Annotated in this window: 106 protein-coding genes and 1 tRNA gene (1 of these 107 running past the window's edge); 23 read left to right on the plus strand and 84 right to left on the minus strand. The window is 33.0% G+C overall.

Annotated elements, in window-relative coordinates; genetic code table 11:
• Positions 1 to 275, plus strand: a 275-nt coding sequence (locus EAH81_RS08145; protein ID WP_241676537.1) for a transposase, incomplete at its 5' end; no start/stop codon positions are given.
• Between the two features lie 166 nt (positions 276 to 441).
• On the opposite strand, the gene EAH81_RS08150 is transcribed toward EAH81_RS08145, so the two are convergent.
• The 22 genes from EAH81_RS08150 to EAH81_RS08255 all read right to left on the minus strand — a co-directional run bounded on the left by EAH81_RS08150 (position 442) and on the right by EAH81_RS08255 (position 26,300).
• Positions 442 to 526, minus strand: a tRNA-Ser gene (locus tag EAH81_RS08150).
• Between the two features lie 139 nt (positions 527 to 665).
• Positions 666 to 1,064 carry an acyl-CoA thioesterase gene (locus EAH81_RS08155; RefSeq protein WP_140505755.1) on the minus strand — a complete coding sequence of 133 codons (399 nt, stop codon included), beginning with the start codon at positions 1,062 to 1,064 and terminating at the stop codon, positions 666 to 668.
• A gap of 1 nt (position 1,065) precedes the next feature.
• Positions 1,066 to 2,199: a 3,4-dihydroxy-2-butanone-4-phosphate synthase gene (ribB, locus tag EAH81_RS08160; RefSeq protein WP_170214127.1), complete on the minus strand. Its 1,134-nt coding sequence runs from the start codon at positions 2,197 to 2,199 to the stop codon at positions 1,066 to 1,068.
• 2 nt (positions 2,200 to 2,201) lie between these two features.
• Entirely contained in the window at positions 2,202 to 3,662 is a 1,461-nt protein-coding gene (locus EAH81_RS08165; RefSeq protein WP_140505759.1) for an LptF/LptG family permease, read from the minus strand.
• A 7-nt stretch (positions 3,663 to 3,669) separates the two neighbouring features.
• Positions 3,670 to 4,362, minus strand: coding sequence for a LolA family protein (locus EAH81_RS08170; protein ID WP_140505761.1), 693 nt, complete (start codon positions 4,360 to 4,362; stop codon positions 3,670 to 3,672).
• A 7-nt stretch (positions 4,363 to 4,369) separates the two neighbouring features.
• Positions 4,370 to 6,817: an FtsK/SpoIIIE family DNA translocase gene (locus tag EAH81_RS08175; protein ID WP_140505763.1), complete on the minus strand. Its 2,448-nt coding sequence runs from the start codon at positions 6,815 to 6,817 to the stop codon at positions 4,370 to 4,372.
• A gap of 18 nt (positions 6,818 to 6,835) precedes the next feature.
• Positions 6,836 to 7,210 carry a diacylglycerol kinase gene (locus EAH81_RS08180; protein WP_140505766.1) on the minus strand — a complete coding sequence of 125 codons (375 nt, stop codon included), beginning with the start codon at positions 7,208 to 7,210 and terminating at the stop codon, positions 6,836 to 6,838.
• A gap of 9 nt (positions 7,211 to 7,219) precedes the next feature.
• Positions 7,220 to 7,717, minus strand: a complete 498-nt coding sequence (tpx, locus tag EAH81_RS08185; RefSeq protein WP_140505769.1) for a thiol peroxidase — start codon at positions 7,715 to 7,717, stop codon at positions 7,220 to 7,222.
• A gap of 742 nt (positions 7,718 to 8,459) precedes the next feature.
• Positions 8,460 to 8,717, minus strand: a complete 258-nt coding sequence (locus EAH81_RS08190) for a DUF6952 family protein (protein WP_017495510.1) — start codon at positions 8,715 to 8,717, stop codon at positions 8,460 to 8,462.
• 108 nt (positions 8,718 to 8,825) lie between these two features.
• Positions 8,826 to 9,134, minus strand: a complete 309-nt coding sequence (locus tag EAH81_RS08195) for a thioredoxin family protein (RefSeq protein ID WP_041519142.1) — start codon at positions 9,132 to 9,134, stop codon at positions 8,826 to 8,828.
• Positions 9,135 to 9,341: 207 nt separating this feature from the next.
• Positions 9,342 to 9,980, minus strand: coding sequence for a peroxiredoxin (locus tag EAH81_RS08200; RefSeq protein WP_140505771.1), 639 nt, complete (start codon positions 9,978 to 9,980; stop codon positions 9,342 to 9,344).
• A gap of 125 nt (positions 9,981 to 10,105) precedes the next feature.
• Positions 10,106 to 11,713 (minus strand): glycoside hydrolase family 3 protein, encoded by a 1,608-nt coding sequence (locus EAH81_RS08205; protein WP_410501101.1) that lies wholly within the window; start codon positions 11,711 to 11,713, stop codon positions 10,106 to 10,108.
• Between the two features lie 189 nt (positions 11,714 to 11,902).
• Positions 11,903 to 12,361 (minus strand): GNAT family N-acetyltransferase, encoded by a 459-nt coding sequence (locus EAH81_RS08210; RefSeq protein ID WP_140505774.1) that lies wholly within the window; start codon positions 12,359 to 12,361, stop codon positions 11,903 to 11,905.
• A 192-nt stretch (positions 12,362 to 12,553) separates the two neighbouring features.
• A complete protein-coding gene (locus EAH81_RS08215) occupies positions 12,554 to 12,895 on the minus strand; it encodes a hypothetical protein (RefSeq protein WP_140505776.1) in 342 nt (113 codons plus the stop codon).
• A 21-nt stretch (positions 12,896 to 12,916) separates the two neighbouring features.
• Entirely contained in the window at positions 12,917 to 14,458 is a 1,542-nt protein-coding gene (locus EAH81_RS08220) for an MFS transporter (RefSeq protein WP_140505777.1), read from the minus strand.
• On the minus strand, positions 14,445 to 16,016 hold the full coding sequence (locus EAH81_RS08225) for a glycoside hydrolase family 10 protein (RefSeq protein ID WP_140505779.1): 1,572 nt from the start codon (positions 16,014 to 16,016) through the stop codon (positions 14,445 to 14,447). The genes EAH81_RS08220 and EAH81_RS08225 overlap by 14 nt, the downstream gene beginning before the upstream one ends.
• A gap of 94 nt (positions 16,017 to 16,110) precedes the next feature.
• Positions 16,111 to 17,379, minus strand: coding sequence for an acyltransferase family protein (locus tag EAH81_RS08230; protein WP_140505781.1), 1,269 nt, complete (start codon positions 17,377 to 17,379; stop codon positions 16,111 to 16,113).
• Between the two features lie 260 nt (positions 17,380 to 17,639).
• Complete coding sequence (locus EAH81_RS08235; RefSeq protein WP_140505783.1) at positions 17,640 to 18,848, minus strand: anhydro-N-acetylmuramic acid kinase; 1,209 nt, start codon at positions 18,846 to 18,848, stop codon at positions 17,640 to 17,642.
• Positions 18,849 to 19,023: 175 nt separating this feature from the next.
• Positions 19,024 to 20,529 (minus strand): sodium:solute symporter, encoded by a 1,506-nt coding sequence (locus tag EAH81_RS08240; protein WP_140505785.1) that lies wholly within the window; start codon positions 20,527 to 20,529, stop codon positions 19,024 to 19,026.
• A 296-nt stretch (positions 20,530 to 20,825) separates the two neighbouring features.
• Entirely contained in the window at positions 20,826 to 21,647 is an 822-nt protein-coding gene (gene murQ / locus EAH81_RS08245) for an N-acetylmuramic acid 6-phosphate etherase (protein WP_140505787.1), read from the minus strand.
• A 296-nt stretch (positions 21,648 to 21,943) separates the two neighbouring features.
• Positions 21,944 to 23,221, minus strand: coding sequence for a RagB/SusD family nutrient uptake outer membrane protein (locus tag EAH81_RS08250; protein WP_140505790.1), 1,278 nt, complete (start codon positions 23,219 to 23,221; stop codon positions 21,944 to 21,946).
• A 16-nt stretch (positions 23,222 to 23,237) separates the two neighbouring features.
• Positions 23,238 to 26,300, minus strand: coding sequence for a SusC/RagA family TonB-linked outer membrane protein (locus EAH81_RS08255; protein ID WP_140505792.1), 3,063 nt, complete (start codon positions 26,298 to 26,300; stop codon positions 23,238 to 23,240).
• 220 nt (positions 26,301 to 26,520) lie between these two features.
• Here EAH81_RS08255 and EAH81_RS08260 point away from each other — a divergent pair, with 220 nt between their 5' ends.
• From EAH81_RS08260 to EAH81_RS08275, 4 genes are all read left to right on the plus strand, one after another.
• Positions 26,521 to 27,270, plus strand: a complete 750-nt coding sequence (locus EAH81_RS08260; RefSeq protein ID WP_140505795.1) for a DeoR/GlpR family DNA-binding transcription regulator — start codon at positions 26,521 to 26,523, stop codon at positions 27,268 to 27,270.
• 82 nt (positions 27,271 to 27,352) lie between these two features.
• A complete protein-coding gene (locus EAH81_RS08265; protein WP_140505797.1) occupies positions 27,353 to 27,616 on the plus strand; it encodes a hypothetical protein in 264 nt (87 codons plus the stop codon).
• 323 nt (positions 27,617 to 27,939) lie between these two features.
• The gene (locus EAH81_RS08270) at positions 27,940 to 28,629 is read left to right on the plus strand and encodes a hypothetical protein (RefSeq protein WP_140505799.1); all 690 of its coding nucleotides are present in this window, start codon (positions 27,940 to 27,942) and stop codon (positions 28,627 to 28,629) included.
• Between the two features lie 168 nt (positions 28,630 to 28,797).
• Positions 28,798 to 29,076, plus strand: a complete 279-nt coding sequence (locus tag EAH81_RS08275; protein WP_140505801.1) for a hypothetical protein — start codon at positions 28,798 to 28,800, stop codon at positions 29,074 to 29,076.
• Positions 29,077 to 29,161: 85 nt separating this feature from the next.
• On the opposite strand, the gene EAH81_RS08280 is transcribed toward EAH81_RS08275, so the two are convergent.
• Positions 29,162 to 29,395, minus strand: coding sequence for a hypothetical protein (locus tag EAH81_RS08280; RefSeq protein WP_140505804.1), 234 nt, complete (start codon positions 29,393 to 29,395; stop codon positions 29,162 to 29,164).
• 930 nt (positions 29,396 to 30,325) lie between these two features.
• On the minus strand, positions 30,326 to 30,892 hold the full coding sequence (locus EAH81_RS08285) for a hypothetical protein (RefSeq protein WP_140505806.1): 567 nt from the start codon (positions 30,890 to 30,892) through the stop codon (positions 30,326 to 30,328).
• 148 nt (positions 30,893 to 31,040) lie between these two features.
• On the opposite strand from EAH81_RS08285, the gene EAH81_RS08290 reads away from it, so the two are divergent.
• A complete protein-coding gene (locus EAH81_RS08290) occupies positions 31,041 to 31,403 on the plus strand; it encodes a helix-turn-helix domain-containing protein (protein ID WP_140505809.1) in 363 nt (120 codons plus the stop codon).
• Here EAH81_RS08290 and EAH81_RS08295 read toward each other — a convergent pair.
• Both EAH81_RS08295 and EAH81_RS08300 read right to left on the minus strand, forming a co-directional pair.
• Complete coding sequence (locus EAH81_RS08295; protein WP_206669078.1) at positions 31,351 to 31,665, minus strand: hypothetical protein; 315 nt, start codon at positions 31,663 to 31,665, stop codon at positions 31,351 to 31,353. The two genes, EAH81_RS08290 and EAH81_RS08295, sit on opposite strands and share 53 nt — an antisense overlap.
• Positions 31,666 to 31,719: 54 nt before the next feature.
• Complete coding sequence (locus EAH81_RS08300) at positions 31,720 to 32,868, minus strand: hypothetical protein (RefSeq protein WP_140505811.1); 1,149 nt, start codon at positions 32,866 to 32,868, stop codon at positions 31,720 to 31,722.
• A gap of 999 nt (positions 32,869 to 33,867) precedes the next feature.
• Here EAH81_RS08300 and EAH81_RS08305 point away from each other — a divergent pair.
• The 3 genes from EAH81_RS08305 to EAH81_RS08315 all read left to right on the plus strand — a co-directional run bounded on the left by EAH81_RS08305 (position 33,868) and on the right by EAH81_RS08315 (position 40,623).
• Positions 33,868 to 36,774, plus strand: a complete 2,907-nt coding sequence (locus EAH81_RS08305) for an FAD-binding and (Fe-S)-binding domain-containing protein (protein WP_140505814.1) — start codon at positions 33,868 to 33,870, stop codon at positions 36,772 to 36,774.
• A gap of 476 nt (positions 36,775 to 37,250) precedes the next feature.
• Positions 37,251 to 39,185 carry an amino acid permease gene (locus tag EAH81_RS08310; RefSeq protein ID WP_140505817.1) on the plus strand — a complete coding sequence of 645 codons (1,935 nt, stop codon included), beginning with the start codon at positions 37,251 to 37,253 and terminating at the stop codon, positions 39,183 to 39,185.
• A gap of 343 nt (positions 39,186 to 39,528) precedes the next feature.
• Complete coding sequence (locus tag EAH81_RS08315; protein ID WP_140505819.1) at positions 39,529 to 40,623, plus strand: DUF695 domain-containing protein; 1,095 nt, start codon at positions 39,529 to 39,531, stop codon at positions 40,621 to 40,623.
• Positions 40,624 to 40,855: 232 nt separating this feature from the next.
• Here EAH81_RS08315 and EAH81_RS28120 read toward each other — a convergent pair whose 3' ends face one another.
• From EAH81_RS28120 to EAH81_RS08330, 3 genes are all read right to left on the minus strand, one after another.
• Positions 40,856 to 40,948, minus strand: a complete 93-nt coding sequence (locus EAH81_RS28120; RefSeq protein ID WP_140506468.1) for a T9SS type A sorting domain-containing protein — start codon at positions 40,946 to 40,948, stop codon at positions 40,856 to 40,858.
• Positions 40,949 to 41,142: 194 nt separating this feature from the next.
• The gene (locus tag EAH81_RS08325) at positions 41,143 to 45,069 is read right to left on the minus strand and encodes a starch-binding protein (protein ID WP_140505821.1); all 3,927 of its coding nucleotides are present in this window, start codon (positions 45,067 to 45,069) and stop codon (positions 41,143 to 41,145) included.
• A 575-nt stretch (positions 45,070 to 45,644) separates the two neighbouring features.
• Positions 45,645 to 46,847 (minus strand): aminotransferase class I/II-fold pyridoxal phosphate-dependent enzyme, encoded by a 1,203-nt coding sequence (locus EAH81_RS08330; RefSeq protein WP_140505824.1) that lies wholly within the window; start codon positions 46,845 to 46,847, stop codon positions 45,645 to 45,647.
• A gap of 412 nt (positions 46,848 to 47,259) precedes the next feature.
• Between EAH81_RS08330 and EAH81_RS08335 the strand changes: the two genes are divergently transcribed.
• The 3 genes from EAH81_RS08335 to EAH81_RS08345 all read left to right on the plus strand — a co-directional run bounded on the left by EAH81_RS08335 (position 47,260) and on the right by EAH81_RS08345 (position 50,835).
• On the plus strand, positions 47,260 to 47,715 hold the full coding sequence (locus EAH81_RS08335) for an Lrp/AsnC family transcriptional regulator (protein ID WP_099711220.1): 456 nt from the start codon (positions 47,260 to 47,262) through the stop codon (positions 47,713 to 47,715).
• A gap of 622 nt (positions 47,716 to 48,337) precedes the next feature.
• Positions 48,338 to 49,741 carry a dihydrolipoyl dehydrogenase gene (lpdA, locus tag EAH81_RS08340; RefSeq protein WP_140505827.1) on the plus strand — a complete coding sequence of 468 codons (1,404 nt, stop codon included), beginning with the start codon at positions 48,338 to 48,340 and terminating at the stop codon, positions 49,739 to 49,741.
• A 551-nt stretch (positions 49,742 to 50,292) separates the two neighbouring features.
• Positions 50,293 to 50,835, plus strand: coding sequence for a lipocalin family protein (locus EAH81_RS08345; protein WP_140505829.1), 543 nt, complete (start codon positions 50,293 to 50,295; stop codon positions 50,833 to 50,835).
• Between the two features lie 56 nt (positions 50,836 to 50,891).
• Here the strand turns inward: EAH81_RS08345 and EAH81_RS08350 are convergent, their stop codons facing one another.
• Both EAH81_RS08350 and EAH81_RS08355 read right to left on the minus strand, forming a co-directional pair.
• Positions 50,892 to 51,269 (minus strand): DoxX family membrane protein, encoded by a 378-nt coding sequence (locus EAH81_RS08350; RefSeq protein WP_140505831.1) that lies wholly within the window; start codon positions 51,267 to 51,269, stop codon positions 50,892 to 50,894.
• Positions 51,270 to 51,475: 206 nt separating this feature from the next.
• Entirely contained in the window at positions 51,476 to 52,372 is an 897-nt protein-coding gene (locus EAH81_RS08355) for a DUF4349 domain-containing protein (protein ID WP_140505833.1), read from the minus strand.
• A 362-nt stretch (positions 52,373 to 52,734) separates the two neighbouring features.
• On the opposite strand from EAH81_RS08355, the gene EAH81_RS08360 reads away from it, so the two are divergent.
• The 3 genes from EAH81_RS08360 to EAH81_RS08370 all read left to right on the plus strand — a co-directional run bounded on the left by EAH81_RS08360 (position 52,735) and on the right by EAH81_RS08370 (position 57,723).
• On the plus strand, positions 52,735 to 54,021 hold the full coding sequence (locus EAH81_RS08360) for an anthranilate synthase component I family protein (protein ID WP_140505836.1): 1,287 nt from the start codon (positions 52,735 to 52,737) through the stop codon (positions 54,019 to 54,021).
• A gap of 298 nt (positions 54,022 to 54,319) precedes the next feature.
• Positions 54,320 to 55,630, plus strand: a complete 1,311-nt coding sequence (gene tilS, locus EAH81_RS08365) for a tRNA lysidine(34) synthetase TilS (RefSeq protein ID WP_140505838.1) — start codon at positions 54,320 to 54,322, stop codon at positions 55,628 to 55,630.
• Positions 55,630 to 57,723 (plus strand): protein-disulfide reductase DsbD family protein, encoded by a 2,094-nt coding sequence (locus tag EAH81_RS08370; RefSeq protein WP_140505841.1) that lies wholly within the window; start codon positions 55,630 to 55,632, stop codon positions 57,721 to 57,723. Before tilS ends, EAH81_RS08370 begins: the two co-directional genes overlap by 1 nt.
• A gap of 344 nt (positions 57,724 to 58,067) precedes the next feature.
• Here EAH81_RS08370 and EAH81_RS08375 read toward each other — a convergent pair whose 3' ends face one another.
• From EAH81_RS08375 to EAH81_RS08385, 3 genes are all read right to left on the minus strand, one after another.
• Entirely contained in the window at positions 58,068 to 59,384 is a 1,317-nt protein-coding gene (locus EAH81_RS08375) for an ammonium transporter (RefSeq protein ID WP_140505843.1), read from the minus strand.
• Between the two features lie 339 nt (positions 59,385 to 59,723).
• On the minus strand, positions 59,724 to 61,031 hold the full coding sequence (locus tag EAH81_RS08380) for an amidohydrolase family protein (protein ID WP_140505845.1): 1,308 nt from the start codon (positions 61,029 to 61,031) through the stop codon (positions 59,724 to 59,726).
• 41 nt (positions 61,032 to 61,072) lie between these two features.
• Positions 61,073 to 64,063 carry an amidohydrolase family protein gene (locus EAH81_RS08385; protein WP_140505847.1) on the minus strand — a complete coding sequence of 997 codons (2,991 nt, stop codon included), beginning with the start codon at positions 64,061 to 64,063 and terminating at the stop codon, positions 61,073 to 61,075.
• A gap of 129 nt (positions 64,064 to 64,192) precedes the next feature.
• Between EAH81_RS08385 and EAH81_RS08390 the strand changes: the two genes are divergently transcribed.
• From EAH81_RS08390 to EAH81_RS08400, 3 genes are read left to right on the plus strand one after another with little or no spacing between them, the layout of a single operon-like run.
• Positions 64,193 to 65,167 (plus strand): Gfo/Idh/MocA family protein, encoded by a 975-nt coding sequence (locus EAH81_RS08390; RefSeq protein ID WP_140505850.1) that lies wholly within the window; start codon positions 64,193 to 64,195, stop codon positions 65,165 to 65,167.
• Between the two features lie 52 nt (positions 65,168 to 65,219).
• Complete coding sequence (locus EAH81_RS08395; protein WP_140505852.1) at positions 65,220 to 65,612, plus strand: hypothetical protein; 393 nt, start codon at positions 65,220 to 65,222, stop codon at positions 65,610 to 65,612.
• A gap of 21 nt (positions 65,613 to 65,633) precedes the next feature.
• A complete protein-coding gene (locus EAH81_RS08400; protein WP_140505854.1) occupies positions 65,634 to 66,035 on the plus strand; it encodes a hypothetical protein in 402 nt (133 codons plus the stop codon).
• Positions 66,036 to 66,133: 98 nt separating this feature from the next.
• Here EAH81_RS08400 and EAH81_RS08405 read toward each other — a convergent pair whose 3' ends face one another.
• Positions 66,134 to 66,943 (minus strand): ankyrin repeat domain-containing protein, encoded by an 810-nt coding sequence (locus EAH81_RS08405; RefSeq protein ID WP_140505856.1) that lies wholly within the window; start codon positions 66,941 to 66,943, stop codon positions 66,134 to 66,136.
• Between the two features lie 89 nt (positions 66,944 to 67,032).
• A complete protein-coding gene (locus EAH81_RS27395) occupies positions 67,033 to 67,380 on the minus strand; it encodes a hypothetical protein (RefSeq protein ID WP_161595796.1) in 348 nt (115 codons plus the stop codon).
• A 205-nt stretch (positions 67,381 to 67,585) separates the two neighbouring features.
• Here EAH81_RS27395 and EAH81_RS08410 point away from each other — a divergent pair, with 205 nt between their 5' ends.
• Complete coding sequence (locus EAH81_RS08410; protein ID WP_140505859.1) at positions 67,586 to 69,121, plus strand: YifB family Mg chelatase-like AAA ATPase; 1,536 nt, start codon at positions 67,586 to 67,588, stop codon at positions 69,119 to 69,121.
• A 180-nt stretch (positions 69,122 to 69,301) separates the two neighbouring features.
• Here EAH81_RS08410 and EAH81_RS08415 read toward each other — a convergent pair whose 3' ends face one another.
• The 29 genes from EAH81_RS08415 to EAH81_RS08560 form a co-directional block, all read right to left on the minus strand.
• Complete coding sequence (locus tag EAH81_RS08415) at positions 69,302 to 69,670, minus strand: nuclear transport factor 2 family protein (RefSeq protein ID WP_140505862.1); 369 nt, start codon at positions 69,668 to 69,670, stop codon at positions 69,302 to 69,304.
• Between the two features lie 57 nt (positions 69,671 to 69,727).
• Entirely contained in the window at positions 69,728 to 70,096 is a 369-nt protein-coding gene (locus EAH81_RS08420) for a hypothetical protein (RefSeq protein WP_140505865.1), read from the minus strand.
• Positions 70,097 to 70,145: 49 nt separating this feature from the next.
• The gene (locus EAH81_RS08425; protein WP_140505868.1) at positions 70,146 to 70,832 is read right to left on the minus strand and encodes a GNAT family N-acetyltransferase; all 687 of its coding nucleotides are present in this window, start codon (positions 70,830 to 70,832) and stop codon (positions 70,146 to 70,148) included.
• 47 nt (positions 70,833 to 70,879) lie between these two features.
• The gene (locus tag EAH81_RS08430; protein ID WP_140505870.1) at positions 70,880 to 71,749 is read right to left on the minus strand and encodes an alpha/beta hydrolase; all 870 of its coding nucleotides are present in this window, start codon (positions 71,747 to 71,749) and stop codon (positions 70,880 to 70,882) included.
• A gap of 142 nt (positions 71,750 to 71,891) precedes the next feature.
• Positions 71,892 to 72,395 carry an SRPBCC domain-containing protein gene (locus EAH81_RS08435; RefSeq protein WP_140505873.1) on the minus strand — a complete coding sequence of 168 codons (504 nt, stop codon included), beginning with the start codon at positions 72,393 to 72,395 and terminating at the stop codon, positions 71,892 to 71,894.
• Positions 72,385 to 72,711 (minus strand): ArsR/SmtB family transcription factor, encoded by a 327-nt coding sequence (locus EAH81_RS08440; protein WP_140505875.1) that lies wholly within the window; start codon positions 72,709 to 72,711, stop codon positions 72,385 to 72,387. Before EAH81_RS08440 ends, EAH81_RS08435 begins: the two co-directional genes overlap by 11 nt.
• 186 nt (positions 72,712 to 72,897) lie before the next feature.
• Positions 72,898 to 73,494, minus strand: coding sequence for a rhodanese-like domain-containing protein (locus tag EAH81_RS08445; protein WP_140505876.1), 597 nt, complete (start codon positions 73,492 to 73,494; stop codon positions 72,898 to 72,900).
• 34 nt (positions 73,495 to 73,528) lie between these two features.
• A complete protein-coding gene (locus EAH81_RS08450; RefSeq protein ID WP_140505878.1) occupies positions 73,529 to 74,716 on the minus strand; it encodes a hypothetical protein in 1,188 nt (395 codons plus the stop codon).
• A gap of 339 nt (positions 74,717 to 75,055) precedes the next feature.
• Positions 75,056 to 75,376: a GIY-YIG nuclease family protein gene (locus EAH81_RS08455; RefSeq protein WP_140505880.1), complete on the minus strand. Its 321-nt coding sequence runs from the start codon at positions 75,374 to 75,376 to the stop codon at positions 75,056 to 75,058.
• Positions 75,377 to 75,583: 207 nt separating this feature from the next.
• Positions 75,584 to 75,742: a hypothetical protein gene (locus EAH81_RS08460; RefSeq protein WP_410501102.1), complete on the minus strand. Its 159-nt coding sequence runs from the start codon at positions 75,740 to 75,742 to the stop codon at positions 75,584 to 75,586.
• A gap of 463 nt (positions 75,743 to 76,205) precedes the next feature.
• Positions 76,206 to 76,601, minus strand: coding sequence for a VOC family protein (locus EAH81_RS08470; protein WP_140505883.1), 396 nt, complete (start codon positions 76,599 to 76,601; stop codon positions 76,206 to 76,208).
• 139 nt (positions 76,602 to 76,740) lie between these two features.
• Positions 76,741 to 77,643 carry a PhzF family isomerase gene (locus tag EAH81_RS08475; RefSeq protein ID WP_140505885.1) on the minus strand — a complete coding sequence of 301 codons (903 nt, stop codon included), beginning with the start codon at positions 77,641 to 77,643 and terminating at the stop codon, positions 76,741 to 76,743.
• 126 nt (positions 77,644 to 77,769) lie between these two features.
• On the minus strand, positions 77,770 to 78,258 hold the full coding sequence (locus EAH81_RS08480; RefSeq protein WP_140505887.1) for a YegJ family protein: 489 nt from the start codon (positions 78,256 to 78,258) through the stop codon (positions 77,770 to 77,772).
• A gap of 21 nt (positions 78,259 to 78,279) precedes the next feature.
• A complete protein-coding gene (locus EAH81_RS08485) occupies positions 78,280 to 78,639 on the minus strand; it encodes a hypothetical protein (RefSeq protein WP_140505889.1) in 360 nt (119 codons plus the stop codon).
• Positions 78,640 to 78,729: 90 nt separating this feature from the next.
• Positions 78,730 to 79,347: a hypothetical protein gene (locus EAH81_RS08490; RefSeq protein ID WP_140505891.1), complete on the minus strand. Its 618-nt coding sequence runs from the start codon at positions 79,345 to 79,347 to the stop codon at positions 78,730 to 78,732.
• Positions 79,344 to 79,706 carry a hypothetical protein gene (locus EAH81_RS08495; protein ID WP_140505893.1) on the minus strand — a complete coding sequence of 121 codons (363 nt, stop codon included), beginning with the start codon at positions 79,704 to 79,706 and terminating at the stop codon, positions 79,344 to 79,346. Before EAH81_RS08495 ends, EAH81_RS08490 begins: the two co-directional genes overlap by 4 nt.
• 84 nt (positions 79,707 to 79,790) lie before the next feature.
• On the minus strand, positions 79,791 to 80,891 hold the full coding sequence (locus EAH81_RS08500; RefSeq protein ID WP_140505895.1) for a hypothetical protein: 1,101 nt from the start codon (positions 80,889 to 80,891) through the stop codon (positions 79,791 to 79,793).
• A gap of 81 nt (positions 80,892 to 80,972) precedes the next feature.
• Positions 80,973 to 81,905 (minus strand): hypothetical protein, encoded by a 933-nt coding sequence (locus EAH81_RS08505; RefSeq protein WP_140505897.1) that lies wholly within the window; start codon positions 81,903 to 81,905, stop codon positions 80,973 to 80,975.
• Between the two features lie 47 nt (positions 81,906 to 81,952).
• Positions 81,953 to 82,423, minus strand: a complete 471-nt coding sequence (locus EAH81_RS08510; protein ID WP_140505899.1) for a DinB family protein — start codon at positions 82,421 to 82,423, stop codon at positions 81,953 to 81,955.
• 39 nt (positions 82,424 to 82,462) lie between these two features.
• Positions 82,463 to 82,870, minus strand: a complete 408-nt coding sequence (locus EAH81_RS08515) for a hypothetical protein (protein WP_140505901.1) — start codon at positions 82,868 to 82,870, stop codon at positions 82,463 to 82,465.
• 98 nt (positions 82,871 to 82,968) lie between these two features.
• Positions 82,969 to 83,385: a hypothetical protein gene (locus EAH81_RS08520; protein WP_140505903.1), complete on the minus strand. Its 417-nt coding sequence runs from the start codon at positions 83,383 to 83,385 to the stop codon at positions 82,969 to 82,971.
• A 68-nt stretch (positions 83,386 to 83,453) separates the two neighbouring features.
• The gene (locus tag EAH81_RS08525; RefSeq protein WP_140505905.1) at positions 83,454 to 84,404 is read right to left on the minus strand and encodes a tetratricopeptide repeat protein; all 951 of its coding nucleotides are present in this window, start codon (positions 84,402 to 84,404) and stop codon (positions 83,454 to 83,456) included.
• 54 nt (positions 84,405 to 84,458) lie between these two features.
• Positions 84,459 to 84,920, minus strand: coding sequence for a hypothetical protein (locus tag EAH81_RS08530; protein ID WP_140505907.1), 462 nt, complete (start codon positions 84,918 to 84,920; stop codon positions 84,459 to 84,461).
• A 376-nt stretch (positions 84,921 to 85,296) separates the two neighbouring features.
• On the minus strand, positions 85,297 to 86,199 hold the full coding sequence (locus tag EAH81_RS08535) for a pentapeptide repeat-containing protein (RefSeq protein WP_241676538.1): 903 nt from the start codon (positions 86,197 to 86,199) through the stop codon (positions 85,297 to 85,299).
• 199 nt (positions 86,200 to 86,398) lie between these two features.
• Complete coding sequence (locus tag EAH81_RS08540; RefSeq protein ID WP_140505909.1) at positions 86,399 to 87,085, minus strand: hypothetical protein; 687 nt, start codon at positions 87,083 to 87,085, stop codon at positions 86,399 to 86,401.
• 89 nt (positions 87,086 to 87,174) lie between these two features.
• Positions 87,175 to 87,597: a c-type cytochrome gene (locus tag EAH81_RS08545; protein WP_140505911.1), complete on the minus strand. Its 423-nt coding sequence runs from the start codon at positions 87,595 to 87,597 to the stop codon at positions 87,175 to 87,177.
• A gap of 169 nt (positions 87,598 to 87,766) precedes the next feature.
• Positions 87,767 to 88,489: a hypothetical protein gene (locus EAH81_RS08550; RefSeq protein ID WP_140505913.1), complete on the minus strand. Its 723-nt coding sequence runs from the start codon at positions 88,487 to 88,489 to the stop codon at positions 87,767 to 87,769.
• A 111-nt stretch (positions 88,490 to 88,600) separates the two neighbouring features.
• A complete protein-coding gene (locus EAH81_RS08555) occupies positions 88,601 to 88,981 on the minus strand; it encodes a DUF5071 domain-containing protein (protein WP_140505915.1) in 381 nt (126 codons plus the stop codon).
• Positions 88,982 to 89,379: 398 nt separating this feature from the next.
• Positions 89,380 to 89,772 (minus strand): helix-turn-helix domain-containing protein, encoded by a 393-nt coding sequence (locus tag EAH81_RS08560; RefSeq protein ID WP_140505917.1) that lies wholly within the window; start codon positions 89,770 to 89,772, stop codon positions 89,380 to 89,382.
• A 585-nt stretch (positions 89,773 to 90,357) separates the two neighbouring features.
• Here EAH81_RS08560 and EAH81_RS08565 point away from each other — a divergent pair.
• Positions 90,358 to 90,663, plus strand: a complete 306-nt coding sequence (locus EAH81_RS08565; protein ID WP_206669079.1) for a hypothetical protein — start codon at positions 90,358 to 90,360, stop codon at positions 90,661 to 90,663.
• A 197-nt stretch (positions 90,664 to 90,860) separates the two neighbouring features.
• On the opposite strand, the gene EAH81_RS08570 is transcribed toward EAH81_RS08565, so the two are convergent.
• The 13 genes from EAH81_RS08570 to gltB all read right to left on the minus strand — a co-directional run bounded on the left by EAH81_RS08570 (position 90,861) and on the right by gltB (position 106,840).
• The gene (locus EAH81_RS08570; protein WP_140505919.1) at positions 90,861 to 91,253 is read right to left on the minus strand and encodes a helix-turn-helix domain-containing protein; all 393 of its coding nucleotides are present in this window, start codon (positions 91,251 to 91,253) and stop codon (positions 90,861 to 90,863) included.
• A gap of 189 nt (positions 91,254 to 91,442) precedes the next feature.
• Positions 91,443 to 92,315, minus strand: coding sequence for a class I SAM-dependent methyltransferase (locus tag EAH81_RS08575; RefSeq protein ID WP_140505920.1), 873 nt, complete (start codon positions 92,313 to 92,315; stop codon positions 91,443 to 91,445).
• 246 nt (positions 92,316 to 92,561) lie between these two features.
• Complete coding sequence (locus tag EAH81_RS08580) at positions 92,562 to 93,005, minus strand: hypothetical protein (RefSeq protein WP_140505922.1); 444 nt, start codon at positions 93,003 to 93,005, stop codon at positions 92,562 to 92,564.
• Between the two features lie 220 nt (positions 93,006 to 93,225).
• Positions 93,226 to 93,660, minus strand: coding sequence for a hypothetical protein (locus EAH81_RS08585; RefSeq protein ID WP_140505924.1), 435 nt, complete (start codon positions 93,658 to 93,660; stop codon positions 93,226 to 93,228).
• A gap of 44 nt (positions 93,661 to 93,704) precedes the next feature.
• Positions 93,705 to 94,220, minus strand: a complete 516-nt coding sequence (locus tag EAH81_RS08590; protein WP_140505926.1) for a hypothetical protein — start codon at positions 94,218 to 94,220, stop codon at positions 93,705 to 93,707.
• 209 nt (positions 94,221 to 94,429) lie between these two features.
• Positions 94,430 to 95,500, minus strand: a complete 1,071-nt coding sequence (locus tag EAH81_RS08595) for a PQQ-binding-like beta-propeller repeat protein (protein WP_140505928.1) — start codon at positions 95,498 to 95,500, stop codon at positions 94,430 to 94,432.
• Between the two features lie 56 nt (positions 95,501 to 95,556).
• Positions 95,557 to 96,480, minus strand: coding sequence for an alpha/beta hydrolase family protein (locus tag EAH81_RS08600; RefSeq protein WP_140505930.1), 924 nt, complete (start codon positions 96,478 to 96,480; stop codon positions 95,557 to 95,559).
• A 471-nt stretch (positions 96,481 to 96,951) separates the two neighbouring features.
• Entirely contained in the window at positions 96,952 to 98,073 is a 1,122-nt protein-coding gene (locus tag EAH81_RS08605; protein ID WP_140505932.1) for a T9SS type A sorting domain-containing protein, read from the minus strand.
• 320 nt (positions 98,074 to 98,393) lie between these two features.
• The gene (locus EAH81_RS27400) at positions 98,394 to 98,549 is read right to left on the minus strand and encodes a hypothetical protein (protein ID WP_161595797.1); all 156 of its coding nucleotides are present in this window, start codon (positions 98,547 to 98,549) and stop codon (positions 98,394 to 98,396) included.
• Positions 98,550 to 98,620: 71 nt separating this feature from the next.
• Positions 98,621 to 98,950 carry a DUF6934 family protein gene (locus EAH81_RS08610; protein ID WP_140505934.1) on the minus strand — a complete coding sequence of 110 codons (330 nt, stop codon included), beginning with the start codon at positions 98,948 to 98,950 and terminating at the stop codon, positions 98,621 to 98,623.
• A gap of 251 nt (positions 98,951 to 99,201) precedes the next feature.
• Positions 99,202 to 100,425, minus strand: coding sequence for a diaminopimelate decarboxylase (lysA, locus tag EAH81_RS08615; RefSeq protein WP_140505936.1), 1,224 nt, complete (start codon positions 100,423 to 100,425; stop codon positions 99,202 to 99,204).
• 320 nt (positions 100,426 to 100,745) lie between these two features.
• On the minus strand, positions 100,746 to 102,200 hold the full coding sequence (locus EAH81_RS08620; protein ID WP_140506474.1) for a glutamate synthase subunit beta: 1,455 nt from the start codon (positions 102,198 to 102,200) through the stop codon (positions 100,746 to 100,748).
• A 122-nt stretch (positions 102,201 to 102,322) separates the two neighbouring features.
• Positions 102,323 to 106,840: a glutamate synthase large subunit gene (gltB, locus tag EAH81_RS08625; protein ID WP_140505938.1), complete on the minus strand. Its 4,518-nt coding sequence runs from the start codon at positions 106,838 to 106,840 to the stop codon at positions 102,323 to 102,325.
• Positions 106,841 to 107,255: 415 nt separating this feature from the next.
• On the opposite strand from gltB, the gene sucC reads away from it, so the two are divergent.
• Positions 107,256 to 108,449 carry an ADP-forming succinate--CoA ligase subunit beta gene (gene sucC / locus EAH81_RS08630; protein ID WP_140505940.1) on the plus strand — a complete coding sequence of 398 codons (1,194 nt, stop codon included), beginning with the start codon at positions 107,256 to 107,258 and terminating at the stop codon, positions 108,447 to 108,449.
• Positions 108,450 to 108,747: 298 nt separating this feature from the next.
• On the opposite strand, the gene EAH81_RS08635 is transcribed toward sucC, so the two are convergent.
• Positions 108,748 to 109,548: a DUF5694 domain-containing protein gene (locus EAH81_RS08635; RefSeq protein WP_140505942.1), complete on the minus strand. Its 801-nt coding sequence runs from the start codon at positions 109,546 to 109,548 to the stop codon at positions 108,748 to 108,750.
• A gap of 316 nt (positions 109,549 to 109,864) precedes the next feature.
• On the opposite strand from EAH81_RS08635, the gene EAH81_RS08640 reads away from it, so the two are divergent.
• Together EAH81_RS08640 and EAH81_RS08645 are read left to right on the plus strand one after the other, a co-directional pair.
• Positions 109,865 to 110,809, plus strand: a complete 945-nt coding sequence (locus tag EAH81_RS08640; protein WP_241676539.1) for a sensor histidine kinase — start codon at positions 109,865 to 109,867, stop codon at positions 110,807 to 110,809.
• A gap of 2 nt (positions 110,810 to 110,811) precedes the next feature.
• Positions 110,812 to 111,519, plus strand: coding sequence for a LytR/AlgR family response regulator transcription factor (locus EAH81_RS08645; protein WP_140505946.1), 708 nt, complete (start codon positions 110,812 to 110,814; stop codon positions 111,517 to 111,519).
• A gap of 8 nt (positions 111,520 to 111,527) precedes the next feature.
• Here the strand turns inward: EAH81_RS08645 and EAH81_RS08650 are convergent, their stop codons facing one another.
• The 5 genes from EAH81_RS08650 to EAH81_RS08670 all read right to left on the minus strand — a co-directional run.
• Positions 111,528 to 111,935, minus strand: coding sequence for a hypothetical protein (locus EAH81_RS08650; protein WP_140505948.1), 408 nt, complete (start codon positions 111,933 to 111,935; stop codon positions 111,528 to 111,530).
• A 131-nt stretch (positions 111,936 to 112,066) separates the two neighbouring features.
• The gene (locus tag EAH81_RS08655) at positions 112,067 to 112,531 is read right to left on the minus strand and encodes a DUF1456 family protein (protein WP_140505950.1); all 465 of its coding nucleotides are present in this window, start codon (positions 112,529 to 112,531) and stop codon (positions 112,067 to 112,069) included.
• Positions 112,532 to 112,751: 220 nt separating this feature from the next.
• Positions 112,752 to 113,783 (minus strand): aminotransferase class I/II-fold pyridoxal phosphate-dependent enzyme, encoded by a 1,032-nt coding sequence (locus EAH81_RS08660; RefSeq protein WP_140505952.1) that lies wholly within the window; start codon positions 113,781 to 113,783, stop codon positions 112,752 to 112,754.
• 5 nt (positions 113,784 to 113,788) lie between these two features.
• Positions 113,789 to 114,799 carry a dipeptide epimerase gene (locus EAH81_RS08665; RefSeq protein ID WP_140505954.1) on the minus strand — a complete coding sequence of 337 codons (1,011 nt, stop codon included), beginning with the start codon at positions 114,797 to 114,799 and terminating at the stop codon, positions 113,789 to 113,791.
• Positions 114,800 to 114,820: 21 nt separating this feature from the next.
• On the minus strand, positions 114,821 to 115,343 hold the 3' portion of the coding sequence (locus tag EAH81_RS08670; protein ID WP_140505956.1) for an alpha/beta hydrolase. Its footprint extends 281 nt past the window's final position; the window shows 523 of its 804 coding nt (coding positions 282–804); its start codon lies beyond the right edge, outside the window — the gene reads right to left on this strand; its stop codon occupies positions 114,821 to 114,823.

Below are 115,343 nucleotides of genomic sequence, written 5' to 3' on the forward strand. Positions count from 1 at the left end.
GAGGTATTTACAACAATCATAACAATAAACACATTGCGATGACCAAACTGGCACATTGGTACAAGAATGTAGAAGATTCAGGGTTTAAAAATTTTAATATCCTTTTAAATACTATAACGGTTAATTACCAATCAATCTTAAACTATTTTGGCAATAGAAGTACTAATGCTTCTGCAGAATCATTCAATGCTAAAGTAAAAGCGTTTAGAAGTCAATTTAGAGGAGTGCGTAAAGTAGATTTCTTCTTGTTCAGATTATCTAATCTTTTTGCCTAATCCCCAACTTTTGCACCTGATCCGTTTTTGTTCGATTTTATAAATATTGAAAAGTGGTATAAAAGAAAAAACCCTGCAAATCGTTGGATTTGCAGGGTTTACCGCTCTTTTTGGCCTTTTTTGAAAACTTTGAAAATCTTATTTTTCCTTTGTTTTCGGGCCTTCGCGGAGAAAGAGGGATTCGAACCCCCGGACCTGTTACAGTCAACAGTTTTCAAGACTGCCGCATTCGACCGCTCTGCCATTTCTCCAGTATGTCGCGATCATTTGCTGATTGCGAGTGCAAATATAGTGCGCTTTTCCGATTATAAAAACTTTTTTAGCGTTTTTTTTAAGTTAATTTCCAAGTGTCTAATTATCAGTATTTCCGAAAAATAGATTTTTGAAAAATCAGACTAAATCATCTAAAATTGGCACTGGTTTTTTATTTTCGTCAACTGCAACAAACGAAAAAGTTCCTGAAACTACAGTTTCGCGAAGCTCAGAATACATTTGTTCCATGAAAATATCAACATGAATTTTGCAACTTGTTCTTCCCACACTAAGAACTTTAGCCACTAATTCGATTAAAGTTCCGGCTGGAATTGCTTTTTTGAAATCAATTTGGCCAGTTGAAATCGTAACTACTTTTTTTCTGCTGAATCTTGTAGCGCAAATAAAAGCAACTTCATCCATAAGATGAAGCGCAGTTCCGCCAAATAAAGTATCGTAGTGATTCGTAGTGCTTGGAAAAACAGCTTTAAAGATATGTGTCTCGGATTTTACAATTCTCTCTTCTAATGTCCCCATATTAATAGCTTACGTATTCAGTGATTTCAAGTCCGTATCCTATCATTCCGACACGTTTTGTTTGTTCTGTATTTGACACTAATCTAATTTTAGAAATGTCGATATCATGCAAAATTTGAGCTCCAATTCCGTAGTCTTTGCTGTCAATAATCACTTTTGGTGCTTTCATTGTACCTTCTGCTTGTAAAGTTTTAAGTTCGGAGATACGGCTCAATAAGTTTACTGCCTGCATATCCTGATTAATAAAAACTACAGCACCTTTTCCGTTTTCATTAATAACTTTAAACATACCGTCTAATTGCTGTTCGGCATTGTTTGTTAAAGTTCCTAATAGATCATTATTTACCTGAGAAGAGTGGATTCTCGTTAAGATTGGCTCTCCAAGATTCCATGTTCCTTTCGTTAAAGCAATATGAATTTGTTTATTGGTAGTTTGCTCGTAAGCTCTTAATCTAAAAGTTCCAAAACGAGTCTCAATATCAAAATCTTCTTTTTTCACAATCAGACTGTCGTGTTGCATTCTGTACGCAACCAAATCTTCAATAGAAACCAATTTCAAATTGAATTTCTTAGCTACTTTTATTAATTCAGGCAAACGAGACATTGTTCCGTCTTCATTTAGAATTTCGCAGATTACACCGGCAGATTTAAATCCAGCTAATCTCGCAAAATCAATTGCAGCTTCTGTGTGACCGGTTCTTCTTAAAACTCCGCCTTGTTTGGCTACCAAAGGAAAAATATGCCCGGGTCTTGCCAATTCGTGTGGTTTAACATTGGAGTCTGTCAATGCCAAGACCGTTTTAGACCTGTCTGCCGCTGATATTCCCGTAGTTACTCCGTGTCCTTTTAAATCTACAGAAACAGTAAAAGCAGTTTCCATATGATCGGTATTATTTGAGACCATCGGTCTTAGATCTAACTCCTTGCAACGACTTTCTGTTAATGGAGCGCAGATTAAACCGCGTCCGTGAGTCGCCATGAAGTTGATCATTTCCGGTGTTACTTTTTCGGCTGCAGCCAAAAAATCACCTTCATTTTCACGATCTTCATCATCGACTACAATGATTACTTTACCTTGACGAATATCTTCTATAGCTTCTTCAATGGTATTCAATTGTATTTTTGTTGTTGACATAATTATTGTTGGTTTTGAGCGGGAAAAAAGCGCTCGGAAATTTTCTGAATTAGTTGCGATATTGGGGTAATAATTGCATCAAAGTTGATTAATCCGTTATCGTTTGTTGCGCGATAAGTTAATAATACTGCCAATGGTAATAGAACAAAAGATGACATCCATGAGCCTACAAAGGGAGTCATACCGCCTTCTTGTGAAAGTCTTTTTCCAAAAGTATTGATAAAATGGAAAGTAATAAAGATTAAAACGGCAAAGACAATTGGTAATCCAAGTCCTCCTTTGCGGATAATAGCACCTAGTGGAGCACCTATGAAAAACATTAAAAAGCAAGCAAAAGCAATAACGAACTTTTCGTATAGAGCTGTTAAATGTTTGTTGATTTCTCTTTGTTTGTCTTTTAAATCTTTTTGAGTTGATTCAATTGAATAAATATTGCTGGTGACATTACTGCTCGCCATTCTCAAGATTTCTGCCTTTTGTTTGTTTTTGAATAAAGATAAAAGATCGTTTGGTAATGGTTTCTTTATTTTAGCTTTATCAATTTTTACAGGTATAGCAGATTTTCTAATTCCAACACGTTGATTGATATTTTCTGAAAAAGACAAAATTTCGTTATTCAGATTTTTATTTAAGGAGTCTAAAGTATAGCGCAATTCGTTAACATTCAACATTGCATTTGTACCGCTTATACTTTCTTTGTCGTCGTCGACTTTGTTCAATTCGGATAAATCAATATTGATGATCTGCTTTTTAAATTTCCCTTTTATAAAAGGAAGTTTAGCGCGATCTTCATATTTTTTGGGAGTAACATCCTGGTAGTAATAACCATCATTTAAGACTAGTTTTAAGATGCTGGATTTTTCGTTACTGATTAACTTTCCGTCTTTTGCTTTAATAACGGTTTTGTTTTCGCCCATATTATTGGGTTTCTCATGGATTGTAACACCAGTCAAAATATTTCCATTTTCACCTGATTTTTTATTGACCTTAATATTGTAAAAGCCAACATCATTAAACTGACCTTCGGCAATGGCCATAGCTGGTTTTGCCTGAGCAATGTTTTTTCGGAAATTTGTAAATTTATATTCGGCGTAAGGAATCACATTATTAGCAAACCAAAATGCTACAATGCTTAAAAAGAAGATGAAAATTATTAAGACTCTCATCGCTCTTTGCAATGAAATTCCGGAAGATTTCATTGCTGCGAATTCGTAATTTTCGGCTAAATTTCCAAAAGTCATAATCGAGGCCAATAAAACCGATAGTGGTAAAACCAACGGAATAATTCTAGGCATTGAAAACAGCAGGAATTTTAAAACCAACAGCAAATCGAGGTCTTTACCCGCAAGTTCTGCGATAAAAAGCCATACGGTTTGAAGTATGAATATAAAAAAAAGGATTACAAATACAGTAGTAAATGTAAGTAAGAATGTTTTTAGTAAGTATTTGTCTAAAATTTTCAACCTTGAATTAATCTAATTTATTGATGTAGTACTTTGGATATTTGCTCGCTACAAAGGTAAATTGATTTTTTGATAAAGGCTGATTGGTTTTAAAAGAATTAACGGTTAAAGTTGTTTTTGTTCCGTTTTTTCCAGTTTCAATCAAATTATAGATGTGTTTTGTTTGTACATCAATACCTAAAAGAATCTCTTTTCTTTGGTCTTTAGTATTTGTAGGGGCTAGTTTTATATATTGAATTTTTCTTCCTTTAACATTTTGTACAATATCCATATTGTATTTGTATCCGGAATTAAAGAAAGTAAGCATTTTTGATGGCGTAATAGCGGTATCATCTTTTTCGTTTACTTTAGACACAGTAACTTCTTCGTCTTCAGGGTTTATTGTGTATGTTTTTTGCCCGTCAAATATCTTAGTAACACCCATGAAATTCAATACATATTGATTGCCTTTCATAGTTACATTTCCTTTGCTGTCTTGATTGATATTTTCTTTAGCATTATTCAGAGAATATTTAAAATCAATAACAATGTTGTCGTAGCTCTTTATTTTAGAAGTTACTTCGTTCAATAAATCTTTCGCTTTTTTATCCTGAGCTTGAATAGAAGTGAAGCTCAAAAGCAAAATAATTGCCATTTGAAGACACTTTTTAGTCATGTTTGCGATAGAATTGTGGTTGATTTCTTGAATTTTTGTTTTCATGATTGGATTAATTTTGTTCATTATTAAAAAATTGATCAAGAGAACTTAAATCAGATATGTTCACACTTCGTGCCTTACTGCCTTCAAAAGGACCAACAATTCCAGCTGATTCCAGCTGATCGATCAAACGACCGGCTCTGTTGTATCCTAATTTTAATTTTCTTTGCAATAACGAAGCTGAACCTTGCTGTGCATTAACAATAATCTCGGCAGCTTCTCTAAATAAGGTGTCTCTTTCGGAGATATCCATATCAAGATTAATGCCAGTTTCTTCTCCAACAAACTCAGGAAGCAAATAAGCTGTGGCATAAGCTTTTTGCGAACCAATAAAATCCGTAATTTTTTCGACCTCAGGAGTGTCAATAAATGCACATTGTACACGAACAACATCATTTCCGTTGGTATATAATAAATCTCCACGACCAATTAACTGATCAGCCCCTTGTGTGTCAAGAATGGTTCTCGAGTCAATTTTTGAAGTTACCCTAAAAGCAATTCTCGCAGGGAAATTCGCTTTAATCAAACCTGTAATAACGTTTACAGAAGGTCTTTGTGTGGCAATAATCAAGTGAATACCAATAGCACGCGCCAACTGAGCCAAACGCGCAATCGGAATTTCGACTTCCTTGCCGGCAGTCATAATCAAATCGGCAAACTCATCGACCACTAATATAATGTAAGGTAGAAAACGGTGTCCGGCTTCTGGATTTAATTTTCTGGCTTTAAATTTATCGTTGTATTCCTTGATATTACGAACCATCGCATCTTTCAATAAAGAATAACGATTATCCATTTCAACACAAAGTGAGTTTAAAGTGTTAACCACTTTTGCATTGTCCGTAATAATAGCATCTCCTGCATCAGGTAGTTTGGCTAAATAATGTCTTTCTATTTTATTGAAAAGGGTAAGCTCTACTTTTTTCGGATCGACCAAAACGAATTTTACTTCGGCAGGGTGTTTTTTGTATAAAAGGGAAGTTAAAACAGCATTCAAACCAACAGATTTTCCTTGTCCTGTAGCTCCCGCCATCAATAAGTGTGGCATTTTGGCTAAATCGACAACAAAAGTTTCGTTTGAAATTGTTTTCCCCAAAGCAATTGGCAACTCCATTTCGGCTTCCTGAAATTTCGCTGATCCAATAACACTTTTCATAGAAACCATAGTTGGATTCTTATTCGGAACCTCGATACCAATAGTTCCTTTTCCTGGAATTGGAGCAATAATACGAATTCCTAATGCCGAAAGTGATAAAGCAATATCGTCTTCTAAACTTTTAATTTTAGAAATTCTGATTCCCGCTTCCGGTACAATTTCGTATAAAGTTACAGATGGACCAACAGTTGCTTTAATCTGTGCAATTTCAATTTTGTAATTACGAAGTGTATCTACAATTTTGTTTTTATTTTCTTCTAATTCTTCTTGATTAATTGTGATTCCTCCAGTCGAATATTCTTTTAATAAATCGATGGTTGGGAATTTATAATTTGATAAGTCTAAAGTTGGATCAAATAAACCAAAATCCGCAACCAGGCGAGAAGCAAGGTTTTCTTCGATAATATCTTCTTCTTCAGCTTTTTCAATCACAAACTCTTCAACGTGTACCGGAGTTGTTGTTACCGGATTTATATCCATTTGAAGTGGTTTTATAACCGGATTCAAATCGATTTCGGAGGAATTCGAAATTGTTGGTTTTAAAGCTTCTTTGTTGATTTCGAATTGGCTAACATCTGATTTTAAATGAATATTGTCTAATTCTGGATCTTCCTCAATAGCAAATTCCTCCAGATTGTAAGCACTTTCCGGTTGTTGAGGCGTTTTTATAGAATTTAATTCAGAGTTGAATTCTTTTTTGGTAGAATCAAAATAAGACTGGATTTTTTCCGGCGATAATTTGATTTTAAAAATAAGATAAACAATTAAACCAAAAAGTAGAGTTAATAGAGTTCCTGTTTTTCCGATGTAATCTTGCAGAAATAAGTTTAATTCATAACCAATTGTTCCGCCTAATTCAGGTGCTGAAGTGGCGAAAAATCCAAATAGGACAGAAACAATAATAATAGCAAATAAATCCCAAAACCATATGTTCTTTAGCTTTTTTAGAGATAATTCTAATGCTAAAAACATTCCGGTAAGGAAAAATAAACGCACAAGTACAAAAGAAGCAATTCCAAATCCTTTGTACACAATCAAGTCAGCAAGATAAGCCCCGAATTTTCCGAGCCAGTTTTCTACGACTTCAGTACGATCACCAAGCTGGCTAACCGCACTTTGGTCAGATTGCCATTGTCCGTTGACGTAAAAGGAAATAAATGCTACTAATAATGCAACTGAAAAGAGTATCAAAAGGCATCCCAAAACAAATTTTTGTTGTTTGGTTAGTTTCCACGACTTTATCGTCTCCGTTTTTGATTCGTTTTTTTTGTCTAAAGTTTCTTTTTTGGTTGTTTTTGCCATTCTTGCGTTTCCTGTTGCCTATATAAATTTTGGTAAATAAATAATCAAGCCTATTGCTATTGCTGTCATTGCGGCAAAAAATACCGCTCCAGCTGCAATATCTTTAATAAATCCGATTCGTTTGCTGTAATTAGGATGAATAAAATCGGCTATTTTTTCAACAGCTGTATTCAATCCTTCAACGCTTAAAACCAAACCAATTGCCAATGTTTGACAAAGCCATTCGGTTTGAGTAATATGAAAATAAAAACCAGCAATAGTCATGGCAATTCCCAGTGAAAATTGAACCATGATACTGTGTTCTGTTTTAATAAGTTTCACAGCGCCGTTAAAAGCATAAGTCATGCTTTTTAATCGGCCTGTAACAAAGGTATTATCTTTTTGAAATTCCATTTATAGGTATTATAGTGCTGCTAGAGCTGCTTCGTAATTTGGTTCGTTTGCAATTTCAGCAACTTGTTCTGTATGTGTGATTTTTCCATTAGCATCAACAACAATTATTGCTCTTGAATGTAAACCTGCTAAAGGTCCGTCAGTGATTTCTAAACCGTTTGTTTTACCAAAAGTTCCTGCTTGAAAATCAGATAAGTTTACCACATTTTCTAATCCTTCAGCTCCACAAAAACGCTTTTGAGCAAAAGGTAAATCTCTTGAGATACATAAAACTGTAGTGTTCTCTAAGTTACTTGCACTTTCGTTGAATTTTCTAACAGAAGTTGCACAAGTTCCTGTATCGATACTTGGGAAAATATTTAAAACTAATTTTTTTCCTGCGAAATTACTTAATGAAGCAACTGATAAATCGTTTTGTACTAATTTGAAATCAGCAAGTTGTGATCCAACTGTTGGTAATTCGCCTGAAGTATGAATAGGATTCCCTCCTAATGTTATTGAAGCCATGATTTTTGTTTAAATTAATGAGGTTCAAAAGTAAGGATTAATATTTGAATCTAAAAGTATTTGTTGTGGGTTTAAGTATAGATTAAGATGTGAATTTGTCTTTGCGAGGAACGGAGCAATCTCATGTGGGATTGCGCATATTTTGCCCGCGGATGACGCAGATTAAACGAATTATTACGGATTTTATTGTTGTTTTATGTTATCGCGAGACAAGAGGAATCTCCAGAAGGAGTTTGCAAAAATTGATTTTTTATATGTTTTTAAAAATTTACTGATGTTAGTGTGGTTGCTTCGTTCCTCAATGACTTTGCTTGTGGTTATGATTGCGAAGAATGGATTAAAATCCATTCCTACAATATGATTTGTTCCTCTGGAACTCCTTGAAGAAAAATTCCAAAGGAATGATTTATTTTGTAGCAACAGATTTTAATCCGTTGAAAAGAACAAAAAGATTTGATGTTGTCATAGAAATCGCAATGACAAGATTGCGCTGAAAACTGAGACTGAAAAACTGAGACTGAAAACTGTTTTCCTCGCGAGAGGGATGGAAGCTGGCTACCGAAGTAGCGCGTACAGCCCGACAGCATTAGTAAAAGGGGCGAATAAGCGCAAAGCAGATTAGCCCCTTTTTCTAATGGTGGCTCGCCCAAAGTATAGTTGAAAACAAAAAAAAACGCTCTCTTGGAAGGAAAGCGTTTTTTAAGTCATGTTTTTTTTATTTCTTCTTAAGAAAAAGGTCGATTTATTTATCGATAGAACCTAAAACACGTTTCATGAACGCATTTAAAGCTTCTTTTTTATCTGTGCCCTGAACCACCATTTTGTGTACTTCAAGCGCACCGTACATATTTGAAATTAATTCACCAATTACATCTAATTCTTCATCTTTTAGAGAAGGAATTTCAGTCATTGCTTCCAGAACTTCGATCGTTTCTATGATATAATCCTGATCGTTTTCTTCGATAAATTGGGTCAATTGCTTTATTACGGGTAATTTCATAATTAGATTTCTTAGATTTTTAGACATTCTTAGATTTCTTAGACTTTTTTTTGAAATCTAGACAACATCTAAGAAGTCTAAAAATCTAAGCAAGTCTAACCAATCTCATTAAGCAATAGCGTTTACCAAGTCGATTAAAACTTCTTGTTTGTTGGTTTGAGTTTCTCCAACTAATTTTCCGTTTACGAAAGTTGCGAATGTTGGCAAGTTGCTTACATTGGCTAATTTTCTTGATTCCGGAGAATTTTCTGCATCAACCAAAACAAAAGTGATAGCTTCGTTTTCTGTTGCTAATTTTTTGAATTTTGGTTTCATAATACGGCAATTTCCACACCATGAAGCTGAATATTGTACTACTACTTTTTCGTTTTTAGCAACTAAATCTGCTAACGTATCTTCGTTTAAGTCGATTAACATAGTTTTGTTTTTTAAGGTTCAAAGTGGCAAAGGTTCAAAGGGACAAAGTTTTTGAAACTTCGTTTATCTTTGTTGCTCTGTAGCTTTGTATGTTTTAAAAATTTTAAAGTAGCAAAGGTTCAAAGAACAAAGTTTGTAAACTTTGTAATAGAGCAGCAAAAGCTTTGCAACTCTATACCTCTGAACCTTTGTACCTTTATAAAAAAATTAGTTTGCGCTCAAGTATTCAGCAGTACTGATTCTGTCAGCAGACATTGCTTCTTTACCAGCTTCCCAGTTTGCAGGACAAACTTCTCCTTTTTCCTGAATGTGAGTATAAGCATCAACCATACGTAAGTATTCGTTTACGTTACGACCTAATGGCATATCGTTTACACTTTCGTGGAAGATTTTTCCAGTTTCGTCAATAAGGTAAGTAGCTCTGTAAGTTACGTTTGAACCTTCGATAATAACTGAATCAGTTTCTTCGCTGTATTCTGTAGATTCGATATCTAAAATTCCTAAAATGTTAGCTAGGTTACGGTTCGTATCTGCTAAAATTGGGTAAGTTATACCTTCGATTCCACCATTGTTTTTTGGAGTGTTTAACCAGGCAAAGTGTACTTCGTTTGTATCACATGAAGCTCCGATTACGATAGTATTTCTTTTTTCAAATTCTGGTAATGCAGCTTGAAAGGCGTGTAGTTCAGTTGGACATACAAAAGTGAAATCTTTTGGATACCAAAACAATACTACTTTTTTGTTGTTGTTTACTGCTTCCTCAAGGATGTTGATTTTTAAATTATCACCCATTTCTGAGATAGCATCTACTGCAATACTTGGGAATTTTTTTCCTACTAAAGACATATTTTTCGTTTTACGTTAAAAATTTATTTCTGGTGCAAAAGTAGGGTATAAGTAAGGGTACTTACAATAAGATGTGATTATTAATATTTATAAGTTGATAAGTTTTAGTTATGTTTAATTGTAAGTTATTGGATATCAATATTTACGGGTAAGCTTCCGCTACAAGTTAAATTTTCTAAAAATTGAATTCCTGCAACTTTTTGAAATTCTTCAAAATCCTGATAGACCTGAATTAGTCCGGAAGCCTCCAAAAGATTCGGAATAATTGGTAAAACATAGGGATTCCCGAAAACATAAACGATACATTTTTTGGTTTGAAGCAATCCGGAAAGTAAATCTAAAACTTCATTATTAATTTCGAAATTGTTCATTGGTTTTGCTTTTGGAACAAATAATGAAATGATTACAGTTTCGAAATTTTGTAGTTCTTTTTCTATGGAAGAAATATCGGAAACCTCTAAATTTTCAAAAGCAAATTCAGGAGATTTTAATTTTGAGTTTAGGGTTTTGAAAAAAGTATTTTCGACATTTTTGTACAAACTCAATTTTACTAGTTGATTGCTTTTTTGAGATTCGAAAGCTAATGTAGTATTTGAATGATCAATTATCTTTGTAATTGAATTTTGAGCAATTTCAAGATTCAATGCAGATGCTTTTTCGAAGTTTAATTCTCCTGAAGTAAAATTAGGATTAGAAAGAATTCCAACTTTTTCTTTGGCTTTCAGGATTCTGTTGAAACTTTCTTCAATACGTTCCGGTGAAGCGTTTTTAAGAATCGCTTCAATTCCTTCCGGAACATTTTCGGCGAAGCACAAAATATCGTTTCCGGCGTTGAAGGCTTCCCATTCTAATTCTCCTTTAGTCTCGTATAATTTAGAAACGCTGTGCATGTTTAGTGCATCAGAAATTACCAAGCCATCATAACCTAATTTCCCGCGTAAAAGCGTTTCGATAATTGGTTTTGATAATGTTGCCGATGTATCTTTTCCGTCATTTAAACTTGGAACGGCCAAATGTCCAATCATAATAGAGTCGACATTATTTTCGATTCCTTTGATGAAAGGATATAATTCGTTTTCTAATAATTCTTCCAGAGTTTCGTTTAAAACCGGTAATCCTAAATGCGAATCGACATTGGTGTTTCCGTGTCCGGGAAAGTGTTTCAGGCAGCCTAAAATTCCAACGTCAGACATTCCTTTTAAATATTCCACAGCAAAATTGGCGACTTTTTCTTTGTTTTCACCAAAAGAACGATAGCCAATAACGGGATTATTAGGGTTGTTATTAATGTCTGCCAAAGGCGATAAATTATAATGAATTCCGGCAGCTTTTAGATCTAATCCAATTTGTTTCCCAACTTCATAAACCAAATTTGATTTACTTTCCGGCAAAGCACCAAGCGTGATTGCATACGGATATTGTGGTGTTTTTTCGATACGCATCGCCAAACCCCATTCGGCATCAATGCTTATTAAAAGTGGAGTAGAAGCGGCTTTTTGATACCGAACAATTAAGTCTTTTATTTTTTGGTAACTATCGTCGTTAAAGACGACTTTTTTCTTGCTTTCGTAATTCGTTGCAGCACTGGCTCGACTATGAAAAAAAGTTAATCCGCCAATATTGTGTTCTTTTATCAAACGTTCTGTTTCCTGAATGTTTTCTTCGGTATCGTTGATAAAAACTGCGGGGAAAAAAAATTGTCCCACTTTTTGTCTTAATGCTTCGGCTGTCATTTTCATTATTGTAAAACCCGTAGGTGTAATTATTTTTAACACATAGAGACATAGCCTTTTTTGATATTAAATTAGGCGTTTCAATTATTCAAATGCATCCCGTCCCGACGTTTCGGGATCGGGACTAACTATGTGTGAAGAAATTTATTTCTTTTTTTATTCTTTGATTTATGCAGAAAACCTATGTTTCTATGTGTTTAACAAGGTCTTTTTCATGCAAACGCTATTATCCATTTTCTCGTAAGGCGGATAATTTGGAATTATAGTATAACCCAATTTTTGATATAGATTAATCGCTTCCGGCTGATTTTTGCCAGTTTCAAGAATAGTATACGTATAACCTACTTCTTTTGACCAAATTTCTAATTCAGCTAAAACCTGCGATGCAATTCCTTTTTTTCGAAAATCAGGATGTACAAACATTCTTTTGATTTCGACTTTGTCGTTTTCTTTTTCTCGAAAAGCGCCACAACCTACGGCAATATCATTCTCGTAAAAAACGACAACGTGTTTTATCTTATCGGTTTTATTAAACTGATTGTAAAAGGCGTGATCTTCTCCGTCTCTAATAGCTAAATCCTGATCTAGTAAAACCACCAGTTTTATAAAATCAGTATCGTCAGAGTTTGTTCTTTTTAAGGTATTCATGATTAGGTAAAAAAAGTTTAGTAATTATGTCAAAATAAATTCCATTATTTTTCACCATTAAGGTATTAAGTTCATAAAGCTTGGCTTAAATTACTTAATTTCTTAATGGTAAAAAGAAAATTAAGTTTAATTTAAAAAAAAATCAGTTATGCTTTCACTAAATAATAAAGGATACTATTTTGATAAATTTACTTATTTCAATTTGCTTTTCTTTTGTTTGGCAAGCTGAGTTTTGGTATGTAAGGCTTTTTCGAGTCGGTTTTTAAAACGGAAAAGTTTTGGTAAACCTTCCAATCGGTCTTCGAGAGTGATTTCTTCGTAAACAATAATGGCTTTTTCTAAAACCCGAATCTCGTTGTCAAGATCAATTAGGTTTTTGTAGATTGTCGCCAATCGATCATAAGGATGATTTCCTTTAAAACCTTCGCTAATATTTTCTTCATATAACGCAATTGCTTTCTCAATCTCTCCTGCTTTTTCAAATTCAATTGCTTTCAGGTTTCGTTCAGCCTGCAAATTTTCATTGATTTCCATATTAAGATGTTTGATTTGGGGTTAAACTTCTTCAGATTTTTTCCCAAAATCTTTCGGGAAAATTAAAAAACGTGATAAAATAATACCAGGAATTGTAGCTAGAAATACCCAAATAAAGAAATTTCCGTAGCCTAAATATTCCTGAATGTAACCGCTAACCATTCCAGGCAACATCATTCCCATAGCCATAAATCCGGTTGCAAGAGCGTAATGCGCAGTTTTAGATTCTCCTTCAGCGACATAAATCAAATACATCATGAAAGCAGCAAAACCAAAGCCGTAACCAAACTGTTCGATGATTACAACAGCATAAATATAATAAATAGAAGCCGGATGAAAATGCGCTAACAAAATAAAACCAATTATAGGTAAATGCATGGTCAAAATCATTGGAAGCATCCATTTTGTAAGCCCTTGTTTTGAGATTGCAATTCCGCCCAGAATTCCACCTAATGTCAAAGCGATTAATCCAAAAGTTCCATAAATCAAACCAATATCTTCGGTCTCAAGTCCCATACCACCTTTTTTGATTGTTTTTTGATTTCCTTTATTAACAATCAATAGATCTACAAAGTCAATTCTGGCCTTGTTTGCATTTTTATATTCTTCTTTATCTTTATTTTCTACTTCTGCCAGTGGTTTCTTTTGATCTCTCATTTCCACTAAAACAGGCAGTTTAGAATAAAGTAATTGTAATTCTGAATCGGATAATTTTTCTCCGTTTTTGACCTTTGAATTGTATAATTCTAATGCCTTTGTCTGATCTGCGTCTGATCCTGTTTCAACCAATTCATATTTAATTGGATCTACTAAGAAAGGTGTCAGCATTTTAATTAATTGCGATTCTCCTAATCTGAATAATAATATAAAAGCCAGAACTATAATGATTTGTTTTTTCCTGAAGAAACTTGCAAAAATACTTGCAAAACTTTGTTTATTATGATCAACAGGTTTTTCGCCTGCATTTATTTCGGTTTTTGGTGTGGAGAAAAAATTGTAAACCGTTATAAAAGTCATTAATAAACCAACAGCAATCATCGTATACGACCAAGCTTTGGTATTATCACTGTATTTATGTTCGAAATAACCCGCCAATAAAACAATTAATCCATTTCCGGCCAACATTGCAAGTCTATAAAAGGTGCTTCTGATTCCGATAAAAAAAGATTGTTTATCTTCGGGTAAAACCAATAAATAAAAGCCATCGCTTGCAATATCATTTGAAGCCGAAGCAAAAGCGGCAACCCAAAAGATAGCCAAAGTCATCATGAAAAAACCGGTTGTAGGAATGGTAAAACCGACTAATAAAAAGGCAATCGAAATAAGTAATTGCATGGATAAAAACCATTTTCTTTTAGTTCCGATTAACTCAATAAACGGACTCCATAACGGTTTAATTACCCAAGGCAGATATAATAAGCTGGTATAAAGACCAATGTCTTTATTAGAGATTCCGAGTTTTTTGTACATAATTACCGAAACTGAGATAATTACGGCATAAGGCAAACCAGATGCAAAATTAAGAAGCGGAATCCAAAACCAGGGTTTATTATCTGTTTTCATCAGGTTGTGCAGGGGAATAAATTTTATAATTCTTTTTTAAGTCGATAGCAGTTGGGGTACTTTCGTTCGCAAAATAATCAATAAATGTCACAGCACAAGCTTTATACTGCTTCAATTTTTCGGTTGGGATAGAAAATAAAATTGTTCCGTCGTATTGATTAACCGCTATTTTGTCAACTATTTTTGAAGGATCATTAATATCTACTTTTGAGATATTTTCCCCTCCATAAATCACAACATAACGAACTTGAGTGCTTAATGGAGATTTAATATTGAAGGTATATTTAGTGCTGTCTTTCTGAAATTCATTAACAATCGGAATGTCAATTATAATGTGTTTCAAATTAGGAACCGGAGCCGGAAGTGCCGGATATTTATATTGGTTTTCGGCTAATAAACGTACAACATCAAAGTTTTTATCCATGAACCATTTGGAACTGAAATAAGCGCTTCCACCAACGTTTTTAAAACTTCTGGCATAATCAACCTGATTTGGAATTTCAGTGGCAAAATTCCAGCTTTTGTCACCATCACCTCTGATTTTATAAGAAGCGTGTCCAATATAAAGTGCTGTATTATTGGAGTTTTCTGACCACCATTTTACTAATTTCGAATAAGAAGCTCTCGGATTATTCATGCTCCAATACAATTGAGGCAGAATGTAATCGATCCATTTTTGGTCCATCCATAAAATAGGATCAGCATACAAATCGTCGTAATTTGCGGTTGATTGGGTTTCAGAACCTTTAGGATCTACTGATTTATTACGCCAAACTCCAAACGGGCTAATCCCGAATTGTACCCAAGGTTTGCTGGCTTTTATAGTGGTTGAAATCGTGTGTACAAAGTTGCTCACATTGGCACGACGCCAATCGCCAAGACTCAAACCTGCACCATATTTTTTGTACGATGTGGTATCATTAAATGTTTTTCCCGGAACAGTATAAGGATAAAAATAATCATCAAAATGAATCGCATCGATATCGTATTTATCTACAACTTCTTTTACAACTTTCGTCAAATGTTCCTGAACTTCAGGCAAAGCAGGATCATAATATATTTTTCCACCATATTCAATCATCCATTCCGGATGTTTAAAAATGTCGTGATTTGGACTTAGTTGTTGTTTGTTTAAGTCAAAAGTAGCACGATAAGGGTTTAGCCAGGCGTGAAATTCGAAACCTCTTTTGTGTGCTTCTTCGATCATCCACGCTAATACATCATAATACGGATTTGGTGCCTGACCTTCTTTGCCGGTCAGGAATCGTGACCAAGGTGCCAATTCAGATTGATAAAGCGCATCACCAACACTTCTAACCTGAACAATTACTGCGTTATAATTTAGTTTTTTATAAGCTTCTAAAATTTCAAGATAATCTGCTTTTTCTTTCTCAACACCATCAATAGCGGTTTTGGGCCAGTCGATGTTTACAACGGTGGCAATCCAGACACCTCTAAATTCGTTTTTAGGGTGTAATATTTTTTCCTGCGCATTGGATTTCCATCCAAAGAAAAATAAAAATAGGATAGAGAATAATAGTTGCTGATTTTTATGCATTTCAATCTTTTTTAACAGAAACCAAAAATAGTTTTTTTAGATGAGTATAAGAAATTATAATTTTAGAATAGTTCCCTTTGTTTTGTCGTCAATATTATACCTTAAAAATCATGCCTTTTTTATAAAAGTACCATAATACACAACTCCATAAAAGTATATATAATATTGAATAAGTAAGGGACGATATCATTTGATTTTCAAAAAGCGGGCTAATCCAATATTGGTAGGCATAATCTCTAACGTTTATTTGAGCTGAAATATTTTCCGGGTTCTGAACTTTAATTAATGAGAGTGCACGAGGCAATATTCCAGAAACGAAGAATACGATCATTGGGTTTACGCCCCAACTCAATAAGAACTTTGTCCATTTTTTGTGTTGCAATACATCTACAACATAATAAATCAGCGTTAGCAGGAAAAGCGCAATTCCGGCAGTAAATAAAACGTAAGAACTCGTCCAAAGTGCTTTGTTTATTGGAAAAAATACTGACCACAACAATCCTGAAATAATCAATAGTATACTTATGATTCCCATTTTTTTGGCGATTTCTATTTTTGGTAAAGGTTTGATGAGCAATTGTCCAATTAATAAACCAATTAATCCGTTTGCTATAGTTGGAATAGTGCTTAAAATACCTTCCGGATCCCATGTTTTGGTGGCAATATACATATGATCTTTTAATAAAATACTGTCTAACCATGAAGCTAAATTGGTAATTGGTTCAAGGTTTGAAGAACCAATTCCAGGAACGGGAATCAATGTCATTATAGCCCAATATCCAACCAAAATCGTAGAACTCAGTATGATTTGAGTTTTTATAGTTGTTTTTAAATAAATAATTGAAACAAAGAAATAAACAATCCCAATACGCTGTAGAACGCCTGGAAGTCTGACATCTTTAAAGTTCTCATGTCCTCCGTAAGCCAGCGCCAGAAAAATTATAAAAAGACTAATGGCTAAAATGGTTTTGGTTTTAAGATTGAAATCTCCAATCAAAGCATATCCAACAACGGCTGTAATGCCTAAACGAACAAGCAGAAGGGGAAATCCGTCCAGTCCTAAAAAATAAATGCTGTTAAAAAAGTATAAAAAGAATCCAAGGCAAATAATGCGCAGAGAACGCGTTATTATTTTGAGAATAATTTCAGGTGTATCTTGTTTAATGGGCATTGCCAAAGGAATTGCAATTCCTACAACGAGAATAAAAAAAGGAAATACGAGATCAGCCAGCGTGCAGCCATTCCATTTTGCGTGATCGAGAATTGGGTAAACATAATCCCAGCTTCCCGGATTATTTACAACCGTCATTAATAAAACGGTAAGTCCTCTTAAAACATCAACTGAAATAATGCGATCTTTCATTTTTCTATTTTATTTAATTCATTAGCACAATATTGTCATTTCGACGCAAGGAGAAATCACACAAGAAACTCCGTAAAGTAATGACGCCAATCTTTGTCGAGCTACTAGTGTGATTTCTCTCTTCGGTCGAAATGACAAAACTTTGCGACTTCGCGGCTTTGCGAGAGATTTACTCGCCATATTATTATAGATTTTCTCTTAACTTAAAGATATTTAGCTTCGTAACTATGTGTTTAATTATTAGTCACAATAATTTTTATTTAATTGGGGAATGAAATTTTTCCCATAGTCACAGATGGAATTCCTTTATGAGAACCAAAATTAAAATCTTCTCCCGCGACAGTTTCATTAGCTAAAATTGCAAATAAAACGGCTTCTTTGGCATCGCCGGAAATTCCCAGTTCATCAGTTTTGCGAAAAGTACAAGGCAATAATTCTTTTAGCCATTTTACCAATAATGGATTATGTGTTCCTCCGCCGGACATGTAAATTTTGAAATTTTCGAGTTTAAAAGCACTATCTTTTACAGAATAATAAATGGCCTCGGCAATTGTTTCGGCACTAAAACGAGTTAAAGTTGCCAATAAATTCGGAGCTGAAATAGTTTCAATAGCACTTTTTGCTAAAGCTGCTTTTACATATGCTTCGCTGAAAAGTTCCGGACCAATGGTTTTTGGAAATTCCTGACTGAAAAATGCATTATCTTTCAGATTATCCAGTAACAATTGATTTACGGTTCCTTGTTGGGCTATTTCAGCGTCTTTATCGTAACTTTTTTCAGGATAATATTGTTTGGTAAAAAAGTCAATTAATGTATTTCCGGTTCCGGTATCCGTTACAAAAGTTTCTTCGGCATTTGAGGAAGCGGGCAAAAAAGTAAAATTGGCAATTCCGCCCATGTTAAGCATAATGCGGTTTTCTCCCTTTTTTCCAAACAAAAAATAATCACCATAAACTGCCAATGGAGCACCTTCACCACCTGCGGCAATATGTTTTTGCCTAAAATCAGACAAAGTAATAATGCCTGTTTTTACTGCAATATGATCGCCATCGCCAATTTGTAAAGTAGCATTTGGAAATTTTTCCTGTTGATGTAAAAATTTTGGAGCATGCAAAACCGTCTGACCGTGTGAAGCAATTAAATCGACTTCATCAGAAAGAATATTGCGTTTTTTAAGAAAACTGTTTATCATTTCGGCATGCAAAATTCCAATCCATTCGTTGAGCAAAACTAAATGCTGAAAATCAATTTCTTTCTTTGCAAAAACTTTACGGATTTCGATTTTAATTTCTTCCGAATAATCGATGGTTTCAAAATGGGCTACTTTGACAGCGGTATTTTGACCCGAACCTGAAATTTCGCATAACGCAATATCGAGTCCGTCAAGTGAAGTTCCCGACATTAATCCGATAATTTTTCGGGTTTCTTTTTGTGCGATTTGGTAAAGTGCGCTTATATTTTTGTTCATGAAAATTAAATTTTATGAAATCTGTTGAATTGAAATGCTAAAATCAGATTATTTTATACCGATTGTATATTCAATATAATCCAATTGCATTGTACTATTTTCATATTACATCGGCATTATTCCGGACAACAATGGACTAAAATATAAATAAAACTAGTATAACAAACAAATAGACTTAAAAAGATATTTTTTCTTCAGAAGTTTTACTGGTAAAATAAAGTCCGATGTAGGTGAATAATCCATTTATGATTATAAGTTCATTATCAAAGGTATATCCTATCACTGAAGTGGAATGCTCACTCACAAAATAAGTCAAAATAGGTGCGATAATACAAATTACAGGAACTATTCTGTCGTTTACCCTTCTTGATTTTTGTAATAATCCAAAGGCATATAATCCTAATAATGGGCCATAAGTATAAGATGCTGCTTTGAAAATCAGGGCAACGACTGAACTGTCATTAAAAGAATTTAAGACAATAATCACGAGAAATAGTAATATCGAAAACCCAAAATGAACTAAATGTCTTCTCTTGATATTGTTGGTATTAGAAAGATTCTCCGTTTTGTCCATTCCCATAAAGTCCACACAAAAAGAAGTAGTTAAAGCCGTCAATGCCGAATCTGTGGTTGCAAAAGTGGCGGCAATAATTCCTAAAAGAAAAATAAAAGCAGGAACAATTGATAAATGATTCAGTGCAATTTCTGGGAAGAGTAAATCGGTTCTGGGTTTATTGGTTACTAAGTCAAGTGGTACCGAAATTCCGTTTTTGTTAGCATAGATATACAATAAAGCGCCTAAGCTTAGAAAAATAATATTGATCAGTACAAATACGCCCGTAAATGTAAACATGTTTTTTTGTGCTTCGCCGATATTTTTACAGCTTAGGTTTTTTTGCATTAAATCCTGATCGAGACCTACCATTGCTATGGTTACAAAGATTCCGCCAAGAATTTGTTTTACAAAATGATATTTGCTTGTTAAAAAATTATCAAAGAAAAATACCTGCGAATAATTACTTTTTCTGATTGTTGAAATGGACTCGATTACGGTTAGATTTAAACTGTCGCAAACAAAATAAATGGTGATAAAAACGGAAGTTACTAAGAAAAATGTCTGTAAAGTGTCGGTAATAATAATAGTTTTTAAACCACTTTTATAAGTATATAAAAAGATAAGAGTTAAGGCTAAAAACACCGTCATTGGAAATGGAATTCCATAAAAATCAAAAACATAACGCTGCAACACAATCACCACTAAATACAATCGAAAGGCTGAACTTATCGTTCTGCTCACCAGAAAAATAGAAGCGGCAGTTTTATAACTATTAAAGCCCATTCTCTGCTCTATATAACTGTAAATTGACGTTAAATTCATTCTATAATAAAGCGGAAGCAATACTTTAGCGATAATAATAAACCCGATTGCGTTTCCTAATATAAACTGAAAATATTTGAATTGCTCGCCGTTTGGTGACCCTACTTCGCCCGGAACCGAAATAAAGGTAACACCGGAAAGTGCGGTTCCAATCATACCAAAAGCAACTAAATACCATTTAGAGTTTTTATTGGCTTTAAAAAACGAATCATTGTCCTGTCCTTTTTTACTAATGACTTGGGAAATGAGCAATAATATTCCAAAATAAACGAAGATAAAAATTAAGATGGTGCTTGAAGACATTTTGGTTTTGGATTAGTTATGAAATTATTTTTTAATTTGGTTAGTGTAATTCAAAAGTTCAATTAAACACTAATTTTACTAATTGCCACTAATTCGTTCGTGAAATTAATATGTAAGATTTGTGTCCACATGAAAACTTAATTGAACACAATATTGTCATTTCGACGGAGGAGAAATCACACACGAAACTCCGCGTAGAAATTCGCCAATCTTTGTCGAATTACTAGTGTGATTTCTCCTCCGTCGAAATTGACAAAAACTTCGCGAGAGATTTATTCGCCAGACTATTATCGACTTTATTTTTTAGCGTTATTTTCCTGTAAAACAGCTCTGACGCTTTTGTGTTTTTGTAGCAAATCGGCAGCAAGATCGTGCTCGATATTAAGCTCTTCCATAATCATTTTAATGGCTCTTTTTACTAATTTTTCGTTAGACAATTGCATGTCAACCATTTTATTGCCTTTAATTTTCCCTAATTTAATCATTACCGAGGTAGAAATCATATTTAAGGTTAATTTTTGAGCGGTTCCGGCTTTCATACGTGTACTTCCGGTTAAAAATTCAGGGCCTACAACCACTTCTATAGGATAATCGGCAACCTCAGCAATTAACCCTTTGCTAATGCAGGAAATACTTCCCGTTTTTATGTTGTTTTCTTTTGCTTTTTTAAGCCCACCCAAAACATATGGCGTGTTTCCCGAAGCAGCGATTCCAATAATAAAATCCAAACTTGAGATTTGATGTTTACCCAGATCTTTCCAGGCTTGCTCTGTATCGTCTTCGGCATTTTCGACCGCTTTTCTAATGGCAGTATCTCCGCCGGCGATAATTCCGATAATCATATCGTGCGGTACACCAAAAGTTGGAGGACATTCAGAAGCGTCCAGAATCCCAATGCGCCCTGAAGTTCCGGCTCCGATGTAAAATAATCGTCCGCCGAGCTGCATTTTTTTTACGATTGCTTTTACCAGTTTTTCAATTTTTGGAATTTGTTTTTCAACAATTTGAGGCACTTTTTGATCTTCCGTATTCATGTTAATGAGCAATTCTTTGGTGCTCATCTGATCTAAATTTTTGTATAAAGATTCTTGTTCGGTTTCGGGTATTTTGTTTTTCATTACAAATAAATTGTGGTTATTTTATAAAAATTGGGGTATCATGCTACCGTTTGGACATAAATATTATAAATCAATTTTAAACACGAATTTGCTTCGCCTGTTCGACTTTCAGTCTCGGGTCACAAATTAACACTAATTAGGTTTGTGAAATTAATTTCACAAACTAAGCTAGCCCATTAAAATTTGTGCAAATTCGTGACCCGAGACTGAAAGTCGAACAGGCGAAGCAAATTCGTGTTTATAATATTTATGTTCACACGGTAAAGGCATTGTATTCTATCCCAATTTTACAATTTTTAAATAGCAGGATCGGGAGGAGTATTAGTGTTATTATTTCTTTCAGAATCCGGATAAGGATACCAGTTACGGTTTCTCTCGGCTCCGGCAGTTCCTGCAGCGGGACGTTCAAATCTTCTGCTGTCTTCAAGTTTCAGACTTGACATATACATCTCGATACAACGGTTTCTGTAAATCTCTGTTAAAATTGCAGGTTTGGTTACAGCTCCGGTGTATGGCGTAAGATTAGCTCCAATTCCGTACGTATCTGTTGCGGAAGTTTTGGTCAAAACTTTGTTTAATTCAATTACAGCTTGTGGCAAATTATCTTTACGCGCATATCCTTCGGCTTTAATTAACATCATTTCGCCAGGTAAATAAAGCGGAATTGATTTTGTATTCGAATCAAAAAATCCGGTTGCAGTTGTAGGATTCGAACCCGGTTTAATATAGAAATTCAATCTTCCGTCAGTACTTGCAGGCGCTAAACCTGTTGGTAATCCCAAGGTTAAATCTACTGGCTGAAAAACATTGTTTGTTGTAATAGAAATGTAAGCAATTGGGTTCGCACTAATCTGATCAAAGGCAAAAACTGATTTAGCCGAAAGATCAACCAAGTTTGCATAAGCAATGGCATTGTCATTATCTCCCGCCATTAAATAGGTTCTTGCTAAAAGTGCATAAACGGTATTTTTGTAATTAATTCCACCTACCAAACCAGAGAATCCTGTTGCTTTGTCAAGAAGAGGTTCTGTCAGTTTTAAAATTTTAATAGCTTCGGCTAAAACTTCTGCTCTGGAATTGAAAGTGGCATTTTTTCCTGTTTGTAATGGAACACTTTGAAAATATTGTACAAGAGTTGTAATCGCCATTGCTTTAAAAATAGTGGCATGAACAAGAACGCTTGCTTTTTCGTTTTCCGAAGTTAATACATCAACATGATCGATTACTTTTTGAGATTCCGATTTAATCACAAGACATTGTGACCAAAGATTGTTTACGACTTGATTTTTGGTCGAAAGTACACCGCCACCAACAGAAAGTTCACCTTCATCGACATTTCCTGCGTTTATTAATCGTAATTCTTTTGTGGTGAATCCGTTTCCTGTAATGGTGTTGTAAACAGGACTTGTACGGTCAATAGTCCAAAGTTGCTGTAATCCGTTGGCAGCACCAATAACTCCTTCTCGGGTTCCAAAAACCAATTCCAACGATGGTTTTGTAGGGTCTACATAATCTTCATTACAACTTGCAAAAAGCAATGTAAAGGCTACTATAGGAATGAATATTTTTTTCATGATGTTTTTTGTTTGATTAAAATTGAACTTTTACTGCCAATGAATAGGAACTTGGAATTGGCACTGTTCCGAAATTGTATCTCGCAACCGAAGATTGTCCGCCCGAATTGGTTTCAGGATCAAAACTGGTGAAATTATCCCATGAAATCAGGTTTCTTCCACTCGCAGTAACGGTCAAATCGTCAAAGAAGCTGGTTAGTTTTCCGAAAGAATAATTCAAAGAAACTTCTCTTAATTTCAGATAACTTCCGTCAACAACTCTAAATTCTTCAATATTATAAACAGACCAGATATACCCACGAGGTAATTCTCCGTTTAGCTCTTTAGTTACCAATGTTCCAGATCCAACACCTTGTCTGGTTCTGTAATCGGCATCAAAAACATCTACGCCCTGAACGCCGTCAAATAATATTGATAATCCGAATTTTTTGTAATTCACATTGGCTCCAAACGCAATCACATAATCCGGATTTGGATTACCAATTTGTTTGTTCAAAATAGTTCCTGTAGGCTGTCCCGAAGCATCTCTTTGTGGCGCACCAGTATTCACATCGCCTTTTTCAGTCTGTGGATATCCGTCTGGCGTTAGCAATAAACTTCCATCTGCATTGCGGGCAAAATAAGTGCCGTAGAAAATTCCGATTGGTTTGTTCATCTCAACAAAAACAGGAGCTCCGGCTAAGTTACTGTCTAATTTAAAGCGCTGTTGCGGTAATCCTGTTACTTTATTTCTGTTGCTGCTATAGTTTACAAAAACGTCAAAATGTAAATTCTCTTTTTTGATAAGATCATATTTCAAATTGATTTCATACCCTTTATTGTTCATTTGTCCAATGTTTTTAATGGTATTTGTAGCGCCTTCTGAAGCCGCTAACTGAACCGGCAATAACAAATCATCAATATCGGCATTGTAATAACTGAAAGATAAATTCAGGCGATCTTTTAGAAAACCAAAATCACCACCAACTTCATACGTAACACTTTGTTCCGGTTTTAGGTCTAAGTTTCCTTGCTTGAATCCTTCAATAGTAAAAGTACTGTTTCCTAAAAGGGTTCCGGTTGAATAATTGGTAAAACGGGCATAAGGTTTAATCGCTGTTAAACTTCCTGATTTTCCCCAAGAAGCTCTAAAACGAACTGAACTTACAGCATCATGAATTCCTTCCATAAATTTTTCGTCAGAAAGTACATAACTCGCACTTGCTTTTGGGTAAAACTGAGATCTGTTATCGCTTGAGAAAATAGTCGAAGCATCTTGTCTTCCGGCAATTGTCAGATAAAGTTTGTCTTTGTAACCAACAGTTTCCTGAAGATAATAACCCCATAAATTGTATCTGGATTGGCTGGAACTTGGAGAACCCGGAATCAAAGTATTAAAAGCATTTATAGTTTCAATAAACGGTTTTAAGTTACGGCCTTCAATAGCCACAAAATTATCGCGATAGGTTTGCACGTTGTAACCTCCGTAAGTGGTAGCTTTCCATTTATCGTTAATGTTCCAAAGGTATCTTAAATTCAAATCGTTATTAAATTGAACGACTCTGTTGGTCGCTTCAGAAACATAACCATCATTGTAATACGCAGGATTCACCACATAAGGATATCTTGGGATAAATACGTTTCCTCTTTGATTGTAATTGTCAATACCAAAAATCAAATCGGCATTGAAATTTTTAAAAGGATTATAATTCAATTGTAGATCCGCAATAATACGATCTGTATTTTGCGTGATTTTGAAATCATCTATAATCGAAAGCGGATTTACCCTGTTTGGATCAACAGCCAATAAATTACCATTGGCATCTGTTCGATGAATGTCGTAAATATTATTGGTAATGTTAATGGCGTTAATAGGACTCCAGAAAACATTTCCGTCCGGTTTTTCATTAGAACTCGAATTGATATAGTTTAATCCTACCGTACCGGATAATTTCGAATTGAAATCATGTTTCAATCTTACTTTTGCACCGGCTCTTTTAAAGTCAGTATTTTTTACAATCCCTTCGTTTACCAAATAACCAAGAGAAGCAAAATACTTGGTTTTCTCGTCTCCGCCTTGCAGCGAAAAGTAGGTATCAGTTCCAACGCCTGTACCAAAGATATCGTCTTGATAATCGTAGCGTTGCACATCTGTAGTTCTGGTTTCAAGATTCCTGCCTAAAACCGTTACAGTAGTTGGACTCGCAGGATTTCCCTGAATTGGGAATAATGCCGGAGAAGTACTTACAAACTGTTTGTCGGACATATTCATGTCCAGTTTTTTGCGGATTTGGTTTGAAGTTACGCTGGTCGAAAATGTATATCTCGTTTCACCCGCAACTCCTTTTTTAGTTGTAATTAAAACTACACCATTTGCTGCTCTTGATCCGTAGATTGCTGCAGCAGCGCCTCCATTTAAGACTTCAACACTTTGAATGTCGTTTGGGTTAATGTCTGCCGATCTGTTTTGACCAATCTGCATATTAGAGTTCCCGCTGGTAACATTCAGGTTGGTTACATTGGTTGTGGCATTGTTTAAAACCACTCCGTCAATAACATATAATGGATCAGAAGAGCCTAGTATAGAAGAAGTTCCTCTAAGTTTGATGCTGAAGCCTCCGGCTGGATCTCCTGAATTTTGAGAAACCTGTGCTCCGGCAATTTTTCCTTGTAAAGCTGTCGAAAGACCTCCGGGTTGTGCTTTAACCAAATCTTCGCCTTTTATACTTGTCACTGCATTTCCGAGTTCTTTACGTGTTGCTCGTACTGTAGAACCCAAAACAACAACTTCGGAAAGTGTGTTGAGTTCTTCGGTCATTTTAAGATTGACTGAGTTTGTGCCAGATGTAATTTTGACTTTTTTAGGAGCAAAACCAACAAAAGTAAAAGCAAGAGTTTCGCCTTCGTTTACGGATATGCTAAACTTTCCGTCTAGATCTGTTACGGTACTTTTAGAGGTTCCTTCAATCAAAACGGATACTCCTGGTAGAGAAAGTCCGTCAGTACTACTCGTAATTGTACCGGTTACGGTTTTTGTTTGCGCAAGAACGGGTTGTGCAAACAAAATAATTCCAAATAAAATAAATAATAGTTTTTTCATTTTAAAATATTTGTTTGGTTAGAAAACCTAAATATAGGAATTAATTCTAATTATTGCGATTTTTTGCAATAGTTTTATTTTTAACACAATAAAATGCATAAAAATGCATTAATATTTATTTTAAAATGCTGTTTTAACTCTTGTAGAAGTATTTTAGAATTATTAATAACTAAATCGCGCACGATAATGCATTATATTTTATATTTGTTAAAAATTTAAAATGCTTAAAAAAGAAAGACATCAATTTATCATGGATAAATTTAAGAATGTCGAAAAAATAAATACGATTGATCTTGCCTTAGAGTTGAACATCTCTGAGGATACGATACGTAGGGATTTTAATGAATTACACAATAAAGGGCTGATCAATAAAGTATATGGAGCGGCCTTTCCTCTAAAAGAGAAATCAAATAATGTATTTGATATCACCATTATTAACGAAGACAAAAAGATAATAGTAGGACAAAAAGCGCTATCGTTTTTAACCGAAGGACAAGTGATTATAATGACCGGAGGAACTACCAATTTGTCTTTTTGCAAACTTATTCCAATTGACTTTTCGGCTACCATATATACGTATAGTTTGCCTATAGCCATGCAATTGTCACAGCATCCTAATATCGAACTGATTTTTATTGGAGGCAAACTACAGAAAAAAGCCATGGTAACCGTAGGCATCGACGTAGTTCAGGTTTTGTCTAAAATCAGGGCTGATGTTTGCTTCTTAGGCGTAAGCAGTTTAGATGTCAATCAAGGACTTACCGAAATGGGATATGAAGTTTCGATTATCAAAAAAGAAATGATTAAGGCTTCGGATAAAGTTATTGTTTTGGCAACCTCAGACAAAATAAATGGCAAAATGCCGCATCAGGTTTGTGGTCTCGATAAGATAGATGCTATAGTAACGGAGCTGAATCCGAAAAGTTCCAGAATTAAAAGTTTTGTGGAGGCTGGGGCGAGAGTGTATTGAATGGAATGCGTTATTTTGCAGGTTTTTTTATTTGATAGCAGGTTGAGGATTTAATATTAAAAAAAATAAAATTGTAAGATAAATGAGTATTTTGAAAAAAAATAGAATAAAGAAAAAGATCCTTAAATCTCAACAAGAGGAAAAAGATGGTTGGTTACACCATGTTGCTTTACTTGGAACAAGAGTTGTTAGAGGTATTAAAGAAAAAGGTGTTTCAACTGTGCCTGAAATATTATTAGGAACTAATAAATATCCTGATTTTAATTCTGAACTTGATATAAAATATAAAGAAGTTCAAGCAAAACTTATTATCAAAGGATTTGCGACAAAGGAGATAATAGATTAAATGGATATTCCGAATTGGTACTAACAGAATATGCTTACACTATACATGATACCTTCGAGTATTTAAGAATATTAGCACCAGAAGAATATGGCCAAAAAGTAAAAAACACACCAAAGTGGTTAGGATTAATTAGAGAGAATTTAATTACTCAAATAATAACGGCGATATTTGCATTGATAGTTATATTTTTAGCATATTATTTTGGATGGAAAAATTAGTTTAAATTCGAAATCTTAAAAAAGGGAAGTGATAAAATTATCTATATCTTATGAATAAAAAAATCATTGTCCATATTATTCCTTAACCATATTAATATTTAATTAATGATAAAAAATGTGATACATTGGTTTGTAATAATTCTAATTATAGGAATGTTTTTACTGCCATTCTGGCTCTATGATAATAATAAAGAGGCTTTAGATATATCAACTAATTTAATTACTATAATCTCCAGTTTGATTACATTAATTATTGCATTTTTACTTTTTGATAAATTTGGAGTTTCAAAAAAAGTATTAGATCAAAATATAGAAGTAGTATTTAAATTACTTGAAGTAATAAAATCAAAAACTATTTATACTGAATATGAGTCTGATTCTGGAACACATCATTCTGTAATCTCAATTGGTAACACTTCAAATGAATTAGTGAATAATTTAATAGACGATAAAATTATTGTATTTAATTATGATGATATAAATAAAGGATTAAATGAAATTAATCAATTCGCAAATAATGTTTGGTTGCCTAATCAGATAAAAAAGAAAATTCAAAAAATATCATTATGGTCTGCTTCTTCAGTGGAAGACACTTTCTCCCACAAAAATAAATATGTTAAAATATATTTTGATTTATATCCAGAAGCAAGAAAAGATATTAAAGTGACATGGTTTACGACTAATCAAAACGAAACGACACTTAAGGATTTTAGATTAAGTTTACAAGATTTATTAGTTGAAATAAAGATTTGGTTAAACAAACATTCTGATTACAAAGCAGATATTAATATATAGCTATAAAGTGTTATAATAAAAAAATAGATAAGGATCGAGGGTTTTATATGTGCTTTATTAACAATTTGTAATTAAAATAGGAAAGCGATATTATGGATTTCCGTAAAAAAGCTATGAATCAGGTTTCTACATTTGTTTATTATAAATTTTAAAAAAAAAACAAAAAGTATGGCAAATTTTGGAAGAAATTCTTTAAAGTTTAATTATTCATGGACAACTACTGAAGGAGATAGTAAAAAAGTAATTGGGTATCCTGATAATGTATTATTGAATAGAAACGAAGGTTATGAAATGTTACATTTTATTAATAAATATATGGTAACAAGAAATCTTAGTATTACAGAATCAAATTTTACTACTATTGAGTATTCAATTAAAACAAATGTACCTTCAGATTTACGAAGTCAAACGCATATTAAAACGTGGTTAGATAATAATTTGAAATAAAATGACCATATAATTATTAGAAAAACCTGCTGATTAGCAGGTTTTCTAGTTTATTACTAATTTTAAAAGATGTAATCGCGGAAACTTATTCCAAATTCAAATAAGGATTTAAAACTTCGGCTAATTCATTGAGCCAATAAAAGCTGTTTTCGAGGTTTTCTATTTCGTTTTTAAGGGTTTCATCTTTTCTTAAAATTCCTAAAGCGAGTATATAATTTACTTGCCTTATTGCTTTCGCCATTCCTTCGGGTTCTATTGTTTTGTTAAAAAAATCTGTCAGCCTTTTTTCGGCTTCTTTTGAAAGGGTGTTTGTACTCATAACTCGACATTTTAGTTAATTAAAACCCATATTGCTAATGAGTATTACTGTTATTTCCAATAATGGCACTTACAATTTGAGTAAAGATTATTTAATTCTTAATGTCGTAGTTTAAGAATATTCAAATATAGGAAAAATCCTTCTGTTTATTGATTTAATCCACAATATTGTTAGAAAGAAATAAATAAAAAAATCCCGACCTTTTTAGGATCGAGATTTAAGTTTTGAAGTTAATTTTAAATTATGCATTTTTTAGATTTAGAAATTATATCATATTCTTAAGTGTAAATCAACGGCGACTTCTCCTTTTTAGCCGCCGGCGCGAGTGCAATTTCATTAAGTTAAGGAAAAATTCAATGGAACAATTTGTTTTTGTTCCATTGGAACATTTCATTGGTAGCTCAATAAATATGGTGTTTTTTCACGTTCCGTAGGAACGTTTGATTTTATAAATAATTATTGGTAAAAACATATACAGATTACATATACAATTTCTCAAACGTCCCAATGGGACGATGTTTCTCTCGATGAATTTTTTTTCTACCAATGAGGTGTTCCAATGGAACAAAATCTAAAATATCTTAACTTAATAACATTGAGCGCGAGCGCAATTTCATTAAGTTAAGCTTTGTTAAGTTAGAATTTTTCTCGCAAAGTTTAGTTTTGAATTGGCTCCAGCTTTAGCTGGAGTTTCTATAAAACCAATCTGAATGGCTTTAGCCAAATCGCGCATTTTTGGCTAAAGCCATCTTATTGGGGCATTAAATACCTCCAGCTGAAGCTGGAGGGTAGTCAGTTTAAAAACGTCTAGTCTTTGTGTGAAAATTGTTTGGTGATAATTATCTTAAAAAAAAAGCTTAACTTAATGAAATTGCTCTCTTTAGCAGGAATCATAAAAACAAGAGCTATTATTTTTGATAATTTCATTATTTAATATATTTCTATTCCTATTTTAAATCCGGCACTTTCAATATTGTGATAATCTGTTTTTTGATTGTTAGAATTGGTAAATGTTTTATACAAATTTTGGTGCGAGTAGCATAATTCAAAACTGCCAAGCATTTTTTCGAAAATGACAAAGCGATATCCCACACCAATTCGTAATAAAACACCAAATTTTTCTACATGCCCTAAATGTCCGCCCAAATCAAAAGAAGTTAACAGGCTTTCTTTTGTGTCGTTCAAAACCCATTTGATTCCTCCGGTAATTGGTATGTAATCAATTTTTGGCTGGTTGATAAATTCATATCCACTGCTTGCTGTAAGAGCAAAACACTTAGAGAGATAATAGTTTAAGTGTACGCTTGTTCCCAATATTTTAGATTTTGTATTCGTTTCAGATATTTCATCATGTTCTGATGGTATTCTAAAATCATAAGGAAACAGGATTAGCACTGATGTTTCAACGCTAAATCCCTTGTTTTTAAATTCTTTATCCTGACAATAAGTTATTATCGGAATTAAGAATATAATACTAAAAAACCATTTTAAAGCCATGCCATGTTCCGTGTTTTGATGTTCATGATTGTACGTTTCAGATTGTTGATGCTTCCAAAACTATAATAATACTTACCTATAATTTATGGGTTTTACTTTATAATAATAATTTTTAATTATAAGTTATTTCTTATTTTTGTAATAAAAAATGATAGGTGAAAAAATTAGAAAAATCAGGATTATTAAGGGGTATTCTCAGGAGTATATGGCCGATTTGTTAGAACTATCGCAATCTGCATATTTTGATATTGAAAGAGGTAAGACAAAAATTAATTTAGAAAGACTAAGAAAAGTAGCCTTGATATTTGAACTTGATGTGAATTTTATCTTGGATTTTGATGGAAATCAATTTTTAACAAAGACAACTAAAACGAATATAAAAGAGATTGATAATAATGAAAGAAGAATAATTGAAGAGCTTTTTAATAAAGAACGTGAATTGTATAAAGAGCAAATAATTAATTTAAAAAACGAAATTGCTTATTTGAGAAGTAAATTAGATATTCTATAACCCCGACTTTTAATTCAATAACTTGATTTACTTGTTCAAGAATTTCTTCTGTCATTTCTCCAATTTCCCAAAAAGCAAGTATGTAAGAAGTCACGAATATTTCATGATAAAAACCGGTGTCGGTTCTGTAATCATTTTTGACAAAAGGAATTTCTTTTCTGATGGTTTCAATACTTGCATCACTATCATACAAATCCATTATTTGTTCGTAAGTATCTCTTGCTAAGTCTCCGTTAATTATTTTTATTCCGTCTGTAGCCATTTTTTATTGAGATCAAAATCTAGAAAATTCAAACTTCTATTAATAGATGTTTGTTTATTTAAAGCTTAGTTTAGAATTAAAAAGTTCTATTTCTTCATATTGATTTCCTATTAAAATACCTCTTATTTTATTTGGATAAACAAATATTTTTATTTTTTCAGGTCTAATCGAAATGGGATTTTCTAGTGATGCTTTTAGTGTTGTTTTTTTTCCTTTCAGTGCATTATAATGTTCTTCTAACCCGTAACACCATTCTACTTGTTCTGTGTTTGTTAATTCAAATGTTATTTCAAAGAAATGCCCAAACTGATTTTTAACAAATAAAACTCTATCAAAGTAGAGCGCATTTTGAGTGCTGTTTTTAGATTCAGCGTTTGATTTTTGTTTAATCCAGTTTGTAGGGAATAATATTAATTCTGGTCTTTCTAATTTAATAACTAACCAATCATTAATATAGTTATCTAAATATGTTTTAATATTATCCGAGATCGCGTTATAAAATTCCTGAACATTACTCCATGTTTTTTCTTCACCCTTTTTATCATAGATGTACACATCGTAAATTAGTTTAGGAATATCTTTTGTAACTTTATTTAATTCTCGTATTACTTCTTGAATATTTTGATCCTTCTCTTTTATCAAAGGAATATTATATTTTTTATTTTTATTGATATCATTTATAAGAATGTCAAATTTTGATGTTTTACTCTTATAATTGTCATCAATCATTCTGTTTAATGTATTAGCAATAAGTTCTCTTTCATTTATGCGGAGTATTTCTAATCCTAATCGGAAATAATCAAAAGCCTTATATTGAAATGTCGTTGGATCAAATGCATTTGTAGATTTTGAATAAAAAGGGATGTTGTATTCTACAATTAAAGGTTGTGAAGATTTCCCTCGATTACTCTTTTGAATAGTCTTAAATGATAGTTTTAAAGGGGTTTTGGGGATCTTAATTAATAAAGTATCTTTTGTTATTAAATTGAATGTGGTAAAAGACTGTTCATGATGGAAACTTTGAGAATAATTATTTCCAACATAATTAATTTTATAAGTTAAACTATCTAACCAAAACTGTAAATTTTCATCTTTTTTAATCAAATGATCGTTTACTTTATATTCATATAGTTCTTGTATTTTTGATTGGGAATTGACAATAAATGAGCTCAGAATAAGTAAAAGTAGTAATCTTATTTTCATGCTAAAAGTTTGTATAATGTTTAAAAAGCTACTAAATAAAATTGTTTGAGCTTTCGAGAATTGGTTAGTTTAGTTAAAGTCAAATATAGGAACATATTTATAATTATGTAGATTAAGTTATTAATCATATCGCAGATTTCGGATTATCATTTTTGAAGAAAATTAATTACAGAGTTCCTCTAAATCTCCTTTTGAAACCAAGTGCCCTAGCCCTGATGGGAGGGAAAATCCTTTTGTGGTGGGGTTCACCACAAAAGATTGGAAGGACAGCAGGAATAGCTTCTAATTAAAATTCCAATACTTAAAATTCCAAATTCCAATTTTATGTGCATGGTTTTTTCGCAATCCCTTTGCGATCTCAAAGCAAAGCGAAATAAAACAAATTTTTGCGAACTTTGCGTAATACTTTGTGCCCTTTGCGGTAAATGTCTTTTTTAAGTTCCAATAAAGAAATCCCAAATTCCAAACTTTTTTGGCTTCTTGATTAATATTTGAATTTAGTTTTCATAAGCCTTCGACTTCGCTCAGGGTGACAAACGGGTTTAAAATTCCAAATTCTAATTTTATCCGCATGATTTTTTCGCAATCCATTTGCGATCTCAAAGCAAAGCGAAATAAAACAAATCCTTGTGAACTTTGCGTAATACTTTGTGCCCTTTGCGGTAAATGTCTTTTTTAAATTCCAATATTTAATCCCGAAGCTTCGGGACCAAATTCCAATTATCCGTGATTTGTCAATTTCGAGGAACGAGAAATCACACGCGGGACGAACACACTGTTGCGGAGTTACTTTATGTGATTTCTCCTTGCTTCAAAATGACAAATTTTGTGTCAAATTACTTTTCTAAGATGAATTTATCGCCTATGTGATAAAAAAATCATAACGAAAAAAAACTCCAATAAAAAAACCTTTGAACCTTTGCTACTTTGAACCTCTGAACCTATAAAAAAACCTTAAAAAAAACTATTTTTGTATCTGAAAAGAAAAGCCATAAAATAATGTCAATAGTTAAAGAGTTACAACAATTATCAGAATCATTAGAAGGAACACTTTTATACGATGATCTTCATAAAACGCTTTATTCGACCGATGCTTCGGTGTATCGAATTCGACCAAAAGCGGTTGCGGTGCCTAAAACGATAGACGATATTAGTAAACTGATTCGGTTTGCGGGGAAACATCATATTTCGATTACGCCACGAACTGCGGGAACTTCGCTTGCGGGGCAAACGGTTGGCGACGGAATTGTGGTGGATGTATCAAAGAATTTTACCAAAATTCTGAATTTTGACCCCATTAAAAAAACGGTTACGGTTCAGCCTGGTGTGATTCGCGATGAACTGAATTTATTTCTGAAACCTCACGGTGTATTTTTTGGTCCGAATACTTCAACCTCAAACCGTTGTATGATTGGCGGAATGGTGGGGAATAATTCTTCGGGAACAACTTCGATTCGTTATGGTGTAACGCGTGATAAAATTGTCGAAATCAAAGGACTTTTGAGCGACGGTTCTGAAGTAGTTTTTAACGAACTGACTTCGGCGGAATTTATTGAAAAAACCAAAGGTGATACTTTAGAAAATAAAATATACAAAAACATTTACGACGAACTTTCGGTAAAAGCTACGCAGGAAGAAATTGTAAAGGAGTTTCCGAAACCGGAGATTCACAGGAGAAATACAGGTTACGCCGTTGATATTCTATTAAAATCGGATTTGTTTGGCGGAACGGAACCAACAATTAATCTGGGGAAATTACTTTGCGGAAGCGAAGGAACGCTGGCTTTTACAACCGAAATCACTTTAAAAGTTGACGATTTACCGCCTGTCAATAATATTATGGTTGTGGCGCATTATCATAGCATTCAGGAATCGCTGGAATCAGTTGTAGTCGCAATGAAACACCATTTGTACACTTGCGAAATGATCGACGACACGATTTTGGATTGTACCAAAACGAATCGGGAACAGTCAAAAAACAGATTCTTTTTGGTTGGAGAACCTAAAGCAATTATGATGTTTGAGGTAGCTTCACATGATCCTAAAGATGCCGAGAATCAGGCAAATGCTTTAGTGGCGGATTTAGAAAAAAATAATTTTGGTTATGCACTCGTAAAAATTTACGGTGCCGATATTGACAAAGTAAACGAACTTAGAAAAGCCGGATTAGGACTTTTGGGCAGTATTGTTGGAGATAACAAAGCAGCCGATTCTATTGAAGATACAGCGGTTGAATTGAGCGATTTGCCGGCATATATTGCAGAGTTTTCGGCGATGATGTTACGTCACGGACAAGCTGCGATTTATTACGCACATGCAGGAGCGGGAGAACTGCATTTGCGTCCGGTTTTGAATTTGAAGAAAACATCTGACTTAAAATTATTCAGAACCATCGCGACAGATGTAGCTATTTTGGTTAAAAAATACAGAGGTTCGCTAAGCGGTGAGCATGGCGACGGAATTGTGCGCGGAGAGTTTATTCCGTTTATGATTGGTGAGACAAATTATGAATTGCTGAAAAGAATCAAATTGGCATTTGACCCGAATTCGGTTTTGAATATCGGGAAGATTGTCAATGCTTTGAAAATGGACGAAAACCATCGTGTGGTTTCGGGCAGAGTTGAGCCGGATATTAAGACGTTTCAGGATTTCTCCGACAGTTTAGGGATTTTGCGTGCTGCCGAAAAATGCAACGGATCGGGAGATTGTAGAAAATTGCCATCGGCAGGAGGATCGATGTGTCCGAGTTATCGTGCGACCAAAAATGAAAAAGAAACAACGCGTGCAAGAGCCAATGCGTTGCGTGAATATTTGACGTATTCTGAGAAAGAAAATAAATTTGACCAGAAAGAACTTTACGAAGTTTTTGAGTTATGTGTGAGCTGTAAAGCCTGCGCCAGCGAATGTCCGAGTAATGTAGATGTTGCAACTTTAAAAGCAGAATTTTTATACCAATATCAAAAAGCAAACGGATTCTCGACCCGAAATAAGATTTTTGCTCACAATGCAAAACTCAATAAAATGGGAAGTTTGTTTCCGTCCATTACGAATTTTATTTCGAATCAATCTCTTGTGAAAAAAAGCATGGGAATTGCGCCGGAAAGACAAGTTCCATTATTGGCGAAAAAGACTTTTAAGAAATGGTATGAAAATTATAAACCTAAAGATAATAATTTCCCGAACGGACAAGTGTACTTGTTTAATGACGAATTCACAAATTATTACGACGTAAATATCGGAATTGATGCTTTTGAATTATTGACCAAATTAGGTTACGAAGTTCTAGTTGTGAATCATGAAGAAAGCGGAAGAACTTATTTGTCTAAAGGATTCCTGGAAGAAGCTAAGAAAATAGCCAATACCAACGTAAACATTTTCAAGGATTTAATTTCCGCGAAAGCGCCATTAATAGGAATCGAACCTTCGGCAATTTTGACTTTTAGAGACGAATATTTACGTCTTGCGGATGATAAAGAAAGTGCAGAAAGAGTGGCGCAAAGTGCTTTTACAATCGAAGAATTCTTTAAAAAAGAGATTGTAGATGGAAAGATTACGTCTGATGCTTTTTCGGATGAAAAGAAAGAAATCAAGATTCACGGACATTGTCATCAGAAATCATTGAGTTCTGTTGAAGCGACTTTCGCAATGCTGAATTTACCAATCAATAATACGGTTACGATTTACAATTCGGGTTGTTGCGGAATGGCGGGATCATTTGGTTACGAAAAAGAACATTATCAGGTAAGTATGCAAATGGGAGAAGACACTCTGTTTCCAAAAGTAAGAGCCACTGCTCAAAATGTAAAAATCGCAGCGGCAGGAACTAGCTGTCGTCATCAAATTTTTGACGGAACAAGTAGAGAAGCACAACATCCGGTAAGTATTTTAAGAAGCTGCTTGAAGTAAAAAAAATGTTTGCCACGAATTTCACGAATAAGCACGAATTTTTTTGTTTCTAATCTTTGTCTAAAAGTTTTGCCACAGATTAAAAGGATTTTTGTTTCATGCAGATTCGCAGATTTAAACAGATTTAATTTTCGATTTTTATTTAAATTGATCTGCGCGTATCTGCTTAAATCATTTTATCCCGATAGCTATCGGGAGCGTGAGAAAATAATTCGTGCTTATTCGTGAAATTCGTGGCAAAAAAATAAACCAGCGTAAATCCGTTTAATCCGCACAATCTGTGGGCAAAAAATAATTCATAAAATTTGTGCAATTCGTGGCAAAAAAACTTTGCGTCTTCGCGCCTTTGCGGCAAAAAAATAATTTGCAAAGAAACAAAATCGTTTTATATATTTGAAATCAGGATAATTTTTGCATTATTTGCAAAATAAAACCACAAAGACCGAAATATATTAATTTATAAAGCAAAATCACATATGGCATTATCAGGTTTATTCCGTAAAAAAACGGTACAAGATATTCTGAAACAGGTTGCAAAAAACGAAGCAGATGGTCATAATGCACTAGGAAAGCATTTAACAACCAGAGATTTAACTGCTTTTGGGATTGCAGCTATTGTTGGAGCAGGAATTTTCAGTACGATCGGGAAAGCCAGCGCAGATGGTGGTCCGGCTGTTATTTTCTTGTTTTTATTTACGGCACTTGCCTGTAGTTTTGCTGCTTTTGCTTACGCCGAATTCGCATCGATGGTTCCGGTTTCAGGAAGTGCTTATACGTACTCTTATGTAGCTTTTGGAGAAATTATCGCCTGGATAATCGGTTGGGCTTTAATCATGGAATATGCCGTAGGAAATATAACTGTCGCGATATCGTGGAGTGATTATTTTACAGGACTGCTCCAGAGTGGTGGAATTCATTTGCCGCAATGGATTCAAATGGATTATCTAACGGCTTCAAACGGATTTAAAGATGCTACTGCTTTAATGCAAGGCGGAAAATCATACGAAAACTTAAGCACTGCTTTGCAGGCTTCCTATACTGCCTGGACAACAGCGCCAACAATTGGTTCTTTCCATTTTGTGGCTGATTTACCGGCTTTATTCATCATTATTTTAATTACTGCTTTGGTTTACAGAGGAATGAAAGAATCTCGTAATGCCAGTAATGCTATGGTAGTTGTAAAACTTTGCATTGTCCTTTTGGTTATTGCCGTGGGTGTATTTTATGTCGATACTGCCAATTGGCATCCGTTTGCACCAAACGGTGTAAGTGGTGTTTTAAAAGGAGTTTCGGCGGTATTCTTTGCTTATATTGGTTTTGATGCCATCTCTACAACTGCTGAAGAATGTAAAAATCCGCAACGTGATTTACCACGCGGAATGATGTGGGCGATTATCATTTGTACTATTTTATATATTGCCATTGCTTTGGTTTTAACCGGAATGGTGCGTTATAACGAATTGAATGTTGGAGATCCTTTAGCATTTGTTTTCGATAAATTAAATCTAAAATGGATGTCCGGAATCATTGCTGTAAGTGCGGTGGTAGCTATGGCGAGCGTTCTTTTGGTTTTCCAGATGGGACAACCTCGTATCTGGATGAGTATGAGTCGTGATGGTTTATTGCCAAAGAAATTTTCGACAGTGCATCCAAAATTTAAAACACCATCATTTGCTACAATTGTAACAGGTTTTGTGGTGGCAGTTCCAGCTTTGTTTCTGAACTTAACAATGGTAACAGATTTATGCAGTATCGGAACTTTATTTGCCTTTGTATTGGTTTGTGCGGGAGTTTTGGTATTGCAAAATAAAACAGATATTCCAAGAGGGAAATTCAAAACGCCTTATGTAAATTCAAAATATATTATGCCGGTTTTAATGATTGCCGGATTGTATTATGCTTTTGCTTTTAATAATAAAGCAACAATGGCTTTTATTAATAATGAGACCCAAACAAATGATGCAACGACAATTATTACCTCTTTAGATAAAGAAGAATCGACTAAAGTCTTCAATTATTTAGAAAGTATCGATGTTCACAATAAAACTGCCGAAACATCTGATTTAGAGCATTTGTTGAGTCAATATCAGGACGATACGGTAAAATATGCTGAAGTTGTAAAAGGTTTGCCAATCAACGATTCGCTAAAATATGAATCAGGTTTCAGTTTATTCAAACACAAAATCCCAATGTGGATTTTTATAATAGTTTTGATTGGATTAGCCGTTTGGTCATTCAGACAAAATTTATCTTTAATTCCGTTATTAGGACTTATTTGTTGTCTTTATATGATGGCTGAATTAAGCGTGTGGAACTGGATTTACTTTACAATCTGGTTATTAATGGGATTGGTTATTTACTTTACTTATAGTCGAAAAAATAGTAAACTGAATTTTCCTAAAGAAGTGTAGATAATTATTAATTGTGAATTATAAATTATAAATTGAAATGCCGTTCTGAGATTATTCTTAGAACGGCATTTTTTTTGTTAGGATTAATAAAAAATATTTCACGCAGATTCTGCAGATTAAAGCAGATTTAATTTGGATTTAGTTATGAATAAAATCTGCGTACATCTGCTTAAATCATTTTAAATCTGCGTGAAATAACTCTGCTCATATTTACCGACCTCTTCTTTGTTTATACCCGTTATTAATTTTTTAAAGTAAAAATTTCGTATAATTAATCTTATGTTTTTTAAAGCTTTTTTCTTAGGTTTGTCTTTAATAAATTTTTAATTTAATTTTTCGATACATGAGTTTTCTTGATAAGATATTGGGCAAAAAAGAATCCCCAGTAGTGACATACACTGATTTTTGGAATTGGTTTTTAAAACATGAAAAAGAGTTTTTCAAAGTTGTCCAAAATGGTAAAAATATACATACAGATTTTTTCGATAAGCTATCTCCAAAACTAGATGAAATTCATGATGGAATTTATTTCTTAACAGGAATGTCTGATGATCAAACGGCCGAATTAGTTCTAACACCCGATGGAGCAGTTAGAAATATTTATGTAATAGAAGAGTTGGTCAATTCCGCTCCAAAAATTGAAGGCTGGAAATTTACTGCTCTTAAACAGGCAGTAGACATTAAAGATGTTGGAATAAAATATGAGAATTTTGAATTTAATAAAGACAATTTAAAATTCTATCCGAATATAGATAAAAACTGTCCTGACGAAATTGATTTAACCATTGTTTATGACCATTATACCGAAGATAAAAAGGCAGCGGTAAGCAATGGAGTTTATATTTTCCTCGATAATTATTTAGGCGAATTACACTCCGTTACTTTAATAGATCATATGAAAGTAATAGGAAATCAGGAAGTTTCAGAAGAGTTAATTCCGATTGAAAAGTTAAAAGATTATTTAATTTGGAGAGAAAAGGAATTTATCGAAAAATATGATGGAGTAAGGCATGATACAGAATTTGATGGTTATGCAAATTTTGAAGGAAAAAGGAAAAGCGGAGCAATTATTTTAGCAATGATCAATACAACACTTTTAGCATGGGATAAAAAAGTATCACATCCGTGGGTTTTTATTATTTCGATTCCTTTTAATAGGACTGATAATACCGGTTTGCTTGATAGCGAAACGTATAAGTTAATGAACGATATCGAAGATGAAATAATGTTTAGTCTGCCCGATTCAGATGGATATTTAAATGTTGGTAGAGAGACAACAGATGGTAAAAGGGAAATCTTTTTTGCTTGTAAAGAATTTAGAAAACCACCAAAAGTTTTAGATCAGATAATTATGAAGTACAGCCAAAAACTGGAAATAAGTTATGAAATCTATAAAGACAAATATTGGCAGTCTTTTAGTCATTTTGAGGAGAAATAAATATTGAATAAGCCGTTCTGATAATTAATCACAGAACGGCATTTTATTTTTTTGTTATGGATTAATGGATTAGAAAAAAAATATTTCACGCAGATCTGGCAGATTAAAGCAGATTTAATTTTTGATCTTTATTTAAAATAGAATCTGCGTACATCTGCCTAAATCCTTTAATATCTGCGTGAAATAACTCTGCTCATATTTTTTTGCTTACCTAAATAATTCTTTTAAGAATTTATTTTTTAATAATCTTTTGCATGGTTTCTTTTCCATTTTCCAATTTGATCGTAATAAAGTAAAGTCCCGCACTTAGACGGCTTACATCAATAGTACTTTATTTTTTTGTTATGGATTAATGGATTAGAAAAAAATATTTCACGCAGATCTGGCAGATTAAAGCAGATTTAATTTTTGATCTTTATTTAAAATAGAATCTGCGTACATCTGCCTAAATCCTTTAATATCTGCGTGAAATAACTCTGCTCATATTTTTTTGCTTACCTAAATAATTCTTTTAAGAATTTATTTTTTAATAATCTTTTGCATGGTTTCTTTTCCGTTTTCCAATTTGATCGTAATAAAGTAAAGTCCCGCACTAAGACGGCTTACATCAATAGTACTCGTATTGGATTTTCCTTCCTGAACTACACTTCCTTGTGCCGAAATAATGCTATAATCAGTTATCGGAACAGTTGAGTTTACCTGCAAAGTTTGATCTACAGGATTTGGGAATAAACGAACAGCGTACGATTCTTCTTCTGTAGTTGTTGGGCTAGCCGCCATTTTAGAAGTAGTTGTACCCCAAGTATAAGAGTAGCCGTCAGTTTTATTCAATAAATCAGGAGTTTGATTTGCAGAACCGCTTGAACCGTTATTAAAAATTACATTTACAGATGTTGGACCTGTAATAGTGTATTTATAAAAACCATTTGTGTCGGCTACCATTGCTACTCCCGGCCACGTTGTACTGGCAACGCTTCCTGATGGAACAGCATTCCAGTAATGTACTTTTGGAATACCAGTCCAGCTTGTTGGCGGTTTAAAATAAACAGTCAGAGTTGGAACAGCAGTAAAAGTATAAACTTCACTTTTTATTGCCGATGAAACTCCTAATGCATTAATCACAAATGCTTTTAAAGTTGTATTTGCAGTAATGGCAAGTGTTTTAGTACCAATTGCAGCTGTAGAACCTGCGGTAGGAGTGGTTCCTTCTAAAGTATAATAAATAATAGAAGTTGTTTCATTTGCAGTCAGAACGACATTTACAGTAGTTCCGGTTGTAAATGTTCCTCCCGGTTTTGAATTTGTAAAATCAGGAACAATAACGGGACATCTGTTAGAAGGTTCGGCAGCTAACCAAGCCGAATCGTAAAATTTAATTCCTGCCGTAGTGCTCAAATCGGCTGTTTTAAGATTTCCGTCATTAAACAATAAATTCGTTGCACTTACCGTCGACGGGAAAGTATATTTGTACCAATCACCACAATCCTGAGTCATGGCTACTCCCGGATATGTTACAGTAGGAGCTGTTCCTGTTGGTGACCAGTAATATACTTTTACAGCAGAACTCCAGTTGGTTGGTTTTTTAAAATAAACCGTAAAAGTAGATGGAGTGCTAAAAGTATAAGTCTCCGTTTTAACAGCCGAACTTGTTCCCGCTGCATTTTTCACAAATGCCTTAAGAGTAGTTGTACTGTTTATTGCCAGTGTTTTAGATCCTACCGAAGAAGCCGAAGCTGTTGTAGGAGTAGTTCCGTCTAAGGTATAATAAATAGTAGAAGTTGTTTCATTTGCGGTCAAAACAACGTTTAAAGTTGTTCCCGTTGTAAAAGAACCACCAGCTTGCGAAATTGTAAAATCGGGCGCTACAGTAGTTGAACATCTGTTTGCAGGTTCAGCAGCTAACCAGGCGCCATCATAAAACTTAATTCCGCCAGTCGAATTTAAGTCGGCAGTTTTTAAGGTTCCGTCGTTAAATAATAAATTTGAAGCCGTTACAGTTGATGGAAAAGTATATTTATACCAATCGCCACAATCCTGCGTCATGGCTATTCCCGGATAAGTTACCGCAGGAGATGTTCCGGTTGGCAACCAATAATAGATTTTTACGGCAGCATTCCAATTGGAAGGTTTTTTGAAATAAACCGTGAATTCCGGGATTGCTCCAATCGTGTAAGTCTTAGTAACAATCTCAGATTGATTTCCGTCTTTGTCTACCGCAAAAGCCTTAACAGTGGTTGTTTGCGCGATATTAATCGTTTTTGTGGATTCGGCAAATGAAGACGAAAGCGTAGGAGTAGAATCATCAGTTGTATAATACAATTTTGGTTTTGGGTCAGTGCTGTCAGTTGCTGAAATAGTTACATCAAAAGCGGTTAGGGAGTTGCTGGTATCTGGAGTAAAGGCAATTTTTGGAGCCACATCCAGATTTTTTCCAACCCAAACATGTTGAATTTTCGATTTGGTCACATTTCCTTTTTTATCCGTAACTTCAACATAGTAATCCAATAATTTCTCGGATATTCCTGCAATTTCAGCCGAGTATTGATTGGCGATTACGTCAGGAAGCATGTATAAATCGGCTTGAGGGCTATTAGTAAAATTCCCTTTAGGGAAAACTCTTTCCGTCATAGGTAATGAAACCCAGTTTCCTACTTCGGTACCACCCGCATAAGTTTCGTTTTGATTGGAGCTTTGACTATTTTTTCCATCAACATCCACTCGGTATTTCAATTCAGATCTTTCAATTCCGCTTACATCATAAGCAAATGTATAAACCGTAAAATCTGCTGAATTCAGAAAATCTTTATACGCATAAGGCGCACCATATCCTTTTTCTCCCGGATTATAAGGCCAGCGTTGCGGAATAAACACAGATGGTTTTGTAGCATCTACACCAGGATGTGCATCCAGAGTAGGTTTTGCAAATTGCACACATCGGTTAACCGCCAGTGTTGTTTTTATTTCTAAGTCTTCGGCTAGACCGTAATACGCATTTCCGCTATCATAACCCGCCATTAAAAAATGCCAGGCTTTTTCAGCAGGACTTACAGCTGAGGTTGGATTTACAATTTCGCTCATTCTAAGATTATTTCCTTCCAGTTGTTCCGCCATAATAGCGTGGTTTTCACCTGCAGTAGTAATCGCCTGATTCATCATATCTTCCGTCCAGCCATTTGGATTGAATTTTTTGGTAACTGGATCAAAAAACGGCCACAACCAGTTTGTAAATTGTGGATGCCCAAAATCGCCATCAGCATTTACCCACGCACCGTCTTCAACATGCACAACTGCCGATTCAGGAACGGGATTATCCTGTAAATACTGCGGAATTGTTGTCGGAATATTTCCGTTAGCCGCAGATGCATGAGAAAACCCCGTAACCGATTCGTTGTAGTAAGATGAACCACCGCCCCAGGCATTATCGCCATCATGGGCAAATAAAACCAAAGGAGGTCTTGGCGAAGTCGAAGCTTTTGCAACAATAGGCGCAATAAGCGAAGTGCCAATTGCAGCATATCCATCTTCATAACTTTCGTAATCAGCCATAGGAACCACCGTAATTTTGTATTCCTGCGCTGTTTCCGGATCCACATATTTTGCCTTGTACGGAAGATAAGAATACGGCACGGCAAACTGACCGCCACGAGCATCTTTTTGAGCCGAGAACCAATTGTTTCCAGTAGTTTCTACCTGATCCGCTTTATTAGGAACATCACACATTGTTCCGCCAGAACCATATTTTATGGGATAATCTGCCAGAGTTCTGGACAAATGACTGTTGGCAATTACAGACCATTCGATACCGCATTCCGTCAGGGTTTTAATAATTCTTTCAGAAAAAGCACATTCGGCAGGCCAATATCCTTTAGAATCATGCGAGCCAAATAATTGGGCGCTATAATATTGATGCGCTTTAATCTCTTTTTTCAAAGCCTCATCGCTCAACAAAGGCGAAAGTGCATGATGCATCGTAAACGAAACGACTTCCATACGAGAGAATCCGCCCGAAGTTTTCCAAGCCTTTGCATCTTTAATGTTTTGCGTCCACGAATTAGAATATCCCCATTGATTGGCTTGGGCAAGTTCGTTCACGTTTTCCATCAAAGAACCACCATACGTAATTTGCGCTCCGGCTTTGGCCAAATCCCTGATAGAATTAATAGCATTTTTTGGCGCAAACTGATATGCCGCAACACGATCGCCGGTACCAAAGATTTCTTCTAGATTGTTTGTAGGATGTGCGAGACCGTTTTTGTCATTATTAGCACCAGAAACTTTTAAGTCCTGAGACTCTTTTACGATCTGATATCGGTTAGGATTTTTTTTACTGATATCACCCCAATACGTGGGCTGATGCAGGTGCCATAAGTAAGTAGTATTCACCTGTGCCTGCAAAAAAACAAAGGGAATTAATAACGCATAAAGCAAAAGTAAGGTTTTTTTCATAATTCAATTTTAGTTAGTTAAGTGGTTATTTTTTTGTTAAAAGTATATTTTATTAACATTAAAATTATTTAATAATCTGAAATTGAAGAACTACAACGTTTTAGTGTTTACAACTTTTTTAAAATAGCGAAGAAAAAAACTTTATTCGCAAGATTTGTTGTTTTTTATTGAAGAATATATTTTTTGAGTTTTTAATTATTTGAAAATGAATGTGAAAGACATTTTTGGGCATAAAAAAATCCGCGTGGAGCAAGAGATCTCCAGCGGATTTAAACAAACTAATAAAAAATCGTGCAAATTTATTTATAAAGAACTGTTTTGCTTTTGTAAGAAACTGTGAACTTTTTTTGCCACGAAGACGCGAAGGCACAAAGTTTTTTACGAATTATTTTTTCACGCTCCCGGTAGCTATCGGTATAAAAATGATTTAAGCAGATATGCACAGATTATATTCATAGCTAAATCTAAATTAAATCTGCTTAAATCATTTTAAATCTGCGTTAAACATTTTTTTTAATCATATAATCTATGGCAAAAAAAACCTGCGCTAATCAGTAAAATCCGTGGGCTATAATCTACAAAATCCCAAGTTCCACCATACAAGCCTTCATCATTTCATACGTACGCTGAATGTCGTTATCCAACCCAATCGAGAAGCGGATCAAACCATCTGTTAATCCCATTTCTTTTTGTTCCTCTAACGGAATTTCACTTGAAGTAGAAGTTCCCGGTGCGCTAAATAGTGTTTTGTAGAACCCTAAACTTACCGCCAAGTAACCTAAGTTTCTCGCTTGCATCAACTCCATTAATTCATTGGCTTTAGCCAAAGTACCAACATCAATCGTCAACATTCCGCCAAAACCATATTCCGGATTAATCATCGTTTTGTACAATTCATGACTCGGGTGACTTTTTAATCCCGGATAAACTGTTTTTAAACCATCGGCTTCAAATTGATCTGCCAGAAAATGCGCATTATGACTGTGTTGTTTAATTCGAATATGAAGCGTACGCAGGTTTTTCATTACCGAAGCCGAACGCAAACTATCCATTGTAGGTCCCAAAAGCATACTCGCTCCGGAGTTTACATTTTTAAGCGAATTGATAAATTCCTTAGAAGCACAAGTCACACCCCCAACCGTATCACTGCTTCCGTTAATATATTTTGTCAAACTATGAATCACGATATCTGCGCCTAATTTTGCCGGAGAAACAGACAAAGGCGAAAACGTATTATCAACTACCAATTTCAGGTTATGCTTTTTGGCAATCTTTGCCAAACCTGCAATATCAGCCACTTCAAGCAACGGATTACTCACTGTCTCACAATACAAAACTTTCGTATTTGGCGTAATAGCTGCTTCAACCACATCGAGTTTCGTGATGTCTACAAAGCTGGTTTCAATTCCAAAACGAGGTGTGAAATTCTTCAGAAAAGCATACGTTCCACCATAAATAGTTCTACTTGAAACAATATGATCACCCGCGCCGCACAACTGCAACAGAGTAGGCGTAATCGCACCCATTCCCGAAGCCGAAACATTCGCCGTTTCCGTTCCTTCCATTGCTGCCAAAGCCTGATCCAAATACAAATTACTTGGCGAAGAATGGCGCGAATACAAATAACAGCCTTCCATATTGCCCTCGAAAGTGTCAAACATCGTTTTTGCCGAAAGAAACGTATAAGTAGAAGAATCAGAAATCGATGGATTTACACCACCAAATTCCCCAAAATATTGCAAATCCTGAATTTTATCAGCCGGATTAAAGTCTTTCATTTTTATGTTGTTTTTTTAGTTTCAAGTTTCAAGTTGTTGGAACCTATTAATCAAACTTTAATTTTTAACCATTTTCATTGGAATTTGGAATTTAAAAATTGTGATTTGATTTTAATTAAGGAGCTATTTCCTGCTATCCGTTTCAATCTTTTATGCCTCCCGAAGCCTCGGGACCGGCATAAAAGGATTTCCACTTCTATCAGGGCTAGGACACTCGTTTTCAAAATAAATTCTATTCAAAATAACATCTTATTAGAAAATTAATCAATGATGTAAGTAATAATTAGATTTTAAAACTATAAAAATGTATTTGTAAAGATTATTATTCTAAATTTGATTCAGAAAAACCAAATCACTAGATTTTCTTTCACCGCAACAACAAACTATAAACAACAAACCATAAACCGTTAAAATGACTTTAGACGCCACCGACAAAAAACTCTTGGTTCTGTTACAAACCGACAGTAAAAAAACAACCAAAGAATTGTCTTTAAAACTTAATCTTTCGGTAACAGCAGTTTACGAAAGAATCAAAAAGTTAGAGCGCGAAGGAATAATCAAAAACTACGTAGCACTTGTCGACAAATCAAAAATGGAAAAAGGATTTGTAGTTTTTTGTCATTTAAAACTCATTCAGCACACCAAAGAATTCCTAACCAAATTCGAAAGTGAAGTCATCAAACTAAACGAAGTTTTGGAATGCCATCACGTAAGCGGAGATTACGATTATATCCTAAAAGTACTCGTAAAAGACATGGAAGCCTACAGAGAATTTCTGGTAACCAAACTCACAACATTACAGCATATAGGCAGTACACAAAGTATGTTTATGATTAGTGAGGTCAAGAATTCAACGGTTATTTTTTGAGGAAGGTTTTGCCACGAAGGCTCGAAGACACAAAGTTTTATTTTTTTAGTCTCGAAAGTGTTGTTTCAAGTTTATTTAGTTTCAGGTTTCAGATTTTTCCCAAAATTTGTAATTTATTGAATTGTTTCTAGCTTTAAATGGGGGTCATTAATTGCAGTAATAAAATGGCTTTAGCCAAAATATACATTAGACTAAAGTCACTCAGCTTAACATTATATAAACTCCAGCTAAAGCTGGAGGCAATTCAAAACTGAAGCCCTACATAGAATGTAGCCAATCTTTATTTTATAGAGTTACTCGGGGGCTTCTTCGTTCCTCAGGATGACAAGTTTGTGTATAAACTGTGCGACTCAGCGATAAAACAAAAATCTGCTTTATCTGCAAAATCTGCGAGAAAACCTTTTTAGCTATCAGAATTACTAACAAAAAAACAAAACTTAGCATCTCGAGGCTTCGGGATTGCATAACTCTTAGCAAATTTCACGGTAAAAAAAACTTTGTGCCTTTGTGTCTTTGTGGCAAAAACCTTCCCCAAAATTTCACACAAAAAACATTGAGATTTAAACTTTAAACAAAACTTTATTCCTTAATTTTGTATCGCTAAAAATAAAATAGACAAACTATGAGTTCATTTGACGTAGTCATTATAGGTTCAGGACCGGGCGGATATGTATCAGCAATTCGTTGCGCACAATTAGGTTTCAAAACAGCAATTGTAGAAAAGTATAGCTCTTTGGGCGGAACTTGCCTTAACGTAGGTTGTATTCCTTCAAAAGCATTATTATCTTCTTCTCATCATTATGCAGAAATTGCACATTTTGCAGATCACGGAATTGAAGTTTCCGGAGATGTAAAAATCAATTTAGAGAAAATGATTGCTCGCAAGCAAGCAGTTGTAGATCAAACCGTAGGTGGAATCAACTACTTAATGGATAAAAATAAAATTACTGTTTTTAATGGTTTAGGATCTTTCGTAGACGCAACACATATTGCAGTTGCAAAAGTGGACGGAACATCAGAAACTATCGAAGCAAAATATACTGTAATTGCTACAGGTTCAAAACCATCTTCTTTGCCTTTCATCAAAATTGACAAAGAAAGAATCATCACTTCTACTGAAGCTTTGGCTTTAAAAGAAGTTCCAAAACACCTAGTAATTATTGGTGGTGGAGTTATCGGGATTGAGCTTGGACAAGTTTACTTACGTTTAGGAGCTCAGGTTTCTGTAGTAGAATTTATGGACAGAATTATTCCAGGAATGGATGCATCTTTGTCTAAAGAATTGACTAAAGTATTGAAAAAACAAGGAATGAAATTCTACGTTTCTCACAAAGTAAAATCAGTAGAACGAAACGGTGATGCTGTTGTAGTTCAGGCTGAAAATGCAAAAGGAGAAACGATCACTCTTGAAGGAGATTATTCATTAGTTTCTGTTGGTCGTCGTCCTTACACAGATGGACTAAATGCTGACAAAGCCGGAGTAAAAATTTCAGACAGAGGACAAGTTGAAGTAAACGATCATTTACAAACTAATGTTCCTAATATTTACGCAATTGGAGATGTTGTTCGTGGAGCAATGTTGGCACACAAAGCAGAGGAAGAAGGAACAATGGTTGCTGAAATCTTAGCAGGTCAAAAACCACATATCGATTATAACCTAATTCCTGGTGTAGTTTATACTTGGCCGGAAGTTGCTGCTGTTGGACAAACTGAAGAGCAGGTTAAAGCTTCAGGAACAGAATATAAAGTTGGAAGTTTTCCATTCAAAGCTTTAGGTCGTGCAAGAGCAAGTGGAGATCTTGACGGATTCGTAAAAATCATTGCTGATGCTAAAACAGATGAGGTTTTAGGAGTTCATATGATTGGAGCCCGTACTGCTGATTTAATTGCTGAGGCAGTTACAGCAATGGAATTCAAAGCTTCTGCTGAAGATATTTCAAGAATGAGTCATGCGCATCCAACTTTCGCGGAAGCGGTAAAAGAAGCTGCTTTGGCTGCTACTGATAATAGAGCATTACACGTATAAGTTACGTTAAATCATATTTTAAAACCCGTCAGAATTAGTTCTGACGGGTTTTTTATTGCAGCATTTTGTTTTCTTAGGTGTAGTGCCTATGGGTAATGCCATTAAACTAAGCTTTTTTAGACAATTATGACTAAAAAAAATCGCGCAAAGTCGCAAAGCCGCCAAGTTTACATAAATTTTCTTTGCGACCTGCGACTTTGCGCGAGATTTATTCGGCAAAGTACCGATCCCCAAACTTCGGGACAGGATAGATATTTCCTTAACTTAATGACATTGTCCTGCAGAACATTTTCACGAATATTTTCTTTTTTTTTACCGATATTTAATTCCTGGCGGAGTATTTCCAGAATGAATTAATAGTAATAATTTTATATCTCGGAGAGATTACATGTTGATAGAAATAATAATTCCTCCGTTAATTTTGTCCCATAGGGACTACACATTTTTAGACATTAAATTTTAATAGCAAAAAAATATAAAATCCCGAAAAAATTTTGTAAATTAGATGGAGAATTCTGATGTTATCTTTACTTCTGTAAAATGATAACGTTATGAAAAATAGATATATAACTCCGATTCTACTCGGAGCAGGAATCGCATTTATACTTTATTCCTGTCGTTCAAATATTCCAAAAAAAGCTGTTGCAATTCCTAATTTCGACAAAGCTAAATATCTTGGAAAATGGTTTGAAATTGCAAGATTAGACTACAAGTGGGAAAAAGACTTAAACAACGTAACTGCCGAATATTCTTTAAACGATAACGGCACAATCAAAGTTGATAACAGGGGCTATAATGTCACAAAAGACAAATGGGAGGAAAGCATCGGGAAAGCCAAGTTCGTCAAAAAGGACAATGTAGGTATGCTTAAGGTCTCATTTTTTGGTCCTTTTTATTCCGGTTATAATATAATTGCAATCGATGCAGATTACCAATATGCACTTGTCGCCGGCGAGAGCTTAAAATATATGTGGATACTTTCCAGAGAAACTACTATTCCTGAAAGTGTAAAAGCTGAATTTCTTATCAAAGCCCAGGAAATAGGTTATAACGTTTTGGACCTTGTCTGGGTAAAACATGACAAAAAAGGTTAAAAAAGGAAACCCGACAGTTATAAGCTGTCGGGTTTTTTATTTAGTTCAAAAATGATTTATACCGTGAAAACACTTTTGTAATTACCCCAATATCTGTAAATCAAGAATAAGTTAGCCAGAAACAATAGTGCCGCAATAGGCAGTTTTTCTGGTGACATAAAATAATTAATAAATAGAATATTAATAGTGATGGGAAGGATTAAAATATTAGCAAGAGTTACATAACGTCCCGTCACAAAAGCAATTCCGCAAATTAATTCGATTGACTTGGCTAATGGCATCAAATATTTTGAAGCAACTAGTCCAGTGTTAAAAGCTTTAAAATCATCGTTAGTTACTGGCTCTGCAGGCATTAAATGAAAGAAGAAGCTAATAGAGGCAAATAATAACAATAGACCAATCAAAACACGGACAATAATGGTAGCAATTTTCATAATACTAGGATTTTTAAGGGGTTAAAAATGTATAATTTATTTTTGGAAAACGTTACAATCTAAATTCTCTAATAAAATGAAAGTCTGATTTTAAAGCGATTCTATTGAGAATTTTACCATCTTTATAATCTTATTTTAAGATTTATATAATGCTATATCAAATATAACGAATTTTTTCTTATGAAATTGCGATCTTATTAACAGTTTTACTGTTTTTTATAGTATTTTTTATAAAAAAACAATCCACCTAAACCAATCAAAATAAAAGGCCAAAGATTAACCAGAAAAACAAAGATTGCTTCAAGAATGTACCAGCCAGTTTTTAATGAATCAATAATCTGAATGCCTAAATTTGGTTTGTAAGCGGCACTTTCTTTTTCGCTTGCCATTATTTCTTGTCTCACGGTTTCGTTTTGATAAAGCTGCAAAGTGATGGTGCTAAAATTGATTTGATCCTGCAAGGATAAGTTGTTAATGGTAGTGTTGTCATTGGCTTCTTTCTGGTCTGCTAAAGTATTTTCAGCTTCAAGAACGTCATTTATTTTTTTGCCTTTATTATCAATTGCTTTTTCAACTCTTTTTTCGGTTGTAGCGCTTCTTTTTTGCGAAAGCTGATTGGCTAATAATTTCAATGAAACATCATCGGCTTTGATAACTCTAAAATCCAGGAAATCAATTTGCTTGGCAATCGTTTTTATTACCGTGTCGAGTTGTGTGTTAGGAACGCGAATTGTAATGTTATTTTCGACCGTATATTTAGTAGTTTCAAGTGTACTGTCTTGACTTATTTTGGTTTTGATCTGATTCTGAATAGTACTTTGTAAATTGGTGTAGGTTACAAAACCTCCAAATTTTTGAGTAGCATTTTCAATTGCATAAGTAGACTTGACGACATTTTTTACCTTGAACTTAATATCAGCAGTTCGAATAAATTTCTGTTTGCTGTCTTTTCTTTCGACCGCAGCCGATGAGGAAACTGCTGTGCTGTCTGCTGTTGCGCTTACTGCTAAGTCTTCTGCAGAGGTTGAGTCTGCTTTTTTACAAGAAAATAGTAATGCGATAATTACCAAGGAAGTCAATCCTAATTTTGCAATTGTTTTCATAAAGGTTATAAAATTTGATTAATAAATAATAGATCCGCCAGTTTTAGCTGATATTTTTTTTGCCACAGATTACACAGATTAAGAGGATTTTCTCTTTAGGGTTAATTTTTCGCCACGAATTTCACGAAATAGCACGAATTGAATTAGTGAAAATTTGTGTGATTCGTGGCAAAAGAAAAATCATTCTAAATCATTTAAATCTGTGGCATTTTTTCGTGAGTAGTTTTTTAATCAAATGGCAAGAAAAATTTTAATAATTAGTATTAATTCGATATACTAAAAAGTGTGCCAATAATTTTTGAGGATTATTTTATTGAAGGATTTTTTTTGTCGTAATTTTGAAATCTAAAATTTACCCATTTTTGAGAGTTTCAATTCATAAACATATTTCAAATCCAGAGCAGTTTAAACAGCAACTTCTAACCTGGTCACAACAATTTCGCGAGATCGTTTTTTTGGATAGCAATTCTTATCCACAAGAATATTCCAGTTTTGATTGCGTGTTGGCGGTGGATGCTTTTACGTCTTTAAAAACAGATTTTTATAACGCTTTTGATGATTTAAAACAATATCAGCAAACGACTAAAGACTGGCTTTTTGGCTATCTTTCTTATGATTTAAAAAATGATGTTGAGGATTTAAAATCAGCTAATTTTGATGGTTTAGATTTTCCGGATATGTTTTTCTTTCAGCCGAAAAAAATATTTTTATTGAAAGGAAATCAGCTCGAAATGCGGTATTTATTCTTGTGTGATGATGAGGTCGAAGAAGATTTTGAAGAAATTATGCAAATTCAGAATGATTCTTTTGAAACATTGAATAATATCGAAGTGCAACAACGAATCTCAAAAGATTTATATGTCGAAAAAGTAACAAAAATGCTCGAACATATTCATAAAGGTGATATGTATGAAGCTAATTTTTGTATGGAGTTTTTTGCTGAAAGCGCCATTATAAATCCGTTGGAAAAATTTCAGAAACTGAATGTTATTTCGCAAGCACCGTTTTCGGTATTCTTTAAAAATCATAAACAATATTTGCTTTCCGCTTCTCCGGAACGTTATTTGAAAAAAACAGGAGAAACTTTGATTTCACAGCCTATAAAAGGAACTTCAAAGCGATCGTCTGATCCTATTGAAGACGAAAAATCAAAACAATTTTTACAATCAGATGCTAAAGAACGTGCCGAAAATATCATGATTACAGATTTGGTCAGGAATGATTTGTCGCATACCGCACAAAAAGGTTCTGTTGAAGTTACAGAGCTTTGTAAAATCTATTCGTTTTTGCAAGTGCATCAAATGATTTCTACAATAACATCAAAAATAGATTCTCAATATTCGGTGACAGATGTTTTAAGAACTACTTTCCCAATGGGAAGTATGACGGGCGCACCAAAGATTTCGGTTATGAAAATCATCGAAAACCTGGAAGAAACAAAACGAGGTTTGTATAGTGGTTCAATAGGATATTTTACGCCGGAAGGTGATTTTGATTTTAATGTTGTAATCAGAAGTATTTTGTACAATCAGGAAAATAAATACGTTTCTTTTTCTGTTGGAAGTGCCATCACATCACAATCTATTCCTGAAAATGAATACGAAGAATGTTTACTGAAGGCTAAAGCAATGCATGAGGTTTTAAAATAAAAGTTAGCCACGAATTGCACGAATGAGCACGAATTATTTTTTCACGCAGATTTAAAAAGATTAAGGCAGATTCGCGCAAATTATTTTTAATAAAATCTATTCAAATCTGCTTTAATCTGTAGAATCTGCGTTAAAGGAAATCATTTTAATCCTGTAATCTGTGGCTAGTTAAAATAATTCGCGTTAATTCGTGCAATTCGTGGCAAGAAAACGAACCAAAGTAAAATCCGTAGCAAAAAATATCACGCTTAACATTTCATTTAAGAATAGATCGGGTTTAATTTTTTACTTTTATCAAATGTTTTCAAAATTTCAAAATCACATCACTTCAAGATTTCCATTTTTGGAAGATAAAAAACTATTTCTTGCCGTTAGCGGAGGTTTAGATAGTATGGTTTTATTGCATTTATTACAGCAATTACCATACGAAATTGCCGTTTTGCACTGTAATTTTCAACTTCGTGGATTAGAAAGTTTTGGCGATCAGAGTTTTATTCAAAACTATTGCGATCAGAATGAAATCCCCATTTTTACAACTCAATTTGATACCGAAGCTTTCGCGAAAGATTATAAACTATCAACTCAGGTTGCGGCTCGCGAGTTGCGCTATAGTTGGTTTTATGAACTTTTAGAAACAGAGAATTTCGATTATATCCTAACAGCGCATCACGCCGATGATAATCTGGAAACGTTTATTATCAACTTAACGCGCGGAACAGGATTAGATGGATTAATTGGAATTCCCGAAGAAAATGACCGAATTATTCGTCCACTTTTGCCTTTTTCCAGAGATGAAATAATGGAATACGCTCAGGAAAATAATATTGAATGGCGGGAAGACAGCAGTAATGCCTCTAATAAATACCTCAGGAATAAAATTCGTCATGATTTGGTTCCGATGTTGAAAGAGATCAATCCGAACTTTTTGAATGCTTTTCAGAAAACGCAATCTTATTTGCAGGAATCGCAGGTTATGGTCGAAGATGCTTCGATTATGATTTATCAGCAAGTGGCAAAAGAAGTTGGCGATGATATTCATTTCGATTTAAATCAGCTTAAGAAATTACCCAATTATAAATCTTATTTGTATCAATGGCTGAATGAATTTGGTTTTTTGGCGTGGAATGATATTTATGATTTGGTAGACAGTCAATCCGGAAAACAAGTGCTTTCGGCAGAATTTAGATTGTTGAAAAACAGAGATACTTTGATTTTAAGTCCAATTTCTGAAATCTCAGAAAAGGAAGAATTTGAAATTCACGAAGGTGATCAAGACGTTAATTTTCCCTTAAAATTGAGGCTTTGTCAGGTAGGCGACATTACAATAGATTCAAATAAAGCTATATTTGTGGACGCTGAAAAAATCCAGTTTCCTCTGATTTTACGTAAATGGAATGAAGGAGATGTTTTTCATCCTTTTGGAATGCAGGGAAAGTCAAAAAAGGTAAGCAAGCTTTTTAAAGATGAGAAATTATCCCTGATTGAGAAAGAAAAAATATGGATTTTGTGTTCTGATAATCAGATTGTATGGGTTATTGGAATCAGACAAGACGAACGATTTAAAATTGAAAATACCACAAATAGAATCCTTAAAATAGAATTACAATAATGAACTTTAATCAATACCATCAAACGATAATGTCGAAAAGTATTTGGAATAAAATCATCCTAATTTTACTGTTTTTTGCTTTTGCAAAAGGGAATGCTCAAATATTGGAGCCAGTAAAATGGACATCTAAAATTGAAAAGAAATCAGGAAACAATGCTGTTTTAATTTTTGACGGAACAATAGACAAAGACTGGCATATGTATTCGCAGTTTACTCCGGAAGGCGGACCGCTTGCATTGGAAATTGCCTTTAAAAATCAAAAAGGAAATTATGAACTTGTCGGCAAAGCCAAAGAAGGAAAAACCAAAACAGCTTTTAATGATGTTTTTGGTGTAAACGAAACTTTCTTTGAAGGAAAAGCACATATCGAGCAGGAAATCAAAATTATAAACCCGAATTTAAAAACAGTTGATGTAGATTTCGATTTTCAGGTTTGTAAAGAAGTTTGTATCAACTCGAATAAAAAATTCTCAATTGCGATTCCGTCAACATTTAAAATGGATGCGATTGCAAGTGTTACAGAAGCAAAAAAAGATGAAACAAAGGTAGAAGGTTTGGCTGTTGATACTTTAAAAACAGCTGTAGAAACTGCTAAAATTGAGACTTCAAAAACTGAAGTTGCTGAAGCTCCTGCAAAAGAAGAAATTCCTGCACCGGCGCCAACAAGAAGTTTGTGGTCGATCTTTTTCATTGCTTTTATCTCAGGATTTGCGGCTTTGTTAACACCTTGTGTTTTCCCGATGATTCCAATGACGGTAAGTTTCTTTACGAAACAAAGTAAAAGCAGAGCAAAAGGTATTCGAAATGCTATTATTTATGGAATTTCTATTATTGCAATTTATGTTATTTTAGGGTTAGTTGTTACTAAAATATTTGGTGCAGATGCATTAAACGCTTTGTCTACAGATGTTTGGTTTAACTTAATTTTCTTTGTTATATTGATCATTTTTGCAACTTCATTTTTAGGTGCTTTTGAGATTATGTTACCAAATTCATGGGCAAACAAAGCAGATCAACAAGCAGACAGAGGTGGATTAATTGGGATATTGTTTATGGCTTTGGCTTTGGCAATTGTTTCCTTCTCTTGTACAGGACCAATTGTCGGAACTTTATTAGTTGATGCAGCTTCAAATGGAGGGATTGCTCCAATTGTTGGAATGTTAGGATTCTCTTTAGCATTAGCTTTACCATTTATGTTATTTGCAATGTTCCCGGGATGGTTAAATTCGTTGCCAAAATCTGGTGGATGGTTAAACACTGTAAAAGTGGTTTTAGGATTTTTAGAATTAGCTTTGGCATTCAAATTTTTATCAAATGCAGATTTGGTGCTTCAATTGCACTTTTTAGAGAGAGAAGTTTTCATCGCAATCTGGATAGCCATTTTTGCTGCTCTGACTTTATATTTATTCGGAAAAATTACATTGCCACATGATAGTCCGTTACAGCATATTTCTGTTGGCAGATTGTATTTAGGATTGCTGACACTTGTGTTTACCGTATATTTAATTCCTGGACTTTGGGGTGCGCCGTTGAAATTAATCAGTGCATTTCCGCCGCCTCCACAATATAGCGAAAGCCCGTTCGGAGTAGGAGGTTCTGCAAATTCAAATGTGAGTGCAGAATCTATAAAAGGTTTGCCTGACGGAGCAGAATTAGGCCCGCATGGTATCATGGTTTTTCACGATTATGAAGATGGATTGGCTTATGCAAAATCAATCAATAAACCAATTATGCTTGATTTTACAGGTTATGCGTGCGTGAATTGCAGAAAAATGGAAAACAATGTTTGGTCTGAACCAACGATTTTGCCAATTTTAAAGAATGATGTTGTTTTGATTTCTCTTTACGTTGATGATAAACGTGAGTTGCCAAAAGAAGAGCAATTTGTAACTAAATCAGGAGATAAAATTATTACTGTTGGTGATAAATGGACCGATTTTATGATCTCAAAATATAAAACAAATACACAGCCTCTATATGTTATAACAGATTTAGAAGGAAAGAATTTAAACAGTTCAAAACCTACTATTAGTTATGTTAACGCTGATGAATATTTGCATTGGCTGAAAGAAGGAATTTCTAATTTTAAATAGTCGTTGAGGAGAAGCTAGACTTGTAGAAGCAAGAAGCAAGATTATTCGAAGCGAGAGTAGTGAAGAAAGAATATAGGCAATAGATTATACAGATAAAGGAAATCTAAAATCTATCCTGAGACTTCGGGACTAAAATTTAAAATATAATAAAAGGGTTGAAATTAATTCAAAGCAAAAAGCACTCTTAGTAGCAAACTGAGAGTGCTTTTTTTATTTAGGTTCTAAAATCTATATTCTAAAATCTTTCTTCTATAATCTTGCATCTATTCTCTATTCAAACAAAAATCCCTCTAAGTTTATGCTTAGAGGGATTTTTTATTTAGACAAAAGGGGAAATTAATTTCTTATAAGAATTCTCCGTGTTGAGAAATATCTAATCCTAATTCTTCTTTTTCTTCAGTAACTCTTAGTGGAGTAATTTTATTTACAACAAAGAATAAAATATACGAACCTACGAAAGCGAAGATTGAAACCGCTACTAAAGCAATTAATTGGTTTATGAACAAAGTTGGAGTTCCGAAAATCAAACCTTGATTATCTCCAACTGCAGGGTTAATTGCTTTAGAAGCAAAAACTCCAGTCAACAACATACCAACCATACCTCCAACACCGTGACAAGCAAAAACGTCTAATGCATCATCGATTTTTCCTTTAGGGAATTTGCTTACTACAAGGTTACTAACGATGGCAGCAAAAGCTCCGATGAAAATTGCGTGAGGGATGCTTACGAAACCTGCGGCAGGCGTAATAGCAACAAGACCTACCACAGCTCCGATACATGCACCAAGTGCAGATAATTTGTGTCCGATGATTTTATCAAGGAAAACCCAAGCCATAGCAGCAGCAGCAGCAGCAACAGTTGTAGTTCCTAAGGCTTGTACAGCTAATCCGTTAGATCCTAATGCAGAACCTGCGTTGAAACCAAACCATCCAAACCATAATAAACCTGTTCCTAATAATACATAAGTAATTCTTGCAGGGTTAACTTTTTGAATTTTTCTTTTTCCTAAGAAGATCGCTCCTGCCAATGCAGCCCAACCAGCACTCATGTGTACTACTGTTCCTCCGGCAAAGTCTAATACTCCCATTTTAAAGAAAACTCCATCAGGATGCCATGTCATGTGTGCTAAAGGAGCATATATGAATAAGATAAATAAAACCATGAATAATAAATAAGCCCAGAAACGTACACGCTCTGCAAAAGCACCTGTAATTAATGCAGGAGTAATGATGGCAAATTTTGCTTGAAATAATGCGAATAACATAAAAGGAATTGTAGGGGCAAGACTCCAGGCAGTACTTGTACCAACGCCTTGAAAGAATAAATTTGGAAGTGGATTTCCAATGATTCCGCCAATAGTAGGACCAAATGCTAATCCAAATGCAACAATAACCCATAAAATAGTAACAATTACCATTGCCATAAAACTTTGTAGCATTGTACTGATAACGTTTTTCTTACCAACCATTCCTCCGTAGAAAAATCCTAATCCCGGTGTCATAAGCAATACAAATGCAGTTGCTACGATCATCCAAGCGGTGTCTCCTGTATCAAACTTTACAGCTTCTGCTGGAATTGGACTGTCTGATAAAATGAAGTTTGATACAAAGGTCAGTACCAAAATAGTGATAAGAATCACACTTAAAATAATTTTTCGCATAGTTATTTAGTTTTAAATTTTTGATAAAAGTAAAAAATCATTCGACAACCCTATAAAAAATAGAGTCAAATGTTTAATTTTTGTTAATTTTTGAATTTAACCCCCTATATTTTGAGTGTATTTGTTAAAACGAACTTAAATTTTGCAATTTATGAATCTAAAATTTCTAAAGAATAGGGTTTTGGAGCCTTTGTTAACAAAAAAGCAGTGGAATAATTCTAATTTTAAAGTAAATATGCTTGAATAATCAAAGAATTAATTGAAAAGGTTCTAATTCAAAAATAAAAAAGGCATCAAATGAATTTTCAAATGATGCCTTTTTTTATATAAAAGTTTTAACTATTTCTGGTTATATTTTGCTTTGAATTTGTCATTCAGTTTGGTTTGGAAAGTTTCCAGATTAATCGTTCTTCCCTGAATAAAGGCGCTCGTTAATTTATTAGTTCTCATATCCAGAGCATCACCTTCAGAGATAAAAAGTGTTGCGTCTTTTCCACTTTCAAGTGTACCACAAGTAGCGTCTATACCTAATAATTTTGCTGTATTTGACGTAATGAGTTGTAAAGCTTTTTCTTTATCCATCCCAAAAGCAGCGCAGGTTCCCGCCAAGAAAGGGAGATTTCTAACGCTCATACGTTCATGATCTCCACTATTTTCAAGACCAACAACAATACCTTTATCCGTCAATATTTTTGCCATTTTATATGGTAAGTTTACATCCTGATCGTCGCTTACAGGCAATTCATGAACACGTCTTAGAAAAACGCCAACATTATATTTTTGTAAAACATCAGCAGATTTATAAGCTTCAAATCCGCCAACGATAACAATTTTTTTGATTTGATTGTCAACCGCTAATTGTATGGCGTCTACGATTTGTTTTTCTTCATCGGCATGGATATAAAGCGTTTGAGTTCCGTCAAAAAGACCTTTTGTAGCTTCAAGAACTATATTTCTTTCTTTTGTAGCATCTTGATTATACGCTTTTGCATTACTTAGAAAAGCAGTAATTTGTTCTACTTGCTTTGGATAATCTTTATTGGCTTCAATAATTCCCGGCTCATACCAGGATCCCGTTCTTCTAAAACCTGATGGAAAGTTTAAATGAATTCCGTCATTTTCTTTTAGAATGGCATCATTCCAGCTCCAGGCATCTAATTGCACTACGGAAGAAGTTCCTGAAATTCGACCTCCACGAGGTGTTATCTGAGCGATTAAAACACCATTTGGACGAACAGTTTCTACTACTTTAGATTCTGAATTATAAGCAATAATACTTCTTACATTCGGATTAAAACTTCCAATTTCTTCCTGATCGTCTGATGATTTTACAGCATCAATTTCTACTAAACCTAATGTTGCGTTGGGAACAATAAATCCCGGGTAAACGTGTTTTCCGCTGGCATTAATAGTAATGTCATATGCATTTGCAGCAAGTCTGATTGTTGTAGCATCTGCAACCAAAGTAATTTTTCCGTCCTTAAATCCAATCGCACTATTTTCAATAACAGTTCCGTCACCTAAATGTGCCGTCGCATTCAAAATCAAAACCGACTTGCTTTGTTTGGGTGCAGGAATTTGCTGTGCTTTTATTTGTAGAGAAGCACAAAATAAGAGCAATACTATATATATGTTTTTATTGATCATGATATCTGTTTTTTATCTTTTATGATTTTCTAATGCTTTAATTATTGCTCTAAAGTGTCACAGTGATATTCTTTTTTCTCCTTTTTTGTTGGTGGTTGTGTATTCATTCCCTTGTTTTTCTCCTGTAACATTTGGCCAATCAACAAGCTTCTTTCTTTAGTAATTGCCACTTGTTTTTCGGCATCTTTTTCGATGTCAAAATATACAACACCATCAACAATTGTTTTTTCCGCTTTAGCATAAATAGATAAGGGATTATCACTCCATAAAACAAGATCGGCATCTTTGCCCACTTTAAGACTTCCAACTTTATCATCGATATGTAATAATTTAGCAGGATTCAGGGTGACAAACTTCCAAGCTTCTTCTTCAGAAATATTTCCGTATTTAACCGCTTTTGCAGCTTCCTGATTTAATCTTCTCGACATTTCGGCATCATCAGAATTATAAGCAACAACCAATCCTGCGTTATGCATAATAGGCCCGTTAAACGGAATGGCATCATTTACCTCAAATTTATAAGCCCACCAATCTGAGAATGTAGAAGCTCCAACGCCGTGTTCTTTCATTTTATCGGCAACTTTATAACCTTCAAGAATATGAGTGAAAGTGTTGACTCTGAAATTGAATTTCTCCGCAACATTCATCAACATTAAAATCTCAGATTCTACATAAGAGTGACAGGTGATAAAACGTTCTTTATTGATGATTTCGGCTAAAGTTTGAAGTTCTAGATCAACTCGTGGAGCTTTTCCTTTTTTAGAACCTGAGTTGAATTTTTTCCAGCTTTCGTCGTATTCTTTGGCACGTTGAAAATAGTCGGTAAAAACTTGTTCGACCCCCATTCTGGTTTGCGGAAAACGAGTAGGATTATCAATTCCCCAATTGGCTTGTTTTACGTTTTCGCCCAAAGCAAATTTGATAAACTTAGGTTGATTTTTGTATAACATTTCATCTGGCGAAGAACCCCATTTCCATTTTACAATTGCAGAACGACCACCAATTGGGTTGGCAGATCCGTGAAGTAATTGCGAGATTGTTACGCCTCCGGCAAGATCCCGGTATATATTAATGTCTTCAGAGTTTACGACATCCTGAATCGTAACTTCGGCAGTTGAGTTGTGTCCGCTTTCATTTACACCTTTAGAAATCGCGATATGCGAGTGTTCATCGATAATTCCGCTCGTGATATGTTTTCCTTTTGCATCGATAATAGTTGCAGATGCATCAGAAAGATTTTTGCCAACAGCAGCAATTTTTCCGTTTTTAATTAAAACATCCGTTTCTGTCAAAACACCTTCTTTTTCGTTTGTCCAAACCGTAGCATTTTTGAATAATAAAGTCTGAGCTGTTAGTTTTTTAGAATCACCAAAAGCGACGTTCGGGAAAGTTGTCGGTACAATTGGATTTGGTTTGTCTACTTTAGTAGAATCTTTTACAGCAACAAATGCGCTTGTTTTTAAAGCCGTCCAAACTAATTCATCTCCGTTTGCTACTACCGCTTTTCCCGATAATTTTTCCGGTTTTTCGATAAATCCGGTTAAGCGTGCAAAATTACCTTTGATCGTATCTGCAGGTTTTATCAATAGCGAAATCCAATTTTTAGAAACGGCAAAAGTGCTGTTTACTTTTTTAGTATCAACGGTAGTAATTTCAGATTTTGGAGCGTCAGCAGTTCCGTCAATTTTCCATTTATAAGTATCTTTTCCAACCGTTAAATCGTAGTTACCACGAATATCTTTTGCGTTAACATCGTTCACAACATATTTGGTTCCTTGTACCCAGTTTTCGTATAAAATAGTTTTCTCGTCGAAAATTTCACCGGATGTAATTACAAAATTGGCATAGCTGCCTGTTTTTAAACTTCCTATTTCATTGCTTTTTCCTAAAAGAGCTGCAGGAATTGTAGTCAAAGCCTCTAAAGCTTTTGTTTTATCAAAACCATATTTAATAGCTTTCAATAAATTAGGTTTAAAATCCTCTGTCTTTTTTAATTTATCAGTCGTTAAGGCAAAAACAATTCCGTTGTCCGAAAGTACTTTTAAATTTGTTGGCGCCTGATTCCAGAAACGCATATCTGCCAATTCGATTTGGTTTGATAAATACGGATTCGAAACATCATAAGCTTCAGGAAAACTTACCGGAATAATATATTTAGCATTAGTATTTTTGATTTCTTCGATTCTTTCAAATTCATTTCCGCTTCCTTTTAGAATGTAGGTTAAACCAAATTCTTTAGCAATTTTTGAAGCTCTTAAGCTATTTAGTTTGTCTTCTGAAGCAAAAATCTGAACTAATTTTTCATTGTTTGCCAAAGCTTCCAATGATAAATCTTTAGTTTCAAAATTCCCTTTTTTGTACCAATCCAAGTCTAAATACATTTGGCGAAGCAAAGCCATCATACCCATTAATGAGCTTGGATAAGCTTGATTTGTGAGCGCACTTCTTGTAAATGCAAAGTGATTGGTAACTTTATTAGCGATAATTCGTTTATTATTTTCGGAATTGTTTAGGGCAACTAAAATTCCGGTTCCTTGCGCAACTCCGTCTGGAATATGAGTGCCAACAACTCCAAAACCGGCTTTTAATAATTCTTCGGCCTTTGGTTGATCGTATTTAAAAGTCTCATAAGTATTTATTTCCGGACGAATACTTTCGTTCCAGTAATAACCAACTCTTTTTGTATCATACAAAGGATCCTGATCAGGTCTGGAATTGTTTTTTGGTTTTTCGACCCCAAAACTAGTATAGATATCTATAAAGGATGGATAAATTGTTTTTCCTGCAAGATCAATTGCGATACTGTTTTTTGGGATTGCAATATTATTTCCAACGGCAACCACTTTGCCATCCTGAATTAGTAATGTTCCTTTTTCGATTTTTTGAGTTGGGGTAACATAAATCGTTGCATTGGTAAAAACTGTGTAATTCTTGTTTTTGTTTTGTACACTTTCATTAACAGGGAAATATTCCTGAGCGTACGTTTTTGTTAAAAAAACACTCAAAAAGAGTAGGAGTAGGGCTTTTTTCATAGGTTATTTGCAAATTTGTTGCTAAAAATATGAAATATATGTTATCTAAAATTCTTTTTTTTGAATGATTTTTCTTTATTTAGATGATTTTTTAACTAACCCACTGATAAGTAGTACTTAGAGAATATTATGAAAGATAATAATACAATTAAATGGGGAATTATTGGCTTAGGGAATATTGCAAATCAATTTGTTGCCGATTTATTACGCGTAAAAGATGCCGAGTTAAACGCTGTTGCTTCGAGAAACAAGCATGAAGCATTAGGATTTGCAGTGAGGTATAATTGCCGTAAATCTTATGGCTCTTATGAAGAGCTTTTTAAAGACTCTGAGGTTGATATTGTCTACATCGCAACTCCTCACGATTCGCATGCCGAATTATCTATAAAAGCATTAGAATACGGGAAACATGTTTTATGCGAAAAGCCAATCGCGCTTTCGTATAAAGACGCAATGCGAATGGTTGAAGCCTCAAGAAAACATAACAAATTTTTTATGGAAGCATTCTGGACGCGATTTATTCCGTCAGTTAAGGAGGCTTTAGAAAAAGTAAATCAAGGAATAATTGGGGATATAAAATACGTTAAAGCCGATTTTGCTTTTTATGCAGATGAAAAAAAGGGAGGAAGGCTTTTTGATAAAAATCTTGGCGGAGGAGCTTTATTTGATATTGGCGTATATCCGTTATTCCTGTCTTATCTATTATTAGGTATTCCGAAAGAAATTATTGCAAAATCAATCTATAATGAAAACGGAATCGATTTACAAACTTCCATGATTTTGCAATATGAAAATGCACAATCGATTTTGCATGCTTCAATAGTTTCAGAATCAGATATGAAAGCAACAATAAGCGGAACAAAAGGTCATATTCAGCTTAATTCTCCATGGTTTGCCGCCAATGGATATTCTGTTGTTAAAGAAGAAAAGGAAACCAATTTTAGTTTACCAAATCTTGGAAAAGGATATACATACGAAGTAACTGAATGTAATAATTGCATCAGAAACAATCAGATTGAAAGTGAGCTTTGGTCACATCAGAATAGTTTGGATTTGAGTAAAATAGTGGAGGAAATAAAAAATCAAATTGGGTTGGAGTTTTAGAAAATTATATATTTGAAGCTAAATAATAGTTGATTTTATTACAGATAAAGATATGATTAAGAAAACAGAATTTCTTGCAAATAAAATAAATCAGTTTATTGAGAAATACGGAGAAGTACCTCCTCATTGGATTTTCAAACCAGACTCACATCCTTATAGTATTTTTTGGAGAATAGGAAGTGGTAATGAATTTTGTGACTGTTTTGCTATTTGGTTTGAAGAAAATTGTAAAACAACTGAAGAAAGAATCGATTATTTTAAGAAATATACTCCACCGCCAAGATGGTTAGCAGCAGTAATAGATAATATCTGGGATCTGGAAGGATGGAATGAACCATTTTTTGATTATACACCATATTTAAAAAAACTCGAGGGACTTGAGTTTACAGGAACATCTGAATATGAACAAGATTTAGATGATGAAAAATGGTTAGATAAAGAATAAAAATATCAAATATTTATTTTTGTGAAAGACGAAAGAATTGCTAAAAGGAAAATCATTGAGCAAAATTCATTGGAGTTTAAAACTAAAAATCTATCTGAATCTGAAATTTATAGTTTTGAGAAACTTTACAGTTATTTGAATCTGAAGTTAAAGAAACCTATAAATTACGAAGATTTGAATAATTTATGTTATTCTTTATTTTGTACGATAGACATTCTTCCTGAAAATTTGCAATTTTTAAAAATCACAAAGAAGGTTTTGGCATTAATACGTACAGAAATTTTAACTGAAAACTTCAATGAATTTATTGAGTTAGATGATAGTATAAATGAAGAATATTGGATTGAGCAAATTCGCAAATCAATGATAAACGATATTTGGCCGAACATAGAAAACGCCAAAATCTTGCTCGAATCGAATTAAGGAAAAACAGTTTGGATTTAAGTAAAATTGTGGAGGATATAAAAACAAAAATAGGGTTAAGTTTTACTTAACCCTATTTAAAATTTAATTACTGTGTTTTAATTCAATAATTCTATTATTTCATATTGTTCTGTTATAGTTGCAAGTGAAATTGCAGTATGTCCCTGAGCCGAAATTGTCTTATCTGCTCCGTTTACTAATAAAAATTTCACAAGATCTGTATGACCTCTTTCAGCGGCTCTGTGCAATGCCGTAAATCCTCTATCGTCCTGAACATTTATAAGGGCTCCATAATCCAGAAGAAGTTTTACTTTATCCATTTTATTCGATTGTACAGCATTCATTATAGGTGTAGCACCTTCATGCGTTAATCCGTTTGGATCCGCTCCTAATTCTAATAATTTTGTCATGGAATCAATACTTTCCGGAGCGATTGACCAATGCAATGGAGCTAATCCGTCTCCGGCTAAGGCATTTAAATTTGTTCCTTTATAAAATTCGTCTTCAATTTCTTTTATTTCTCCGCGGGCAACAGCTATATGTAGTAAAGAATGTGTACGCAATGGCGAATCAGAAACAGGCAAAAAATCAGTAGTAAAGATTCCTAATTGCCCCATATTTCCGTAAGTCGAAAATGCCCATTTACTTGCACGATCTGTATCGTTTTCGAATTCAACGGGGATTGGAGCAGGAATAATTTCTCCTATCGAATGACTAATTAAAATAAAATTAAGAATAGCTTTTGTAAATTCCGGACTTTCATCTTCTGTAAATTCACCTGTAATAGATTCTACAATAAGTTGGTTGTCTTTTTGAATGGTCTTGGCAACTACCAAAACTTCTCTCAACCAGCTTCGAATGAAAATTAGAAATTCTCCATCAAAATAAACCGCCCATTTATTTTCCATTGTATCAGGTGTAAACAAAACTCCGGGATAAAGTGCCTGATCAATTTTAAACGAAATATTTGCAGCTATAGTTTTTGTGTTTTTGGGTCTTATACCAAAAAAGAAGTACCGCTTTCACCACCATAAGAAATTGCATTCATCGCCATTTGTTGATTTGCTGAAGTAGAAATCATGGTTTGACTAAAAGGACGCAGATCTAAAAGGTGGTATCCCCAAGGGTTTTCTGCTGCTGCGATCCAGGATAATTTTATTTCATCAGATGATTCTTCGATGTGTTCTTCTTCCTGTTCAATTTTCTGTTCTGGTGGTTGCTGTATTTTTATTTCTGTTTTTTGTTCTTCTCTCTGTTCTACTCTCTGTTCTTCTGGTTGTTGTAGTTTTTGCTCTTCTTTTTGTTCTGCTTTATTTTTTCCGAAAAGTTTTTTAAAAAATGACATGTTTTTTAGGTTTTGATTGATATAAAATTTAGGTCTTGGAAAAACGAATATAGCAATTAAATACTATAATCAACTTTAGGATAAAATTTATTAAAATTAATTTAAAGGTTAAATCATAAAAACATATAAAGAAAGAAAATATTTACAAAAAATGATGTTTTGTTTTCTTAATTAGATATATTTACATTCTTGATAAAGATTGATTATGTTAGTAAAAGTTTACGGAAGTGCTGTTTTTGGAGTCGAAGCGACAACAATTACAATTGAAGTTCATATGGATAAAGGTATTGGTTATCATCTAGTTGGATTGCCGGATAGTGCGATTAAAGAAAGTAGTTTCAGAATTGCCGCTGCCCTAAAAAACAACGGATTAAGTTTGCCTGGAAAACGAATTACAATCAATATGGCTCCTGCCGATCTTCGAAAAGAAGGTTCTGCCTATGATTTGCCTTTGGCAATGGGAATATTAGTGGGTTCAGATCAGATCAAAGCACCGGAAATCGAAAAGTATGTTATTATGGGCGAACTTTCATTAGACGGGAGCTTACAGCCTATTCGTGGCGCTTTGCCAATTGCTATAAAAGCAAAAGAAGAAGGTTATATTGGGTTTTTTCTACCTATTCAAAATGTAAAAGAAGCGGCAATCGTCACCGGATTAAATGTTTATGGAGTTGAAAAGTTGCAAGAAGTAATTGATTTTTTTGCAGGAAAAGGAACACTCGAACCAACGGTTATTGATACACGTGCAGAATTTTACAAAACACTGGATTTTCCAGAATTCGATTTTTCAGACGTTCGTGGACAAGAAAGTATAAAACGCTGTATGGAAATTGCGGCTGCTGGAGGACATAATATTATTTTGATTGGTCCGCCCGGAGCAGGAAAAACAATGCTTGCCAAAAGAGTACCAAGTATTTTGCCGCCAATGACTTTGCGAGAAGCATTAGAAACAACTAAAATTCATAGCGTTGCAGGGAAATTAAAAGAAGTAGGATTAATGAATCAGCGGCCATTTCGAAGTCCGCATCACACAATTTCAAATGTGGCACTTGTTGGCGGAGGCAGTTATCCACAGCCTGGTGAGATTTCGATGGCACACAATGGTGTTTTATTTCTGGACGAATTGCCGGAATTCAAACGCGATGTTCTCGAAGTAATGCGTCAGCCATTAGAAGATCGTGAAGTCACTATTTCGCGCGCAAAATTTACCGTTACTTACCCATCTTCATTTATGCTGGTTGCAAGTATGAATCCAAGTCCAAGTGGTTTTTTTAATGATCCAAGTCAGCCCAATACTTCATCGCCACACGAAATGCAGCGTTATTTAAGTAAAATTTCAGGGCCATTACTGGATAGAATTGATATTCATATTGAGGTAACTCCGGTTCCTTTTGAAAAACTGGCCGACGATCAAAAAGCAGAAAGTAGTGTCGAAATTCGAAAGCGTGTCACAGCGGCACGAGAAATTCAAACCAAGCGTTTTGAAGAAATAGAAAACATACATTACAATGCTCAAATGAGCAGTAAGTTGATTCGCGAATATTGTGCCCTCGACGATCAATCCAAACAATTGCTCAAAACTGCGATGGAACGTCTTAACCTTTCGGCAAGAGCTTATGACAGAATCCTGAAAGTTTCCAGAACAATTGCTGATCTGGATGCATCACCAACGGTAATTTCACAACACATTGCCGAAGCTATTCAATACAGAAGTCTGGATCGTGATGGATGGTTAGGGTGAAAATTTTAGATTTTAGACTTTAGATTTTGCCCAATATTGTCATTCCGAGGAACGAGGAATCTCCGCGAGAAACTCCGCAAAGGAAAGTAATACTCTTTGTCGAGCTACTTGCGGAGATTCCTCGTTCCTCGGAATGACAAATATGATATCAACTTTATAATTTACTTTGCGGTAAAAACCTTATTCAAATTTTAAGCTGGCATTTCTTGACATAAAATACGAAGTCAGTTTTTTTATTTTGCCGTTTTCCATTTCAAAAACATCACAAAAAACAGCATCTAAGATATTACCGTTTTTCATGTTTCCTTGTACTGCGCCTTCGGCAATGACAATATCGTTTTCTTCAATTAACCTTATAATTTGAATCGTTGGACTTCCAATAAAATTGTCGTTTTCAATTTCTTTATCAAATGCTTCTTTACCAACATGTTGATAAATTCCCGGCATTTCCCAAACAACATCATCAGTAAGACAAGCCAAAACCCGACCATGATCGCTCACTCTAAATGCTGCCATATATTCGTTTACGGTTTGTTTATTTGGTGTCATATTCAACTAGTAAATTAGTTTTACTATTTTAGATATTAGATATAAGAAAGGCGTTTCTTATTCAGCATCAGGAATCTTCTTATATTCAAATGTTCCCATTTCTGATGTGATTACACGTTTTTTAGTATCAAAATAATCGATAGAAGATGTAATTGAAACGCTAGGGTCAACAACTATAAGTTCAGTATTATTTTTAGATAATTTCCATTTTGAATATTGACTGTCACTACCAATACGACTTTCAAAATCTCCATTTTCACTAAAAATCTGTAAAACCTGAGTCGTTTTAAACTGCGCTTTAATGTCTTGATTTCGTCCGTTTTTTGTCCATTTTACCAATATCCATTTTCCAACGAGTTCTTTTTCTGTTTGTGCAGTTACTGATAAACCAATTAGACAAATAAGGATTAAAATTATTTTTTTCATTACCATAATAGATTAAGGGGATTAATAGTAGATTTAGGTTCCTGTAAAGTTACTGTTTTTTAGAAATATTCCAAAAACTTATTTTTCTTCTCGTCACAAAACCTAGTTTCTCGTATAATTTAATAGCTCCAATATTACTTTCGACCACATGTAAATATGGAGTTTTGTTTTGATTTAAAATACTATCGACACAATGTTTTATTAATTGTTTGGCGTAACCTTTTCCGGTATGATCCGGATGAGTTATAATGGCGCTAACTTCGGTAAAATCATTCATTTTCATACGTTCGCCCGTGATGGCAATCAATTGATTCTCTTTAAATATGCCATAATAATTGCCTAATAAAGGAGTCTTGGTTTTAAAATATCCCGGCTGAACTAAATTCACCAAATACAAAAGCTCTTCATTGTGTTTTTCAGTAAGCAAAACAATTTCGTTATCAGTCTGAAGATCTATTTGATTGCGTGCAACCATTTGAAGACAAACCAATTCTTTTATAATTTCTAACGAATCAGTAATTTCAGGTTTTTCGCCAACAATAAAAAAGTTCTCAGTCAGCGATGCGTATTGATTTCCTGCTTTCAAAATGCCATCCGGTTTTACAAATCCTCCAAACGGACAATAATCAGGATTATAAAATTTAGTTCCATCATAATTAATCGCAAATTCGCTATGACTTTCGGATAATGAATTCCAAACCGGATTGTCTAATTTACTTTCATCTTTATCTTTCATTACTTTAAAATTCCATTTTCAATAAGTTTATTAACCGATTCATTTTCTTAGTTCTTTTTTATCGGATAAAGAAAGCGGAAAGAATTTGAAACGGCCGGATGCAAAATTGTAGCATGATTTTCCTGAGGCAAAAAATCGTAATATACTTTTACGTTTTTACTTTTAGTTTTTTTAATTTTTTCGGCTAATAAATTTGCATCAACTTCCATAACTCTCGGAATCTCAGTTGGAGTAGGTCCTTCCTTACCAACAGCAATGTAGATATCGGTTTTCTGACTAAAGTTTTCTTGTAAAATGGCGCTATCCAGATTTAATATTGATGCATTATCCCACCAAATACTTGGGCTCACGATCACATATTTATTAAAAAGAGTTGGTTTTTTTAATAAGATTTCAGTTTCTAATAATCCGCCTAGTGATTGTCCTATAATAGTTTTAGAATTGGTTGTTTTGTATTTTTTGTCAATAAACGGCTGTAATTCTTTTTCGATAAAAGCAATAAATTGATCAGAATGTCCAGAAGTTGCATAACGTTTTTGATCTTTTTCTATAGTCGTCGGAAACGTAAAATCTCTTCTCCTGTCAACCGTGGCAATTCCCACAACAATTGATTTTGGAACTTGTTTTACCCATTCAAAACTGTTGAATTGTACTAAACCAACTATGTGAATAAAATCTTCATCGGCAGAACCGTCTAATAAATAAATTACCGGATATTTTGTGTTGTCTTCTGCTTTATAGCCTTCGGGAAGATAAATATTCAGAATCCTTTTTTCTCCCAATTCTTTAGATTGAATTTCGTCAATAATGCCCAATACAAAAGGTTTACTGGTTTCTGTTGTTTCGGATTTATTGTTTTGGCTAAAAATTAGTGTTGAAGAAAATAGTAAAAAGGAAAGGATAATAGCTTTATTCATTTTGTGGTATTTAATGACCTGTTTGGTAATTCTAATATTAAGATTTTATAGTAAGCTAAAATACAAATTTTGATTGTAGTATGGGACAAAAAAATCCCATTCGCCAAAAAACGAACGGGATTATAGAGATATAGAATAAGAATTATTTCGTTTTCTCTGCAAAAATTTTGTCCAAACCTTCCAAAGCAATAGTAAAACCTTCTTTGAAGCCCATTTCGATGATCATTTCTAAATCAGCAAGGTTTTTATGTTTACAAGAAATGTCAACAATAGTAGAATCGCCTTGTTCAGAAAAGCTAACGTTCCAATTAGATCTCGGAAAATCTTCTTTTAAATTACCCTCGCTATCGCAAAAAGCGTCCAGATATTTAAAGTTTGTTTTTGGGGTTATCGAAGTAAAATCGGCAATAGCCCAATGTTCTTCGCCTTCAGGTCCAACCATGGCATAAAGTCTTCGTCCGCCTTCTTTAAAATCCATGCTTTTGGTTCTGGCTTTCCATGGCGATGGCGCCCACCATTGGTCTAATATTTCAGGTTCAGTCCAAGCTGACCAAACATTTGCAAGAGATGCATTAAATTCGCGTTTTACTTTTACCGTGTTAGTTTCTTTGTCCACGGTAAAATCCATCAATAGGTTAGATTTCATTTTGTTTAGATTTTAGATTTATTAATACTTGATCGAGTTGACTGAAACGGTTTTCCCAGATTTCTTTAAATTGTTCCAGCCATTTGTCAACTTCTTTCATTTTGTCAATTCGTAGTTGGTAATAAATTTCGCGTCCCGTTTTCTTTTCATCCAATAATTCGCACTCATTGAGAATTTTAATATGCTTGGAAACGGCTTGTCGAGTCGTATTAAATTTTTCCGCAATAGCATTTGGTGTTAAGGCATTTGTAGCCACTAATACCAGAATAGCTCTGCGAGTTGGGTCGGCAATAGCCTGAAAAATATCACGTTTCATTTTTTGATTTATTTAAATAAGCAACCAATCAGTTGCGAATATAGGCAACTTTTTGGTTGCGCAAAACTATTTTGCAATTTTTTTTGAAAAATTTTAATTAAATGGTGGTAAAGATGGACTACTTTACATGTATGGGAATTAAGAAAGAATTATATTAAAAGTTGGTATTGTTCTAATTAATGCATTTTACTTTACTTCTGTTCCTTCAAACTTTATTCTTGGATCATTTACATTTACCAGTTCGTCTAATTCATAAATATTTTTGTAACCATATCCATAAAGGTTAATATATGTTGGAATATTCAATGCAAGCATGACTGGTTTACCGTTTTTAATGGTCTGATTTTCAGAAGTTTTTTTAGGTAAAAGAACTTTAGAAGCAAAATCTATTTGATCGCCATTAAAATTATTATTGCAATAAATCAATATTTTAGTGTTGGGATCCGGAATCAATTTATATAGATTTTCTTGTGTAAAATCAGTGAAATCCAGGTGTATAGCACCTTTTAAATGTTTTCTATTATAACGAACATCCGAACGAGAATCTAAAATGATAGTATTTTTTTCGTGACTCATTTTAAGAAAAACCTCAAGACTAACTAAACGATTTTCTCTTTCTTTCTCGATTTCTAATACAAGATTTTTAAAATCAACATAATCAACTAATGCTTTTGGATAATGCTGTTGCTCTGTCGTAGATAGTATATTGGGATTAGTTTGCGAATGAACAATGTAGCTTGTTAAACAAAAGAATACTAAATTTAGAATTGTTATATTTTTCATTTTACATCCGATTTATTATTTAGTTAATTACAATTTATCCCCTAATTCTGTTTCTGACAATAATATCCTTAAGTTGGGCTTTTAAATCCTCGCCGGTATCAAAAACCATTTGTTCATTATTAGGAAAAGGCACAGAACGTTTATTGAAATAATTCATATAATTATCCTCGCAGGCATTTCTGTCTCCTTTGTAAGTCGAGTAAATATTCTCAAAAATATATTCGCTTGTAAGCGGAAAAGATTGCATTAACTGATTCGTTTTCAAATCGACATAATCTACTTTTGCCGTTACCTGACAAGATTTAAATTGTCTAAACTCATATATATTAGCACGAAGCATTCTGTAATTTTCGACTTTTATTTCATTGCCCAAACTATCTTTAACAGGTCTTCCTCTGCTGTCCAAAAGCGTTTTTACACCATCTTTTACTTGTCTTTCCTTGATGAATTCCTTTTCTTTAATTTGCTCGGGCGAAATATTTATCTGTACAAAGTTTACGATCATGCTATAATCGTAAGTAACATTTTTTTGTCTTGCGCTATGATAAACAGTCCATTTATCGTTTAATCCATACGTTTTAATATCCAGTAAATCATCCTGAAGCTGCTTCGGAATCACCATATTGGTAACATTTGTAGCATAAATATCCACAAAATCAGTTCCTTTAAACTGCGCATCTTCCATTAATTTTTTTGCATTCTTGTATCCCGGATTTATACTTTCCAGATAGAAAAAATCGTCGTATGCTTTTCTAAAATCCAATTTGTTTTTTGATTTTAAAAGCGCCGAAGCATTCTCATACAAGTATTTAGACAAGGCATTTTTACTGCTTACAATCTCATTCGAATAATTATCAAACGGAAAAGAAGCTGTTTTTCCCTGCTTCAATAATTGCAAAGGCAATAGAGGTCTTATTTTTTCCTGACGATTATTCAATTGCATATACGTATTATAAATACGTTCAGCATTTGCAGGATTCGCTTCTTTAGACATCAAATCAAGATCGCGCAAATCCCGATCTTTCGCTTTTGCAAAAGCTTCTTCCAGTAAATACACATAATCCTGTTTCCCTTTAGAGTCTTTTTTAGTCTTCAAAGCATCGACAGCGCGATCTATTGCGCCATCATAATTTCCGTCGCTTAATAAAGATTGGGTGGTTTTTACCCCACAAGACGAGAGTATTAAAAATAATAAAGCGAACAGTAAAGTAATTTTTTTCATCCTAAAGACATTGATTTTTCAAGGTGTAAATATATCGGTTTTTAGATGAATTCAGTTACTGTAATTTTTAAATTTCCGGAGCAGAAGTTTTCGTTTTTATAATAACCTTTGTTCCCGCTTTCGCCTTTATCTCTCCATTTCATTACGAGGATATCGGCTCAATCGGGGCTAGATTAGAGCTTTAGTTTTTATAAGAAGTCGTAGTGTTAACGTATAATGTGTGTTTACGATGAACAAAGTAGATATACGTAAAGCATAAACACAAAGAATGGTTTGCGTAATATTGATTACGGAATATTTGGATGTGATTTCTCCCTTCGGTCGAAATGACACAGCAAACTAATTTTCAAAGTGATAATTAAGAAACTCAAACATTGGATTGAAATCATTAATTAATGCAAGTTTCTTATCTCTTCTCCATTTTTTTAATTCCTTTTCTCTTGCAATTGCTTCCTGAATCCAAACATGTTTTTCATAGTACACTAAAAATTCCAGATTATATTTTGATGCAAATGTTTTGGTTTTAGTTTCCAGATTTTCTTTGTGTTGATACAATCTTAATTTTAAATTATTAGTTACGCCAATATAAAAGGAGGAACGATATTTATTAGTTAAAATGTATATGTAATATGAATGAAAGCCTGTTTGAGGATTTAGCATAATTATTTTTTGTACTAAAATACTTATTTTATTAGGTAAATAAGATTTTGTCAAATTTTTTTTTATATGAGTTTGTGTCATTTCGACAGAGGAGAAATCACATAAAGGAGTTATGTGCAAAGTATAAACACAAAGAATGGTTTGCGTAATATTGATTACGGAATATTGGGATGTGATTTCTCCTTTCGGTCGAAATGACACAACAAACTAATTTTCAAAGTGATAATTAAGAAACTCAAACATTGGATTGAAATTATTAATTAATGTAAGTTTCTTATCTCTTCTCCATTTTTTTAATTCCTTTTCTCTTGCAATTGCTTCTTGAATCCAAACATATTTTTCATAGTAATAAGATTTTTTTTGCATGAGTTTGTGTCATTTCGAGAGAGGAGAAATCACATAAAGGAGTTATGTGCAAAGTATAAACACAAAGAATGGTTTGCGTAATATTGATTACGGAATATTGGGATGTGATTTCTCCCTTCGGTCGAAATGACACAACAAACTAATTTTTAAAGTGATAATTAAGAAACTCAAACATTGGATTGAAATTGTTAATTAATTCAAGTTTCTTATCTCTTCTCCATTTTTTTAATTCCTTTTCTCTTGAAATTGCTTCTTGAATCCAAACATATTTTTCATAGTAATAAGATTTTTTTTGCATGAGTTTGTGTCAATTTCGACGGAGGAGAAATCACATTAAGTAGTTATGCGCAAAGCATAAACACAAAGAATGGTTTGCGTAATATTGATTACGGAATATTTGGATGTGATTTCTCCTCTGTCGAAATGACACAACAAACGACGAAAAAAAAGTATTTTCTATATTTTATTTCGGCCAATACAAAAAATTAAACTTATGACCATCCGGATCAGAAAATCCAAAGAAATAGCCTTGTCCGTATTCTTGTGGCTCAGCAAAAATTTTCCCGCCGGCTTTTTCAACCACAATTAACCATTGGTCAACTTCCTCTTTGCTTTCGGCAGACAGAGAAAATATGATTTCATTTCCAAGTTTTAAATCAGCCATTTCAGCATTAACAGCCCACTTAAACTGATCCTTTACAAAAAAATGAATGATAAAATTATCATCGCCAAACAAAAAACTTCGCAGTTGCTCATTTGTATTGTGACCGTTTGGTTCAAAACCTAAAGCAGTATAGAATTTGGTTGTTCGGTCTAAATCTTCGACACCTAAATTCGCCCATATTTTTTTCGTTTCCATAAGATTCATTTTAAAAAATTAAAACTTAATTCCGATTATTAAATAATAACCGAACTATAAAATTATGAAATTTTAAATTAAAAGAATTAGGAACGCGAAGATGCACTGCTGTGCATCTCTACGGATTTGGATTATAGAGTTAAATTTCTATTTCGGTTCTAAAAATTACGACGGCTTCTCCTTTTATTTGAATTAATGCAGGTTTATCATTCTCAACCAAAACTTTGACTGTTATAGTTCCAAGGCGGTTTATTTTTTCGCCTTGTCTTCCATTGAATTCAAATTCGTTGTTTTTAAAAGCGACGATATTATTTTGTATTAAATAACCAGCCAACGGTCCATTTGCATTACCGGTAACAGGATCTTCATTTATGCCTATTGCCGGAGCAAACATTCTGCCATAAGTAAGGATATCTTCATTATCAGAATCGAATGTGAAAACAAAATAGCCATTGCAATTAATCTGGGTACTTAATTCGGCTAAATCATTATATTTTGGAGACAGAGTATTAAGCTTTTCTCGGCTTTTAATTCCAATCATAACTTTTGAATGTCCGGTAGAAGCAATTTGAATTGGACATTTTGTATCAATATCGTCATAATTGAGCCCCAGTGCTGCAACCATTCTTTTTTCGGTATCATCGTCGAATGTTGGACTAAGTTCAAAACGTCCTTGTGTCATTAAAACCTGATAATCTCCATTTTCATTGATAATCTCAAAAGGAAGAATGCCAATTTTAGTTTTCATCTTCAATACACAAGAATCTAAATTATCTTCCAGGGCTTTGGCATACATTGCTGCAATTGTAGCATGACCACAAATTGGGACTTCTATAGTTGGAGAAAAATAACGTATTACGCCATCGCAATCGTCACTATCGGGTGAGAAAAGAAAAGCCGTTTCAGAGTTATTTAATTCCCTCGCGATTTGTTGCATTTCAGAATCCTTTAATCCGTCAGCATTTACAACTACTCCGGCTGGGTTTCCTTTAAATTTTTCTTTGGTAAAAGAATCTATTTGATATACAATAAGTTTTTTCATGATTTTAAACGTCTGGGCAAAAGATTTTTGCTTTGTTTACTTGTTTTATAATTAAGGATTTTGAGTAAAATCCGCGAAACTGATGTTTCCGTTTCCAAATATATAGATGTTCATTTTATTTTTTTTCTAATCGATTTGCATTCCGCTTTCAGCATCAAATTGATCTTTTTCGTTTTCGGTCATTCTGCTTCTTAACAATTTTATGGTGTAACCCCCAAATAGTTTTCCGTTTTTGAGATACATCCAATCACTAATGTTTGATTTATCGACCTCTATTTTGTCTCCTATTTTGTATTCCGTAATATATTCAGGTTCATTGTCTAAAATCCCCCAATATTTTCCATCTTTATATTCAATATTACTTAGCCAAATATGTTCATTTCCCTCCGAAGTTTCAAATTTAACTTTCAATGATTTAACTTCAATTTTCGGATTTTGTAATGCTAAATTAAAATCACTTAATGTTTGATTTGCTTTTGCAATTGCTTCAGACATTTCTTTATCATCGCTTTCGACGTTATAAATTGTAGGTTGATTTTCTCTTTCTACTTTATCTGAATTTTTGCATCCGGCAAAGCAAAATATAATTAGGACAATTAAGACTTTGATTTTCATTTTATTGTTTTTGTAGCGTATTTAGATTTTTTTTGTCTGATAGGCAACTTCCCAAAATATAACCGAAAAAACAGCATTTGCTATTACGGAAGTTTCTATATCATAAGGATCATAGTTGGAGAAAAGATGTAAATCTCCAAATTTGAGCGCTAAAACTAAACTTACAGCGGCAATAATAATAGAATAAAGTATATTGAATAAAGGTGTCCATTTTAGTATCAAAAAAGAGTAAGCAAGATTTATTATCGTAAATCCAAAACCTAAAGTAATAAATAAATGGTTGATCTTTAGTGAACTATCTGTGGTCATTAAAAGTACGGTCGAAAAATAATAAACAACCAGAAGTATGATGTAACTAAAAAATCTGTTTTGTAATTTCATTTTGTCGTTTATAATAAATAAATGAAGTTGGAGGAAAGTTTTACTTTCTGATTAGTTTGAACGTTTGGTTTTTGATTAGATTTTTATTTTTTACTTTATGGTAATCCAATCTGCTTTTATTTCGGTTCTCGTTGGTTTTACCGGAATATCCACATCATTATATTCTCCAATTTGATTATTTTCATTGGTCATAAATACAAATTCCCAATTGTTTTTTTTATCTTTTATAGATTCCCATTCCATCATTAAATTCTGTTTGATTTTAATATCTGGATATTTTGTTTGTATTTCTGCTACTGTAGATTTGGGATTTAAACCATTAGTTGTCTTTAGATTTTTGCTTAAAGCAATAATAGCGATTATTTTTTTTGAATCCATTTGGGGAACAAGTCCTATAACAAATTCATTTCCTAACGAATAGAGATAAGCTTTTCCGCCGCCATCAAAACCAAAATCATAAGCTTCAACTTCTTTTTTTGTGAGTTGTTTTAATATCTTTTCGGCATCATTAATAGTCATTCCAACTTTTATTTCGCCTATTTGTCCTTTTGATATTTCGAGTTTTTCAAAATCAAAATTTTTACTTTTTTTTACTTCAGATTTCACTTCCTGAACTCTTTTATTCCAGGTTTCAGCTTGTTTTTCGGTATTGTCTTTACAAGAAAATTGAAGTATAATCAGGATTAGTAAGGATAGTTTTATTTTCATTGTTTCCTGCTTTTCACCTGATAAACAATTTCCCAAAAGATAATTGAAAGAAGTGCATTTGTAAATATTGCTGTTTTAACCAGATAAGGATCATACTTTGAAAGCAGGTGTAAATTTGCAAAATTGACCGCTAAAAACAATGCAACGGCGGCAATTGCAACAGAACATATTATATTGAGTAATAGTGTCCATTTTAATGCGAAGAAGGCATAAATAAGATTTAAAATTGCAAAACCAAAACCTAAAGTTATATAAGGATCCGTTTTTAATATTTCTCCCAATGAGAGTAAAAAAGAAGTTGCAGATAGATATAAAAAGAATAATATTGAATAAAGCAGAATTCGGATTTGTGGTTTCATTGTATTTGTTTTTTAGTGAAGTTTAAAATGGGGTTTTAAAGGTATTTATTTGTTGTTGATATTTAATGAATCTGGAGTAATTTTTTAAACAATGGTTTTTCCAAGTTCCGTACTTTTTATAGTAAAACCCTCAAAAATTAAACAGCCATAATTGCTTAAACTTTCAATTGTTTGCAGAATATCTTGTTCCGACAAAAGTATTTTATAATGTTCAAATAATTCATCAATATTTGAAAAATCATTTTTTAAATAGTGCAAATATCTCAATACTGAATCTTCCTGATATCTTAGTCCCCGAATAAAGCAAATCTGTAAATTCATTTTTTCAATTATTGCTTTTTCCAGGTAAGTCAGAGTTCTTATGGATTCTAAAATATAACTATGATCTTGATTTCTCTGTGTTTCTAAGGTATAATTTATTCCTTCGTATTCAATTTCATAAATAGAATGTGAAAAACGTCGATGTTCTTCATTAATTTCGGGTTTAATATAATCTTGCAATTTTAATTTTAGTTCTTTTTCTATATCGTTTTTCAATATTTGAAGTTCTTCAACCGGAATAGAAAAAACTTTTACAGATTCGATTTTGTCTACATCAGATAGGGTTGGAATATTAAATTTAGAAAGAATCAAATAGTCGTAAGAACCATAAAATCCTAATTTTTCTGATTTCTCATCGTTGGATAAATACAAAACTACACCATCCTGAACCAATTCATTATTGATTAATTTTTGATTGCTTTCTTTTTTAAGATGGCAATTGTAGCAAATATCTTTTGGCAGGTGAGGGCTGGTTGTTGGAATTATCAATTTATTACACCCCAAACAATTAATGCCCAAATATCTGTCTGACCATTGAGGACAGTTATCGTCCGGTTCATTTTGCGAAGGAAAATAAAATTCTAAATTGTATTGTTTCTCTGCGATTGCTCCCAGTTCTTTTGCTAAGCTAATTTCTGTAAAAGGTTCATTTTTGAAAAGTCTGATATCTTCGCCCAAACGAATTTGTCCCAACAAAAAACGGTTGGTACTTTTATTAAAAAACGAATCATTTTTTGTATAAATAAACAAGCATAAAAACCATCCACTTGTATCTCCATCCCATAAAGCCTCTAAAACAATTGGTTTACCGCCAAACTTCTTTATCGCACTATCTAATGTTTCAAATGTTGTAATATCTGGCATTTATTTTTAAACTTTTAAAATGTTGGAAAACGGATAGATTCAAACTCTAATAATTTTTAGTTTGCTATTGCGATATTTTAATCAGTGATGCTTATTTATACTGGAATATAAACTGTTTTGTGTGTCTAAATACTTCATAATCTCTTTGTACGGAATTATTATTTCTGAAATATATTCTCCAATTTGATCTTTTTCTTCATTTATGGTTAAATTTTTGTCCAAAACTCTCACTTTAAAAATAAGACCTTCAGAACTAAAATAATTAAAATCTTTTGAATCGATTTTACATTTTACCTTATCATAATCATAGTCCGATTGTTCAAAAGCAAGTTGATATTGGTTTAATAAATCACCAAAGCCATTAGATAAAATTTGTTTGTAATTATTTATTATTTCCTTTTTACGACTATTAGCATAATTTAAAATCGCTTTATTAAAAGCATTTAATTGATTATCTGTTATTAATGAAGTGAAATCGACTAATTTCATTTTGTTCAAATCGATATTCAGAAATTCATTGTATGGCGATCCTTTATCAGCATTATTAGTTAGCTCAATATTGTAAACAAGTATTTTATCTAAGCAATAAACGCGTGTACTAATATTTTCGGATTCATTACTTTCTTCATGCAACTTTTGATAAGATTCTGATTCTGAATCCGTAGTAAATATTTTAGAGAGATTAAGACGATCAACTGCATTTTGGAATTTTTTATTATCTTCAGAATTATCAAAAACCGAATCAGGCTGATGAAACATTAAATCAGTATTTTCAGGATCGAGCTCTAAAAGATATTCACTGTTTTTTAAAATGAATTTGTTTAGTGCATCAAACCGTTTTCCATTTTGATAGGAAAACAATTTTATCGATCCATTTTTAAAGGTGTTTTTATCATTATAATAATAGTCTTTAGATTTTAGATCAGAACAACTTATTTTTATAGAGGTTTCGTTTGTCTGAGAATAAGAAAATGCTGTTGATAACAGAAAAAACAAAATTATTTTTAGATTCATTTTTTATATGGTATTAATTGGCGTTATCATCGACAATTGTTTTTACTTTAATTTGCTTTTTTTATTCTTTCAATTTGTCTTTTGTGTCGCAGAATATGTACAATAGCATGTTCTGTAATTTGTTCAATATCATACAATTGTCCCCAACCAGTTTGTATTTTTAGTGAATTATCGGGTTGTTCTAATTCCTCGTCTTTAATTTCGCTGAAAACGCTTTCTGTAAATATGAGAACATTAGTTAAATCATTCAAATATTCTTCAATAGATAAATGAAAAACCTTTTCAGGTCGTTTAGAATTGTGCCCTTTCTGGTTATGAATACTTGTGGCGTAACTATAGCCGGAACTTACAACGTGAGACAGAATTTTTTGAATGGATTTGCAATCTTCATCGGTTGTTTTTTCGTCTATAATCTTAGTCAAATTATTGTCTGAAATATCTTTAATGACATTTTTAAGTTCTAAAATTGCCTGTTCGTATATATCAAGTAATGCTCCAACTGCGCCTTGTCTGTTCATTTTTAGAATTGTTGTTTGGTTAAGGGAAACTAGTTAGTTCTAAATTTTGTTTTTTACTAATCCAATTAAAAGTGTTATGCTTAATGCATTTAATAACAAGAGAATAGTAAGAGGAATATTGTCTTCCAATCCAAAATTATGGTTGAGATAGAGTTGCGCGAAATCATACAGTCCATAAAATAGAAAAATAATACTTATAAAAACCAAACCAATAATTGTAAAACGCAAAACATCTCTAAACTTTGATTTTGATTGATAATTTTTATCTAAAATGGTTAATAAAACTGCAGTAAGAATTACAAATCCTATTAGAGCATAATCACTAATTTTACTTCGCGAATTATGTCCTGCCGAACCTACCATAAATTTAGCAAGTAGAAATAGCGGCAAAATTAAGATTAATATTGCTCTGTAAATTTGGAAGCTTATTTTGTAGATTTTTTTCATTTTTGATGTTTTTAATTTTAAAATAAAGCAGGTAATAAAACATATTTTTTGACTGTAGTTGCCTTTACGAACTTACTAAGAATTTGTAGGGTGAAGATTTAGTTTATTACTATTTTGTACTTTTTTGATGTGCTATCTCCGCAGAGATCATCAGTTCCGTCATCATTGTAAGTAGATGGACGAACTGTTATTGAAATAGTAAATTCATAGGTACCTCTAGTAGTAGGAATGCCGCTAAAATTTATTTTATTATTATTTACAATACTGTAATTAATGCCGGGAGGAAGGACGTCTTTAATTGAAATAGAAGAAATACCATACTCACCCGTTTTTGTGTTTAACATTTCGTACGTTATATTATCATCATACTTAATGCTAATAATCCCAGCAGTTAATTCTTTGGCGATGAGATTTGGTCTGATGCCAACAATGCAATCTGAAACGGTTTCGCAACTTGTAAATGAAAGTAGAAAAAAGAATAAAAGAATAATTTTAGAGCGTTTATATTTTTGCATTTAGTTTATTTATTGTTTTTAGTCCCAATTACAAATAGGGTCTGTTTTGTGAATGCTATAGATCTTATTTAATTTTGGCAGTTCTGAGATTGAATTATATCTAATTCTGAACCATATCGTTCGCGGTATCCTAGTTTAAAAGCTGTTTCAATATCCATGCACGCTTTTTTAGTTTCTTTAAAACTTAAATAAATCAAAGCCCTGTTTCTATATGCGTATGAGTTTTCAGGAAAAAGCTTTATCGATTTATTAACGTCTTCCATAGCCTGTTTTGTAAATCCTAGCTTTAGATTAGAATAACTTCGATTGCTGTACGGTAAAGGAGAATCAGGCTCGTCTTTTATAATTTTACTGAATATCTTTTTTGCTTCCAAATAATTTTCTTTTTGCTGATATAGAAATCCCAGGTTATTCCAGACATTATTTAAATTAGGATTTATTTTAAGTGCTTTTTCGCAATAGAATATGGCTTTGTCGAATTCTTTTTTGTTAAGATTTATTTGTACTAAAATAATAATTGTTGAAAGGTTTTTGCTGTCTAATTCTAATGATTTTTCGAAATTATGAGAAGCACTAATTTGTAAATCTCTTTTCGTATCAATCATTCCTAATGAATAATAAATTGAACTTTTAATAGAATCGTTTTTAGCTAGTGGAATGTATTTAGAAAAGGAATTGGACGCATCTGCTAAATCGTCTAATTTTAGTTCAAGTACTGCTTTAAATAATAATAATTCGTTTGTTTGTAAATCTTTTTCTTCAATTGTATTTATTAAATTTAGTGTCTCTCTATCTTGTTTATTGTCAGGTAAGAGCAGGATTTTTTTTAAAATTGTACAAGTTTCTTTCGAAATGAGAGTACTATCAAGAGCAGAATTAATTTCATAGTCAATAGTGGTTGCCATTTCTATCTGATTTGTACTTTTTACAAATGTTTGTTTCTGTGTTATTTTTTGAGCATTTAAAAAATGGCAGCTAAGCAAAAGTAGTATTAGAATAAAAGCTAGTTGTTGTTTCATTTGTTTGATTTTGTTATGCGTAGGAAACTTCCAAACTAATTGTGGCAAGTATTATTAATTTGCTGTTTGTTGCAAAAGCGCCTCTATTTTGGCTTCTGATTTTTCTTTGATGGCGCTATCAGGATGAAAACTCCAGATGATCAGGAATTTCCCTTTAGCAAGATATTCTTCCGGATGTTCGTCTGTTGGTTCGCCTTCTTTTCGCCATAGCAATCCTTGCAGGAAACGATCGCCTTTGAATCTGTTTTCAAATTCAAAATACATGATTGATCCGCTATCTGTTTTACTTTTGAAACTTTGAATTTCTTTACTTTTCACGGTTCCAACAATGTTGCTATACGTTGCAATATCGTTATAAAAAGTACAAGCCTCAGGAGAAACACAATTGTGACCGTCGCTCAAAGTATAGGATTTAGGAATTTCTTTGCCTTTTAGTTTTAAATCAGCGATAGTCTGGCTGAATAAAGTTGTAGTAAGTAACAGGAATAATGCCGACAGGGGAATCGTAATTTTCATGGTTTTGATTTTAGTGGTAATTGAATTTGTACCAAGCTAAAATAGTTTTTTTATTTGAGTTAATTAAGGTTTGTTCAGAAGAGTAAAAATATTCGTAAGCCAGCGGGCAATGTCATTAAGTTAAGCTTTAAAAAAATAAAATTATTGCAGATCAAATCCGTTTTTATCCGCGTTTTTACGAAGTAAATCTGTTTTATCCGCGTCAAAATTAGACGCTGATTTTACTGATTCGCTAAAGCGAAAACGCTGATAAAAACGGATTTTTTAAATTACTTTCTTGATTAAACGGTTAAGTAATTTTATAGATTCCCTCTTAACTTAATGACATTGGCGACGACGACGGGGGAGGCAATTCAAAACTACACTTTGCGAGGCACTATGCTAATAAAGTTAGTCCGGTTAAATTGGCTTTTCCATTTTTAAGAAATTCATAGGTCATTCGGTCTGCATGACAGTCTATAAATTGAATACCTTTTAGTTTTCTGCCTTTAAAAAAAGTATTTATTAATGTTGCATTCTTAAAAGTCACTTTCGTAAAAGAGCAATTTTCAAAAGAACATTCTTCTATTGTACCATTAAACACTACATCAGAAATTTGTGATAATTTAAATGTTGCCAGGTTCCAAACAGCATCTTCTATGATACATTTTTTAAGTTCTGACGTCTTTAATTCAACTCCTGAGAAATTTGCTTTCGAAAAATTACAGTTTTTAATTTCAGTCGAAGAAAATTCTGTGTCTATAAGTAAACATTCAATAAATCGATTGTTGTCTAAGTTAGAAGTCTGAATTTTACTATTTCTCAAATCTGAATTAGAAAAATCGCAACCTATAATATTGTTGGATTTAAGTATTAAGTTCGACAAGTCAGAATCAATTAATTTACAGTTCTTCATATTTGAAGTACTGAATTTGTCTTTAAGGTTATTTAGCCCGGAAAAGTCAGCGTCAACCCAGTTTCCAGATGACATATTCCAACTTAAACCTAAAGTAGTCTTGAGTTTTGTTGTCGAGATTTCTTCAGATTGTTTTTTGGTCGCCTCAAATTGGCTTTCTGAAACGTTAGATTTAAATGTTTCGGAAAAATAGTTTAAGTCCACACCAAGAATTTCGGCAAGTCGGTTTAATGTAGAAATGTCCGGCATTGATTCGCCTCTTTCCCATTTACCAACTGCTTGAGAACTAATTGACACTTGTTGTGCAAGGTCTGCTTGCGAAAGGTTCATTTTCTTTCTGGCTGTAGAAATTTTATTACCTACTGATTTTGAATTTAGCATCATAATTGTTTTTTTTATTTGATACTGCAAAGTTATATTGCCCCATAACCTGTTTACAAATAAAGTCAGCTACCAATAGTTGTTATTAGGCTACTTATAGTTGTTATTGACAACCTGTGGTGGTTTTTTGGTCTTTTTGTTAACTTTGATTTTGCAAGATGTATTACTTTTCGCTACGAGACTTCGCAGAGCAGAGAACATTTTAATCATGCTCTACTAGTGATATAACTTTGTTTTGTTCTAGTGAATATCCAATTATTTTCCCTCCTTCATCACAGTCAAAGCATGGAATATTTATTAATTTGATTTCAGGATTGGCTAAAATCTCATTTATAAATTTTTTATCGGTAATATCTTCCTCCCATGATTTTATTTCTTCATGGTCATCGTTTTCTATAAAGGAAATAACTCCAAAAAAATTATCAACGTTCTTTTTAAAATATGCTTCAAATTGTTTTGGAGTTAAAGATTTCCAATGTTTTTCCATATATTCCTCGTAAACCTTTTGTCCTCCAGAAGGGATCGTATCAGGTTCGTAAATTTCCCGTATAAAATAAAAAGCGTCAAAAGATTGTGTGTAAATAATTTTATTATCTACTGTTATTATTTGCAATTCAGCCTTGGAATTTTTAACCAAACCTGGATTTATAATGAGTTGAAATATGTCTTTAGAATCTTGATTTGAAAAGAAATAAGAGTTAGAAATTTTTATTGTATCAGCAATTGAAAGTTTTAAGTTTTCTCTTTTATCTTCATAAACTACTTTGTTACTTTTGACTTGTAATGTGTCATTGTTCTTACTGTTTAACTTGTTTTCTTTTTTATTCGAATTGCAAGCGAATAAACTCGTCAGAATAATTAAAAATATACATGCTTTATTTGATTTCATAATTTTTGATGGTGTTTTAAAATGTTCTATAACTTTTTATGTTGGAGTCATAAAATGGAGCAAAGTATTTCAATAATAAAATCTTCACATTATTTTTCAAGCGGAACTCCTTTTTTTGACATTTCATATCTTTTCTCAACAAAATAATAAAGAGCATCCAGATCTGAATTGGTAAGATTAGGAAATGCTGTCATTAATCCCCAGCCTTTAGAGATGTTTTCTTTGGCAATTTTATCGCCTTGCTCAAACATTTTATACGAATTTCGGGTATAACTGTACAACCAATCTTTTTTGCGCAATTTGGTAATTCCGCCCAGAGCAGGAGCGGTCGCTATTTTATCCATTTCGATATAATGACAGGAGGCACAATCTCTTTTAAAAATATTTTGCCCTTTTGTGTAAAGAGCATCAGTTTTAATGGTTTTGTTAATTGTGTTGTAATCTATAGATTTTAATGATAAAGTAAAATAACCAACGAACAGAATTAGAAATAAAGAAATTGGTCTGATCATTTTGGAGTTGTTTTTTGGGAATTAAAGTTAATTAGATAATTTTAAAATGATTACTAAAAAACAAAAAAAGCACAGTCCTATCGTTGTCGATACGAAGTCGGAAAGACTTTGCAGAGAAGCAGTGGTTGTTTATTGATATTAATTTGAGAAAAATAGCAATAATTATTTCTTATCGTTCAAATTTATTGAAATTTTTTTGCCAATATCTCTTTATAAAATCCCATTTATTTTCATTTTTAGGAATATTTTTGAGATAAGGAAGTTCTTGTATTAATTTCATCTCTTGCTTTTCTGAATCGCTTATTTTGTAAATAGATATTGATTGTGGATTTTTTTCGACCTCGAAATCACAACCATGTCCTATTATATAGCCATAATTTATTAGCTTATAGTTTTCGATTTTGCTTAAATAACTTTCCCAATTCAAGTCTGCACAACCTGCTTTATTATAAGAATAGTAAAACTGACTTCCTTTTATTTTTTGTATATCAAGATCGCAGTTCTCAATCAATATAAATGCTTGACGTTCCTTATTATACAAGTAAGTATCGCATTCATTAGGAATCTTACTAACCAGATAAATACGAATATCATCATATCCGTCGTTGTCAATATCAGAATATTCAGAGTTAACATAATAATCCTGTTGCTTTATAATTGTGTCACCATGAACAGACAAAAGACAATAAAAAGATTTATTTATTAATTTCTGTATATACTGATGCTTGTTAATTATTAAAGTGTCTGTTTGAATTATTGTTGTGTTTGATTGTTGAAGTTTAGTTTTTACTTCAGAACTATCTTGTTTCTCATTAATAACAGGCTTGTTATTTGTGTTAAAGTTACAAGCTGTTAAAAAAATAAATAACATGACAATCAATTGTTTTCTCATATAAAAAATGCATTTTGTGAGTTGTAAATTTTTGTTAGTACTATTTTTAATGTTCATGAGCGGGACGCTTACGTCAGCGGTGCTCTAAGATTCTTTTTTATTTGAAAAGAATCAAACGTAATTTTTATTAATTATTTCTTTGGCAATTTCAAAAACTTCTTCATCGATTTCATCTTTAGTTGGATCTTTTGCAATTCTTTTAATTTCATGCAAAACCATTTTGTCTTTAATGATTTCTCCAAAAATAATAAGAATCCAATACTTCCAAACTTGATCTTCACTTTTTAAAATTTTCAATATTTCAGAAGAAATTTTTTCTGAGAAAGGAATTAAAAATTCCGCAATTGGTCTGCTTATTGGCCAGTTTATATCTTGTAACCATTTTAGTAAATCTGGAATAATTGGTTCGATTTCTTCAAATGAATAGTTTTTTAGTTTTTCGACTGTTTCAAAATCAAATTTATCTTTTGGGATTAAAGTTTTTATATTCATCTGATTAAGATTTGTTGTTATCTAAATATTTTAAAAAATAAAGACAAAATGAAACTACAGAAATCAAAAAAACGACATTATAAATTTTATATATTATCTGTGTCTTTCTTGTTTCATTTTTCCATTGGATAGTAAAATAGTTATAATGTCTTTTAAATTCTTTCTTATTGAAATATTCTATAACAAAACAAATCAAAACAAAAGAAAGATAGACGAAAGGAAAGCTAATTTTTAAGCTTGAAAACAGCGTTTTCTTTAAAATGGTAAAAAACATCAATACTATAAAAGCTTCAATACACGAAAGTGCGGTCGTTGGTTTTAAGCCGGTTTTTGAACCAGTATTGAGATAAAAGAAACGTTGGTATAGTTTTTTAATGTCCAAAAAAGTTTTTAAAAGATTACTTCCCTTTATATAATTTTTCTATAAATTCTACTTTTTCTTTTTCAACCTGAACCAAACGTTCGTAAAGTTCAACTACTTTATCAAGAGGATTGAATGTACAATTATAATTGCCAGCATTAATTACACTGTCTTTTGTATCGTAATAAGTATTGAAGTAATTAAAAACGGATTCTTCCGAAAAATTTTCAATTGCTTCTACCGTAACTCCAAGTGCTTTTGCAATTTCGATAAGTTTTTTAGTATCAACTTCTTCGCTTCCTTCAATTCCTGAAATTGCTTGTTGGTTTGAACCAATTGCTTGCGCAAGTGCTTCTTGTTTCATACCTCGAAGTTCTCTGATTCGGCTAATGTTTCTGCCAATATGTTTTGGTTTTGCTGCTGTGCTCATAATTCAAAGATATTTAAAATTCTTGAGAAAAATAGATGTTGGTAAAAAACATGGTTTTTTGACACGATACTGTTTTTTCTAGATTTTGTGTGAAACAAATATATGGTTTTCCTTACGAAATAATTTTATTATTTGCATATCGTGTCTTAAAAATTGGGAAACTTCAAAGAGCGGGAAATTCTTTTTTTTTGGTCTTATATTTTGGATCGCCATTGACTTAGGGATAAATAACAGCTATTCTCATAATTATCCATATTTATATTAAAGTAAGAAAAATGCGTAATATTTATTGCTAAATAAGTTAAAAATAAGATTTTTATTAATTAACACAATGCATGAGAAAAAATATATAATTTCTGATAATGAAAAGGATAGTAACATATTTTATTAACAATAAAAAGAGAAAAAGAAAAAACAATTATAATAGATGTTTAAAACTTATTATTTGTAACTTTTTTTTTACAAAAATGTAAGCATTATTGTTATCTTTACTAACATAATTATTATGTTTTTATTTTTTATTTGAGAAAATAAAGAAGGAAAATAAAGAGGAATAAATTAAAATTTAATACAATTAAAAAGAAAATGGATTTAAATGAAATAACAAAAAAAGTTATAATGGTATCTGATCAGTACGAGAAAAATTGCAATATCAAAAGAGATGCAGATTGGTATATTTTAAAATTACAAGAAGAATTAGGAGAGTTAACTCAAAATTATCTTTCATATACGCTTAGAGGGAGGAATAGAAATCTAACACAAGAAGAATTGAAAAAGAATATTTCGAATGAAGTCGCTGATATTCTGGGACAAATTTTATTATTCGCAAATTATCATAATATTGATATAGAAAAGTCTATGGAAGAAAAATGGTTTACATATCTAAAATAAAATTTCGGCAAGTTTCTGTGTCAGGAAGAGCATTTTGTGAAGTGAAACGGAACAAAATATATAGCAGAAAGTCCGACCCGCATTTTTCGGCGGGAGATGCGCAAAATATTTCAGTTAAGAAAGGAATATTATCGAATTATACAAAGCACAAGATAATAAGATACTTATGCTTTGTATAATTTATACTTTTGAGAATATTACTTTCCTTTATATAATTTTTCTATAAATTCTACTTTTTCTTTTTCAACCTGAACCAAACGTTCGTAAAGTTCAACTACTTTATCAAGAGGATTGAATGTGCAATTAGCAGCATGTATTGCGCCATTATTAGAACTGTTATCGTAAAAGTTATTAAAAAAATTAAAAACGGATTCTTCTGAAAAATTTTCAATTGCTTCTACCGTAACTCCAAGTGCTTTTGCAATTTCGATAAGTTTTTTGGTATCAATTTCTTCGCTTCCTTCAATTCCTGAAATAGCTTGTTGGTTTGAACCAATTGCTTGCGCAAGCGCTTCTTGTTTCATACCTCGAAGTTCTCTGATTCGGCTAATGTTTCTGCCAATATGTTTTGGTTTTGCTGCTGTGCTCATAATTCAAAGATATTTAAAATTCTTGAGAAAAGTAGATGTTGGTAAAAAACATGATTTTTTGATAATATACCGTTTTTCTTAGATTTTGCGTAGAACAAATATATGGTTTTTCTTATGAAACAATGTTGCTAAGTTAGGAGATTTGCAGAGCACAAGAGAGTAGAATGAAGTTCATAACAAGAATTAAATTTATAGCTTTACCGCCATGGCAACTCTATAGAACTCATATCCGTTTTCGATTCGATTTGGCAGATATTTTTCGCGGTATTCTGTGGCACCCATATCTTCCATAATCGACATGTCAAATTGGTTTAAATAATTTGATAATTCCTCTGGTTGAAATCCAAAAGTCCATTTTTCTTCAAGTTTGTTTAGGTCTTTCAAAAGTTTTTCTCCGCCTAAAAAAGAAGTCGGATTTTCAAGTATTTCTTTATGAACGTAAGTAAAAATGACGTGGCTGTTTTTTGCAAACTTTGAAATAAAAGAAAATGTATTTTTTACTGCATCTTCTGTGAGATAATTTGTTACCCCTTCCCATATAACGGTTGTGGGTTTTGTAAAATCAAAATTATGCTGTTCTGCTAATTCTTCGAGACTTTGCTTATTGAAATCAATTTGAAAAAAAGAAATGTTTTTTGGGAGATGTTGAATGCGATTTTTATAGATCCGGGTTTTAAAATTCGATGTATTTGGATGATCAATTTCTATTACAGGAATTGTCTCCAGATAATTAAGACGCAATGCTCTTGTATCAAAGCCAGCGCCAAGAATTATTACTTGTTTTACTCCTTTCTTAATTGTTGATTCAAGAAGGTCGTCAATATATTTTGTCCTGGCAATTCCTGAAGAAAGTGCACCTGGGATTTTATTTTGAATTTTTGAGTTTATGTATTTTCTAATAATTGAATATCTGGAAATACGTGTTATAAATCTCAATTTTGCTTCAAGAAAATGTATCGCAAACACATCAGAGAATAACCTGTCATTTGAGTTTCTTTCTGTTTCTAATGCTCTAAAAAAAGCCATATATTGTGCTGTACGACTTGTTCTATCTATTTTCATAATTTTCTATCTTGAATGTTAGCTTTTTGCCGATCGTACTTTTGTGCTTTGAAATTTTGAAGCAACATATTTTTGGCTAAACGGAAATACGAATTTAAACAATAATTAATCGGCTATACAAAATCTCGTGACTTCCTGCTTATTCCAATATTCTTTTTAAGTTACATATGCTTAACTGTTGTCGCTACAATATCAAGAAGCTTTGTAGATGATGGAAAAGCAGAACAAAGGATATTAATCGCAGTTTTATTCATTTATCATTCGATTAATTACGTGTTCAGGAAAACCAAACGTTATAATTTTTCCATTGTAATTTTGATCGTAATAATAATCTTCAAAATTGGTTTCATAATTATAAAAGGAGTAGTAGATTCGTTGTTTGTTTTTAGGATTCTCATAGATATTTGTTTCTGTTTTTGGTCCAAAAAAGCCGTATTCAATAACTATTCGTCTATGTCTATCGCTTTTGTTTTCGTTTATCCATGCAATTTTGAAGTTTTCGTTTGTTTTGTTATCTATTTTCCAGTTTTTATCTAATAGGTCTAAATGATGTTTTTTTCTATGTTTATTAATAAATGAAATTCCATAACGATTTGTCTTCTTTATATAAGTATCAAAAATGGAATCTTTAGATAAAAATAAAGTTATTATCAAGATTATCAGAATGACTTGAAACGGTTTGCTTTTCATTTATTATTTTTGTTTAACCCGTTGGGTGTAATGCATAAAAATTTAATTTAAACACATAGTAACATAGATTTTATGTGTTTGGAAAAAGTAAATCAAAAAGAAACTCGTTTCTAACACATAGCTATGTGTGTTAATGCAAGTGAAACGCCTTTTTTAAGTTCAATAATGCTATGTTTCTATGTGTTAAAAATAATTGCACCCAACGGGTTTTTGTTTAATATTATTTTACATCATGTAAACTCATTTTCCAACTTCCGTTTCCGGGACGAAAAAAAATGGGGATGATACCAAATAAAAAACCAATTTTTCTTTTAAATTTCCAGGTTCCAATAATTTCAGCTTTATTTTCAGATAAAGTTCCGGAATAATATAATGTTGGATGTTTTCTTTCTAGATCTTTCCTTTCTCCTTTTAAATCTATCTGAGTATTTATTGGCATTAGCTTTTTGAATGAAACTTTATTATTTACAATTTTACCTGTAACTTTTCCGGTTTCTTTCATTCCACCAGTTTTGATATCGTCATTTACGATTCCGTCAAAATTAATTCCGTCAAATTTTTCAATTATAATTTCAAAATTAGTTTTTTCAAAGCCCATTGCTTTCTGTATTCTTTGATTTTCAAACTTATAGTAACCATTCCAGTTTCCTAACATCTTTATAATTTTAGTTGTTCTTAGTTTTTATTTGACTTTTTTATTTAGGTATTATTGTTTTTCCACTTTCCATTTTTTAATACAAAAGTGAAATGAAAAGCAGTTGTGTTTTTTAAATAATCTGTAAAAGAAACTTGAACTGTATCGCTATTTATAGCATCAAAATTTAATATAAATACCTTTGTTTTATTTGATTTTAAATTTGTAATCGTTTTTCCGTTAACAATCATATAATCACTATTGTTGGGTATTTGTTCATTTGTATAAGTTTCTATTTTGGTTAGAACAATTTTCTCAGTCTTTTTGAGAGGTGTAGCAAAAACATTTTCGATTTGCAAGATATTTTTGTGCTTTAGTTTATAATATTTAAATTTTATGCCGTCGATTATGCTTGTTTTTACACCAGTTCCACAATCAATATTATGGAATCTTTCTGTAACTAAAAATATTGTATCTGAAGAAGCATATTTATTTTCAAATGTTGCTATGATTTCGTCACCTAATTGTTGTTGGTTTTCAATAAGTTTTTCTTTAAATAAGAAAGAATTGCTAGGTATCACTAATAAAACGATAGATCAAATAAAGAATAGAAGAAATATACTTAACACTACTCTCAGAAACTTGTTTTTCATCTGTTTTAATTTTTCTTTTAAATAATATAAGTGTTTGTTTTACAGGTTTTCACGAGGTTTTGGGATAGCGAAAATAGCATTAAAAGGCGAACGTTGTGCGAAGCCTTCGCAGCCGTTTTAATATTCTTTTTGTTTCTTCATTTAAGCAGCCATATTTCACTTCCACCTGTTGGAAAATAAATTGTATTATCTTCAACAATTGGATTCAATATTCCATAATAAAATGGTTGAATGAAATTTGTGTTTCCTGTTTTTAAATTTACCGAATATAGATTTCGCTTCATAGTTCCAAAATAAATATTTTCTTTAAAATTTATAATATTAGTTTCTGCCGTATCTTTTCTTAAATCTAATGTCCAATTTGTTTTTCCATTTTCAATATCGAATGAAAATATTTTGTTGTCAAATGTGCTTAAAATTATGTTTCCGTTTATGATACACGGTTCATAATACAAATTGCAATTTAAAGACTTTGACCAAATTTCATTTCCACTTTCATAATTTAGCATCAAAATTTTCCCGCTCTTATAATCTTTGGTCAGACAAACTAAAAGTCCTTTTTCTGTTTTAACTTGTGTTATTTTTGAGAAACTTTTGTATTCATTTTTCCAAATAATTTCTCCGTTTTTGTTATTGATGGCTAGTAGATTAGCGTTATATTCTGACAAACCTAAATAAATATTGTTTTTAAAAAATGCAGGTTGATTTGTTTGTGTAATAATTGAATTTTCAGGTAAAAACCAAATTACTTTTCCGTTCGTTTTATTTATTTTACTAAATCCATTTCCCAGAACTGAACCGTAAAAATAATTTTCATCCTGAGATAAATCATATCTTAAATTTATTTCACCGTTTATTTTCCATTTTAACTTTCCGGCGCTATCAAGATACATTAAAGTATTTGCGTATTCAGTTAAAAGTAAATTTTGATGCTCTATTAATGGTTTATAAAAAGGATTATAGTCGGTTTTTATTTTTAAATTCACTTTTGCACTTTCTAAATTTATAGCATAAAAATCTCTATTTAAATTTCCGAAATATAATATTTTGTTTTTAACGACTAATGAAGTTGGTATCCATTCAAATTGGTTATTTCTCCAAAGTAATTTTACATATTTCTGATTATCATCGATTGCATTTTTATTGTCGTTTTTACAACTTAAAAGACAAACTAAAAAAGTAAATATTAAAAATTTGGTTATTTTCATTTTCTAATGTTCATTTAGTAAATTTAGATTTAACAAATCATACCAAATACAAAATCTTACTTTTGATTCTTTAATTTGGTTATATTTTTCATCCAATTGATTGCATCATTCATAGGCTCTTCGGAGTCTGAAAATGCTGTATTATGCCCCAGACTTGGAAACAACTTATGCTCATAATTTTTCCCTTTAAGCTTTAGTTTATCAAGATTTTCTATGGATAGATTCGCAGGAACCTGAATGTCTTTGCCTCCATAAATCCAAAGTCCCGGAATTGATAATTTAGAAAGAATATCATTGGGATTTGTGTCAACAAACTCATATTTATCGGGGTCATTGAATACATGTTTTCTTGCCTCTTCTTCTGAGTGCGTTTCCCAAAATTTCTTATCTCCATTTGTATAAAATTGGAATCTTAATTGTTCTTTAACCGTTATGAGTGCTCCACTAAAGATAGTCATAAATTTGACTTCCTTATTTTTCTCTGCAGTCAATGGAATTATCCATCCAGCTTGACTAGCACCTATTAAACCTATTGGTATTTTATTATTTGACAAAGATTTAGCTAAAGTATTTACAGCAGCACTAGCATCTAGAGACAAAAGATTTAGGTTTGAGAAATCAACATTGTTAGTTCCTACTTCAGGTCCGGCATATAGACCACCAGATTCTCCAACTCCACGTTTATCATACGTTAAAACTGCAATTCCATTATTGGCAAGGAGTGTAGCAAAATTTATAGATCTTTTCTCTTGCCCGGATCCATGAACAATTACAACGGCTGCCTGTATGTTGTTTGGTGTAAAAATAGTTCCGGAGAGTGAATTTCCTTCGCTAACAAATTTTATTTCCTTAGTAGTAAAGTTTGGTGGGATTACGGATGCATAACTAGTGGCAAAAAAAAGCATTAAGAGAGCATACTTGCCTATTTTTTTTGCTTTTAGAATGCTTTTAAAAATTGCCAATTTATTTTTAGGTTTCATTTTTTTAATTATTTCTAATTTACTAATGTTATAATTTAGTTCTTTTATATAAAGCTAAAAATATTCTTTTTTTTCGTATAAATTATCAAAGGAACTGTCTTTTATATTATGAAAATGATTTTGCGTCAGGGATAGAGGCGGTATCCTTTTGTGAAGTGAAACGGAGCAAAAGATATAGCCGAAAGCCCGGCCCGCTTTTTTCGGCGGGAGACGCCCAAATGCTTAAAATTCAATTTTTCTAAATTTCAATTATCCACAATCTTATCATTTCGACAGAGGAGACCCGAGCGATAGCGAACAGACGAAGTAAATCACATCCAATATTCCACAAACAAAATCGCCAATCTTTGTCGATTTACGTGTGTGATTTACTTCGTCTGTTCGATCTCCTCTGTCGAAGATGACAAGATTGTGAAAAAAAATCCCGTTTCTTAATTGAGACGGGATTTTCTTTTTGAAGCTTAAAAAGCCTTAATGTTTAATGAATTTTTTGACCAGAACTTTTTCACCTCTTTCTATCTTTATGAAATACACGTTTTTATTTAAATTCATCACGTTTAGTGAAAAATCATTTCCAACGAAATTTTCTTTAATAATTGGACTTCCAAGAACATCAATTACTGAAACTTTTGTATTGTCAGATTCTTCAAGATGAATATTTATAAAATCAGTTGTTGGGTTAGGAAAGATTTTGATATCATATTTAGTTAAATCGGCGATTCCTAAAGTATTTTCATATTCATACGTTGTACGGGATAAGTTTTCCCATGAATTGGATGGTTTATTCCATATTTCTGAAATCTCTTGATGTATTGTTCCATTTTGATTTTTGGCATAATTACTTTGATATAGATTTACCCAAATTGAAAGAGTATCATCCCAATCCTGACGTAAACGTTTCGTTAAAAAACCATCTGTGTTGTAAGAATTCGTAAATAGTATTTTTTCAATCCATTTATTATTTTCCCATATATTCATTGTTTCTACTGAAACCTGTTTTGAGCTATTATAAGTATAAGTTGATTGCGAAAAATTTTCCCATTTAGAACTGGAATCATTCCATTTTTGTCGGGTTATTTGAGTAAATAATCCATCAGAATTATTTGAATAATCGACCTTTATGTCATTTTTCCAATTATTTTCATTCCATCGCTCTATTAAACTAGATATGAGATATCCATTTGAATCATAAGATGAAGTGTTTTTTAATGAATTTTGCCAAGCGTTGTTAGTCCATTCTTCATAAAATCCTACATCTATTTTATTTTCATTGTTATAAGTGAAAGAAGCCCTTTGAGAGAAGGTCAATAAATTTGAAGTATTATCCAATGATTTGTAAATAATTTTATTCAGTAGATTGTTGGTATCATATTCATAATTTGTTGAGTTAGAATCTTTCCAGTTACTAGAACTCACGTCCCAGCGTTGACTTAAATCATCTGTGATCTTGTCACTTTTATCATAATTGTTTACAACATAACTGGAGTTTACCCAATTATTGTTGCTCCAACTTTCATAAGTGATTTTTTTAATATTCTGACTGTAAACTGAGAAAGTTAAAATAAGAGTAAGTAGTAAGTAATTTTTTTTCATATTTTAGGATATTGAATGGCTTTTAAATGATTTTTGTTTTTTGGAATAAAACTTTATTTGAATTTTATAAGGTAAAAATAGTATTAAAAATTTAAAAAACTAATACTAAATAATAACAATTTTGTTATTTCGACGGAGGAGAAATCACATGCGTAAATCGACAAATATTGACGATTTGATTGCGAGGCTTCTCCCGATCCTGAAGCTTCCGGACGGGATCTTTCAGCCTGACAAACGTTTACAAATCTAGAATCTAAGTTTAAAACAAAAAAAATCCCATTCACCTTTCGGGAACGGGATGTATTACATGTTGTTTGAAATTAAAAACTCAGTTTGAAATTCATTTTATTAATTTCATCTGATTTTCCTGATTTAAACTTAATATTTTTAAATTGATTAAGCGAAGGGTCTACAACGATCTTTGAATCTTTACTAATAACTCTTGTAGTCTTAACTATTTTTTTTACACTTTTCATCTTTTTTCCTTTTAATTAGAAATCCATCAAAGTCTTTTTTATAATCGAATGGTTCATCTTCAATTTCATTATCAATTATTCTTGCCCCAAATATCAAAAGTTTCTGATAATTCCTCTAGATTTAACATTATAGCCCTCTTGTAAGTATTTGTCCTTCGACTATCGCTACCTCTCAAAAATGCAGTTATATGAGGATTCACAGTTGTAAATTCATAGGCAGTTTTGGCTACAGTCGCTAAAACAATTCTAATATCTCCGTTATCATTTGTAACCTGATCGTCTATAATGTATTTTTTTGTCGGAAGGTCATATTTTAAATCGCCAAAACCAAGATTATAAATCGAAGGATTTTTGGTAGGAGTGTAAGCAACTACTTTCGTAAAATTACCTTTATTTCCCATACTTATAAAATTAAATATTGTAGATGATTCATCTTTGGAAATGTCATATTTATCGTAATTCATTTAAATAAAAAATTTCTTACAAATATAATGTTTTTATTGATATGTAATTTATTTATTATATAACTAAGAAAAAAACTCCCACTTAGCTCAGCCTAACAATTGGGTTCAAGTGATGGTATAAAAACAAAAAAAATCCCGCTCCAAAATGAAACGGGATTTTTACAATTGATATTCTCTTTTTTTTTATTTTAAACTGTTGCAGCAACTTCTTGTGGCAACGGAATTTGATTTTTAAGCAAATCTTCGAATGTTTCGTGTTGGCGAATCAAGATTCCTTTTCCGTCCATCCATAAAACTTCGGCTGGTTTGTATCTTGAATTGTAGTTTGATGCCATTGAGAAACAATATGCTCCGGCGTTTCTGAACGCAAGAATATCACCTTCAGTAATTTCCGAAATTCTGCGGTTGTTGGCAAAAGTATCAGTCTCGCAAATGTATCCTACAACAGAGTAAAAACGCTCTTTTCCTTTTGGGTTAGAAATGTTTTCGATATGGTGTGAAGATCCGTACAACATTGGACGAATTAAGTGGTTGAAACCACTATCAACTCCAGCAAAAACTGTTGATGTTGTTTGTTTAACTACGTTTACTTTTACTAAGAAATGACCTGCTTCGCTCACCAAAAATTTTCCCGGTTCGAAAATCAACGTTAAATCTCTGCCATATTCTGCACAGAAAGCATTGAATCTTTTTGATAATTTTTTACCTAATTCTTCAATATCTGTTTCGATATCGTCTTTTTTGTAAGGAACTTTGAATCCACTTCCGAAATCTAAAAATTCTAAATCTTTGAAGTGTTTTGCAGTATCAAATAAGATTTCAGCAGCATACAAGAATACTTCGATATCAAGGATATCAGATCCTGTGTGCATGTGAATCCCTACAATGCTCATTTTTGTGTTCTCTACAATTCGCAATATATGCGGTATTTGATGTACCGAAATTCCGAATTTACTATCGATATGTCCTACCGAAATATTAGCATTTCCTCCCGCCATTACGTGCGGATTGATACGAATACATACCGGAATTTGTGGATATTTTGTTCCGAATTGCTCCAGAATAGATAAGTTATCAATATTGATTTGTACACCCATTGCGGCAACTTCTTCGATTTCTTCAAGAGAAACTCCGTTTGGTGTAAAAAAGATTTTTTCAGGTTCATAGCCAGCATGAAGTCCCAATAAAACTTCTTGAATTGATACAGTATCTAATCCAGAACCCATGTTCTTTAATAACTGAAGAATCGCAACGTTTGACAATGCCTTCATGGCATAATTAACTCTCAAGTTTTCTACCTTAGAGAAAGCTTTAGTTAATCTGTTGTACTGAGATTGGATTTTTTCGGCATCATAAACATATAATGGACTTCCAAATTGGTCTGCTAACTGCAGTAAATCTTTTGCTTGCATTTTTTAAACTATTTTGAGCAAATTTATTACTCTTTTGACTAACTGCAAATTAATTGTAGAAAAATAACAAATTATAACAAATTGTTTGTTTTTAAACAAAAAGTGCTTTATTTCGAATTTTTATAAAAAAATGTTTTGCCCACGGATTGTGCGGATCAAACAGGTGAACACAGATTTTTAAATAAAGATAAAAAAAATCCGCGTAAATCTGTTTGATCCGCACAATCCGTGGGCAGAATTTGTGGAATAAAAAAAAAGCCGCTAAAATTCCAAGCATAAAAACTTAGAACCTTAGCGACTTAGTATCTTAAAAACTTAGCTTACAAACTTGGTAAGTCTCCGTTTCCTTTGGTTGGCAAGTTGGTAGAGCCCATTAAGAACAAATCTACTTCTCTTGCTGCTTCGCGACCTTCTGAAATAGCCCATACAATTAGCGATTGTCCTCTTCGCATATCTCCGGCAGTGAAAATATGAGGTACATTCGTTTGGTAATTTTTTGCTTGATAGTTGCTTCTCATATCTAGTTCAATACCTAATTGCTCGCTTAAAGTTTTCTCAGGACCTGTAAATCCTAAAGCCAATAAAGCCAAATCGCATGGCCAGATTTTCTCAGAACCTTCTTTTTCGATTAATTCAGGACGTTGACCAGGAGTCATTTTCCATTGAACTTCAACAGTTTTTAATCCTGTTAATTCTCCTTTACTATTAGAAATGAATTCTTTAGTATTGATTAACCAGTTTCTGCTGCAGCCTTCTTCGTGAGATGAAGACGTTTTCAACTGCAAAGGCCAGAAAGGCCAAGGCGTAGATTCGCTTCTTCCAACTGGAGGTTTTGGTAAAATCTCAAAGTTAGTAACTGATTTTGCTCCGTGTCTGTTTGATGTTCCAACGCAATCAGATCCTGTATCTCCACCACCAATTACGATTACGTCTTTTCCGGTTGCTTTAACCTGATCCGGAATTGATTCTCCGTATAAAACTTTAGTTTGTTGTGTTAAGAAATCCATTGCCTGAACAACGCCTTTGCTTTCGATTCCTTTAGTTGGTAAACTTCTTCTTTCTGTCGCTCCACCGCATAATACGATAGAATCGAAAGCATTAAGTTCTTCAACACTAAAATTAACACCAACATTTACATTCGTTTTGAAAGTGATTCCTTCAGCTTCAAGGATTAAAACACGTCTGTCGATGATTCCTTTTTCTAATTTGAAATTCGGAATTCCGTAACGCAATAAACCTCCAATAGCATTGTCTCTTTCAAAAACAGTTACCGTATGACCGGCTCTGTTTAATTGTTGCGCTGCTGCCAAACCTGCAGGACCTGAACCAATAACAGCTACAATTTTTCCTGTTCTCTTTTTTGGTGGTTGTGGTTTGATCCATCCTTCAGCAAAACCTCTTTCGATGATGTTTTTCTCGATGTTTTCAATTGCAACCGGTTCTTTAATGATTCCTAATACACATGATTTTTCACATGGAGCAGGGCATAAGCGACCTGTAAATTCAGGAAAGTTATTAGTAGATTGTAATATCTCTAAGGCACTTTGCCATTCTTCCTGATGCACCATGTCGTTGAAATCAGGAATTAAATTTCCTAATGGACAAGAACTGTGGCAAAAAGGAATACCGCAATCCATACATCTCGAACCTTGTTCTTTTATTTTATCTTTTGCTAACGGAATAGTAAATTCGTTGTAGTTTGAAACACGTTCTGCAACTGCTAAATTACTTTCGTCGGCTCTGTTATATTCTTTAAATCCGCCTATTTTACCCATGACATTTTGATTAAAATTTAAATGATCAATTCTAAATTCCAATTTTTTAAATTCCAAATTCCAATGCTTTTAAAGGCAAAGTGAATTAAATCTAAAATCTGAACTCTAAAATCTAAAATCATTTAACCCGCTATTAATTCTTCTATTTTTTTCTCTTCTGCAATTCGTTGTAATGCTTTTTTGTAATCGGTTGGCATTACTTTTACGAAATGGTTTTGTTCATTTTCCCAGTCTGCTAAAATTCTTTTTGCTAATGGACTGTTGGTGTACAAAGAGTGATTTTTGATTAGTTTTCTCAATTTAGTCACATCTTCTTCTTCGATAGGATCAAAAGCAACCATTTCCATGTTGCATAATGTTGCATCAAATTGTTGTTTTGGATCGTAAACATAAGCAACACCACCGCTCATACCAGCCGCGAAGTTTCTTCCTGTTTTTCCTAAAACAACCACTGTACCACCTGTCATGTACTCGCATCCATGATCTCCAATTCCTTCAACAACCGCAGTTGCTCCGGAATTTCTCACACAAAAACGCTCACCGGCCATTCCATTAATATAAGCCTCTCCGGTAATAGCTCCGTAAAGGGCAACGTTACCAATAATGATATTTTCTTCAGGTTTGAAAGTTGCAGTAGGAGGGACTTTGATAATCAATTTTCCTCCGGACAATCCTTTTCCTAAATAATCATTACAGTTTCCGTGAATTTTAAACGACAATCCGTTTGTTGCAAAAGCACCAAAACTTTGTCCGGCAGAACCTTCAAAATCAACTAAAATAGTGTCTTCAGGTAAACCTTGTGCGCCATATATTTTTGAGATTTCATTACTCAAAATAGCACCTACAGAGCGGTCTGTATTTTTAATTTTAAACGTAACTCTTGTTTTTTCTTTTCTATAAATAGAAGGAATCGCTTCTTTGATAATCGCGAAATCCAATACGTTTTCTAAGTTATGATCTTGCTCAGTTGTATTGTGATTCGGAACCGTTTTTGCTTTTTCCGGTTTGTATAGAATCGATGATAAGTCTAAACCATTGGCTTTATAATGTTTGATCGCTTTATTCACATTTAATTTTTGTGACTGACCAACCATTTCTTTTAAAGTTCTGAAACCTAATTGTGCCATGATTCCTCTTAACTCTTCAGCAATAAAATACATGAAGTTGATGACGTGCTCCGGCGTTCCTTTGAAATTTTTTCTCAATTCAGGATCCTGAGTTGCAATACCAACAGGGCAAGTATTTAAGTGACAAGCTCTCATCATAATACATCCCGAAGCAACAAGCGGTGCGGTAGCAAAACCAAATTCTTCGGCTCCTAATAATGCAGCAATTGCTACGTCACGACCCGTTTTCAATTGTCCGTCACATTCAAGAACCACACGGCTTCTTAAATCATTTAAGATCAAAGTTTGTTGTGCTTCGGCCAGACCAAGTTCCCACGGAATACCTGTGTGTTGTAAGGATGTTAATGGTGCAGCACCAGTTCCTCCGTCATAACCTGAAATCAGGATAACGTCCGCTTTTGCTTTGGCAACACCGGCAGCGATAGTTCCAACTCCAACTTCAGAAACTAACTTAACATTGATTCTTGCTTCACGATTTGCATTTTTTAAATCAAAAATCAACTGAGATAAATCCTCAATAGAATAAATGTCGTGGTGTGGCGGAGGCGAAATCAAACCTACATAAGGAGTTGAATTTCTAACTTCAGCAATCCAAGGCACTACTTTTTCGCCGGGTAATTGTCCACCTTCTCCAGGTTTAGCCCCTTGAGCCATTTTGATCTGAATCTCTTTAGCGTTTGTCAAATAGTTGATCGAAACACCAAAACGTCCCGAAGCAACTTGTTTGATTGCACTGTTTCTTGAATCTCCGTTGATTTCTTTCTGGAAACGTTTAGGATCTTCTCCACCTTCTCCCGAATTACTTTTTCCGCCAATTCTGTTCATTGCAATCGCCAAATTCTCGTGTGCTTCTCTACTGATAGATCCGTAAGACATTGCACCCGTTTTGAATTTTTTTACAATTTCTGTCCAAGGTTCTACTTCGTCAATAGAAATTGGATCTAAATTGTTAAATTCGAATAAACCTCTGATAGTCATTAAGTTTGAGCTTTGCTCATTGACCATATCCGAGTATTCTTTATAACTTTCAGGACTATTCAAACGAACCGCCTGTTGTAATTTAGAAATAGTAGTTGGGTTAAACATGTGTTTTTCTCCACCACGTCTCCATCTGTAAATACCTCCAATTTCTAAAGGCAATAAGTTGGCGATTTTTGAATTTGGAAATGCTTTTTGGAAACGTTTCTTCACTTCTTTCTCTACTTCAATCAAACCAATTCCTTCTATTCTTGAAGGTGTGTAAGGGAAGTATTTATTTGTGAAAGTTTTGTTTAAACCTAAAATCTCGAAAATCTGAGCAGCTCTGTATGAATGTAAGGTAGAGATACCAATTTTGTTCATGATTTTAACAATTCCTTTTGCAATCGCTTTATTGTAATTTACAATAGCATAGTCCGCTTTTACGCCAGTGATAAATCCTTGGTTAACCTGATCGTGAATGATCTCGTTTACCATATATGGATTAATTGCACTTGCACCATATCCGAATAATAAAGCAAAATGATGCGGCTCACGAGGTTCAGCAGATTCGATTATGATTCCAAATTTAGAACGAACCTGTAAAATGTTTAAAGAGTGGTGAATGTATGAACAAGCCAATAACATAGGAATTGGAGCTAATTGTTCGCTTACACCTCTGTCTGATAAAATGATGACATTACATCCTTCAGAAACTGCTTTGAACGTTGCATCAACACATTTTTCAAGCGCACGCTCTAAACCGTTAACTCCTTTTTCTATTTTATATAAAGTAGAAATTGTAGCCGATTTGAAATCTACGTGATCAATGTTTCTTATTTTATCTAAATCCTCGTTTGAAATAACCGGATTTTGGATTTTTAGTTTTTTACATTGTTTAGATTCAATTTCAAAAATATTGAAATCTCCACCAATGGCTAAACTGATATCAGTAATGATCTCCTCACGAATACCATCCAAAGGCGGATTGGTAACCTGAGCAAATAATTGTTTGAAATAGTTGTACAACAATTGAGGCTGGTCTGATAAAACAGCCAAAGGCGTATCGTTACCCATAGAACTGATTGCTTCAGCTCCCTGACTTCCCATTGGGTTGATGATGGTTTTTAAATCTTCAATTGTATAACCAAATAATTTTTGTCTTGTAAGGAAATCTAGTTTCTCAACAGGAGTAGGATTATTGGTATAAGGGATTTTAGATAAAGGCAATAAGTTGGCATCAATCCATTCTTTGTAAGGACGTTTTGTAACAATTGCTTTCTTGATCTCTTCATCTTCAATAATACGACCTTCGTTCATGTCTACCAGGAACATTTTTCCCGGTTCTAAACGACCGTGCTGAATAACATCTTCCGGTTCGATATCCAATACACCAATTTCTGATGACATGATTACGAAACCGCTTTTTGTTAAGGTATAACGAGAAGGACGCAATCCGTTTCTGTCTAATAACGCACCAATAACGTTACCATCTGTAAACGGAATAGAAGCAGGACCATCCCAAGGCTCCATGATACAAGCGTTAAACTCGTAGAATGCTTTTTTCTCCTCAGACATTGTCTGGTGTTTTTCCCAAGCTTCAGGAACAACCATCATCATCGCTTCAGGTAATGAACGACCTGTCATTAATAAAAGTTCTACAACCATATCCATAGAAGCAGAATCTGATTTTCCTTCTAAGATAATTGGGAATAGTTTTTTAATATCATTTCCGAAAACCTTGCTTTCCATCAACTCTTCACGAGCACGCATACGGCTAACGTTTCCACGAAGCGTATTGATTTCACCATTATGACACATGTATCTAAATGGCTGTGCTAATTCCCATGAAGGGAAAGTATTTGTAGAGAAACGTTGGTGAACTAACGCCAAACGAGTCACTAAATCGGGATCTTTTAAGTCAACATAATAACGGCTGATGTCTTCCGGCATCAATAGACCTTTATATATTATGGTAGTTGTCGATAAACTAGAGAAATAAAACATATGACTTTCAGAGGTTTTTGATCCTCTTATGGCATGTTCAGCAATTTTTCTAGCTGCAAAAAGTTTTGCATTAAATTCTTGTTCAGTTAAATCCTGACCGTTTTTGCTAACAAAAACTTGTTTAACTGTTGGTTCTTTTTCTGCGGCAATCTGCCCTAAATTTTCAGCTTCAACAGGTACATCTCTCCAACCTAAGATCTTTAAATTTTGATCTTTAATAGTTGATTCGAAAGCGTTCATACAAAAAGAAACCTGGTTTTTGCTTTTTGGTAAAAAAACCATTCCTACTGCATACTCACGCGTTTCAGGGATTTCAAAATCACATACTTTTTTAAAAAAATCATGTGGGATATCGAATAAAATTCCAGCCCCGTCTCCAGTTCTTCCATCAGAACTAACGGCACCACGATGTTCCAATTTTATTAAGATATCCAATGCTTTGTGAATAATATCATTTGATTTAATACCATTCAAATTACAAATAAATCCTGCACCACAATTGTCGTGTTCAAATTCAGGCAAATAAAGCCCTTGTTCTTTAACTTTCATTCTTGATATTTTTTCTACAAAAATAAAGATTTCGTTAAACATAATGTATTGAAATTATAATTTGACTTACATTTTTATCGTAATATTAGAAAAACGCTTCTTAATTGATAATAATATTATATTAAGCATTGCGAATTGACAAAATCATAAAGCGAATTAGAATATATTAAGAAAAATCGCTGTAAGGCTAATGAATACAGTGATGTTTTTGTTAAATATCAAACGTTTTAGTGGTTTTGAGTTAATATTAACAAATCGTTTTGTTAACCATTTATTCGCATTGAAAATCAATAAACGCTTTATAGATATCACACTCGTTTTTTAATTGAAAAAGATTTTACTTTTAAGTTGAATTTTGCTACTTTTGTCGCACTTTTATTCTGAAATAAATTCAGAACCAGACAAATTCTATATTATGAACATACACGAATATCAAGGAAAAGAAATTTTAGCAAGTTACGGAGTACGCATTCAACGCGGAATTGTGGCTAATAATGCGGTTGAAGCTGTGGCTGCTGCAAAACAATTAACTGCCGAAACGGGTACAGGATGGCACGTGATAAAAGCACAAATTCACGCAGGTGGACGTGGAAAAGGTGGTGGAGTGAAGTTGGCTAAAAACTTGCAACAAGTTGAAGAAATTGCAGAACAAATCATCGGAATGCAATTGATTACACCTCAAACTTCTGCTGAGGGTAAAAAAGTAAACAAAATTTTAGTTGCTGAAGATGTTTACTATCCTGGTGAAAGCGAAACTTCTGAATTTTATGTTTCTGTTTTATTGAATAGAGGTACAGGACGTAACATGATCATGTATTCTACTGAAGGTGGAATGGATATCGAAGAAGTTGCTGAGCATACACCACACTTAATCTTTACTGAAGAAATTGATCCTAATGTTGGATTACAAGGTTTTCAAGCAAGAAGAATCGCCTTTAACTTAGGTCTTTCTGGAAATGCTTTTAAAGAAATGGTTAAATTCATCGATTCATTATACAACGCTTACGTTGGTTCTGATGCTTCTATGTTTGAAATCAACCCGGTTTTGAAAACATCTGATAACAAAATTATGGCTGTTGATGCTAAAGTGAATATCGATGATAACGCTTTATACAGACAACCAAAATATGCTGAGATGCGTGATATCCGTGAGGAGAATCCAATCGAAGTTGAAGCTAAAGAAGTAGGTTTAAATTACGTAGATCTTGACGGTACTGTAGGATGTATGGTAAACGGAGCTGGTCTTGCAATGGCAACTATGGATTTAATTAAATACGCTGGTTTTGAGCCTGCTAACTTCTTAGACGTTGGTGGAACTGCTGATGCAAAACGTGTTGAAACTGCTTTCCGTATTATCTTAAAAGATCCTAACGTAAAAGCAATTTTGATCAATATTTTTGGTGGAATCGTTCGTTGTGACCGTGTGGCGCAAGGAGTTGTTGACGCTTACAAAAATATGGGTGATGCTATTAAAGTGCCAATTATCGTTCGTTTGCAAGGAACAAATGCTGAAATTGCAAAAGAATTAATTGACAATTCAGGTATGCCAATCTTATCAGCTACTCAATTTCAAGAAGCTGCTGATCAAGTTAAAGCTGCATTATCTTAATAAAACATATTGTAGAGATGCACAGCAGTGCATCTTTTCTTTAAATATAAAAATCCCTCCAATTTGTTGGAGGGATTTTTTTTGGAGTTATTTTAAGCGAAAGAATTTTTAACACAGAGTTCGCAAAGTTTTTATACTTACAAGATTCTATATAAACGCAAAGTTCGCAAAGCTTTATCAATATAGCTTTGCGAACTTTATAATGAAATTTTGGCTCAAACAAAAACTTCGTGAACTTTGCGTAAACCTCTGCGAACTTTGCGTTAAAAATTCTTCGGTTAAATCCTCTACAGTTAGATTATTTCAAAACCGTTGCCAGTTCTACAATTTCAAATTCTGGATTATGTTTGACAAATTCTCTAATCATTGCCGTATGTCCCGCTCCCAGTAAAACCATTATTTTATCGTCTTTACTTTCTGTTAGTTTCTGAATTAAAGCATACATATAAAGATTTCGTCTGTACCATTCCGAAACTAAAAATGCACCAACAAAATTATCTTTTTTCCCGCCTTTAATGGCAGTTTCAAGATACCACTGGAGATTGCCGCCATTTGATGCTTTTGTATTAATATCTAAAAGAAGTTCTGTTAAAGAATACTTTGTAATTTTTGTGTTGAAATCTGTTTCATAATGCTTCATAGTCTCCTCATTCTTTTTTATTAAATCTAATTGACCAGCTTCTTTCATTCCTTTTACCAAACTATCATACGGAAAATCCGCACCGTTATAATCAATTCCGTATAGCCTTTTATGACCTAATTTCTTAGCTGATCTTACTGCTATCTGGACTATTTCGTCAGCATCTTTTTGTAATAAACTATCGGTATTTTTGGCGTAGAATTTATCAATTTTATCTTGTTTTTCATAATTCCATTCAATGAAAATTTTATCAGGACCAAACTTTTTAATTTTATTTGCAATGTTTTCCAGCTCTTTCTGGCTTTTGTCTGACATTACATTAAAGGTATTTACTTTGGCAACATCAAGTCCCGGATTTTCAAAATGGAAAGATCCAAGTAGTAAAATTTGTTTCTTTTTAGGTTGTGCATTTATAAAATTGAATGCAAAAATTAAGGATAATAATACAATTTTGTTCATGTGGATTTGTTTTAAATTCAGGACAAAAGTAGAGAAGCCTTTCAGCTGAATTTTTTGTTTTTGATGAACACTAAATTCCAAATCACAAACGTTCAAAATTTGCCGCTAAAAAATTTCGTGTACTGTTTTTGATGGTTCATCACAGAAAATAGTGGTTTTGTATAAATATGGTATTCATGTAAAGTCATAGTTGTATTTTTGAAGTAACAAGAACATCATTATGAAGCCAAAAATCCCTTTCTATTATCATATCATCCTTTTTCTAGGGCTATTTATAACTTTTTATCTTTGGGATATTGGGGTGAACAATCGAAAAATGGAATTCATTTTTAGCACCATTTATTTCATGTTTAATGCAAGTTTTGTTGCATCCATTTTCATCGTTTATCTTTTAAATTTTTATACATTCTGCGATTGGTTTTTAAATAAAAAGAGATTTTTATTTTATGTTATAAGTATTCCTGTTTCCTTACTAATTTTTGCAGCAGTACGCTATTTTTTACAGGAAGTTGTAGTGTTTGAACTCACTGGAATTCATAATTACGCTGAGAAAAGCCGTAAAATGGAATACTATATTAGTGATAATTTTTTCTTCGGATTACCGGCCATAATTTTAAGTGCTTTAAGTTATTTGTTCTGGCAGTTTCAGAGCTCACAGCATCAAAATCAGGAATTACTTTTGGAGAATAAAAAAGCACATTTTCAAATGCTGAAATCTCAGGTTAGTCCGCATTTTTTATTCAATACTTTAAATTCATTCTATAGCCAATTGATTTTGAAAGATGATGAAATGGCTTCAGATATTTTAGTATTATCGGATTTGCTTCGTTATGTAATTACAGAAACAGACAAAGATGAAGTGCTTCTTTCAAAAGAAATTCAATTTATTCAAAACTATATTCATTTACAGAAAAAAAGGTTTGAAGATCAGCTTTACTTAGATTTTGTAATTGAAGGAAATTATGGTTCTGAGAGTATTCTTTCTTCAGTTTTAATTCACTTTATAGAGAATGTTTTTAAACATGGAAAATTGAATAAAGCGGATAAAAAAGCAGTTATCACAATAAATATTAAAGATGATTTTTTAGAAATTACTACTTTCAATTTTACTGTTGAAGGAGAGAATTACTCCTCTACCGGAATTGGTTTTGAGAATTTGACCAAACGCTTAGAATATATCTATAAAGATAAATTTACACTTGAAAAAACAGCGGAAAATAATACCTTTAAAACGTACTTGAAAATTTCCTTAAAAAAATAATTATGAACTTTAAATGTATCATTGTTGATGATGAACCGCCTGCAACACGCATTTTAGAAAATTATATAGGGAAAGTATCTTTTCTGGAAAACACAGGTATTTTTAATGATGCACTAAAAGCATTAGAATTTTTAAATACACAAAATGTTGATGTGATTTTTTTAGACATTCAAATGCCGCAATTAACAGGTTTACAGCTTTCAAAGATTATTTCGAAAGATATAAAAGTCATTTTTACAACTGCTTATCCTGATTTTGCATTAGAAGGTTTTGAGTTGAATGCGATCGATTATTTACTTAAACCAATTTCGTTTGAACGTTTTTATCAGGCGGTTTCTAAATTAAAATCTGAACCCAAAACAGAGATTTCATCAAATGATAATTCGTCCGATTTTATATTCGTTAAAACAGATGGTAAAAACAAGTTCCAGAAGTTGTTTTTGGATGAGATTCTGTACGTAGAAAGTCTTCAGAATTATGTTTGTATTCATACTTTAAAACAGCAGATTATTACGCATTCTTCTTTAAAAAATGTAATTGAATCATTGCCTGAAAAAGATTTTATCCAAATACATAAATCTTATGTAATTGCTTTAAAACAAATCGAATCAACAGATAGTTTTTCGGTTTTTATAAATGCGAAAGAATTACCAATTGGAGCAACTTTTAAAGATGCTTTCTTTGAACGTATTGATCAGAATAAAATATAGATAAAACTTTATATTTTTATTAATTCGAGATTTAATTCTGTTTCGTCAAAATTAAAGTAAGCCTTGTTGTTTTCAATCTTTGCAGTTATGTCCATTATATTGTAACCACTTTTGACTGTGCCAATTTTAATGATTTTTCTTTTTTCATCAAAGATCCATTTTTGATTTTGTAACATTTGTTCAAACATGGATGTTAGTTGAGTTTTTTGATTTGCGGTGAAATTAAAATCTTGATTTTTTTTGAATGAAAAAATAGAATTTTTAAAGGCTTTCGAAAGTTCTTTCATCTCATTATTAGTAGATTTTACAATTATATTCTCAACTTTCCAGTTTCCAATAATTTGATCTTTTATAGCAGTTTGACTTTTTGCATTTATGGACAAAAAGAAGAGAGTGATGAAAAGTAATTGTTTCATAATTAGATTTTTTCTGATTTAAATTTGAGATAAAAGTATAAAAAAAACCATTCGTTTTGCGAATGGTTTTTTATGAAATGATGTATATCGTAGAGGCGCACAGCAGTGCGTCTAACACAATATTATATGTACTATTTCTTATTCTTACCGTTTTTGTAAATCACTTTTTCTACAACCTGAACTTTAGGTGCAGTTTTAGTGTTATTTTTCTTGAAAGGTTTTTTAGCAGCAGGACCAGTTTTAGAAGGTGCTTTATCGCCTCGTCCTTTTTCAGCATCTTTGGCACTTGCTTTAAATTCGGGTCTTTCTTTTGTGCTGTCTTTCTTAGGAATTTCAGCTTTATGTTTGGCTAAAACGTCATTTGGGTTCTTAGGATTTTCTTTCGTTCCTCTTAAGTGAATTACCAATCCGTTTAAGAAATTACGCAAAACCTGATCACCACATTCCATGTAATTCTCATGATCTTCGGCTCTAAAAAAAGCTCCCAATTCTGATTTTGTAATTCTAAAATCTACTAATTCTAAAATTTCAACTATTTGGTCGTCACGAAGCATCAAAGCCACGCGAAGTTTTTTTAGGATATCGTTGTTCGTCATCGTTTAATTTTTTACAAAGGTACGTTTTAAAACTAATTTGATTACAATTTATTGAAGTGAGCGAAAGGTTTTTTGCCACGAATTTCACGAATTTTCACTAATTGTATTGTGTTTAATTTTTTTTCGCCACGAATTCACGAATCTGTACGAAACAGATTAAATTTTTATCGCACTGTAATTTGTGAAAATTTGTGAAATTTGTGGCTAACTTTTTTACTTTTTAGTTAGAATTATATTCGTTTATGATGTTTATCAATTTATCTAAATCTTCAATAAGATGATTTGCAGTTATTACGATTCGGTTTAGATTGTCTGCGTTTTCCTGATATTTAAAACTGGCAATAATGATTTTATTAGCTTTCAAGATTTCGATAAGATTGCCATCTTTCAAATAAATTAAAGGATACGTTTTGTCAAATTTAACAGCGTCATTTTTGAATAATATAGTATCAATATAATTTAGATTCTCAAGCAGTTTTTGATGCTGAATTTGATAAATATCTTCAGCATCGGCTAATGTTTGCACAAAAGCAGGATTCATTCCTGCTGCGGATACAAAAGTGCTTAAATGATGCATTTGATTGATAAATGAAGTATCACTTATAATAACTCCACCAGTTAATCCAAAAGCCTTTCCTAAAGAAGAAACCATGATTGTTCTTTTGACAGGAAGATTGATTTCCGAATAAATTCCGCAGCCATTTTTACCTAAAATCCCAAGAGAATGTGATTCATCGATCACTAAAGTAATTTCTTTCTGATTCGGAATTTCATTAATTACAGATAAATCAATTGCCTGAGTTTGAAAGCCTGTAACGGCATCTGTGAGAATTGTAATTTTCTCTGATTTAGAATCTAATAATCGTGGGTTTATTTTCTTATTTATAAACACAGGTAAACTATTATCTACTTGAATGGCAGGATGATTATCTGGAAAATGAAAGAAAGAATCTGTTTGTTTTTTCAATTCATCCATGACTAATTTTCCCGCCAGCATTCCTGAAGAAACGGTAACGGCGCTTTCTGCTTTTATGTGTTTGGCTAGAAAAGTTTCGCCGTTTTTAAAAGCAGTAAGTTTAATGTTGGCACTTCTTGAACTTCCGTAAGTAGTTCCCCATTGCTGAATGTTTTTTATAACCAATTCCTGAAAAGCCTTGTTTGCTGGTAATCCCAAATAAGCTGTTCCGCCAAAATACAAATATTGTTCTTGGTCGATTTCGATAATTCGATCCGGAAATTGATTAACATTCATAAGGTTTAGATTAAAGTAACTCCGGTTCCGTTAAGATCAGAATAATGGATAACACCATTTTTTATTGTCACGCCAGTTGCAATATCCTGCGCTAAAAGCAATGCGCCATCCATATCGACATAATCTAATTGTGGGAGTAAATGCGCAATTGCCGAAATTCCAACAGTAGATTCTGTCATACATCCCACCATTGTTTTTAAACCTAGTTTTTTAGCTTCTTCAATCATGCGTTTTCCGGGAGTTAATCCGCCGCATTTTACCAATTTTACATTTACACCATGAAAATGATTGTGGCATTTTGCTACATCTTCTTCAATGATACAGCTTTCGTCAGCGATTATAGGTAAAACCGAATGTTTGAAAACTTCTTTGTGTGCTTCCCAATTATCAGCTTTCATGGGCTGTTCCAGAAATTCTACGCCTAATTTCTTTAATTCAATGGCATTATTTATAGTTTCTTCAACACCCCAACCACAATTAGCATCTATTCTAAAAATGGCATTAGTGTGTTTTCGAAGTTCTTTTACAATTGCAATATCTTCTTTAGTACCAAGTTTAATTTTATAAATAGGCCAGGGAAGTTCCTGCATTTTAGAAACCATTTTATCTATAGAAGCAATCCCAATCGTATAATCTGTAAGCGGATTTTTTTCGATTGTGTAATTCCACAACTCGTATAATTTCTTGCCTTTTTTGCGCGCATACAAATCATTATACGCTAAATCTAAAGCGCACAAAGCAAACATATCATCTTTGAGATACGGATGCATTTTTGCCCAGAATTCATCAGGAGTTTCATTTTCTGTCGGTTCAATAATGTGTCTGATTTCTTCTAAATCCTGCATCATCATTGGAACCGTAGTTTTATAATACGGATTTGAAGTTGCTTCTCCAAAACCGGAAAACCCATCACTTTTAAGCTCAACAATTAAGGAAGGCTGAAAATCAATCGATTCCCTTGAAATAGTAAAAGTATGTTTTAGTTTTAGATTGTATTCTCTTAAAATAAGTTCCATAATGTTTCTGATTTTTTTTAATTAATAACCCAGCCAAAGCACTGCTTTTACAAAACCATCCCTCCAAAGTTTTTCGTTATGCTCACCGTCTTTTACAATTTTAGATTTAGTAAGATGTAAACAATAACAACGTTTGGTATCTAATAAATGTTCCATTTTGGTCATATCTTTTACCATATCATCACTTTCTTTATCTCCGCATAAAAAATAAATCTTTGTTTTGATTTTAGGCGCTTGTTCTGTCAAAGTATAAATTTCGTTTGAAAACCAAAAAGAAGGGGAGAAAGCACCAACTTTCCCGAAAACATCCGGATATTTTAATGCCGCATAATACGAAACTAATCCGCCAAGAGAACTTCCTATTATAATTGTGTTTTTGGCCTTAGGTTTGGTTCTGTAGTTTTTATCGATATAAGGTTTTAGTGTTTTTACAATAAAATCTACATAATTATCAGCATTTCCACCACCGTATTTTTCATTTTTATAAGGTGTTAATTCGTCTATACGTTTGTCGTTTCCGTGTTCGATTCCTACCACAATTACT

Origin of the sequence: Flavobacterium pectinovorum (assembly GCF_006438875.1) — a bacterium.
In the GTDB taxonomy this organism is placed as follows: domain Bacteria; phylum Bacteroidota; class Bacteroidia; order Flavobacteriales; family Flavobacteriaceae; genus Flavobacterium; species Flavobacterium pectinovorum_A.

What these genes read in the sequence shown, in the direction of transcription:
- EAH81_RS08205 (WP_410501101.1), bottom strand. Translation starts at nt 11,713, where the DNA reads ATGACAGCCGAAGCATTAAGACAAAAAGTGGGACAATTTTTTTTCCCC.
- EAH81_RS08560 (WP_140505917.1), bottom strand. Translation starts at nt 89,772, where the DNA reads ATGAGCACAGCAGCAAAACCAAAACATATTGGCAGAAACATTAGCCGA.
- EAH81_RS08300 (WP_140505811.1), bottom strand. Translation starts at nt 32,868, where the DNA reads ATGAAAATAAGATTACTACTTTTACTTATTCTGAGCTCATTTATTGTC.
- EAH81_RS08480 (WP_140505887.1), bottom strand. Translation starts at nt 78,258, where the DNA reads ATGAAAATCAAAGTCTTAATTGTCCTAATTATATTTTGCTTTGCCGGA.
- EAH81_RS08530 (WP_140505907.1), bottom strand. Translation starts at nt 84,920, where the DNA reads ATGAAAATTACGATTCCCCTGTCGGCATTATTCCTGTTACTTACTACA.
- EAH81_RS08415 (WP_140505862.1), bottom strand. Translation starts at nt 69,670, where the DNA reads ATGACACCAAATAAACAAACCGTAAACGAATATATGGCAGCATTTAGA.
- EAH81_RS08455 (WP_140505880.1), bottom strand. Translation starts at nt 75,376, where the DNA reads ATGCTAAATCCTCAAACAGGCTTTCATTCATATTACATATACATTTTA.
- EAH81_RS08565 (WP_206669079.1), top strand. Translation starts at nt 90,358, where the DNA reads ATGGATTTAAATGAAATAACAAAAAAAGTTATAATGGTATCTGATCAG.
- EAH81_RS08390 (WP_140505850.1), top strand. Translation starts at nt 64,193, where the DNA reads ATGAAAGATAATAATACAATTAAATGGGGAATTATTGGCTTAGGGAAT.
- EAH81_RS08640 (WP_241676539.1), top strand. Translation starts at nt 109,865, where the DNA reads ATGGAATTCATTTTTAGCACCATTTATTTCATGTTTAATGCAAGTTTT.
- EAH81_RS08295 (WP_206669078.1), bottom strand. Translation starts at nt 31,665, where the DNA reads ATGGCTACAGACGGAATAAAAATAATTAACGGAGACTTAGCAAGAGAT.
- EAH81_RS08660 (WP_140505952.1), bottom strand. Translation starts at nt 113,783, where the DNA reads ATGAATGTTAATCAATTTCCGGATCGAATTATCGAAATCGACCAAGAA.
- EAH81_RS08285 (WP_140505806.1), bottom strand. Translation starts at nt 30,892, where the DNA reads ATGGCTTTAAAATGGTTTTTTAGTATTATATTCTTAATTCCGATAATA.
- EAH81_RS08270 (WP_140505799.1), top strand. Translation starts at nt 27,940, where the DNA reads ATGATAAAAAATGTGATACATTGGTTTGTAATAATTCTAATTATAGGA.
- EAH81_RS08605 (WP_140505932.1), bottom strand. Translation starts at nt 98,073, where the DNA reads ATGAAAAAAAATTACTTACTACTTACTCTTATTTTAACTTTCTCAGTT.
- EAH81_RS08645 (WP_140505946.1), top strand. Translation starts at nt 110,812, where the DNA reads ATGAACTTTAAATGTATCATTGTTGATGATGAACCGCCTGCAACACGC.
- EAH81_RS08370 (WP_140505841.1), top strand. Translation starts at nt 55,630, where the DNA reads ATGAACTTTAATCAATACCATCAAACGATAATGTCGAAAAGTATTTGG.
- EAH81_RS08380 (WP_140505845.1), bottom strand. Translation starts at nt 61,031, where the DNA reads ATGATCAATAAAAACATATATATAGTATTGCTCTTATTTTGTGCTTCT.
- EAH81_RS08575 (WP_140505920.1), bottom strand. Translation starts at nt 92,315, where the DNA reads ATGAAAATAGATAGAACAAGTCGTACAGCACAATATATGGCTTTTTTT.
- EAH81_RS08310 (WP_140505817.1), top strand. Translation starts at nt 37,251, where the DNA reads ATGGCATTATCAGGTTTATTCCGTAAAAAAACGGTACAAGATATTCTG.
- murQ (WP_140505787.1), bottom strand. Translation starts at nt 21,647, where the DNA reads ATGAAAAACAAAATACCCGAAACCGAACAAGAATCTTTATACAAAAAT.
- EAH81_RS08315 (WP_140505819.1), top strand. Translation starts at nt 39,529, where the DNA reads ATGAGTTTTCTTGATAAGATATTGGGCAAAAAAGAATCCCCAGTAGTG.
- EAH81_RS08225 (WP_140505779.1), bottom strand. Translation starts at nt 16,016, where the DNA reads ATGCATAAAAATCAGCAACTATTATTCTCTATCCTATTTTTATTTTTC.
- EAH81_RS08180 (WP_140505766.1), bottom strand. Translation starts at nt 7,210, where the DNA reads ATGGAATTTCAAAAAGATAATACCTTTGTTACAGGCCGATTAAAAAGC.
- EAH81_RS08215 (WP_140505776.1), bottom strand. Translation starts at nt 12,895, where the DNA reads ATGGAAATCAATGAAAATTTGCAGGCTGAACGAAACCTGAAAGCAATT.
- EAH81_RS08485 (WP_140505889.1), bottom strand. Translation starts at nt 78,639, where the DNA reads ATGAAATTACAAAACAGATTTTTTAGTTACATCATACTTCTGGTTGTT.
- EAH81_RS08525 (WP_140505905.1), bottom strand. Translation starts at nt 84,404, where the DNA reads ATGAAACAACAACTAGCTTTTATTCTAATACTACTTTTGCTTAGCTGC.
- EAH81_RS08355 (WP_140505833.1), bottom strand. Translation starts at nt 52,372, where the DNA reads ATGAAAACAATTGCAAAATTAGGATTGACTTCCTTGGTAATTATCGCA.
- EAH81_RS08545 (WP_140505911.1), bottom strand. Translation starts at nt 87,597, where the DNA reads ATGATCAGACCAATTTCTTTATTTCTAATTCTGTTCGTTGGTTATTTT.
- EAH81_RS08510 (WP_140505899.1), bottom strand. Translation starts at nt 82,423, where the DNA reads ATGAACAGACAAGGCGCAGTTGGAGCATTACTTGATATATACGAACAG.
- lpdA (WP_140505827.1), top strand. Translation starts at nt 48,338, where the DNA reads ATGAGTTCATTTGACGTAGTCATTATAGGTTCAGGACCGGGCGGATAT.
- EAH81_RS08175 (WP_140505763.1), bottom strand. Translation starts at nt 6,817, where the DNA reads ATGGCAAAAACAACCAAAAAAGAAACTTTAGACAAAAAAAACGAATCA.
- EAH81_RS08620 (WP_140506474.1), bottom strand. Translation starts at nt 102,200, where the DNA reads ATGGGTAAAATAGGCGGATTTAAAGAATATAACAGAGCCGACGAAAGT.
- EAH81_RS08410 (WP_140505859.1), top strand. Translation starts at nt 67,586, where the DNA reads ATGTTAGTAAAAGTTTACGGAAGTGCTGTTTTTGGAGTCGAAGCGACA.
- EAH81_RS08420 (WP_140505865.1), bottom strand. Translation starts at nt 70,096, where the DNA reads ATGAAAAAAATAATTTTAATCCTTATTTGTCTAATTGGTTTATCAGTA.
- EAH81_RS08430 (WP_140505870.1), bottom strand. Translation starts at nt 71,749, where the DNA reads ATGAATAAAGCTATTATCCTTTCCTTTTTACTATTTTCTTCAACACTA.
- EAH81_RS08450 (WP_140505878.1), bottom strand. Translation starts at nt 74,716, where the DNA reads ATGAAAAAAATTACTTTACTGTTCGCTTTATTATTTTTAATACTCTCG.
- EAH81_RS08375 (WP_140505843.1), bottom strand. Translation starts at nt 59,384, where the DNA reads ATGCGAAAAATTATTTTAAGTGTGATTCTTATCACTATTTTGGTACTG.
- EAH81_RS08385 (WP_140505847.1), bottom strand. Translation starts at nt 64,063, where the DNA reads ATGAAAAAAGCCCTACTCCTACTCTTTTTGAGTGTTTTTTTAACAAAA.
- EAH81_RS08230 (WP_140505781.1), bottom strand. Translation starts at nt 17,379, where the DNA reads ATGAAAGATCGCATTATTTCAGTTGATGTTTTAAGAGGACTTACCGTT.
- EAH81_RS08280 (WP_140505804.1), bottom strand. Translation starts at nt 29,395, where the DNA reads ATGAGTACAAACACCCTTTCAAAAGAAGCCGAAAAAAGGCTGACAGAT.
- EAH81_RS08265 (WP_140505797.1), top strand. Translation starts at nt 27,353, where the DNA reads ATGAGTATTTTGAAAAAAAATAGAATAAAGAAAAAGATCCTTAAATCT.
- ribB (WP_170214127.1), bottom strand. Translation starts at nt 2,199, where the DNA reads ATGTCAACAACAAAAATACAATTGAATACCATTGAAGAAGCTATAGAA.
- EAH81_RS08655 (WP_140505950.1), bottom strand. Translation starts at nt 112,531, where the DNA reads ATGACGAACAACGATATCCTAAAAAAACTTCGCGTGGCTTTGATGCTT.
- EAH81_RS08650 (WP_140505948.1), bottom strand. Translation starts at nt 111,935, where the DNA reads ATGAAACAATTACTTTTCATCACTCTCTTCTTTTTGTCCATAAATGCA.
- EAH81_RS08460 (WP_410501102.1), bottom strand. Translation starts at nt 75,742, where the DNA reads ATGCAAAAAAAATCTTATTACTATGAAAAATATGTTTGGATTCAAGAA.
- EAH81_RS08570 (WP_140505919.1), bottom strand. Translation starts at nt 91,253, where the DNA reads ATGAGCACAGCAGCAAAACCAAAACATATTGGCAGAAACATTAGCCGA.
- tilS (WP_140505838.1), top strand. Translation starts at nt 54,320, where the DNA reads ATGTTTTCAAAATTTCAAAATCACATCACTTCAAGATTTCCATTTTTG.
- EAH81_RS08195 (WP_041519142.1), bottom strand. Translation starts at nt 9,134, where the DNA reads ATGTTAATCGACTTAAACGAAGATACGTTAGCAGATTTAGTTGCTAAA.
- EAH81_RS08345 (WP_140505829.1), top strand. Translation starts at nt 50,293, where the DNA reads ATGAAAAATAGATATATAACTCCGATTCTACTCGGAGCAGGAATCGCA.
- EAH81_RS08220 (WP_140505777.1), bottom strand. Translation starts at nt 14,458, where the DNA reads ATGAAAACAGATAATAAACCCTGGTTTTGGATTCCGCTTCTTAATTTT.
- EAH81_RS08555 (WP_140505915.1), bottom strand. Translation starts at nt 88,981, where the DNA reads ATGAATATAAAAACTTTAATCCCAAAAGATAAATTTGATTTTGAAACA.
- EAH81_RS08610 (WP_140505934.1), bottom strand. Translation starts at nt 98,950, where the DNA reads ATGGGAAATAAAGGTAATTTTACGAAAGTAGTTGCTTACACTCCTACC.
- EAH81_RS08580 (WP_140505922.1), bottom strand. Translation starts at nt 93,005, where the DNA reads ATGAAAAGCAAACCGTTTCAAGTCATTCTGATAATCTTGATAATAACT.
- EAH81_RS08210 (WP_140505774.1), bottom strand. Translation starts at nt 12,361, where the DNA reads ATGAATACCTTAAAAAGAACAAACTCTGACGATACTGATTTTATAAAA.
- EAH81_RS08540 (WP_140505909.1), bottom strand. Translation starts at nt 87,085, where the DNA reads ATGAAATCAAATAAAGCATGTATATTTTTAATTATTCTGACGAGTTTA.
- EAH81_RS08515 (WP_140505901.1), bottom strand. Translation starts at nt 82,870, where the DNA reads ATGAAAAAAATCTACAAAATAAGCTTCCAAATTTACAGAGCAATATTA.
- EAH81_RS08395 (WP_140505852.1), top strand. Translation starts at nt 65,220, where the DNA reads ATGATTAAGAAAACAGAATTTCTTGCAAATAAAATAAATCAGTTTATT.
- EAH81_RS08335 (WP_099711220.1), top strand. Translation starts at nt 47,260, where the DNA reads ATGACTTTAGACGCCACCGACAAAAAACTCTTGGTTCTGTTACAAACC.
- EAH81_RS08475 (WP_140505885.1), bottom strand. Translation starts at nt 77,643, where the DNA reads ATGAAAAAACTTATTGTATATCAAATAGATTCTTTTACCAAAGAAAAA.
- tpx (WP_140505769.1), bottom strand. Translation starts at nt 7,717, where the DNA reads ATGGCTTCAATAACATTAGGAGGGAATCCTATTCATACTTCAGGCGAA.
- EAH81_RS08535 (WP_241676538.1), bottom strand. Translation starts at nt 86,199, where the DNA reads ATGATGCTAAATTCAAAATCAGTAGGTAATAAAATTTCTACAGCCAGA.
- EAH81_RS08600 (WP_140505930.1), bottom strand. Translation starts at nt 96,480, where the DNA reads ATGAAACCTAAAAATAAATTGGCAATTTTTAAAAGCATTCTAAAAGCA.
- EAH81_RS08550 (WP_140505913.1), bottom strand. Translation starts at nt 88,489, where the DNA reads ATGAGAAAACAATTGATTGTCATGTTATTTATTTTTTTAACAGCTTGT.
- EAH81_RS08290 (WP_140505809.1), top strand. Translation starts at nt 31,041, where the DNA reads ATGATAGGTGAAAAAATTAGAAAAATCAGGATTATTAAGGGGTATTCT.
- EAH81_RS08665 (WP_140505954.1), bottom strand. Translation starts at nt 114,799, where the DNA reads ATGGAACTTATTTTAAGAGAATACAATCTAAAACTAAAACATACTTTT.
- EAH81_RS08595 (WP_140505928.1), bottom strand. Translation starts at nt 95,500, where the DNA reads ATGAAAATAACCAAATTTTTAATATTTACTTTTTTAGTTTGTCTTTTA.
- EAH81_RS08255 (WP_140505792.1), bottom strand. Translation starts at nt 26,300, where the DNA reads ATGAAAAAACTATTATTTATTTTATTTGGAATTATTTTGTTTGCACAA.
- EAH81_RS08405 (WP_140505856.1), bottom strand. Translation starts at nt 66,943, where the DNA reads ATGGAAAATAAATGGGCGGTTTATTTTGATGGAGAATTTCTAATTTTC.
- EAH81_RS08585 (WP_140505924.1), bottom strand. Translation starts at nt 93,660, where the DNA reads ATGTTAGGAAACTGGAATGGTTACTATAAGTTTGAAAATCAAAGAATA.
- sucC (WP_140505940.1), top strand. Translation starts at nt 107,256, where the DNA reads ATGAACATACACGAATATCAAGGAAAAGAAATTTTAGCAAGTTACGGA.
- EAH81_RS08425 (WP_140505868.1), bottom strand. Translation starts at nt 70,832, where the DNA reads ATGAAAGATAAAGATGAAAGTAAATTAGACAATCCGGTTTGGAATTCA.
- EAH81_RS08305 (WP_140505814.1), top strand. Translation starts at nt 33,868, where the DNA reads ATGTCAATAGTTAAAGAGTTACAACAATTATCAGAATCATTAGAAGGA.
- EAH81_RS08470 (WP_140505883.1), bottom strand. Translation starts at nt 76,601, where the DNA reads ATGGAAACGAAAAAAATATGGGCGAATTTAGGTGTCGAAGATTTAGAC.
- EAH81_RS08190 (WP_017495510.1), bottom strand. Translation starts at nt 8,717, where the DNA reads ATGAAATTACCCGTAATAAAGCAATTGACCCAATTTATCGAAGAAAAC.
- EAH81_RS08350 (WP_140505831.1), bottom strand. Translation starts at nt 51,269, where the DNA reads ATGAAAATTGCTACCATTATTGTCCGTGTTTTGATTGGTCTATTGTTA.
- EAH81_RS08490 (WP_140505891.1), bottom strand. Translation starts at nt 79,347, where the DNA reads ATGAAAATAAAACTATCCTTACTAATCCTGATTATACTTCAATTTTCT.
- EAH81_RS08170 (WP_140505761.1), bottom strand. Translation starts at nt 4,362, where the DNA reads ATGAAAACAAAAATTCAAGAAATCAACCACAATTCTATCGCAAACATG.
- EAH81_RS08200 (WP_140505771.1), bottom strand. Translation starts at nt 9,980, where the DNA reads ATGTCTTTAGTAGGAAAAAAATTCCCAAGTATTGCAGTAGATGCTATC.
- EAH81_RS08275 (WP_140505801.1), top strand. Translation starts at nt 28,798, where the DNA reads ATGGCAAATTTTGGAAGAAATTCTTTAAAGTTTAATTATTCATGGACA.
- EAH81_RS08435 (WP_140505873.1), bottom strand. Translation starts at nt 72,395, where the DNA reads ATGAAATCTAACCTATTGATGGATTTTACCGTGGACAAAGAAACTAAC.
- EAH81_RS08330 (WP_140505824.1), bottom strand. Translation starts at nt 46,847, where the DNA reads ATGAAAGACTTTAATCCGGCTGATAAAATTCAGGATTTGCAATATTTT.
- EAH81_RS27395 (WP_161595796.1), bottom strand. Translation starts at nt 67,380, where the DNA reads ATGTCATTTTTTAAAAAACTTTTCGGAAAAAATAAAGCAGAACAAAAA.
- EAH81_RS08505 (WP_140505897.1), bottom strand. Translation starts at nt 81,905, where the DNA reads ATGAATCTAAAAATAATTTTGTTTTTTCTGTTATCAACAGCATTTTCT.
- EAH81_RS08635 (WP_140505942.1), bottom strand. Translation starts at nt 109,548, where the DNA reads ATGAACAAAATTGTATTATTATCCTTAATTTTTGCATTCAATTTTATA.
- EAH81_RS08250 (WP_140505790.1), bottom strand. Translation starts at nt 23,221, where the DNA reads ATGAAAAAAATATTCATTCCTATAGTAGCCTTTACATTGCTTTTTGCA.
- EAH81_RS08520 (WP_140505903.1), bottom strand. Translation starts at nt 83,385, where the DNA reads ATGCAAAAATATAAACGCTCTAAAATTATTCTTTTATTCTTTTTTCTA.
- gltB (WP_140505938.1), bottom strand. Translation starts at nt 106,840, where the DNA reads ATGAAAGTTAAAGAACAAGGGCTTTATTTGCCTGAATTTGAACACGAC.
- EAH81_RS08445 (WP_140505876.1), bottom strand. Translation starts at nt 73,494, where the DNA reads ATGAAAAATATAACAATTCTAAATTTAGTATTCTTTTGTTTAACAAGC.
- EAH81_RS08235 (WP_140505783.1), bottom strand. Translation starts at nt 18,848, where the DNA reads ATGAACAAAAATATAAGCGCACTTTACCAAATCGCACAAAAAGAAACC.
- EAH81_RS08325 (WP_140505821.1), bottom strand. Translation starts at nt 45,069, where the DNA reads ATGAAAAAAACCTTACTTTTGCTTTATGCGTTATTAATTCCCTTTGTT.
- EAH81_RS08495 (WP_140505893.1), bottom strand. Translation starts at nt 79,706, where the DNA reads ATGAAACCACAAATCCGAATTCTGCTTTATTCAATATTATTCTTTTTA.
- EAH81_RS08500 (WP_140505895.1), bottom strand. Translation starts at nt 80,891, where the DNA reads ATGCCAGATATTACAACATTTGAAACATTAGATAGTGCGATAAAGAAG.
- EAH81_RS08155 (WP_140505755.1), bottom strand. Translation starts at nt 1,064, where the DNA reads ATGGGGACATTAGAAGAGAGAATTGTAAAATCCGAGACACATATCTTT.
- EAH81_RS27400 (WP_161595797.1), bottom strand. Translation starts at nt 98,549, where the DNA reads ATGAAAAGTGTAAAAAAAATAGTTAAGACTACAAGAGTTATTAGTAAA.
- EAH81_RS08260 (WP_140505795.1), top strand. Translation starts at nt 26,521, where the DNA reads ATGCTTAAAAAAGAAAGACATCAATTTATCATGGATAAATTTAAGAAT.
- lysA (WP_140505936.1), bottom strand. Translation starts at nt 100,425, where the DNA reads ATGCAAGCAAAAGATTTACTGCAGTTAGCAGACCAATTTGGAAGTCCA.
- EAH81_RS08440 (WP_140505875.1), bottom strand. Translation starts at nt 72,711, where the DNA reads ATGAAACGTGATATTTTTCAGGCTATTGCCGACCCAACTCGCAGAGCT.
- EAH81_RS08240 (WP_140505785.1), bottom strand. Translation starts at nt 20,529, where the DNA reads ATGTCTTCAAGCACCATCTTAATTTTTATCTTCGTTTATTTTGGAATA.